The organism is Leuconostoc litchii, from assembly GCF_008107645.1.
GTDB classification, from domain to species: domain Bacteria; phylum Bacillota; class Bacilli; order Lactobacillales; family Lactobacillaceae; genus Leuconostoc; species Leuconostoc litchii.
This window is the reverse complement of the sequence record NZ_SDGY01000001.1, coordinates 173,553-263,769: the sequence shown is the minus strand read 5'-3', so window position 1 is coordinate 263,769 and position 90,217 is coordinate 173,553. Positions and strand designations below refer to the sequence as shown.

Here is a 90,217-nt window from a genome sequence, read left to right as displayed (position 1 = left end):
TTGTACTTTCATCTGTTGTCGTTGTACTATCACTGCTTATTGTAGCGCTTGTACTTTCATCTACTGCTGTCGCTGAATTTACAACGGATGCATCTTTACTTGCAGTATCTGCGCTCACTTGCGTGAAACTGCTCAAACTACCAATCATCAGTGCTGATAATCCTGCAAATAGCCATATTTTACCAGACTTATACATTTTATAGTGCTTTGGTGCAGTTGTGCTGATGATCTGAGTTTTATTATTCATTTTATTCCTCACTTATTCAGTAGTGTTTTTGCCGACAAAAAATAAATTTATTTTCGAATGAAATTATATTTCAATTATTCCAAAAAGGCATACGTTTATCATATAGTGAGTAAATTAAAATAATATTAATTCAAACTTGCATCAATATTAAAATCTAACAGTTGATAATGAATGTTTGACAATCAATTTTATATATAGTATATTTATCTCAATTAATAACTAGGAGCTTATGATGGTTTCATATCAAAATTCATTTAAATTTACTTGCTGCAGTACGACGCGTTTTCGATGTTGTACTGTTTATTGTGTGTGAATTTTTGAAGTGAGCTATAACGAAAATTCTATTTAAACGGTTAAACATTTAAAAGCGCGGAGATTCTATCGAATTTTCGCGCTTTTAGTTTGTTTCTTAATGACAAAAAATAAGGAGTTAGTATGCTAATTGAAAACATACATCAGCTAATTGGTCAAACACCGCTACTTGAATTACAATTACCCGTACCAAACCATAGTCGGATTTTTGCGAAATTAGAAATGTTCAACCCTGGAGGAAGCATCAAAGATCGTTTAGGACAGTTTTTAATCTCCGACGCATGGCATAAAAATTTAATTAATCAGCAGACAACTATTATTGAACCAACTGCCGGTAATACTGGTATCGGCTTAGCTTTAGCGGCACAACAATATCAATTATCAACTATTTTAGTAGTTCCTGAAAAATTTAGTGCTGAAAAGCAACAGTTAATGAAAGCTTTGGGAGCAACAATCATTAATACACCCTCTGAAGAAGGAATTAAAGGTGCTATCGCTAAAGCAAAATCACTCGCGGCAGAAATTGATAATAGTTATTTGCCAATGCAGTTTGCTAATCCCGCCAATCCTGAGACTTATTATACAACCCTAGGTCCAGAAATTACTGATGACTTGAAAGATAAGCAAATCGCTGCTTTCGTTGCTGGTGCTGGTAGCGGTGGTACGTTCGCAGGCCTAGCTAAGTATCTCAATGAGTCTGATCCGACTATCAAAAATATTGTTGTCGAACCTGAAGGATCTATTCTTAATGGTGGTCCAGCGCATGCACATCGCACTGAAGGTATCGGCGTTGAATTTATACCACCATTTTTCAAAAACGTCATTATCGATCAAACCCTAACTATTAGTGATGATCGTGCTTTCCAACAAGTTCGTTATGCCGCTAAGCATCTAGGTTTGTTTATAGGCAGTTCAAGTGGCGCAGCTCTTGCAGCTAGCTTGCAAATGGCAGAAACCCTACCATCACATAGTAATATCGTTACTGTATTTCCCGATAGCAGTGAACGTTATATGAGCACAAACATTTATAACAACTAAGGAGGAAACAAATGAAATTTAATACGCAATTGATTCATGGTGGCATTAGTATTGACTCTGAAACTGGCGCCGTATCAGTGCCAATCCATATGGCTTCTACTTTTAAACAAGCTAAAATTGGTGAGGCAAAATACGAATATTCAAGATCTGGTAACCCAACTCGTGAAGCCGTAGAAAATCTAATAGCTGAATTAGAACATGGCACTGCGGGATTCGCCTTTGCATCTGGTTCTGCAGCAATTAGCACAGTTTTTTCTATGTTTTCATCAGGCGATCATATTATTGTGGGCAATGATGTTTATGGTGGTACTTTTCGCTTAATTGATAATGTCCTTAAAAGAATGGGCCTTACGTTTACGATTGTTGATACTCGTGACTTGTCTGCTATTGAACAATCTATACAAGATAATACTGTTGCCATTTATCTTGAAACGCCAACAAATCCTTTACTAAGAATCAGTGATATCTCTGCCATCGCTTCTCTTGCGCACCGAGCAAACTTATTAAGTATCGTAGATAATACATTTGCTTCTCCTTACATACAAAAGCCAATCGATTTAGGTGTTGACATTGTTGTTCACAGTGCTTCAAAATATCTTGGAGGGCATAGCGATTTAATTGCTGGGTTAGTTGTCACAAAAGCTGAAGAAATCAGTGATAAAATTAAGTTTTTGCAAAATGCTATTGGCGCCATATTGGCTCCGCAAGAAAGCTGGCTGCTACAACGTGGTATGAAAACGCTAGGATTAAGAATGCGTAGTCATCAATCCAATGCTCAGATTATTTTTGAATATTTAAACAAGCAAGAAAAAGTTGGTAAAATTTACTTCCCAGGTGACCCAAATAATCCAGACTTTGCATTAGCTAAAAAGCAAATGAATGGTTTTGGCGCCATGATTTCATTTGAATTAAAGCCTGGACTGAACCCTGAAAGCTTCATCGATAAACTTAAAGTTATTACGTTGGCCGAAAGTTTGGGCGCTCTCGAAAGTTTAATTGAAATTCCCGCTATCATGACACATGGTGCTATTCCTCGTGATATTCGAATTGCTCATGGAATACAAGATGAACTAATTCGACTTTCTGTTGGTGTTGAAGATATTGAAGACTTAATTGAAGACTTAGAACAAAGTTTTAATCAATTAAATTATTAGCATTTGGTGTAGTGAAAAAATGTTTCTAACTGCGAAATCAATCTTAAAACGTGATCCTGCCGCTAAGAGTCTAATCATGGTTATACTCACCTATCCTGGACTACACGCACTTGGTTTTCACCGTATTGCCCATTGGCTTCATATTCATCACCACTATATGTTAGCGGCTATCATAGCACGATGGTCCGCTAAACACACAGATGTTTTCATTGCACCAGGTGCCCAAATTGGACACAGGCTGTTTATTGATCATGGTATTGGTGTAGTAATTGGAGAAACTGCCATTATCGATGATGACGTGACTATACTACACGGTGTCACTCTTGGTGCTAGACACCAAACAGCAGGTCGCAGACATCCACATATCGGAAAAAATACTTTCATTGGCGCTCATGCACAAATACTAGGAAATATTACTGTAGGTAGTCATAGTAAAATCGGTGCAAATGCGGTTGTTCTAAAAGATATTCCTGCTCATGCCACTGCTGTCGGAAATCCTGCCCACTTAGTTTAAAATTAGATACCCTCCTTTTTAAAGTATTTAACAAAAAAAGAACTAATAATTAAAATTAGTCCACTTTTTTGTTTAAAAACTTATAAAGTGGTATTCTTAAGGTACTAGCTCTTTAGCTAAGTAACTAACCAGGGGGTTTCATATGGCTTTCAATAAGAAAATTGCCGATATCATAAGGAAAAAAGTTGAACGTGGCGAAACAGGATTTTGTTTATCACAATTCAACCAAGTCGATGTTGCAAATACTGCGAATACACTCGCAGAAGAGTTGAATCTCGTGCATACAGACATCTATCCTGAGGTGAACGCGGTTGTAAGTGTTCGATAATGTAACTATCTTATAATTAATTTCGATATAGTGTTTTTTCTTAAATAAAAAGAGAAAGCTCGGTATGAGCTTTCTCTTTTTATATGGGATTGCACCGAAAAATAATTTCTAGCTTTCCCAATTTTCCCCAGAAACACTGTTAAACAGCGGTATATATGGGTATTAATTACTTAACGGCATCCTTCAGAGCTTTACCTGGCTTAAATGCAGGAACCTTTGAGGCAGCAATTTGAATTTCTTCACCAGTTTGTGGGTTACGACCCTTACGGGCAGCACGGTCACGAACTTCAAAGTTACCAAAACCAATCAATTGAACCTTTTCGCCCTTCTTCAATGATTCTTCGATTGATGCAAATACTGCGTCAACTGATGCAGTAGCATCTTTCTTTGTTAAACCAGTTGCCTTTGCAACTGAATCTACTAATTCTTGCTTGTTAGCCATTTTCTTTTCTCCTAAGAGTTTATATTAACGCGTAAAACGTTTTGTGAAATGTGCCGAAACATTATTTCATGTAACTAGAATAACATAAGCATCGCTAAATGTGTAGTGTTATCAAGGGTTTTCGGCACTTCGTAACAGTCATGTTACATAAAAAAAATATTTTTGAAAAAATCACTTTCGAGCACGTACAATCAACTTAATAGGCGTACCGGTAAAGTCAAAGGCTTCTCGAATTTTATTCTCTAAGAATCGTTCATATGAGAAATGCATCAATTCAACATCGTTCACAAAAATAACAAATGTTGGCGGCTGCGTGGCAACTTGTGTTGCATAATAAACTCTTAAACGCCGACCATTATCTGATGGTGTAGGATTGATTGCAATGGCATCCATGATAACATCGTTAAGCGTAGAAGAAGTTATGCGCTTACGATGATTATCATCAACATCTTTAACTAACTGAGGCAATCGATCTAGTCTCTGGCCTGTCTTAGCAGAAACAAACACAATTGGCGCATAATCTAAAAACTTAAATTCATCACGAATTAAGTTTTCGAAATCGGACATTGTATGATCATTCTTTTCAATAGCATCCCATTTATTAACAACAATAACCATCGCGCGTCCAGCCTCATGGGCGAAACCAGCTACGTGTTTGTCTTGCTCTCTAATACCCGCTTCGGCATCAATAACCATAAGAATAACATTACTATCATCTATGGCTTTCATAGCACGCATAACTGAATATTTTTCAGTATTTTCATAGATTTTTCCACGCTTACGCATACCAGCTGTATCGACCATTACAAATTCGTCACCTTCAGCCGTAACAAATCTTGTATCAATGGCATCACGCGTCGTACCTTCAATATCAGAAACAATAACACGCTTTTCGCCAAGCATTGCATTCACAATTGACGACTTACCAACATTTGGTCGCCCAATAATGCTAAAGCGAATTGCTTCATCTTCTTGTTCTGCTGCTTCGTCAGGAAAGTGCTTCACAACTTCATCTAATAAATCTCCTAAGCCTAGGCCATGAGACCCTGAGACAGGAAATGGATCACCAAGTCCCAGTGCATAAAAATCATATATGTCTTGGCGCATTTCGGGATTATCTACTTTATTAACTGCCAAAACAACTGGCTTATTAGATTTATACAACATGCGAGCAACTACTTCATCTGCTTCTGTTAAACCTTCACGCCCCGAAACAACCATAACAATAACATCTGCTTCGTCAATAGCTAATTCTACTTGACCACGTATTTCAGCTAAAAATGGCGCATCACCAATTTCAATACCACCAGTATCAATCATTCGAAATTCATAATTCAACCATTCGGCCGGTGCGTACAAACGGTCTCTGGTAACACCAGGCATATCTTCAACAATGGCTATTCTTTCACCTGCCATACGGTTAAATATTGTTGATTTTCCAACATTTGGTCGTCCAACAATAGCTACTATAGGTGCTGACATTTCTGTACCTCCTTTTTATCAATAAATTATCATAAAAAAAGAACTGGCGAACCAGTCCTTTTTAACAAATTACTTAGAACTTACCATCAAAGAGGTCGCCCAATGTTGCAGCTGAATCATCTTGTTGCTTGTAGGCAGCAATATCTGCACGTGATGCTGAACTATCCTTTGAATTTCCACGATCTTCACGTTCTGGCTTTTCTTCCAATGCTTTCATTGACAATGAAATACGTTCTTCAGCAGGCTTAACGTCCAAAACTTGAACTTGAACTTTATCACCTGACTTCAAAACATCTGAAGGATTCTCGATACGCTTGTGTGAGATTTGTGATACGTGAACCAAACCTTCGATACCTGGGAAGATTTCAACGAATGCTCCAAAGTCTTTCACACGCTTAACAGTTCCTTCAAGAACTGTACCAGCTGGCGCCTCTTCAGCAACTTTATCCCATGGTCCAGGTTGTGTTGCCTTAATTGACAATGAAATACGTCCTTTTTCAGCATCCAATGCCAAAATCTTAACGTTAACAGCTTCGCCCTTTGTCAAAACATCAGCAGGGTTCTTAACACGATCATGAGAAATTTCTGATACGTGAACCAAACCATCAACACCACCCAAATCAACAAATGCTCCGAAGTCAGTCAAACGAGCAACTTTACCTTCGACAACTTCACCAACTGTCAACTTTTCGAATGCTTCTGCTAATTGCGCTGCACGTTCCTGTGCTGCAACTGCTTTACGTGACAAAATCAAACGTGCCTTAGAAGCATCAATTTCAATAACTTGTGCCTTAATGTCTTTGTTCTTGAATTGGTTCAAATCTGACACAAAACGGTCAGCAACCATAGATGCGGGTACAAAACCACGTACACCATTAACATCAACAACCAAACCACCACGAACTGCATTAATTACCTTGGCATCAACAGTGTCACCTTCACCAAAGGACAAGTTTTCCCATGCCTTGCGGGCTTCCAAGCGCTTCTTTGACAACAAGTAAGAAACGCCTTCTTTGTCGCTTGTTACATTAGAGATAACAACAGCTTCAACACTGTCGCCAACCTTTAATTCGTCTGCCAGATTAATGTTACGATCGTCTGAGTACTCACGTGCTGGCACAACTCCTTCTTCACCGGTATGCAAACCAATAACTGCTTGGTTATCGTTATCCACGGCTAGTACTTCACCTGTAACGACATCTCCTACCTTAATTTGATCTGCACTCTCGAGAGCTGCTAAAAGCTCGTTGTTTGTCTCACTCATGACGTCAAACGTCCTCCTACAATTTACACTATGAATATAGTGTACCAAATAATTTACTTCTTGTATAGTAAAAAACACGGTTTCTACCGTGTTAATTCAAAACTATTTTTTGCTTGTGATAATATTAGCTATCTGAGAAACTACTTGATCAATATTTTGACTTGTTGTGTCAACTAAAATAGCATCTTTGGCCTGTGTTAATGGACTAATCTTGCGATGAGAATCTTTATAATCACGCGCTTCAATTTCTTGTTTCAATGTTTCAAGATCTGTAGTGATACCTTTTGCAATATTTTCCTTATAGCGTCTTTGTGCTCGTTCTTCAACACTTGCTACAAGAAATATTTTAACGTTGGCATTTGGTAAAACAGTTGTACCAATATCGCGACCATCCATAATTACACTATTGTGGTCAGCAATGTCACGTTGACGACTAACTAAATTTGAACGAACATCAGCAAAAGCAGCAACAATAGACACATTATTGGTTATTTCTGTAGAACGAATTTCGTCAGTTACATCAACATCATTTAAGAAAACACGTTGAACTGGTGCACTGGGTTCAAATCGGATATCAGTGTGTGACAATAAATTTCTTATTTTTTGCTCATCATTATAGGAAATACCAGCTTTTTTTGCTGCTAAAGTGATTGAACGATACATTGCTCCTGTGTCAACATAAACATAATTTAGTTTTGTTGCCAAAATTTTAGCAATTGTTGATTTCCCTGCTGATGCTGGGCCATCAATAGCAACTTGAAAATTAGTCATTTTTAAAAACCTCTTACTGAATATTTAGTGCCGTACCAGCATATTGTGTATAGTTAGCGACTGTTAATCCTGGGTTTAATGCAATCACTTGACTTGTAGTCATACCGTGTGTCACTGCAAAATTATATAAAGTTTGGTTTGATCCCAAAACCGCAGTAGTTGTTGTAGAACTACTTGCAGACGAACTGGATTCTACAGTATCACTTGAAGATGAACTAGCAACCTCATCACTCGAGGCATCAGAGCTACTGCTGTCTACTTCTTCTGATGAACTAGACTCAGAGGTAGTAGTTTCAGATGATTCCGATGAACTTGATTTATCTGATGAAGACGACCGCTTTGCACTTGAAGAAACAGCCGTGTGTGTTTTAGGTGCCTTTTGGTTGGACATCATACCATACACTGGTACAAACGAAATAATTGCCAGTGCTAATACTACCAGTAGAACAAGAAATCCTTTATTAGATCCATGTGCATCTGACTTTCGAGAAAATTTAGGTTCCAGTTTATTTTTTTTAGGTCGCTTAGAGCGGCTCATTGTATTAGGGTCATAATCGTTCATCAAAACGACCTCCATTTTATTGTTTCAAATAAAATTTTACCACACTAATACCTTTATTGCTCATAATGTTTTATTAAGAGCGAAACCTTCTTTGCAATGGTGCTAATGCCATTAATACGACAATACTTACAGCAAACCATACACTTCCTTCAATTAAATTAAAGGGCACAACCATACCAATAAAATAGTTTTTTAGACCAATGAATTTGGCAATATCAAAGTTAGCAAATTTAGCATACATAGGTACCGCAACAAACCAATTAACAAGAACTGCAACAACCGTGATAGCAATTGTACTACTAATTAATGGTATGATTTTTTTTGACCACCTACTCAAATAGATTACATTGGGCATTGTTATTTTCATAACTGTAATAAAGGTTAAAATAACAATTAAATTAACTGGTAAGCCCAAATAAGTATTAACACCTTCATTAGCCAAAATTAATTTTAACAAGGTGCGCAATAAAATAATCCATACTGCTGAAGTGTAGTTTAACCAATAGAGACCAATGACTACTGGAATGATTGAAAAATCTAACTTCAAAAAATCAGCACCTGGAATAATAGGGACTTGTGGAAATAGCATCAAGCCAAACGATATGGCACTGAGTATTGCAATTAGCGTTGTCCTTTGTATTCGTGTTGCAGGAGCAATTATCATGTTTTTTCCTCTTAATTGTTTGCTCTGGTTTTTAAACATACAAGCAAACAAAAAACTGCAATATTTGTCAGGGTATAACAAAAATGCAGCTTCCGCTTTCTTTTTAGACTTCTTTATACCCGACTTTACGGTCGGCTCTGGAATTTGACCAGATCAGCTGCTAAAGCAGGTCGCGGGCTTACCATGAAAAACATGTCTCACCGCCGGTTGGGATTTACACCCGACCCTGAAGTTTCATATTAAATTTAATATCATTGTAACACTGAATTATTTGTGCCGCAACATTTTATAATCCTGCGCTTTTAATCGCTTGATTTCTACACTAGTCAGCTTACGATATTCTCCAGGTTGTAGACCTGTTAAATCAAAAAATGCATATTGTTCACGTCGAAGTTTCTGTACAGGAAAACCAACTTTAGCAAGCATATTTTTAACTTGATGATTACGTCCCTCATGAATCGTCAGGCGAATCATACTCGTTTTCTTTGTCGGTTCAACTCGTTCAATAGATACCCGTGCTGGTGAAGTCTTACGACCACTCAAAACAACACCACTCTTTAATGGTAACAATGCTTTTTCGGTCGCGATACCTTCAACTTTAGCAACATACGTTTTATTGACTTTACTTTTAGGATGCATTAATTGATTAGCAATCGTGCCGTCGTTAGTTAAAAGTAATGCCCCCGTTGTGTCGTAATCCAAACGCCCCACAGGATAAACTCGCTGATCAACATCCTCTAAAATATCTAACACTGTACGACGACCCTTTTCGTCATCATTTGTTGTTACTACACCTCGTGGCTTATTTAACAAATAATATACTAATTTTTCACGACCCTCGATGGGTGCTCCATCCACTTGCACTTGATCATGTGAAGTAACCTTGGTTCCCAATTCTGTAACCGTCTCGCCATTAACTTGTACACGACCGCTACTGATCATCAGTTCTGCGCCACGTCTTGAGGATAAGCCAGCTTGGGCAATAACTTTTTGTAGCCTTTGTGATTCTTCAGACATTTTTTTCTTCACTTTCTAATTCTTGTGCATCAAAGGCACTAGTAAACAGGTCACCATCAAAATCATCACTGATATCTAACATACTAAAATCAGGTAATGGCGGTAATTCTTGGATATTTTTCAAGCCAAAATAATCTAAAAATATATCTGTTGTCCCGTACATGATGGGACGTCCCGGCTCTTCTTTTCGTCCCACTTCGTAAATCAATTGTCGTATCATTAGTTTTTGTAATGCACCCGCGGATTGAACACCACGAATCTGATCAACTTCTATACGTGTAAGTGGCTGCTTGTAAGCAACAATTACCAACGTCTCTAACTGAACCTGAGATAATGTGGTATCAACAGGTGATTCAAAATACTTTTTTACCGTACCACCCAATTTTGATTTGGTCACTAAACGATAAACATCATTATTTGCACGAATCTCTAAAGCACTGTTGTCATCGTTATCATATTTTAAAGTTAATTCTTCGATTAATCCTTGTATAGCAGATCGATCAAATCCGGTGATGCCACTTATATTTGTGATAGATATACCTTCATCACCAGATATAAATAACAACGCCTCTATTTGACTTAAATTATTCATCTTCGTCAAATGCCTCAATTTCTACATAAATTTCTTGCTGATAATGATTTTGATGTAACTTTATTTTTTTTCCTTTTGCCATTTCTAATAATGCCAAAAAAGTCATCACTAATTGTTCACGTTCAAACATATTATCAAAAAGAGATGTGAACAAAACGTGATCACCTACTCGATGATTAATCAAATGTTTATTAATATTATGAGTAGCTTCAACCAATGTGTATGTTTCAGCAGCAACATGTCTTCTTATTGGCCGTTGTTGCCTTTTCTTTTGTAGTAACTTCGTGAAAGCTGTTTGCAAGTCAACTAACACCAGACCTGGTGCCAAAGTCGTGTCATAATCTAAATCATCGGGAGTCATCATTGGCACACGTGAAAACGATTGCTGATCTGCGTTTTCTCTTTCACGTAAAACTTCACTTGCCACTTGAAATTGTTTGTATGTCAAAAGCTGTAACATTAATTCTTCGCGCGGATCAGTATATTCTTCTTCAAAGCCAAGATCATCTAATGCCTCCTCAGGTAATAAATCTGAAGATTTTATTTTGACTAGTGTGGCAGCCATAACCAAATACTCGCTTGCTACATCAAGCTGCATTGCTTGTTGTGTGTGAATAAATGCTAAATATTGTGCTGTTATCTCAGCAATTGGCAAATCAAAAATGTTCATCTCTGATTTTTTAATTAAGTGCAATAATAAATCTATCGGCCCTTCAAAGTCACTTAATTTTATTGTTAAACCATTTTTTGCGATGTTGACTTTCTCCATTTATTGATTAATTTCTGATTATCTAAAGTGCCCATCAAGAAGGACTCAGGGTGTTGCTCTTGATAATCGGAAAGCATGGCAAAATAGTTCCTAGCACTACGTGATTCTGGCGTGAGTGCGACATGACGAATAATTGTAATCTCAGCGTTATAAACTTCAACACCTAACATACCCAAAATTTGTCCTTGTGATTCTTTTTGCCATACATACAAAGACCTAGCCTCATTATCATGATACCAAGCAATTTCTGCATTTAAATGCGCGATTTCTCGTAATCCAGGTAGTAAGGATAAAATACCCATGACTGTTTTTTCATTCGATTGTCTTGAAATTGTCAACATAAAATTACGCTCTCGGGTGGTATTCATCATAAACTTCACTAAGACGCTTTTTAGAAATATGGGTATATATTTGTGTTGTCGAAATATCAGCATGACCTAACAGCTCTTGCACGATACGTAAATCAGCACCATTTTCTAAAATATGCGTAGCAAAAGAATGTCGCAACGTATGTGGTGATACATCCTTCGTAATACCAGCATCTATCACGAGTTTTTTGATAATTTTCCAAATTCCTTGTCGTGAAATTTGTGTTCCACGATCATTTAAAAAAACAAATTGAGACTCTTTTTCCTTTAGTAATGCACTTCGACTTTCTTCAAAATAGCGTTTTAACCAATCAATTGCAATTTCACCGATGGGAATAATACGCTCTTTATCCCCTTTTCCAATTGTTTGAATCAAACCTAGCTGTAAATGCAAATCAGCCATTTTTAAATTGACCAACTCGCTAACACGTAGACCAGTAGCATACATCACTTCCAATAGGGTTCTGTTTCGTAAACCTAATGGTGTTTCTTCCGTAGGAATTTGCAACAACAGATCAATTTCTTCAACACTCAAAACAGCTGGCAAATGTTCCGCTTTTTTCGGTGGACGAACATCACTCATTGGATTATGCGCGATTACATTTTCTCGCATGAGGTAACTAAAAAAATTACGTAACGTTGTTACCATTCTAATGACAGAACTATTTGATTTTCCCTGTTCTCTAAGCTGATTTAACCAAGCTAAAACGCCAATATGGTCCACCATTTTCAAGGGTAACTTTTCTTTATCCAAGTACTTACCAAATTGCATCAAATCTTGGTGATAACTAGTAATTGTGTTTTCAGATAAGCCACGCTCAATTCGGATGTAATGTAAATAATCTTCAATTGCATTATCAATTTCTTGCGTCATTTTTCATTGAGTTTGATTCCGTCTTCAGTTTGTTCAATTAGACGATCTTTGTATAAATGCCCTAAAGCTCTTTTAAACTGACTTTTACTAAAACCAAATTGTTTCTTTATCGCTTCAGGATTACTTTTATCGTTGAATGGTAAAAAGTGATCAGCACGTCTTTGTAGCTGTATCAATAAGAACTGTGCATCCTCATCCATTGTTTTGTAAGCTAAGGGTTTTAGAGATAAATTGAGGGAGCCATCATCATTTACACCAATCACACGTGCATCAACTACTTGACCTAGGCGTGGTTCATCATTACGTTGCGAAGGATGGATAAACCCTAGGTAATATTCATCAGTGACAACTAAAGTGCCAGCCATTTTATTTCGGTAGACCGTTGCTTTAACTGTCTTTGACTTTATGCTTTGAGGTGCTTGGCGTGAAACTGCATGAATAATATTTTGCTGTGCGATTTCGCCCCACAAGCGCCCTTTGGTATCTTCTTTAATAGCTATCATCAATCGATCACCTTTTTGAGGCCAAAGTGTTGATATCGTTGGCAAGTCATCTAAAGAGACCACAACATCCTTATTAGGTAGCCCTATTGAAACAAACACCCCTAAGTCATGTCGACTCGCAACAACCGTTCCCCAACCATATACTGATTTTTGGGCAGCCGGTGTTTTCTTGGTAATTTGCAACTTATGCCCTTCGTTTTCATATGCAAATCCCGTCACAAAACCACCAATTTTTAGCGGCTTTTGAAGCTCTGCTTTATCAATCTCATATGTAAAGCCATCAACTTGAGCAAAGAAATACTTATCATTTTCATCAGTGACGTTTGCTTTTATAACTGTTCCAACTCTTGGGTTCATAAATTCTTCCTTAACATGCGCAACATCACGCACTATTTATATTACTTATCATTTTAACATGAGTAGTTTACATAATCTATGGACGTGTTATTGTTTTAACAAATCTTTGACTTGATTAGCTACAAACTTACCATCTGCTCTACCTTTAACTTGTGGTGTCACAACGCCCATGACCTTCCCCATATCCTTTGGTGAAGTAGCGTTTGTTTGTTCAATTGCCTCACGAATGATACTGATAATCTCTTCTTCTGTCAATGGCTCTGGTAGGTACTTAGCCAACACTTTTAATTCATCTCGAATGCCTTCGGCCAAGTCTTCACGATTACCTTTTTCAAACTCAGACAATGAATCTTGACGTTGTTTAACTTCACGTGACAACACAGTTAATTCCTCTTCTGTTGTTAAATCATGTCCCAAAGTAATCTGTTCGTTCATCACAGTTGATTTAACCATACGAATAACAGACAAAACATCTCTCTTCTTTTCTTTCATTGCCTGCTTCATATCAGCATTTAACTCTTCTAACAAACTCATGTGCAATACTCCTTTTAAATTCATTTATTTTATTCTATCACAAAAGAAAAACGCCACCGAAGTGACGTTTCAGGTTCAGATTAACGACCCTTTTTCTTGTTACGCTTTTGTGCTGCTTCAGACTTCAATTTACGAGCAACTGAAGGCTTAACATAGAATTCGCGCTTACGGTATTCTTGGAGAGTACCGTCCTTTGAAACACCGCGCTTGAAGCGACGCAATGCATCATCCAAAGATTCGTTCTTACGTACGATGACCTTTGCCATGTGATAACCCTCCTTTCTCGCATTTTATTTCGTTAAACGACATGCAGTAAATACTTATTTATTATGACAGAATTATTCTTAATCGTCAATACATAAACAATTAATATTAAGCTATAATAGGCGTCTAACACGAATTACTTATCCAAATGAGAAGTATGCTTTGTGTCAGTCATTCGCCAATAAACTAGCAAACTAATAAAAATAACGACAGTCACGTATACAAAGAACAAATTTTCATGGTTTATTTTCTTTAAGTACAACGCAACATATTCAACTGTTCCACCAAATATCGCAACCGTTAACCCATAAGGTAACCCGACGCCCAATGCACGAATCTCCGTTGGAAACATCTCGGCTTTAACAATCGCATTAATTGAAGTATAACCGGTTACGATAATCAGTCCAGCCAACATGAGCAAAAAAGCTTCAAAACCTGTTTTTACTTGTTGGAGTAAGATAAAAATAGGCATTGTAAATATTGTACCCATAATACCAAACCAAAATAGTAATGGTTTACGACCAATTTTATCAGAAACAGCACCAGCAATCGGTTGTAATAACATAAAAATAAATAAGGCAGCAAAATTAATTAATGTAACTTTTTGCGTTGGCAACCCAACAGAGTTAATCATAAATTTTTGTAAATAAGTTGTATAAGTATAAAAGGCAATTGTACCACCTAATGTCAAACCAACAACTGTTAAAACTGACTTTGGATATTGCAATAATAGGCGTAAGCTACCACTATTTCGATTATTTTGTGTCTTAAATTGATCAGATTCCTCCATACTCAAGCGGAGAAATAACACCACGATTGCACCCAAAGCACCAACTACAAATGGTATACGCCAACCCCAACGTGATAGCATCTCATTTGACAAAAGTGATTGCAAAATAATTTGCACTCCTAAAGCAATTAATTGTCCACTAATCAATGTGACATATTGAAACGATGCATAAAAACCTCGATGACCTCGGCTTGCCATCTCAGAAAGATATGTTGCTGAAGTACCATATTCACCACCAAGCGATAGCCCTTGAAAAAGTCTAGCTAGTATTAGGATAATTGGTGCTGAAATACCTATTGTACTATAACTGGGAGTGATAGCAATCACAAGCGAACCTACTGCCATAATTAGTACAGATAATGTGAGAGCGGCACGACGCCCATACTGATCAGCATATTTACCAAGTATCAAACTTCCTAATGGTCGCATTAGGAATCCAATTGCAAACACAGCAGCAGTACTCAATAATTCTGCTGTTTTATCGTGACTTGGGAAAAAGGCAGGTGCAAAGTAGATCGCAAAGGATGCGTACACATACCAATCAAACCACTCAATTAAATTACCTAGTGAACCTTTTAAAATATTACTAATAATTTTTTTCTCTGTACGTTGCATAAGTTCACCTCTTATTTTTTCTTTACTTTAGCTAATGCATTCAGAATAATCACTGTCAAATTGCACAATTTTTTTAATTTCATTTGTACATATTAACAAAAAATGTCATAATGATAAAAATATAATTGGAGGTTTTTCGGTGAATATTAAAGAATTATTAAACAATCCTATTTTAGGAGAATATCCTATTCTGGCTGGTTCTAATGGTCTTAATCGTGAAATTACTCAAGTTGGCATGATTGATGCTCCTGATTTTGATGAGTATGTTACTTCAGGACAACTTATCCTAACAACAGGTTTTTTATTTAAAAACAATTGGACTTTGCTTCGTGAGTTAATCATAACAATGGACAAACACAATGCTGCTGGACTAGGTATTAAAATGAGTCGATATCTTTCCAATCTACCACGTGACATTATTGTGTTGGCTAACAAACACCGTGTACCAATTTTAATGACACCAAATAATGAATTATTGCCACAAACCATTCAAAACATCACAGATGTTATATTAAACACACGTACCAGTGAACTGCATGAAATTGTGAACATTAATCATAGACTATCAGAAATGCAAAATAACAATACTTATCAGCACTTATTAAATCTTAGTGCTGAAATTTTAGATGCTTCATTAACTTTACTAGATTCACATTTTCGTGCGCTATATGCCAGTACTGAATTGCTACCGCAACGTGATTTTTTCACAACTTTTTTACGTGAAAAATCTGGCATTGATTACTTAAATTTAACTCAGAAAGTCCATGTCACATTTCATAATAATGTTTTTGAAATTTCACCCATATTTTCTGCTTTAAATGAGAACAAGGCCTTTGTGGCTATTATGAGCTCCGGTAAAACCTTATCTGATTTTGAATTATTAAAAAGAGAACAAGTTATAACAGCTTTAGGCTTTTCAAACTCCCGCACTGATTTACTCAATGAAACTGAATTTCGTAATCGGTCTGGATTCTTTTTGAATATTATGCAACACGGCTTAAGCAATGCAGCTATCGATAACTATTTAAAAAATGCAGGCATCGATTCTCAAAATCCTTATCGCGTTGCAGTAATCGATTTTACAAGAAAAAAAACAGTCATTGAAACACATCAATTTGAAATTTTACAGGCCTTAACACGCTGGTTTATTAACGAGTTTAATTGGTCCGTACTGATTTTTTCCTATAAACAACAGCTTATTTTACTAATTGACAATAAAATCGATACAAGAAAATTTTTGAAGCAATTATATAATTTTTTGACTACACAAGAAAAATTAGCCTATACTTTTACGATTGGTTTTTCCCGGGTGGCGGAACCTATTCATACTTTGGCAGATCTCTATGAGCAAGCTAATCATGCATTGCAACTCACCTCCTCTACACATCCTATTATGCGCTTTCGTCCCAAAAGTGCACAAGAAATGTTGGATTTACTACCTAAACAAGAAAGTGATGCCTTCGTTGAAAGAATATTAGGACCTATTTTAGATAATCCGAGCCTGCTCAAAACATTAGAAACCTACATGTTTTTACATCAAAATGTCACAGCTGTAGCTTCTGATATGTTCGTACACCGAAATACTATTAATTATCGTCTGAAACGGATATCTGAGTTACTAGATGTCAATTTGGATATGCCAGACGTTTTGGTGGATATTCAGCTTGCCTTTTTACTATTAAATTAGTCATATTGCACAATTATTTATTTATTTTTTGTTCATTTTAAAATGAGAGAAAGATGATGATTGTGTTAGAATTGTTATCAATCTAGGAGGACAAAGCTTATGAGCCAACAAATAAAAGCAACAGTCAACGCGGACGGAACCATTCGCGGTTTAAAAAAGAAACATGTTCAGATGATTGCCATCGGTGGAACTATTGGTACAGGATTATTTCTGGGAGCTGGAAATTCTATTGCCAAAACTGGCCCATCAATTTTAATTGTGTATGCTATATTAGGTGCATTTTTTTTCATGATGATGCGTGGTATTGGAGAAATGCTTTATGCAGACCCCTCCCAACACACTTTCGTCTCTTTTATTAGTAAATATGTTGGCGCTGGCGCCGGATATTTTGCTGGTTGGTCTTATTGGATTGGTTTACTGTTTGTGGCCATGGCTGAATTAACTGCTGTTTCAACCTACGTTAAATTTTGGTTCCCTAGTTGGAAAACTTGGGTAATACAAATTGCTTTTCTGTTCGTTCTCACAATGATTAATTTAATCGCTGTTAAAGTTTTTGGTGAAACGGAATACTGGTTTGCGATGATTAAAATAATTGCAATTGTAGCAATGATTGTCACTGGATTAGTACTCATATTTACTGGATTCAAAGCGCCAGCGAGTGGCGGTCATACTGTGGCTTCCTTTAGTAATGTCTTTTCAAACTTCTCGCTCTTCCCAAATGGTGCCTCAATGTTTATCGCCGCCTTTCCCATGGTATTTTTCGCTTTTCAAGGCATGGAATTCGTTGGTATTACGACTGCTGAAACAGAAAACCCTCGTGAAGTTCTACCAAAAGCAATCAATACAATTATCATACGCATTTTAATCTTCTATTTAGGGGCAATGATTATTATCATGTCAATTATTAACTGGCACGTCATCGCTAAAACCCCTGAATCCAGCCCTTTCGTAATGGTATTCCAATTAGCAGGTTTTAAAGCAGCCGCCACCATTATTAACTTCGTTGTACTAACTTCTGCTGCCTCTGCCTTAAATTCTGCCATTTATTCAGCAGGACGCCATTTTTATCAACTGGCTGAAGAATCTGATTCTAAATTCATGACCAGTTTTAAGGAAATTTCTTCAAATGGAGTTCCTGCAAAAGCCATTATTTTGACAGCAATTCTAGTCCTGCTATCTCCGATTATTAACGCTATTCCACAAATTACTAGTGCATTTGGATTAATCACATCAATTTCTTCAAATATGTATATTATTGTTTACGCAATGACAATGTATGCACACAGAAAGTTTCGTGAATCAAGTAATTTCATGCCCGATGGTTTCTTAATGCCTGGATACAAGTGGACTAGTCCGCTAACGCTTTTATTTTTCGTCAGTATTTATGTTAGTTTGTTCTTTCAATCTGATTCTCGCATTGCTGCTGTCGGTGCTATCCTCTTTACCATTGTATTTGGCTACCTTTCCCATCGAAAATTTTCTAATAAAAACACAGTTACTGTATACTAACAAAAAAGAGTCGTTGCATAAAGCAACGACTCTTTTTATAATTCAGGTTCGTAAAATCGGCCAACAGTATGTTCAATTTTCCACGTTGATGAAAAAGCATGTTCATCGACTTCCTTAATAGCTTCACGTAATTCAAAACGTTCTTGTTGTGTAATAACCGTTAATAATACTGATCGTTCTCGTCCCGTGTAACCACCACGCGCATCGTCAATAATAGTTACCCCTCGTCGAAGCTTGTGTTGAATACTATCAACCATCTCGTCAGGTTTTGTAGTGATAATCATGACTTGCATTTGTTGTTGTCGCGTATAAAATGCATCAATCATTCGCGAGCTAATAATCACACCAACAATTGAATATAAAGCATACTTCCAGCCATAAGTTAATCCTGCACCAACCATAATCAGAGCATTAAAGGACAGATTAATTGGTCCCATCTTAAATCCATAATGCTTTTTGACAAGCAAACCAATCACATCCAAACCACCTGTACCAACACCATAACGTAATGCCGTTCCAACCGCCATACCATTCAGTGCACCACCAAACATTGCGTTTATCAATGGATCAGTGGTTAGAACACGTGTCGTATCAAATACTGGGATTAAAGCTGAGCTAAGTAATACTGCTAAGGTGGTAAAAATAGCAAACCGCCAAGATAATTTCCACCAAGCAATTACCAACATTGGTAGATTAACAAGTGCCAATGCTAACGCTACAGACACTCTGTCCCCAGTTAATGTTGAAACAAGTTGTGCAAATCCGGTAAATCCAGAAGAATAAATATGTCCTGGATGCCAGAAATAATTCATTGCAAAAGCAACAATTACACCATAAAAGACGGCACCACCAATACGACTAGCATACTGATTTTTCATAAAATTGTGAACAATTTTTTGCATAATTAAGATATGTATCAAACAAGAACATTATTGTCTATACTTTAATACACGTTCATCTCCAAGATTTATCTAAATTAATAATAACACATATAACCATTATTCAGCGTCCGGTACAAACAATCCAAGTTCATTTAATTGTTTACTTTCGACACGTGTTGGCGCCTCAGTCATAGGCTCTGTGGCTCGAGAATTTTTTGGAAAAGCAATTACTTCTCGAATATTTTCTTGCCCTGCCAATAGCATTGCCAAACGATCCAGACCTAAGGCAATTCCTCCCATTGGTGGGAACCCGTATTCCATGCCTTCAAGCAAGAAACCAAATGCTTCATGGGCTTTTTCCTTTGTAAATCCAAGTGCTTTAAGCATCTTTTCTTGTATATCCATACGATGAATACGAATTGAACCAGAACCTAATTCATAGCCGTTTAACACTAAGTCATAACTTTGAGCATGCGCTTTATGCGGGTCTTCGCCTTCATTCAAATAATGCAAATCCTCTTCATTTGGCATTGTGAATGGATGATGAGCAGCTATCCAACGGTCAAAGTCTTCAGAATACTCAAACAGTGGCCAGTCAACAATCCAAGCAAATGCCCATGGATTTGTTTGATCAATCAAATCTAATTCTTTAGCTGTTTCACGACGCAAGTAATCTAGTGTTGCTGAGACAATATCCATTCGTCCAGCACCAAACAAAAGTAAATCACCATCGTTGGCATCAGATTTTGCAATTAATTCACTTTGCATTTCAGTATTAAAAAATTTAGCTATGGGGCCTGTTAACGCACCTTCAGCTACTTTCATCCAAGCCAGGCCTTTCGCACCAAAACGCTCAATATACTTTGTCAATTTATCAATATCTTTACGAGAATAATGATTAGCCCCACCTGGAACAGCAAGTACTTTAACGACGCCACCATCTTTGACAGAATTAGCAAACACGCCAAAATCACTATTTTTCACTGTTTCAGATAAATCTTTTATTTCATAAGGAATACGCAAATCGGGCTTATCTGTACCAAAGCGATCCATAGATTCTTGCCAAGTTAGTGTTGGAATATTTTCCGTATCAAGGTTAAATCCAACCACGTCATTCATCATCGCTTTAACCCATTCATTGACCAATTCACGAATCTCATCAGCTGACATGAATGATGTTTCAACATCCATTTGAGTAAACTCTGGTTGACGATCGCCACGTAAATCTTCATCACGAAAAGCGCGCGCAATTTGAAAATATCGATCAAATCCAGCGCCCATTAATAGTTGTTTGAATAATTGTGGTGATTGTGGCAGAGCATAAAATGATCCTGGAAATACACGTGATGGTACCAAATAATCACGCGCTCCTTCTGGTGTTGACTTAGCCAATATTGGTGTTTCAATGTTAATAAAGTCATGTGTATCCATAAAGTGCATTGCACTGCTCATGATTTTTGAACGAATACGTAAGTTTCTTTGCATTTCTGGACGTCGCAAATCTAAGTAACGATATTGTAATTTCAACTCTTCATTAGCATTAACATCATTTTCAATGTAAAATGGTGGTGTTTTTGCAGTTGACAAAATTTCGGCTTCTGTGACATCAATTTCAATTGCACCAGATTTAATTTTTGTATTTAACTGACTTTCAGCACGTTTAACAACTTGCCCTGTAATTTTTAAAACATATTCACTACGTACTTTTTCTGCAACAGATAGTGCAGCAGCATTTGTTGCGTTAAATGTCAGTTGAACAATCCCTTCACGATCACGTAAATCAACGAAAATCAAATCACCAAAATCGCGTCGCTTTTGTACCCAACCAGTTAATGTCACTGTTTGTTCAAGATATGTTTCATCAATTAGTCCCGCATAATTTGTTCTTTTCATTCTTTATCCCCTTCTGCATCCAGAATAGTTGGTAAGTTTGTGTACAAAGTTGCTAAATCAACAGATGTTTGTTGACCATTTGCCATATTTTTAATATTAACAACTTGGTTTTCTAATTCTTTTTCACCAATAGTAATCACATACTGTGCATGACAACGATCAGCAGTTTTAAATTGTGCTTTGGCTGATCTTGCAAGGTAGTCACGTTCAGCAACATAACCAAAAGCACGAACAGCTTGAACAATTTTTGTTGCTGCAATATCTGTTTCATCACCAATATTTACAACATAAAAATCAATATTCTGATTATCATCAGGTGATACATTTTGAGCTGCTAGTAAGTCAAGTAATCGTTCTACACCGATTCCAAAGCCAACACCAGGTGTTTCCGGACCACCGAACTCTTCAACTAGACCGGAATAACGTCCGCCACCAGCAATCGTTGCTGCACCCTTCAAACTATCATCGGTTGTCATGATTTCAAAGATTGTATCATTGTAGTAATCTAATCCGCGCACCATTGTTGTGTCAATTTCAAAATTCAAACCTAAAGTTGTCAAAATTTCTTGTAATTTTTCCCAATGTTTAATCGATTTTTCAGACAAATAATCTAAAATTGAAGGTGCATCAGCAACAAAAACCTTATCGCGAGGATCTTTAGAATCTAGAACACGTAATGGATTTTTTTCCAAACGTTCTTGAGAATCTGCAGATAATTCATCAAAATGTGGCTTAAGATAGGCAATCAACGCTTGTCGATAAGCATCACGTGACTCCTTGTCACCCAGTGTATTAATCGCAACTTTTAAATTTTTGAGCCCTAATGTTTTGAAAAAATCAACTACCATTGCTATAATTTCTGCATCTAAGGCTGGTGAATCTGATCCAAAGGCTTCAGCACCGATTTGATGAAATTGACGGAACCGACCAGCTTGTGGTCGTTCATATCGGAACATCGGTCCCATATAAAAAGTCTTGTATGGCTTATCAAATTCAGGTCCGTATAATTTATTTTCAACATAAGCACGAACAACTCCTGCCGTGCCTTCAGGACGCAACGCAATATGACGATCACCCTTATCATGAAAATCATACATTTCCTTGGTTACAACATCAGAAGTGTCTCCCGCTGATCGTGAAAAAACTTCAAAATTTTCAAATAAAGGTGTTCTGATTTCCTTAAAATTATAATCGCCAAATAAAACACGTGCAACTGCTTCAACATGTTGCCACTGCGCTGTTTTACCAGGTAACAAATCAGCTGTGCCCTTTGGTTTTTGAAATATTGGTTTTGCCATAGTCGTTATTGTTTAATGCTTGTTTATCAAGTTTTGAACATCAGCTACATAATTAGAAAGCTTCAGGTACAAACGATGAACAAATTTAAACGTGTTTCCTCCGTTAGTATGTTTAAAATCCGAAAAAAACGCCCTAACGATTTATCGTTAAGGGCGCAATTTGCACGGTACCACCTTAGTTTAACATTGTCATGTCACTTTAATTGCTTAACGCGCAACCACGAGCTGCCTTAAACAACAGCAACCTCCAAGGTGTCCAAAATTACGTTTTTGTTTTGCTTACAGCATCCGCAAAATTTCTTTATGTCCAAACAATAATTTTTCCAATTCATCGGTTTTAATATAGTTAATAATAGCTTTAACCACAAACAATGTCAAGGATAATTTTTAATCAGTTATGCTATACGTAACCATATATTCTTTCAATTCACCTGCCGGTAATATAATGTCACCAAAACCTTCATGGTTGACAGCATCGGGTAACGTTTGCATTTCAATAGCTAACGCCGTAAAAGATGCACTTTTGGCCCATGAATCATCGTGTGCTGTAACCTCTGGATTCGTCATGAAAACTACTACACCATTTCGATCTGAATCAATAGTTAATGCACGTCCATTTTGAGATTCTTTAACAATAACAAGATTTTTATCATGCTGATTATCGAGTAACCAAGCATCATCAAATTGCTCATCTCCTATTTTCTTCATTCGAGAAAAATCAAATCTCGTGTTTTTATTATCCAATAATCGACCAGTTGGCACTGTATTACTATCTACCTCAACATGCTTTTGAGATGCAATTTGTAATTCATGTTTAGTAATATCAGCATTTTTACCAACTAAGTTAAAATAGACATGAGTCATTGGATTAAATAATGTGGTTTCAGTAGACTGTCCACTAAATTTAATTGTCACGTGATCATCATCATACAATGTATAGGTCACATCCATCTGTAACTGCCCTGGGAATTCATCATCAAATACATGCGATAACTTAACTTCAGCAGCATGTCCCATATTACGAGCGGTTCCTTGCCAGTTAACTGTGTCGAAACCATTCACACTTGAATGTAGCACATTACCTCTTTCATTTGGCGTTAAATTAAATATTTTACCTGATAAATTATAAGAAGTTTTGGATAAGCGACCACCGACACGACCAATCGTATTGCCAAGATGTAGTGGATTATTCAAGTAACTATCTAATTCATCAAATTGAACAAGTAATTCCTGCTTTTCCCCAGCACGTTCAATTGAAAATGATTGCCATGTTGCACCATAAGAAATTACAGTTATTTGTGTGTGGTTAATATTTTCTAGCGTAAATGAAGTTACTTTGTCACCATCGGGCAACGTACCAAATACATCTTCTACTACTTTCATATGCTACCTCTTTCTTCAAAATATTTATTCCTTACTGTCATTAACTACTTAATTTAATAATATGCTATGTCTATTTCGTATCACAAGGCGTTCATACTTTATCTCAACTATTTATTAATTAAAATGGTATACTAGCCTTGCATTGAAAGCGCTATCAAACAAAACAAAAAGGTACTGCAAGATGGAAAAATCACTTTTTAACATTATTACTCAACATACATTTCAATCAAGTATTTGCTTTGATTTTGCTGGTGTCAGTAAAACTTTTGCCAGTCATTCTTCTGGCCCATTGAAACGTTCAAATTATCTGATTCATATTGTTTTAGCTGGCCATGGCACATACTTTACTAGCAATCAAAAATACACATTAAGTGCCGGTGATTTTTTCCTCGTCAGACCTAATGAAACTATATTTTATCAGGCTGATTTGAACGATCCGTGGCATTATGCTTGGATATCTATTGGCGGTGACGAAACTACGCAGCTTATCGAACATTTTTCCCCATTTAAAAATAACCGCTATATATTCTCTTGTTCAAATATTAAACAGTATCTTCAACTAATCATCAAAACTTTAACATTAACTGACCAAAAACCGAAATCCGAACTGCAATTAAATCAAATATCTAGCACTTTTTTGGAGTTATTAATGGACGAAAATGGTTTGGAAGTAAATTCTTCTCGTCAAGAAATTTCACATCAACTAATGTCAGAATATACAAAGCTTGCCTTAACTTACATCAATAACAACTTTACTTACAATACTTCCATAAATGACATAGCAACTGCCATTAAAATTAATCGTTCTTATTTTTCTAGACTTTTTCAACGTGATTTAGGTATATCCCCCAAACAGTTTTTACTTCGCATGCGTATTAATGAAGCTTGTCAACTTCTTCAGACAACTCAACTATCAATCAATCAAATTGCCGAAAAAGTCGGATTCAGTAATGCATCAATTTTCGGTCACTCTTTTACACAGTTCATTCATGAGACGCCTAGTGCATACCGAAAAAGGAGAAGATTTAATAATATCAGTAAACAATACCCTTTAGAATGGCATCAAATTGATGATATCTTAGGTGGACTAAACCCTGTTCAACAATCTACCTAGTCTTCCAACTTTAATGTTCCATTGCCAATATGAGCAACATAAAATTTGGGGGCATAACCGATGATATTGAGGTAATCATCATATACTTTATTCTCAAAATTAGAAATGGCTGATTCTTTAACCAATGCTATCGCACACCCTCCAAATCCGGCACCTGTCATTCGCGCTCCTAAGACACCTGGTTGTTTTTGTGCTGAAGTAACTAATGTATCTAACTCAGTACCTGTCACTTCATAATCATTTTTTAAAGAGGCATGAGAAGCATTCATCAGTTGACCAAAAGATGCTAAATCTCCTTCTAGCAGTGCTTGTTTTGCCTTTAACGTCCGTTGATTTTCATAGACGGCATGACGAGCTCTTTTAATCAACGTTTCATCATTAATTAATTTTACATTCTGATCAAAAATTTCATTCGTTAACTCCCCAAGTGACTGTATACTCAACTTGGTTTGCAATAGCTTCAAGGCTGTTTCGCATTGGGAACGTCTTTCATTATATTTTGAGTCACTTAATTCTCGACGCTTGTTCGTATTCATAATCACAATGGCGTACTCCCCAAGCACTATTGGAACCAATTCATAAGACAAAGTATTTGTATCTAATAATATCGCTTTTTGTTCCTGACCAAAACCAATCGCAAATTGATCCATAATACCTGTATGTAAACCGAAGTATTGGTTTTCAACTTTTTGACCCACTTTAACAAGTTCTAACCTAGATATATCTAAATTAAATAAATCTTGTAAAGCAACACCGACTAACAACTCTAAGGAAGCTGAAGATGATAATCCAGCACCATTTGGTATATTGCCTTCAACTAGTAATTCAAATCCACTATCAAATTTATACCCTTGCGCTTGAAGTTGCACAATAACACCTTTCACATAATTAGCCCACCCATCATTTTCATCAAATAACATTTTTTTATAATCTAGCTGCACAACGCCTTTTTCCTCAAAATTGACAGAATAAACTAAAATACGCTGATCATCACGCTTTCTAGCCACACCATAAGTGCCATAGGTAATAGCTGCCGGAAACACATGTCCGCCGTTATAATCTGTGTGTTCACCAATAAGATTAATACGCCCTGGCGAGAAGTATTGTTGTGTTACGTGTGGCCCAAATTTTTCAGCAAATTTTGTATTTAATGATTTAATTCTTTTCATAATTAACCTTTCAAAATTAAATAGTTTTTATTTCGTGTAACGTTCTTCCAATTCAGCAACAATCTTAGCATGCTTTTTTTCTGTTAATGTTACTTTAAACATGAAAATCAATAGAGAGATAATCATTAAAGCTGCCGGAATATAAAAAGCATAAAGTTTATAGGTATGAATACCACCGGCTGTCATATCTTTAAAAGTTGCGTTTCCAGTCATACCAGCAGCAATGGCAACAAATCCGACAATAGCATTTGAAAAAGCACCAGCTAACTTATCCAGCAAAGGCCGTAATGACAGTGTAACTGCTTCATTTCGTTGCCCATTTTTCCACTGACCATACTCAACAGAATCTGTAATAGTCATTAAAACAGATAGGAAAATAAGTTGTTGTGGGAAATAAAAAAGCACAAGTCCCAGACCAACAACCCACAAATTATTCCCAGCAATGGTAAACATCACATAACTCAATACCATCATTGTAATTCCACCTGCAAAAACATAACGTCGTGTTAACTTTTTAGCTAAGAATGGGAATAATGGTACGGCAATGATACCGGTAACCATTGAAATCACACCAACCATGGCGAATTCATCAACACGACCAATTACAAATTTGAAGTAAAATAATAACACACCTGTCGTTGCAACATTAGCAATAGCATAGAAAATGTATGACAAAGCCAACCACAGTAGTTGGTCATTTTTGACAATTGCTTTAAAAACATCAATGATATTATATTTTTCACTAACCTGCGTTCTTAAAACCGTTTCATTTTCTTTAGAAAATTTTGCAGTAATAATAGCTGATCCACCTGATAAAATAGCAACAATCAACGCAAACCAAAACCACCCAGTGGCGCTTTCTTTACCAGTACCACCGCTAATCGCTGTGAAAAACGCTACAGTCGGCACAACCATTGCAGTAGTACCATTTGCACCCAAAGATGAACCAAATCGCGCAAAAGTTGCTAAAGTGCCACGTTCAGCTGTATCCGTAGAAAGTGCTGGAATCATTGACCAAAAGGCAATATCTTTAAAAGAATAAAAACTATCTAAAATGACGAAAACAATGATAAATATGACTAAATAAAAGGATGGATTACTAATTGATAAACCAAAAAAATTAGTAAAAATAACAAGCAAAGCAAAACTGGAAACAATGCCACCAATAACTAACCACGGCTTAAATTTTCCATATTTAGAATGTGTATTGTCAATTACACTACCAATAATGGGATCAAAAACAATTTCTATTAAGCGAATACCTACCACCAACGAGGTTACTATCCCGATGTATTTAGCCTCTGTAGCTTTATCACTACCAGCAAATAATGTGCTGGTAACGAAAATCATAAAATATGTTGATAACGTGACATAATACGCGTCATGACCAAATGCACCAAAAGCGTATGCAAAACGTTGTTTCATTTTATCAGACATCTTTCGACTCCTTATTATTTATTAAGTTCATGATACACGTTAACAATACTATGTAAGCGTTTCCAAAAATAGCGCAATTTGTCTCTTATTTTTGTTATTTTGTGATATTAAAAAATCACCACTCTGTGAGTGATGATATTATTTAACTTTCTAAAGATTATGTTGATTATATTTATTTAATTTCATTTTCAAATCATCATTGATCTCAAAAATAGATATCGAAGCATTATCAGGGTTTTTATGGTATGAACGTGTTGTTCGAGTAGCAAGTTTACGAATCACTGCGCCATGAGTAATGACTAAAATTTTATCTCCATTCTGTGATTCAGAAAAAATATGTCGTAATCCTTGTTCAATGCGATGCCAAAATTCTAATGAATTCTCTGCGTCATGAGATGGGTCGATCAATTTAAACCTATCCATGATTTCATCTTCTGGAAAATACATTGCTAATTCACTGTCATTTGCCACCGAAACCTTATTGATTGTTTTTAAATCAAATAACTTTGAAAATATGTTTAACTGATCGCCTTCAAATGAGCCGAAGAATTGTTCACGAAAATTTGAAACATATTCTAACGGTATTACCTGTTGATTTTTATTTTCTGATAATATAATTTCTGTTGTTGATCTAGCGCGGCCCAAATCACTAGAATAGACTTTTGCAAATGACAACCGATTAATTATTTTACCAACATGAGTCACTTTATTAACCCCTTCTTGAGTTAATAAAGAGTCCGACCAACCTTGTATTTTCTCACAAGTATTAAAGTATGTTTCACCATGACGTACAAAATATAGCTGAATCTTTTTTAGCATTTCAATTACCCAATAGTATCCCTGAGCTGAATGGCAGTCTCAAAATCATCCGTAAAAATACCAGCAATCTTACGTAAAAACAATGATTTCATCTGTTCTTCATCATTAACTGTCCAAATTCGTTGCACAATATTGCTTTCCAATAAAGATTCATAGTTCAAATGCAATGCTTGGAAATGATTATTCGCCATAAATTGTACTGGATTTTGGATTTTAAATGGACTTAGAAATGCCAAATTTTGTGTATGATCTATTTGATACAATCGTTTTAGAGTCTGGATATTAAAAGAAGAAAATATTATTGGTTGTTGCAAATCATACGCTTTGAGTGCATTAAGCACACTCTCTTCTATACCAGGATACTCAAATTGGTCCGTTTTCAACTCAATATTTAACTGGATATTTGAGTGATTAAAAATTGCTAGTACATCATCGAGGGTTGGCACATACTCATCATGAACTAAATTTTGGTCTTTTCTATTTTTGTCGTTAATCAGCTTGACGGTTTGCAAATCAGAAAAATTCAAATCTTTAATAAATCCTGAATAATCGGTCGTTCGATCTAATTTCTCATCATGCATAACAACAGGTACATTATCTTTTGTTAAATGGACATCAAATTCTACAGCTTCCCCGTGTTGCGCTAAATATTCAAACCCAGAGATAGAATTTTCAACAAATTTTACTGGTATACCACGATGTCCAAAAATTGTTGTTGCCATATATTATTCTCCTGTTTGTTCGTTTGCTTCTTTAATGTCAGTAGTTGTTTGCTTAGCAGCTTTGCTTAATTCTGAATCAACATCTTTACCATTAATGACATTTTCCATTGCGTTTTGTGTGTTAACACGTTCTTTTGACATAGCTGTAATCAACGCACCCGCACTAGCAGCATTAATTTTAGTTGCTTTTAATTGATTAACTGGTGCTGCTAAAATAGGCGTTTCTTTAAACGCATCTTTCAAGAGCTTTGTATCATAAGACTTATTATTAACAGCGAAATAACCTGTGTCAATTGACCATTGAGCTTGTTCCTTTGCAGACGTGGCAAACTTTAAGAATTCAAATGCTCCTTTTTGTACTTTAGTAGACTTTCCCTTTGATAGCCAAATACTTGCACCACCGATCACAACACCGTTTGCTTTCGTACCTTCTGGATGAGGTAAATAAGTTACACCAACATTAAATTTTGCATTCTTCTTGATATTTCCCAACGAAGCTGACGAATTCATAAACATATCAATTTGACCAGAAGTAAACGCTGATACTTCACTATCTCCCGCATTAGCTCCCGTTCCAAAATCTACTAGGGTACCAGCAGTAGCATTTGTTTTGATCCAATTTAAAATATTTTTACCAGCTTTATTATTGAATGTTGCTTCAGTAGCTGTTTTCTTACGTCCATTACCATTGTTAACAAGCGTTTGATTTTGGTTAGCAAGTAATTCTTCAAAAGTCCACCCATAAGGAAGAATTGATAGCTTAGCACTACCAGTTTTTTCTTTCAATTTTTTTGCTGCTTCAGTCACTTGTTCATATGTAGGATTTGTAGGTAGATCATCAATGCCCGCATCCTTAAACGCATCTTTATTGTAATAAAGCACTGGCGCACTAGAATTGAATGGCATCGAATATAATTTGCCATTAATCGTATAATAATTTAAAATATTTTTTCGCAAATCCTTAGTATTGTACTTATATTTTTTAATGAGCGTCTGCATGGGTTCAATCATTCCTGATGTAGACAACTGTTTAGTTGAAATTTCGTTTGACTGGAATAAATCTGGTGCTTTACTCGTGCCACCGACCGACAAAAACTTTGGCAAAGCTTCAACATACTGCCCTTGGAATTCTGGTGTAACTTTATACTTTGTTTGTGAAGCATTGAATTCGTTAACTATACGTTCGATTGCTTGCTGATTTTGGCCTGTCATTGAGTGCCAAAAAACAATATTTTGGCGCTTCGTTTCTGCAGCATGAACTTGCGTTAATGGCAACAATGCACCGATTCCTATTGTAGTCAGCACAGTGTACTTTGCAAAATTCTTAAACATTTTATATTCTCCTATTTACTATTTTAACTGCTAAATAAAATCTTCTCTGCGAAAACTCTCAATAAACTACTTAATAACACCATTTGTTAGGCCTTTTTTAAAATATTTTTGGCCTAAAAAAATAATCAACAGTGTGGGAATCACTGAAATAATTGTTACGGCCATAATCAAACCCCAATTGCTTGCTGTATCTTGCGAACGCAACTGTCTCAAACCAATTTGCACTGTCCGCACTTTATCATTTGTTGTAGCAATTAATGGCCATAGATACATGTTCCAATTTGTTAGAAAGCTGTACAATGCAAATGTAATAATACTAACTCTTGTATACGGCACAACAACTTTTGTAGCAAATTGAAAATGATTCAATCCCTCAATATCACTTAATTGTCGTAATGCCGTCGGAATTTGTTCAAAACTGGTTTTCATCATAAATGTTCCAAACGCTGAAGCCAAAAATGGTAATCCAATTGCTGCGTATGTATTTAATAAGTTCAAATCACGCATTGTTGCAAAGTTAGGGATAATTTGAGCTTCAAATGGTAGCATCATTGTACTTAAGAATAAAATAAAAACCGATTTTTTAAATCTAAAATTTAAAAATACAAATGCATAAGCAGCCATGGCCGACAAAACCACTTGTCCAATCATAACTAATCCCGAAACAATAAAACTATGCAATAAAAATTTAGCCATCGGTGTATTGGTAAACACCTTAATATAATTTCCAAATTCAAGATGTTTTGGCCAAAGATTGCCCTGAGCAATTGATTGACTAGAGGATAAACTTAGCGAAATACCTAAAATTAGAGGTAATAGCAATAATATTGTTACACTAATTAGCAAAATTAAGCGAGAGGTTTTTTGAAAGTTACTAGTTTGCATTTTTAGCTCCTTTCTTATTTTTTACATAAAATTGAAGCATCGTAAATATCATAATGATTATTGTCAAAATAACAGATTGTGCACTTGCTCGACCAACGCTATGATTTACGAAAGCATCTTGATAAATAGCATAGACCAGTAAATTAGTATGATAATCTGGGCCACCCGAGGTTAAGATATCAACTTGTCCAAATGTCTGAAATGCATTAATCAACGTTACAACAGTAACAAAAAATATTGTGGCACTGGTTGATGGAATCGTAATCTTTCTGAGTCGCATCCACCAAGATGCGCCATCCAAATCAGCTACTTGATACAAATCTTGGGGAATAGCTTGAATAGCACCTAATAAAATTAAAAATGAAAATCCGAGATTCATCCAGACAGTCGTACCAATAATTGCTATCAAAGACCAAGTTTGGTCAGATAAAAAATTAATTTGTGGTAAATGTAGTAACGTAAGTATTTTGCTAAATAAACCAATTTGTGGGTTGAACATAAACAACCATAAAATTGAAGCAACAGTTACGGAAACACCCATCGTTGATGAAAACATCGTTCGAAAGAGCGCGATTCCTTTCATTTTTTGGCTAGCAAGTACAGCCATAAGATAAGACATAATTAATGTCAACGTCGTTGAGAAAAAGACAAAAATCAATGTGACTGTAAATGATGTACCAAAACTATCTGAGTTAAATAAATTCAAAAAATTTTTGAATCCAATAAACTTAATTGGATTACCCATTAAATCAGTTAATTGCATACTGAGAATAAATGTTTTTACCATTGGATAAAAAACAAAAATTCCAAGAATAATAAACGATGGTAACAATAATGACCATGCCAATAAATTTTGACTAGCTAATTGTCCCTTTTTATCTTTTTTCATAGTTTCTTAATCCAAGTTCTTAACACAATTTTTTTAAACAACCGTTAACTCGGACTGCCCAATTTTAATTAAGTTACCTTCTAATGTGAAAAGTAACACCTTGTCAGGCAGAATGTCGAAGTTAACAGAATCTCCTATCATCAGGTGAATTTGTTCGCTGACTTTGATTCTAAACGGCTCAACAAGACCAATATCAACTTCTAAATTTGTGCCATCCCCTAGTGGTTCAATGTGGGTCACTTTTCCTTTCAGTTGACCACTATTTTTGATCACTATGTTTTCCGGACGGGCACCTAACTTAAACTTTCCTTGAACATTTTCAAAATTAAAGGGTATTTTGAAAGTATTATTTAGTTCTAAAATATCATTTTTAATACTGACATCTACCAAATTAATTGCTGGTGAGCCAAAAAAATCAGCTACAAATGTATTAGCAGGAACATTATAAAGATCTAAAGGTGACCCAATTTGCTCTATTTTACCCTCGTTCAACAACATAACTTGGTCACCCATTGTCATCGCTTCAGTTTGATCATGCGTAACATAAATCACGGTTATACCAAGTTGTTGTTGCAGTGAACGTATTTCCTTACGCATTTCAGCACGAAGCTTAGCATCCAAATTAGATAGTGGTTCATCCATTAATATAATTTGTGCATCAGATACTAGTGCTCGTGCTAAGGACACACGCTGTCTCTGCCCACCAGATAAGTTGCCTGGTTTTTTATTTTTATATTCTTCTAAATGAACTAAATTTAATACTTCACGTAATTTTTTTTGTTGAATATCTTTATCCGTATGTCTTGCTGCTAAACCAAATACAATATTTTCTGAAACAGTTAAATTAGGCATTAATGCATAATTTTGAAAGACCATAGACAAATTTCTGTCCTTTGGCGGTAACTGTGTGACATCTTTACCGTTAATAATAACAGCCCCTTCATCTATGGGGATAAATCCTGCAATAGCATTTAAAATAGTACTTTTGCCCGATCCTGATGCACCAACTAATATATAGAATTGTCCATTTTCAATCGTTGTATTAATATCTGTTAAAACCTCTTCTCCATTTTCATACGTCTTTTTCAAATGTTGCAATTCAATCGACATATCATTAGCTCTCTTTCACTTTGCATCGATGACATAATATTTGTTAACATTTCCACTATAACAATCATTTGTAAATGGCTATTTTCAAATAGGTAAAGTTTATAAAGAATACTGAATGAATCGGTATTATTTGCATAAAAAACATCGCAATACTGAATTGCGATGTTTTTTATAATTAAATATTTAAATTTCAAAAATTGTTAATCAATTACATATTCTGCTAATATACGATCAATCGCTAATAATTCATCTGGTTCAAATGATAAATTATCCAACGCTTTGACATTCTCTACAATTTGCTCGGGTGTGCTAGCACCAATCAACACACTAGCTAACTGAGGAATTCTCAAATTCCAAGCCAATGCCATTTGTGGTAAGCTTTGCCCTCTTTTACGAGCAATCTCACTCAATCGTTGAACAGTACTAATGGTGGGTTGAACTTTTTCTTTAGTTAGAAAAGGAATCGTTATTTTATTAGCGCGGGAATCAATAGGAATACCATCAAAATATTTGTCAGATAACAACCCTTGTGCTAATGAACTGAAACCAACCGCGCCTATTTTTTCTTTCTTTAAAACCGAAAATAAATTTTGCTCTGCTTGCCTATTAAACATATTATAGCGTGGTTGATGAATGATGAAAGGCGTCTTTAGAACCTTAAAAATCTCACTAATTTCTTTTGTCTGTTGACCTGAATAATTAGAAATACCTATATAAAGCGCCTTCCCCTGACGAACAAGTTGATCTAGTCCTTCTGCTGTTTCTTCAACTGGTGTGTTTGAATCTGGTCGATGACTATAAAAAATATCAAAATAATCCAAACCTGTACGCTTTAAGCTCTGGTCTGCACTTGCAATAATACTTTTTCGTGAGTTCCAATTACCATAAGGTCCAGGCCACATTTGATGGCCCGCTTTACTAGCAATTACCAATTCATCACGATAAGAAAACATGTCAGTAGCCATAATCTTGCCAAAATTATTTTCAGCACTTCCAGGTTTAGGGCCATAGTTGTTGGCTAAATCAAAATAAGTAATCCCGAGGTCAAAGGCTGTGTGAATCATATCTTTTTGATTTTCATAAGGGTCTACGCTTCCGAAATTATTCCATAGACCTAAACTAATTGCTGAAACTTTTAACCCACTATGGCCAACATGATTATATATCATTTTTTCGTAACGTTCATCATTTGCTTTATACATTGAATACTCCTTTTTAACTATTATTTATTGCACATCTGACCATGAAAAACTGTAATGATAATATTCAGAAGATAACAGATATTCAGCTGCTACACTTGGTGACCAAGAATCATCCCCACCAACACCCATATGAAAGCCGTCAATATTAAGCCACAAACCTTTTTCAGGTTTTAATAAGTGTCGATGAGTAACTTTTTCTAACTGCTTTTGACTAAAAGCACCCACATTGAATGAAAAACGTTGACCAAGAGCTTTTATTAAATTATCGCCAAATTGCAAAGATTTGACTTCTGTACGCAAACCATTTTCACTAGGAAAAATATACGGTGTATAAAGCTCGTCCAATGTGCTTTGCCATTTACCATACATAGCTGCTGACTTTCTATCAGGATAATTTTCCATAGGTCCTAACCCGTTATAAATGATTGAATCAGATTCCATTTCAATTTGTGCGTTTAACCCAATACGTGCTGGTTGCGGATCGCTGATCTGACGCCAAACACCCACATCTACTATCAAATTACCTGCGGTATCAATGATATATTTTTTATTAGATATGAACATAATATGCTTATCGATAGGTGATAAAAACTCATGTTGTGTACGAATCTGTATTTGGTTATTATTATTTGACCAATTAAACATAACCAACTTTTCATTAAGCTCATTCATGCCCACAGCTTGCCATCTTTCAAACCAAGCATTTGGATCTATATTTTTCACTTCACTTACACCTATATCGTTATCCAAGGCAGCTCTACTAAAATGATCTTTTAAGGGTGTAATTATTTTCTCTTTATTGTTTGATACCCAACTAGACAAAAAACCAGTTACCTTATTGAAACGCCATGTTGTATGATTTAACGAAACGGATAAATTATCTACCACGTCACTGACAGAAAGACTGCTAAACTTTTTCTCATTGGGTAAGCTATCTAAAGTAAATGGTTTATTTTTTAACACGAATTGATAGTGGGCCAACAAAGTTTGAGCACGTATAATGCCATCATCACTATCTTGAACAATTTTACAATTTACATACAGATCATCATGTTTACAAGCAGGAATACTTAATGGTACTTTCATTTCCTCTTGAGGCGCTAAATTTAATTTTATCCGGTCAGTTATGATGACTTGATCATTGACCAAAACTTGATAACTTAATGTTGCATCATCAACTGTCTTAAACAAATGTTTACTGGATAAGGTCATATATTCGACATGACCTACCGGTGTTTTTTTTAAGCTAAATCCAAAATACTGTTGACAAAATTTTGCTTCCAGCAATGCAGGTTTAGGTGTCCGGTCTGGGAACAATAGGCCGTCCAAACTAAATTGGCGATCATTCGGTTGATCCCCAAAATCGCCACCATATGCATAATATTCTTGCCCCTCGTTATTTTTTGTTAATAATCCTTGATCTACCCAATCCCAAATAAAACCGCCTTGTAATCTAGGATATTTTTCAAACGCCTGCCAATAAGCTTTAAATCCACCTAAACTATTACCCATACTATGCGCATATTCGCATAATATGAGTGGACGATGTTCATTGGGTAAGCTAATCCACTTTTTAATCGACCACTTTGAATTTACTGCTTCAACTTGATCCTGTTCTACACGTGCATACATTGGCACAATAATATCAGTTACAGGCGTATCAGCACCACCGCCTTCATACTGAACTGGTCGAGAATGATCAAATTGTTTCACCCATTGATACATTGCATCATGATTATGACCATATCCCGATTCATTTCCTAATGACCAAATAATAATAGAGGGATGATTAAAATCACGTTGTACCATACGTGTTACGCGTTCAATCATTAATGGTAAATATTTCGGATCATTTGTTAAAAGATTCATCGGTTTCACACCGTGTGTTTCAATATTTGCTTCGTCTACTAAATATAATCCATATTGATCACATAAATCATACCATTTCGAAGTATTAGGATAATGAGATAAACGAACAGCGTTAAAATTATGCTCTTTCATCATTCTAATGTCTTCAATCATGGTTTTTTCGTCCATATAATAACCCGTTTCAGCTTTAAATTCGTGTTTATTTACCCCTCTAATTAGTAATGGCTGGTTGTTTAAAGTGAGTAGACCGTCTTTGATTTCTATTTTTCTTATACCAACTTTTTTCTTTTCAATTTGATAAATATTTGTCTGATTATGTAATGTCAATTTAATATCGTACAAATCTGGTATTTCAGCGGACCACAGTTTTGGATTTTTAACTCTTAATTGCAAGGTCACTTCCAGGTCATTTCTTCCTCGCTCATCAATAATTAAGTTGCCAAACTTCTCTGTAACTATTGCAATACGTTGCTCTTGATAAAATAACTCAGCAGTGAGTACTGTATCTTTGCCTGGCTCTTGAGCTATTTGAGCATGAATATCAATGGTCGCGTCATCTAAATCTTCATCCAAATTGGTTTGAATCGTAAAATCATTTAATCTCATTTTAGGTACGCACAACAAATCGACATCACGAAAAATACCTGACATCCGCCACATATCTTGGTCTTCAAAATAACTTGCTTTACTCCATTTAAGTACTAATACTGCTATACGATTTTCACCAGGGTGCAACGCTTTAGTGATATCAAATTCTGCGGGTAGTCGGCTATCTTCTGAGTAACCAATCCATTCACCATTGACCCAAATGTAAAACGCAGAACTTACTCCGTTAAAGACAATGTGCGTCTCTGTACTTTGATTAAACCATTCATTCTCAATGTTTACCGTTTTAGTATAGGCACCCACTGAATTTTTTCGTGGAACAAATGGCGGATTAATTGGAAATGGATAAGTCACATTTGTATACACCGGTACATCATAATTACCTTGAAGTTGCCAATTACCTGGGACCTGAATTTTTGAAGCATTTACTAAATCACTTTTCTGCCACTGCTCGTTAATTAACGATACATCTTTAAAATAACTGAACTGCCAAGTTCCGTTGAGACTTTTTTTTAGTTGTTGAGTCTCTTTCCCATCGTATTCAAACATATATGTCATTTCCGTGTGTAACGGTAACCGATGAAAGTTGGTTACAATCGGGTTTTCCCAATCACGACGAGATAATATTTCTTTTATAGTTGTCATATTCATTCCTCGAGATTTTTGTTCCAAATTATACACACATCTTATCATCGATACTCCGTTATGTAAACGCTTTCTTTTTAAAAAACACAGGTCTACTAGTCACCAATAGTACTAAATAACTTGAATACAACCATAACTGCAACTATAATGAAGAAATCAGGAGTATTATTTAAAATATACTACTTCATTTGGAGGACACGATGGACAAAAATAGGAATGAAAATATCTTTAAATCAATGCCTCTATCTCTACACCATCATATGACTATTCCCTGGGACAGTTTGATTAAAAGCGAAGATATACCAGCAAGCAAAGCAAGTCTAACAGAACGTGCATCAATTGTTGGTCGCATTGGAATTTTGATGCTATCATGTGGTACCGGTGCTTGGCGCGTACGAGAGGCAATGGACAAAGTAGCCCTAAAACTAAATTTGACTTGTTCCGCTGATATTGGCCTCATTTCGTTAGAATATACCTGTTTTAGTAATAACCAGAGCTATACTCAAGTTCTTTCACTACCCAACACGGGCGTAAATACAGATAAACTAAATATTTTAGAACATTTTGTTAATAATATTCATAATGAATTTTCCTCACTAACGATTAGTCAGATTCATCAAAAAATTGATGCTATTCAAAACCATCCAAGGCGATATACTCCTGTAATTTTAGGGTTAGCTGCTGCTATGGCCTGCAGTGGATTCATTTTTTTACTTGGGGGTGGGATTCCAGAAATGATTTGTTCATTTATTGGCGCCGGCATTGGAAATTATGTGCGTTCAATTTTAGGTAAACATGCTATAACGACTATTGTAGGTGTTGCAATCAGTGTGGCCATCGCCTGTGTCACTTATATGTTTGCGTTTAAAATATTTGAATCATATTTTAATATACTTGCACAACATGAAGCAGGATATATTGGTGCCATGCTCTTTGTCATTCCTGGTTTTCCCTTCATCACCAGTATGTTAGATATTTCGAAGTTAGATATACGGTCTGGCTTAGAAAGATTAACTTATGCCGTGATGATTACCTTAATTGCTACTTTAGTTGGTTGGCTAGTGGCTTCTATTGTCCATTTTCGGCCAGAGAATTTCTTACCACTTAGTTTATCACCATTACTTCTCATGATTCTTAGAATTCCTGCCAGTTTCTGTGGCGTATTTGGATTCTCAATTATGTTTAATAGTTCCAAAAAGATGGCAGCTGTTTCTGGTTGCATCGGTGCAATCGCTAATACATTAAGATTGGAACTAGTTGATTTAACTACTATTCCACCTGCAGCTGCAGCTTTTCTAGCTGCCCTTGTTGCTGGCTTAGTGGCTTCTATGGTTAATCGTTATAATGGATATCCTAGGATTTCATTGACCGTTCCTTCTATTGTTATTATGGTTCCTGGTTTATATATTTATCGTGCAGTTTACAATATTGGTACTAATCAAATTGGAGCTGGTGCCTTATGGATGACCAAAGCAGCCTTAATTATTATGTTTTTGCCGCTCGGATTGTTTGTAGCACGTGCCATACTTGATAAAGATTGGCGACATTTTGACTAACAAAATTTAACTTAATGTATTAAAAAAGCACTGACATAAAAATCACTGCTTTTTTAATATCTTATACTCTCAAATATTATAACAATTAGTACCCTTTACTGAGGTTAACAACATTTTGTACAAATGTGCCATTAAACATAAATGATGGTACATTTTTTTCAAACAAACGAAACAAGCCACCCATTCTACCAGCATTCTTCTGTTCACCCCAACTCGTATGCTGTGTTAATAAAATTTGTGGTCGTTCAAACAAAGGATGATTTTTAGGCAAAGGTTCAGGTGTTGTGACGTCCAGTGCGGCATATTTAACACGAGAATCATCAATGGCTGCAAGTAAATGTTCTTGATTCAAAGTTGTTCCGCGCCCAATATTGATAAATAAAAATAGTTGATTAAATTGTTGAAAAAAATGCTCATCAAAAAAGTTTTCTGTGTCTTTTGTCCCTGGTAAACCATCAACAACCACTTGCGCCTTAGCTAATGCTTCTTGGTAGTCAAAAATTGGATATATTGCATCAAATCCTGGTACTGGACGACCGCTAGTATTTACACCATATACGATTCCCCCCAAGGCTTTCACAGCTTGGGCAATTTGTTGTCCAATATGACCAGTACCAAATACTAAAACTGGAAGCTCACTCATTAAATACTGATTTGTAAAAGGTTCCCAATGATGACGAGTGGTATAAACGTTCAAACCACGAGCAAAATAAAGTATATATCCTAGAACAGTCTGTGAAATAGGCACAGCTTTGAGGCCACTCGCATTAGTAACCGTAATATTACGTTCTTGGAGTTTTTGCAAAGGCAGGTAATCTACACCTGCAGATTGTGCCTGGATCCATTTCAATTTTGATTTTGGGTTAGCAAGGATCTTTTGCCCAAGTTCATTATCCCAAGCATAGCTGATTAAAACTTCTGGTATCTGTTCTTCAGTGATTGTATCTGGTGTAACAACATTAATATCATATTTAGAAAGAAATTCACGATTTTCTTCTGTGATTGCTTTTACTGCTAATAATAACACCATTCTAATTTATCTCCCATAATTCTTGATTAATTACTGATATCATAAATAAGTTAAGTGATACCACTCAATGTCTTAATTTATAAGACTACCTTCTATTTATAATTATACGAAATTTTAAAAAAATTAGCATTAAAAAGATTTATCGTTAGCTATTGCACAATTATCTTCTAAGCGTTATAGTAGTTTTATCATATTTTTCTAAGAAAGAAGGACGTATTATGTCAGAACAGCGAAAGGCTAAAGCTGAAGACTTTGATTGGAACAACTTAGGTTTTGCGTATCATGACCTACCATATCGTTTTCGTGCCTATTATAAAGATGGTAAATGGAGCGAAGGTGGTCTCGAAACAGACTCAAATATTTCAGTTAATGAAGCAGCAACAGGACTACATTATGGTCAAACAATTTTTGAAGGATTGAAAGTTTATCGCCGTGCAGATGGCGGTGCTAACATTTTCCGACCCGATCGTAATGCAAAACGTCTACAAAATTCAGCCGCTCGTTTGATGATGGCTCCAGTACCCGAAGAACTTTTTGTGCGTGCTCTAAAAGAAGTCACAAAAGCCAATCAAGACTTTATCCCACCATATGGCACCGGTGCAACGTTGTATCTACGTCCATTCGAATTTGGTGGCGGTCCCGTTGTTGGTGTTCATCCAGCAGATAACTATGTATTTGAAGTTTATGCAACACCCGTCGGTGCATATTACAAAGGTGGCTTGACACCAACCGCATACGTTACCAATCATTATGATCGTGCAGCACATGGTGGCACTGGTGCAGCAAAAACTGGTGGTAACTATGGTGCCTCAATGATTGCTGGTGATGAAGCACACTCTGCTGGCTATTCAGATGTTGTTTATTTGGATCCACGTCTACACGAAAATATTGAAGAATTAGGATCAGCAAACTTCTTTGGTATCACAAAAGACGGCCGTTTTTTGACACCAAAGTCACCTTCTATCTTGCCTTCTGTTACGAAATATTCGTTGCTCGCAGTAGCAAAGGAACTCGGATTACAAGCTGAAGAAACTACTATTTCAATCAACGACCTTGACCAATTCTCTGAAGCTGGTGCCATGGGAACTGCTGCAGTAATTTCTCCTGTTGGTTCTATTACACATAATGGCAATAAGCATGTTTTTTATTCAGAAACAGAAGTGGGTCCTTGGACACAAAAGCTATATGATCGTTTAACAGCTATTCAGTACGGTGATCAAGAAGGTCCTGAAGGATGGGCAGTCGACGTACCTCTTGACTAAGTAATATATTCAGAACGTCTTAATGACGTTTTTTATTTTGTCTCTAAAAACTATTGACAACATCCAAAATTCTTGGTATTCTATTATAGTTGTTTGATTCAAGAAAACAACAAATTGATCATGGCTCGTTGGTCAAGTGGTTAAGACGCCGCCCTTTCACGGCAGAATCGAGAGTTCGATTCTCTCACGAGCTATAAAGAAGTTACAATTAAGTTTGTAGCTTTTTTTATTTAAAATAAATCATATTAAAAAATAAGAGCCAGATTTGGCTCTTATTTTTGTTTAATAACAAATGTCTTTTTTCGTTTCTGTTTTACCGTAGCAGCCTTAGCTCTTGTCTCTTTTTGATGAGTGTTTGGCTTACGACGTTTGTTTTTATTTTTGCTTTTCAAGCGGTGCTCTGTGTCCCCAACAACACGTGGATTAACATTTTCTAAGACAAAATATGGTGCTCCAAAGTTAACATATTCGTATAAATAATCCTGCAAAGATTGGATTTTATCTTGGTTATTTACGGATTTGTCATTATTGTAAAAACCTTTCAAACGCAATTGGTCCGCCGAAATGTCACCCACAATGTAATCATATTGCGCTAACAAAGGTGTGTAACGAATGGCCAATTTTTCGACGTCAAATGCATCTTTAAAATTTTCAACAATCTCTAATGTTAACCTATCAATTTCAACTTCGTTACCTAGTTTTTTAACCTCATAAGTGCTTTTTCGTTCCTCTTGTTGCTTAAGAGTACGCTCTTTTAATGTTTCGTGATCCATTTTTAGTTATCCTTATATTTATTAGTATAATAATTGGCCATTAGTTCACGCAAAATTAGATTAAGCTCTATTTTCACTGGCGCTTGGGCAATATCTGGAAAAAAGGGAATCCACTTATAATGATCTAGTGTAGCTATTTTATACAACTTGTTTTCTTCTATTATCTTTCCATTATACAAAATTTGACCATCTTTTTGACGATCGATACCATCAAAACGCATATAACCAAATATTTTACCGCGAAAGCCACTACCTTTCATAGGATAATCAGACAAATACGTTATTTGGTCTTCGATACTATTTAACAAAGAAATGATTTTATGCCCACTTAAGGTAAGTAGCATAGGATTAATAGAATGTGGCATACTTTCAAGCAACTCATATCGACTTAATTTCCCTTTTGGTAAGCTTTCGCTAAACATACCTGTAGAAATCATTGCAGCAGGTACCCCGTAATATTGCTTTAACGCACGCAAACTATCATAAACTTGTTCATCCACTGTAATTTCGCGTGGTAAAGTGCCTATATACTGTCTTTCAAGTAGTGCCTTCCCCTCTGTGACCCAACTACGAATTTGTTTATAATCATCATCTTGTTCAGATAACATATAGATAGGCGTAGTTGTCGCTGATTTATCGACTATTTTGTGATCTTTGATTGTTAATTTGATATCACCGATATTTTCACCGTAGCGCCCTGCAGCTGCTAATAGTGTTTTATTAATCATCTTTCCTTGCGGCAATAAATGATGGGTATGAGCACCCATGATAACATCTACATCGTATGTTTCAGCAATCCGCTCATCGGTAGGTAAACCTAAATGGGACAGTACTAAAATGACATCTACTTGGCTACGCAAAATTGGTAAATACTTCTCTAATGTTTTGTCAACAGCAATCGGCTGCCACCCAAGTGCTGGATAAGTTAGTTGATACGGTGCAGTTAATCCAATAACACCTATTTTTGTACCATCATTTGCTACTATTATTTTATAGTTCTTAGCCCATTGTGGTTGCGTACTATTTGGTAATTCTTTCAAATTAGCTAACAAAACGTCAAAATTAGCATCATCATACAAGTGATTCATAGCACGATGTGAAAACACAAGGCCTTCATTGTTGCCGATTGTCACACCATCATAATGTACACGGTTCATAAGCATCACATTACTTGTTCCTAGCGTTGCTTCCGTCAATGGATGCAGTCTATCTATCGCATCCCCAATATCAAAAGTTAATGACTCGTCATATTCAGCCTGTTTTTCTAATAAATAACGCGAAATACGTGGCCAATTTTCAAAATGTGAGTGGATATCGTTTGTATGTAATAAGTGAATTATCCCCATTTGTTGCCTCTCTAGCATTTCAAATAATTTATATTCTAATTCTACACCTAACCATTTAAAAAGACGCCAAAAGACGTCTTTTTTATTTACCAAATCGATATAGGAAATCACTAAAATCATTTAAATTAGCTGGAAAAGCATTTAATCCCCAGATTAACTTTTCTTGATTATTCGGTTCTTTCCATCGAACACCCCACTCGTCATTTTTACTAGGGTCGTCATGAGCCGGACCTCGATATTCATCTAACCAAGTTTTGATATAAGCTATTGATTCTTCTGAAAAATGATCCCAAACCTTTGTCATATCAACCCAATCTTCACGGTAACGCCAGTTAAAAGGTTCTCCTTTATCATTTAAATGTGGATTATAAAACATAAAATCCTTATCTAAAATATCTTTGGCTTCTTGTGCCTTATACTCACTTTTCCAAAAAGCACGACCATCTTGACGTTTAACATAAACGTAATCAAAACCTTCCACTAGGTTACCGCGGTAAAACACCAAAAAATCTAGTCGCTCTTGTCCCATATTAATCCCCAATAATAATTAATTCCTTAGTTAATGTTGCGGTTAAATTTTCATAACCATCGGCTGTCACAATGACATCATCTTCAATACGAACCCCACCTTGGTTAGGAATATATATTCCGGGCTCAATAGTTAGTAAATGACCAGCCTGCATTTCATCACTCGAACGGGGACTGATTGATGGTCCTTCATGAATATCTAAACCAACCCCGTGTCCACCACCGTGATTGTATTGTTCACCGTAACCATGGTCAATGATATAATCTCGTGCAACTTTGTCAATTTCACTACCTGAGATTCCCGGCTTAACAACAGCAACTGCATTCTCATTAGCTTGCTTAACAACAGCATATATATTTTTCAACTCATCATTAATATCACCAACAGCAATTGTACGTGTAACATCAGAAGTATAATCATCCACATAGTAGCCAAAGTCAATTGTCACTAATTCACCACTTTGAATGACTTTTTCAGTTGCTTCTCCATGGGGCAAAGCTGATCGATAACCAGAAGCCACTATTGTGTCAAATGATGCTTTTTGGGCACCATATAATTTTTGGAGTCTATCTAATTCATTAGCTACTTCTTGTTCTGTTTTACCTGGCTTAATAAAAGGTAACAAATCTTGAAACGCTTTTATTGAGGCTTCAGCAGCTTTTCGTAAAGCTTTTAATTCTTTTTCATCTTTTACTTCACGTAATGTTTCGATGGCTTTTGGTAACGCATCAAAATCAATATCAGCTGGTAACATTTCATCAAAATAATCATAAATATCATAAGGCATATCAGCTTCAAAGGCTAATTTTTTTATGCCAAATTCCTCTGCCGTTTTCACTGCAACACCATAGTAATCACGTGTGATTTCGATTCCAACACCTTCAGGTAATCTATTTTTATAATCTTCTTCATATCGAGCATCAGTAATTAAACGAACTTGTTCACGGCCCACAACAACAACACCATCACCAGTTCCACCATCAAAACCAGTTAAATATTTTGTATTAAAGCCCTGATAGACAATCATACCGTCCAAATTAAGCTTTTTCAACAATTTTTGCAGCTTACTTATACGCGCCTCATAATATTTAGACATATAATTCCTCTTTCTTGTAACTAATTTAATTATAACATCTGTTACAATAATATTTTGTAAGTAAAAAGACTAGCATATTATGAACATAATACGCTAGTCTTTTAATAACCACTACTTACTTCGCAGCAGCAATAATTTCATTGTATTGTTCACGTGTGTAAACAGATACTTGGCGCTTTTCGCGACCTTTACGTTCAAATTTAACAACACCGTCAGTCAAAGCAAACAATGTGTCATCTCCACCCTTTTTAACGTTTACGCCTGGATAGATGTGTGTACCACGTTGGCGGTAAATGATTGAACCAGCAGTAAGGTCTTGTCCGTCAGCAACTTTAGTTCCTAAACGACGACCAGCTGAATCACGACCGTTGGCTGAAGATCCGCCACCTTTGTGGTGCGCGAACATTTGTAAGTTTTCTTGATTCATCAACATAAGTCTATTTCTCCTTTACAAGTAATGATTACGCGATTGAATCAATCTTCACGCGTGTATATGGTTGGCGGTGGCCTTGCTTAGTATGTGAATGCTTCTTAGCACGGTACTTGAAAGTAATAACTTTCTTTTGCTTACCTTGCTTTTCCACAGTACCTTCGACCTTTGCACCTTCAACGAATGGTGTACCAATCTTTGAATCCGTCAATACAACTTGATCAAAAGTAACCTTTTCACCTGCTTCTGCATCTAACTTTTCAACGAAGATTGTGTCACCTTCAGCGACTTTATATTGTTTGCCGCCAGTTACAATAATTGCGTATGCCATTATTGGTTTCTCCTTATACTTAGACTCACCATCCCAGGCGGTCGGGCCCTTGTCCCGAACATGCTTTGACCTGTTCTGAGTGGTTGTAGCTATGCTAACAACCGTTTAATTATACCAATACTACCTATTAAAGTCAATGTTTCTACAATACGCCTAGCATTTAAATTTCATCAGTACTGAAGTCAAATAAATTCAACCCATTATTAGCCACTGTATTAGTATTTAATCGCCACAACTCAGTGAATTCTTCAAATAAAGCTACTTGAGAAATATTCATGTTATCAGCTAGCCATTTTGCCATAATTGCCCAGAAACCAGCATTAATTACTTCCCATTGGTATTGCTGTGCCCTTCTCTCTTCATCGCTTAAATCGTTTGTATGTGTTGCCATTTGCGTACGTAATCGACTATACAGCGTATCGCTAAATGATTTATCGATATCATGATTCAAAACCGCATTATAAAAAGCAGCTTGTTTACTAACCGTATTAATCATATCTGTGATTTTAAAAGTCTCTTGTGTATGTTCTAGCAGATCATTAATTAAAGCATCATTAATTTCTGAAATCAGATGCTCTTTGTTACGATAATATTTGTAAAAAGTGCCTCGTGTTATGTTAGCACGTGATAATAACATTGTGATAGAAAAATCCGGCTGAGTCGATAGCAATAAAATTGTTTCAGTTTGAATAATATATTTTGTACGTATAACACGTGCATCCGTTTTATTTGACATAGTTCTACTCCTGATTAAATATAATATGAGAAGCCATACTTTATGTGGCAAATATAAAAATTAAGTGCTGATATATTAACCTATCAGATACTATATTAGTTCATTACTGTAGTAATAATAACATAAAGATATTAAATTAAATAAAAATTTTAGTACACTGAAGTATCAATATTAGTCCCGCTCAACAAAAAAACACCTAAACGGTGTTTTTACCATCATCGTGTACCAAAAATATTGATACACGATATGCCCAATATGTATGGTGATCCCCCAATAATGAAATAAAATAAGATCTTATGAAATAAAAAATGAAGTAATGAAAAGATCACCGTAAAATTATCATAACACTATTTTCTCTGAATATCACAACAATGTAATTCAATTATTTTGAAAGCACACCCTAGACTAATAAAAAATAAACACAAATATTAAAATCATGGCTAGTTTTTACCTAATTATTTTAAAATTCTTAATAACAAGGTTAAAATTGTAGTATACTTGCTAAGTATGTGCAATTTTTAATGAAAGTCGAAGTTATAAAATGAAAAAAATAAATTCTAATTACGTTATATTCATAATCATGGTATTAATGAGTGTTATTTATTGTTTGCCTATGTTCCGAATGAATGGATTAAGAGCTTTCAATAATCAAGACATGATGTTTCATCTATCACGAGCGATTGGACTAAGTAATGTACTATCTTCTCCTGTTAATTTTAATAATTTCGCTCATCATGGCACAATGATTAATCCATTTTATCCATGGCTTTTTTTAGCCCCTATGTACATTGTTTTTAAAATTACCCATAGCATAATCGTAGGCTATAAAATTTACTTTTTGTTTGTAACTCTAATGACTATGCTCATTAGTTATTTTTCAGTTTATAAAATCAATAAACATAAAATAAGCGCTCTATGCTTTGCCATTACTTACTCCTTTTCATTATATCGAACGGATGACGTTTATTATAGATCCTCAGTTGGTGAAGCAGTAGCAATGGCATTCTTACCCTTGATGCTGCTTGGTATATACTATGTCATATTTGACGACTATAAGAAATGGTATTGGCTATCTTTTGGTATGTCTGCTTTATTGTATACACATCTTCTTTCAACAGTTATCGCAACGCTGTTGCTAACAGTAACACTGGTATGCAGTATAGCTAAAAGCAATAATATTTTGAAACGTTTAGTTGCTTTGATATTCGCTGGACTATCTTCATTTTTACTTAGCTTAGCATTTATTGTCCCGTTTATTACATATTCACTGGAAAATAATTTAAGCACACCACCTGTTTTTAAATTACAGGGATTTGATTTTGGTTCAATGTTAGTAGATTCGTTAAACAATCATATACAACATACTAATTTGGGGGCTCTGGTTATATTAACTCTGTGCTTAACAGGCATAATGTTTATAAATGGTAACTTCAAAGCAACAAAATTCGAAAAATATACTTTGTATTATGGCACTGTTTTATTATTATGCAGTTCTTCATTGTTTCCTTGGCATTTATTTAATAATACTCCCTTCGCACAAATACAATTTATATGGCGTTTAAATGCATTTTCGACTGCATTGATACTAATGGCGTTCAGTCTATTCACCCTACCAAAATTGCGTATTAAAAATAGTTATTATGTTGTAGCATTATTGGCCATTACATGTTTACATCTTTCTGCTGTGCATGACATGTATAATGATCCTCAAAAAACTTATAATCAACTTGAAGGAGATCGTTACACAAATAAATTAGCAGCTAATTATTTTCATACAGATTACACACCTATATCTGCTGCTGAACACGCAGACCTTCTATCCCAAAGTATTAATAGTTTAAATAAAAATGTTGTTGCTCAAGTAAAAATTGGAGAAAATAATTATACGATCAAAATCAACAATAAAAACGAGAAAGACTATGACTTATCAGTACCTGTTTATTATTATCCAAACCAACGAGTAGTAGTCAATCATAACCTCTCTAAAAGTAGTGCAAATAATACCGGCACAACGTTGATCACTATACCAAAAGGAATATCACAAATATCAATAAGTTATCAGTATTCACTTTCGGATAAAATAGCATTATTTATTTCCTTAATATCTCTGATTTTACTGATAATTTATATATTATATAGAAATAAATTTAACAACACTTCCGATTTTTATAAAAAGTTTCTTTCATAAACGATTCAGTGATAAAGAATTTAATAAATAAAAAAAACACCCTAAAATTGCTTCAGGGCGTTTTTTATTCAACATATGATTGGTTTTTTGTCCAACGTGATTCCGGTGTTGTTGGTAATAGCATTAACACAAAAAACCAAATCGTTCCAATAATTGGTACAAATTGTATCAAAATCCATCCTGCACTACGATTGGTATCATGCAATCTACGTACCTTTAGCGTAATTGTTGCAATCCAGATTAAAAATGCGATTAATTTAGCGACTGTATTAGTCGACAAATCACTAAAATTATAAATTTCCTCAATTGAGTGACCTTGTAGTTTTTCAACCAAATTCATTAATATGCCACCCAAAATCCAATTCAAAATCACAGGTACCCAGTACTGTGTACGCGTAGCGGTAGCATTCCAAACAAACATCTTTGACCAAAATTCATGATAAGATTTCATATTATTTCCCCCTTGTAACGTATTTACATATTAATATAACATAGTTGTTATATTATTTCCTTGCTAATGCTATATTAAATGTTTAAGTGTACTAGAATAAACTCACGTGCCTAATATCCACGTTAAAAGATTTAGTGAATAAATTTAATGAAAAAAATATACTACCCCGTTGTTCTTATTCTTTCAATTACATCTATTACCTTGGCTTTATTAGATATATCAAATGTGATTAATATCAATTTATATCCATATAATTATATGGATAAGTTGATATTACTATTCTTCTGGATTGATTATTTATCTAGACTATATATATCAAAAGACAAGAAAAATTTTTTCAAACACAATATTTTCGATTTACTTGCAATTATTCCGTTTGATTCAATATTTTATTTATTCCGAGTATTAAAAGTGTTGCGGGTTATTAAATTACTACGCCTAATTAGAATTATTGGTTTTACTGCTAAAATACAAAAAAATATCAAACGTTTCTTTAATACAAATGGATTTATGTATTTAATAATTACCGCAGTTGTCCTAATATTAGTTGGGGCTGAAATGTATTCCGTTGCTGAAAATGTCAGCTATATGAATTCATTATGGTGGGCCATAGCCACCACAACTACTGTTGGATATGGCGATATATCACCACATACAGAAATTGGCAGATTTATAGCTGTTGTCTTGATGATATTAGGTATTGGTCTAATAGGTAGTGTCACAAGCACTGTAACTGCGTTCTTTGTTGATGAGAAATCTGAAAAAGAAAATGATTTGTTAAAAACTGAATTACAAGATATCAAACAAGAATTAAAAGAAATAACAAAAGAACTATCAAAAAGAAAATAAAATGAATCTTAATAAGTGTAGTTGTACTAATGAGGTTATTCTTAATTGCTCTAATAGAATTATTGAAATTTACATTTTGTTTTGTATAATGATTTTCGATAAACATACGTCAGAAGCTAATCACATTCACAATTTGTTTTGCGAAAAAATATGACATATCAAAGATTAAATCGCTGTAATGATTAAACTATCCAATATTTTTTATGTAATGACATTGTAACTTATGAAAATTTTTTATTTATGCTATATTAAAAATCAGAAAAAGGAGTAAAGTTGTGCCAAAAAATTTAAAAGAAGAACTCATATTTACACTAGTCTTAGCAGGATTAATGGTTTTCGGAATGACATCCTATAACGTCGTATTATCCCAAGGCTTTTCCTTAAACTCAATTAACGAAATATTTACAGGATATCCTTTAGGTTTGTTCGTAGCTCTTTTGTGCGATTTCGTTATTGTTGGTCCAATCGCTAAAAAAATAGCTTTTAGGATGTTGATTCCGAAGTACATGAAAAAGACCGCTACAAAAATCGCGCTAACTATTTCCTTATTGATGGTTGCAGGTATGGTTAGTTGCATGTCCTTGTTTGGTGTCTTAATCAATAATCAAAATTTATTATCTTATCCTACTACTTGGATATTAAATATTATTGTGGCCTTGCCCCTACAACTTTTAATTGTTGGTCCTATATCGAGATTTGTGTTGTCATCTATTCAATCATAAGTAATAAATAAAAGCCCTTCGATAAAAAATCGTCTGGCTTTTATTTTTCAGCTAACATTGACTAATTAGCTAACACATTAAATCTTTACATAATAAGCAGATAGAAATAAAGATTCTAGCATGTCAACTAATTACAATTACTATAATTATATGGGTATTTTAACCAATAAGTGCACCACAAATGCTAACAGAAAACGATACTATTCGCAAGGATCAGAGCCACACTTACACCTGTTGCTTTCTTAGTGTATTTTATTAATTTAGCATTTATTTTTTTTAGAGTATCTTTAATACACAATATAACGTGTTATTCTTTTTTTTAAGCGTTTTGCCGTCATGTTTATAAATTCACTTCCATGTCATTAGACAAACACTCATTTCCTAAAAAACAATCCCCTCTTCCCTTTACAATATATTTTTTATATAGTACACTTGTGAATATAATCATTTAATTTTCATGAAAATAATGATACTTTTTCATGAAAAATAGTAATTAATATTGCTTTTAAAAACGCCGTAATTATGATTGCGAGACTTGTTTTTTCACTACTAGTAGCAACCAACCTTACTAGTGTTTATAGTGATGCAACTGAACAACAGTTTCCAAACTTACAAAATAACAAGTAAGAACTACCACCTTATCTATCACAGATCAGGAAAAGTTTGTCGATCATGTCATCATGATAGTTGATAATTAGTTCGAATTAATAGAAACTGTTGTTAGTGCTGATACATAGTATTTCGATGATGTTGCATAAAATTTGAATTATTGCAGATCTACCCATATGCAAAATAGAATCTGTTTGAATATATCATATTGATTGAATTATATTTTCAGCACGCTTTAATAATATTTTTTGGGAGATAACTAAAATGGCTAATAATACTAATTTACTGTTACTACTTATTTGTACTATGGCTTTTACCAGTACAGAAAAGTATAAAAATTCTAAATTTTATGGTTATATTTTACCATATCGTGGGATTGTATTGATCACAGTAGGTATCTGTATTGCGATATATGCTGTCTTAAATATGCCTATATTTCCTGCTTTGGTAATCCCAATAGTATTTATACTACTTGGTGTAATTGACTTTATTAAAACACAATAAACAAAAAGACGTTATCAATTAAGATGAGGTCTTTTTGTTTATTGTCTTTTATTAATTTTCCAAGTAACGTACTCGCCAATGTTTCAACTACCATACCATGTTTTTCATCAAATCAAAAACGTCCAGTCTGCGTATTTGTTTTAGATTCTCAGATATTTAGTTATTTTTCAAGTATATTTGTTACACCGCTGGCTTTTAAATTAATACTGGCATCAACAGCAAAACGAACTGCACTATACAAAATATTTGAAAAACTTTTTGAACAATTTTTCTTTCAAGTGATTGTTTGAAAAATACACCTTTTCTCACTACGCTAACATAAGCCAAAATTTCAAGTGAAAACAAAATTATTATTGTAAAAAACCATTTGTAAATATTTCTTTGACAAACTCGATTCATTACTTTTCTTGGATTAATTTTGCTTTTCCTAAGCTTAACTACTAACAAAGAAAATGTTTTTGCACTGTATAATAATATACCTTCAATAAACAATGCCACTAAAGTATTTGTTAACATTTATTTCTCATTTCATAAAATAATTATTTGGATAACTAGCGCCGTTACTTCTTTCTAACTAATATTTTATTATCCTAGTTAGTAATTTGTAGCAAATTGTAGTAAAAAAATACGATTTTAAACAATCTTCAACGATTTAGAAAGAATAACAAGACACCTCACAAACGCGTACGTATCAATATATAATCAAACAAAAACCGTTTTATCAACATTTGTGATAAAACGGTATAAATGCGCTGAGGGGGAGTCGAACCCTCGACCTGCCGGGTAGAAACCGGCTGCTCTATCCAGCTGAGCTACCAGCGCGTACTATAATATAATAACATTTTATTACATTTGATGAAAGTGTTTTTTTAAAATTTAATTTGATTTATACTAATAGTAATACAATATTGGGAGAAGACCACATGAGAAAAGCATTTATTGCCCTAGGTGTTATTATTGCAGCGTTACTCATTACTTTTGTAACCTTTAATCAGCAGCCAAAATACGCTGATGTTTCAATGCCAAAAGCTGATTATACTCATTTACAAGAGTCACGAACGAATATTAAAAGCTTAATCGACGACCTAAGTAAGTTTAACTACAAAAATAGCAATACTATGTCTGCTATTGAAAAAGACGCCAAGACAATCGCTAAAGAAAACAGCAAAGATTTGAGTAGTTCAGATGCGCAGGCACTACGTGATGCATTATATGGGCAAAATGGTATTATTACAATTGTCAAAGCTGCACAAACTGGTAAATATAATATCGATGCGAGTGTGGCTTCACGGTTCCATACAGGATTTGATACGATTATTACAATGTCAGTTAACGCAATTAATAAAAGTTCAGCACAACGTGCAAATATTGTTACACAAATGAAGAAAGATTTAAATATTGAAGAAGCAATATATCAAATTGGTGCCAAGCACGAAGAATAAAAAGATCTCAATGAGATCTTTTTATTTTCTTTTTTTCTATGTGAGATGGTATGATAGTAGTTATATTTCAGTTTAGGGATGGTATCTCATTATGGAAAATAGACGTTTAGGCATTACCTCAGGGTTCGCAGCATATGTCATGTGGGGATTACTGGGCGTGTTCTGGGAGTTGCTTAGTGTTGTTCCAGCAATGGATACATTAGCCTATCGAATTGTATGGTCACTTGTAACAATCAGTGTTGTACTGACTATTCAAAAAAATTGGATCGAGGTTTGGCACACCGTTGTTACCTTAATTAACAATCATAAAATAGGCTGGATTATCTTAAGTGCTTTTCTGATTTCAATCAACTGGTATTTATATATTAATATGGTAACCCATCAGCAAGCAACCGAAGCAAGCCTTTCTTACTACATAATGCCACTCATGAATGTTGCTGTAGCAGTAATTTTTTTGCATGAAAAGCTTTCACGCTCTAAAATAATCGCCCTAATTCTTGTGATCATTGGTGTAATCATTTTAACTGTTCAAACTGGATCATTACCATTCAACACTTTATTAATGGCTGCTTCATTTTGTTTTTATGGATTAATCAAAAAGCAAGTACCTTTACCAGCAACGATTTCATTAACGTTGGAAACAGTGACTGTTACACCTATTGCGTTGATATATTTGCTTTTATCACCACATGTTATGAATCAAGACGGGATAAAAATTACCTTGCTATTAATTATGAGCGGTATCCTAACAGTTATCCCTTTGTTACTATTTGCTGTGGCTAATAAAAATACCGATTTCATTACACTTAGTTTTATTCAGTATCTCAACCCCACGATTCAACTACTTATGGCGGTGTTTGTATTACATGAAGCATTTAATTGGCATAAAGTCATTGTTTTTGCATTCATATGGTCTGGTATACTTGTATTTATTTTTGGTAGTCTCAGTAACTATCAAAAATTAAAAAAAACAACCACATTATAAAAACATCAAAGTATCAACGATGATTGATACTTTGATGTTTTTTATTTCTTAGCTAAACTAGCTACTCCTATTCACCCGCTGTAATCTTTATACCAATAATTGCGATAATTAGCAAGACCACAAAGAACCATGTAGCATTTGAAAATTTATCATGAAAAAGAGCAACACCAACGATAACTGACCCGACAGCACCAATTCCAGTCCATATCGGATAAGCTAAGCTAAATGATAAATGCTTTACAGCTTGCAAAAGACAAAGCATACTTGTGATTAAACCTACCACGGTGATAATTGCCCATCCAATTTTTGAAAATCCATTGCTAAGCTTCATAGCTGTAGACCATACGATTTCAGAAATTCCAGCAAATAATAAATAAACCCAAGACATCCTTATCCTCCAAAATAAAAAATGCACTTCATACCTTGTTCAATCCACAGGTATCTCGACACACAATTGTTAATAATTATCAGTGTAACACATAACGTATTTTATTTTGTTACATATCTTCAAGATAAAAGCAACTTGCTTTCAAGTAACTAGACATAAAATCGTTACATCTTGTCATGATTATGCTCAATCGTTAGCTATATGTGCATTTTTGACTGGCTACTATCTTCTAATTAAGACAATAAACAAAACTGATTTCAATTGAAAAAATCCATTCCATTATCATGATATTTTTTTGAGCCCTATCTTAATCTACACCGTAACATATTATCACACTCACTGAAAAGAGCAAGCGTTTACAATAAAATTTTATCTTTTTAGGTATCAGAAATTAGTTACAAAACCAATAAAATATTTTAAATTTATACTCGAATATAACAACGTTGTGATTTATTTCACTTTGGTGTATTATTGAACTGCATAATAGAAAGGGAGAAACATCATGCAAGAAACAAAATTTATAACATATTTGAGCTGGATTGCAACCGTTATGGCTGTTTTAATGTATGTATCGTATATTCCTCAAATAGCTGATAACTTAGCCGGTTCTAAGGCTAATCCACTGCAACCATTAGTGGCAGCCATCAACTGTACATTATGGGTTGTTTATGCCTTAAAAAAGAAGCATCGTGATATTCCCGTTGCATTAGCTAATTTCCCAGGTATTATATTCGGTTTAATAGCCTTTATAACTGCACTATAGATTTAAATTCACTTTAATTGTGATCTCATTAACATTATTCACAACTTATTTCAATTAAAACACAAATATAATGATTTTCACATTCAACAATAAAAGACACTCAACTAGATTATCTGGTTGGGTGTCTAACACTTTGATTATAAAATTGTTTTTTTAAACTTCTTCATAATGTAGGCCATATCAAATATCATTAATAATAGTGTAGTATCAGTTATGTAAGCTTTTGCGCTTAATTTGGTAGGACACTCTTTTTTCTTGATTCACTGCCTTTTTAGAAATTAATTGAGATAAATTTGAATCATTACTGTTAGGATAATATCTGACTTCAAAGGAATTTTTGTCTAATAAAGACAGAAATCACCCTATCAGGAGTTCGCTGATTACCAGCACCATCTTGATATTTAATTGTAATCTATAGCATTTTTGCATGCGTAATTTAATCCCTAGTTCATGCACTAATTTGAGTGTCATAGACTCAGAAATTTTAGGCCGTTAATCATTTTGCTATACGCAACAATACGGCACTTAAATGATTACCAAATGCTGAGAACATAAGGTTTTAGTACTTATCGACGTAAAGATTGTCAACTTATCTGCCAATGGTGCCAACCATAATAGACATTAGATTTGATTTTAAGCGCACTTAAAATACGCCCTTATGCTAAAATTTGATTAATTAGCGGTAATCCCACGTCACAGATTATTTTTTGGCTAGTAAGATGTCCTCTCGCTTTAAAATTTCATTTTTTTCCAAAATAGTAATAGAATCTTTCAGTATCCAAATTACTCAGCTAATGATTTAAGTGAACACCTTTTTGGTGAAGTTTAACCAGTAAATCTTTAAAACCCTATGAAATAACGAATTGACATAAAAATACTCCTATACTTTAATTTTACGGACTGAATAAGGATAGTCTATTTTTTTAGTATAAAAGCAAAAGCATTTGAAGACAAAAACCTAGAAAAATACTTGTATCACAACATACTTACAATTTAAGATCAGAAAACAACAAACAATTCCAAGATGGCCCTACTGTGCAGTTTTTTAACGTTGCATTAATAAGTTGTGAAAATAAAAAAAACGTTGATATAACAACGTTTTTGTACATATAAGAACATGAGATAACGCATAAGAAAGGAGCTAGCGGGATTTGAACCCGCACACCGCGAAATGCGGCTCGACGGATTTCGAGTCCGTTGCAGTACCAGATTGTGCCATAGCTCCATGACTAAGAATCTGAGTAGATTCTTAATAATTTAAAATTAATTTGTTGATGCCTTACGACGCTTGGCAGCCTTTTCACGTTCAGCTGTGTTCAAAATAGCCTTACGAATACGAACGTTTTCAGGAGTTACTTCAACATATTCGTCATCATTCAAGAATTCTAATGAAGCTTCCAAATTCATGACACGTGGTGTCTTAATTGATGCAGTTTGATCCTTATTTGAAGAACGAACGTTTGATTGTGGCTTCAACTTAGTAACATTGACAGAAATATCATTGTCACGAGCATTCATTCCAACAATCATACCTTCATAAACTTCAAACCCAGCACCAACAAACATTTGCCCACGATCTTCAACGCCCATGATAGCATAGTTTGAAGTTGTTCCTTGGTTAATAGAAACCAAAGCACCATTACGACGTCCTGGTTCCCAGTTGCGAACAACTGGACGGTATTCAGCATACGTATGATTAAAGATACCATATCCACGTGTAGCTGACATAAATTCAGTTGAGTAACCAATTAAGCCACGTGAAGGTGCCATATAAGTCAAACGTGTTTGTCCGTTACCAACAGACTCCATGTTGACCATTTCACCCTTACGTTGATTCAATGAATCAATAACTGTTGATGAATATTCATCAGGCGTATCGATTTGAACAGATTCGTATGGCTCTGATTGAACACCATCAATTTCACGGTAAATAACTTGTGGACGTGAAGCTTGCAATTCAAAGCCTTCACGACGCATAGTTTCAATCAAAATTGACAAATGCAATTCACCACGACCAGACACTGACCAAGCACCAGCTTGTCCAATATCTTCAACACGCAATGACACATCAGTATGCAATTCACGACGCAAACGATCTTCAATTTGACGCGCAGTAACAAACTTACCTTCTTTACCTGCAAATGGACTATCATTTTGACGGAATGTCATTTGCAAAGTAGGTTCGTCGATACGTAGAATTGGTAATGCATCTGGATGTGCTGGATCTGCCACTGTTTCACCAACTGAAATATCTTCCATTCCAGAAACTGCAATCAAATCACCAGCTTTAGCTTCTTGAATATCTACTTGATCTAAGCCAATGAAACCTGCAAGTTTCGTGACACGGAAACTTTGCGTTGAACCATCTAGCTTCAACACTTCAACATTATCACCAATCTTAATAGTACCACGCTTAACACGACCAATACCAATACGACCAACGAAATCATTATAATCCAACATTGCAACTTGGAATTGTAATGGTTCATCTGAATTATCCACTGGTGAAGGAATTGTATCAAAGACAGCATCAAAAATTGGCTTCATTGTATGCTCTTGATCGTCAACATTTGATGACAATGAAGACGTTCCGTTCATTGCTGAAGCAAAAATAACTGGGAAGTCCAAATCTTCTTCATCAGCACCCAATTCAATAAACAAATCCAACACTTCATCAACAACTTCATCAGGACGTGCACCAGGACGGTCCACTTTGTTAACAATAACGATAGGTGTCAAATGTTGTTCGAAAGCTTTCTTCAACACAAAACGAGTTTGTGGCATTGTACCTTCAAAGGCATCAACAACCAATAAAACACCATCAACCATACCCATGATACGTTCAACTTCACCACCGAAGTCCGCGTGTCCTGGTGTATCCAAGATGTTAATTTGCTTGTCTCCAACCTTAACGGCTGTGTTTTTTGACAAGATAGTGATACCACGTTCTTTTTCAATATCGTTCGTATCCATTGCACGATCACCCAATTCTTTGCGTGAATCCAATGTGTCCGATTGCTTCAAAAGTTCGTTAACCAGCGTCGTCTTACCGTGATCGACGTGGGCAATGATAGCGATGTTACGAATATCTTCGCGATTTGCCAATTTTCTAGTACTCCTTTAATTTAAATGTTGCTCACATACAAAAGCTAGGGAATCATTGTTCCCTAGCTTCTATGCAACGCCAAAATATCGCGATGCGCTCGATTCGTAGCAACTAATACTATGTTAGATGATAACATATCTAACGGCTTTCCGTCAATATCTGAAACGATTAATCCTAATGTTTTTGCCAAAACTAACCCAGCGGCAAAATCCCACGACATCATTTTAGAAGAATAACCAACCGCTTGTCCACGTAGTACACGGATAAACGATGGCCCTGCTGCACCAATCACGCGATATCCCAAAGCATTTTTAGCAATTTTATCATAACCAAACATGCCATAAAGTAAACGTGCCCCACTTAGCAAAACAATGCCTTCATTTAAGGCATCGTCAAGCGGTGGACGTAAACGTAATTGATTAGCAAACACCCCCATTTGTGGACCACCATGATAAACAATGTTATTTACCACGTCCATAATCCAACCGAGAACTGGTTGATTATCGATATAAAGCGCAATCATAATTGCAAAATCATCATGTTCTTTATAAAAATTCATGGTACCATCAATTGGATCCACAAACCAAACATGTCCAGTCATGGCAATCGGTTTGTCACCATACCCCTCTTCACTAATAATATGTGCCTTGGGGTCAAATTTACGAATGTTGGCATTAATCATTTGTTCATTCGTTTTGTCAACATTTGTAACTAAGTCACGAGCATCATGCTTTGTACTAACATCTAGCCGACTGTTCATAGCAGCCATTGTTGACTTTTGTAACTCATCAAGCCATCCTAAAACAGTTTGATCAATTTCTTGAATTTCAAAAGGACTTAACGTACTCATAGGCGAACTCTATCTTTCGTTGAAGTCGTTACTAGTTTCATAGTTCTATAAATACTGTACCCTGTCTGGCGCTCAAAATCTTTGTCAAATCTCTTCTGTTCACTTTTAGCAGGTATAATTTTTTGATAGGCATTGTAATTACATAATATCTCTTCGCGGACAACGCCCTCTTCATATACTTGTAAAATAGTGTTAATAAAAGTTGATACAGTAATAATTTCTTTTGTAGTCCAATCACCGTCAATCGGTAATGTATAATTTTCATTCATAATTCTATTTTAACATGTTATAACGTTTGATATACTAGTTAACGAGGTAAAAAAAATGACAATCAGATTTACTATGGATAAAATTGTACGAGATGGGGATCCTGTTTTACGTAAAATAGCTACTCCTGTCCACTTCCCTTTGAATGATGAACATGCTCAACTTGCCAAAGATATGATGACATATTTAGTCATATCACAAGATGACCAACAAAATGAAAAATATGGATTACGTCCAGGAGTAGGATTAGCTGCTCCACAAGTTGGATATTCTTTGAATATGTCGTCTATTTTAATACCATCTCTTGATCCAGAAACATCAGATGAGCCTTATTTCCAAGGGACTATTTTCAATCCTATCATTATATCAGAATCTGTTAGGCGTGGTGCTTTAAACGTTGGTGAAGGATGCCTATCAGTTGATGAAGACGTACCTGGGTTTGTACCCCGAGCTTATAAAATAACGGTGCGCTATCAAAACGAGAACGGTGATACCAAAACCATCAAATTGCATGACTACCCAGCTATAGTTTTTCAACATGAAATAGATCACTTACATGGGCACTTGTACTATGATCACATTAACGTTAAATCACCATGGGAAGTAGATGAAGATACAAAATATATCGATTGATTTTCTGAAATAAAAAGGCTTACAGAAATTATCTGCAAGCCTTTTTATTATAGCTTATCGAAGAAACTCTTCTTCTTTGTTGCTGTACCATCAGTTGCTTCTTTGAAAGCCTCTAATGCCTTTTTCTGATCCTTATTTAAGCGCGTTGGTACTTCAACTGTAACAATAACAAATTGATCCCCGTGGCCATTTCCTCGTAAACGTGGTGCCCCTTTGCCACTCAAGCGGAAGCGTTTACCAGTTTGAGTACCAGCCGGAATTCTTAGTTTAATTTCGCCATGTACTGTCTTAACCTTAATTTCATCGCCCAAAGCAGCTGTCACAAAACTAATTTTTTGTTCCAAGTAAACATCAGCTCCATCACGTTCAAAACCATCTCTTGATGGTGAAACTTGGAATACCACAAACAAATCTCCACGTGGGCCACCATTAACACCACTTTCACCTTGGCCACTTAAGCGCATTTGTTGTCCTGTTTCAACACCAGCAGGAACGGTAACTTTTATTTCGTGTGGGCCATCTCCACGATTAAACTTAATAGTCGTTTCTTTTCCAAAAATAGCTTCTTCGAAAGTCAAATTTATGCGATATTGCAAGTCTTGTCCTTTACGTGGACGATTAGGGTCAAAACCACCACCAAACATTTGACTAAAAATATCACCCAAATCTGAAAAGTCATTAAATCCGCCCTGACCACCAAAACCACCTTGACCGCCGAAGCCACCTTGCGCACCGTTTGGACCAAACTGATCATACTGAGCTCGTTTTTGTTCGTCACCAAGTGTTTCAAAAGCCTCTTGAACTTCTTTATACTTCTCTTCAGCACCAGATTCATGGTTCAAATCTGGATGGTATTTTTTTGATAGCTTACGATAAGCCTTTTTTATTTCATCTTGACTAGCGTCTTTACCAACGCCGAGACGGTCATAATATTCAGTGTTATTCACGCGCCCGCTCCTTCTAATTTATGTACACAAACCGCACTCAATGAATGCGGTTTGTTTTAAGATATATTACTTCTTGTCATCCTTATTTGGATCAACTTCTTCAAAATCACCGTCAACTGTGTTATCATCGGCAGATTTTGCATCTCCTTCAGCTCCATCTTTTGGTGCTGCTTGTTGATACAACTTCATTGCTAATTCACCAGCTACCTTAGTTAATTCTTCTGACTTAGCCTTCAAATCTGTCAAATCAGCATCATCAGCTGCGGCATCTTCCTTAGCTTTTTTCAAAGCTTCCAAAGCGTCTTGTGTTGGCTTCTTTTCATCGTCACCCAACTTGTCGCCAACCTCTTCCAAAGTCTTTTCAGTTTGGAAAATCAATTGATCAGCTTCGTTGCGTGTATCAACAGCCTCTTTCTTCTTAGCATCAGCCTCTTCGTTTGCCTTGGCATCGTTCATCATCTTTTCAATTTCTTCGTCTGACAAACCACCAGCAGCTTGGATTGTAATCTTTTGTTCCTTCTGTGTTCCTAAGTCCTTAGCAGAAACATTAACAATACCGTTACGGTCAATGTCAAATGTCACTTCAATTTGAGGAACACCACGTGGTGCGGCTGGAATATCTGCTAATTGGAAACGACCCAATGTCTTGTTGTCGGCAGCCATTGAACGTTCACCTTGCAAAACATGGATATCAACAGCTGGTTGATTATCAGCTGCTGTTGAGAATACTTGTGACTTTGAAGTTGGGATTGTTGTATTGCGTTCAATCAACTTAGTGAACACACCACCCATTGTCTCAATACCCAATGACAATGGTGTAACATCAAGCAAAACAACATCCTTAACATCACCGGTAATGACACCACCTTGAACTGCAGCGCCCAAAGCAACAGCTTCATCAGGGTTAATTGAGTGGTTAGGTTCCTTCCCTGTCATCTTCTTAACAGATTCTTGTACGGCTGGAATACGAGTTGAACCACCGTTCAAGATAACCTCATCGATGTCAGAGAATGACAATCCAGCATCCTTCAAAGCGTTCAAAACAGGTTGTTCAGCTTTCTTAACCAAATCAGCTGTTAATTCGTTAAACTTCGCACGTGTCAATGATGTCTGCAAGTGCAATGGGCCGTTATCACCTGAAGCAATAAATGGCAAATCAATTTGAGCTTCGTTTGCAGATGACAAAGTCTTCTTAGCAGATTCTGCGGCATCCTTCAAACGTTGCAAAGCCAATTTGTCATCCTTTAAGTCAACACCATTTTCTGACTTAAATTGCCCTGCCAAATAGTCAATAACTTTGTTATCAAAGTCATCACCACCAAGATGAGTATCACCGTTGGTTGACAAAACTTCAAACACACCATCTCCTAATTCAAGAATTGACACATCGAATGTTCCACCACCCAAGTCATAGACAAGAATTTTTTCATCCTTATCCAACTTGTCCAAACCATAGGCCAACGCAGCTGCTGTTGGTTCGTTAATGATACGTTCTACTTCCAAACCAGCAATCTTACCAGCATCCTTAGTAGCTTGACGCTGTGCATCATTAAAGTATGCAGGAACTGTGATAACAGCCTTTTCAACCTTTTCACCTAAGTAATCTTCAGCATAACCCTTAATATATTGTAAAATCATTGCTGAAATTTCTTGTGGTGTGTAATCTTTACCATTGGCATTAACTTTATAACCAGCTTCACCCATGTGAGACTTGATTGAAATAATCGTGTCCGGATTTGTAATTGCTTGACGCTTGGCCACGTCGCCGACTTGGCTTTCCCCATTCTTAAATGAAACAACTGAAGGTGTTGTACGACCACCATCTGGGTTTGTAATAATCTTTGGTTCGCCACCTTCAAGGACGGCAACAGCTGAATTTGTTGTTCCTAAATCAATACCAATAATTTTTGACATAAGTATATTCTTCCTTTACTTTTAAAATCATTTTCAACTTTTTAAGGTGTAGTATCTAATCGATTGAATCACCATATAGTGCAACATTTACTTAGCAACTGCAACCATTGCAGGCCTAATAACACGATCTTGCAAAACATAACCCTTCTGTAAGACTTGCGCAATTTGATCAGAATCAACGTCAGTCGAATCAACACTTTGAATTGCTTGATGCTTTGTCGGATCAAAGGCCTCACCAACTTCACCAGTTGAAGTAATGCCATTATCAATTAAAGCTTGCGTCAATGTCTTGAGTGTCATTTCGACACCAGTCTTTATCTGTTTTGCAACTTCATCATTAGCTTCAACTTGCAGTGCTCTTTCCAAATTATCTACAGCAGGTAATACAGCACTGGCCAACTTTTGACCATCATACTTTCGAATATTTTGCATCTCTCGTGCATTACGTTGCTGAATATTCTGTATTTCCGCTTGTGAACGTAACAACTTTTCCTCGAGGTTGTTAACCTGTTCAACTAACGCATTATTTTTTTCTTGCTCTAAATCACTATCTGCTTGTAAATTATCTGCTTCAGATTCGATTTCTTCCGTCAACTTCTCGTCAACTTCCTCAGAAATGTCTTTATCTTCTACAATTTCTTCATTTTTCTCTGTCACAGGTGTGACCTCCTAGTTATGTATATTCAATCATTTTGCGACTTAAGGCTTCAGCAAATGCATCTGTTAACAAAACATTAGTGCTATAAGCCATTGGAATTGGCCCAAGTAATGCTATAATTCCATTGCCTTGGTTAGGCATTACAAACCCACGAGAGACTAAACTGAAATCAGACAATAACGGTTCACCAATTTCACGTCCCAATCTAATACGCACATTTTCGGTTGGTGAAACAATATGTCTTACATCTTCGGCACTCGTTAAAAACTCCAACAGTGGTTTAACATTAGCGATATCCGTTTGTTTACTAAAATCCAAGACATTTAATCTACCACCAATATGAACCGTATCACCGCTTGAACGAGCTAACACATCGCCAAACAATTGTAAGAAAGCAGCTGGTGTTTTAATCATGCGACTCATTTGCGTTGGCAATTCATCAGACTGCATCATTCGAAGCACATCATTTACCGGACGTCCAACCATCTGACTATTGATATACGTCACCATACTTTCCAATGACTCAGCAGCCATTTCGTTTGGCAACTTGAAGGTTTGACTTGTTACCTTACCATCATTCGTAACTAATACGGCAATTAGCTGATGACCTTCAAGTGGCACAAGTCGAAAACCAGAGACTCGAATATCATTTCGTTTTGGTTTTAATATCAAAACTGTGTAGCCAGTCAAATTTGATAACGTTCTAGCTGTTTCATCAAATAGATCATCAATTTCATGGAAATTACCACGGAATGACTGAATAACAGCTTGCACATCGCGCTGTGTTGCATGACGAGTAACCATCAAATGATTTAAGTAGTAACGATAACCTTCGTATGAAGGTACTCGACCAGCAGATGTATGTAATTTTTTAATCAAATCATCTGCTTCTAATGCAGCCATTTCATTTCGAATAGTAGCGGAACTAATTTTAATATCTAAGTGTTCCTGTAATCTCTTCGATCCAACTGCATGCTCACGTTGTGTATACTCGTAAATAATGGCGGTTAAGATTAACTTTTGTCGTTCTGTCAGCGCCATATTGATCACTCCTTTTAGCACTCGTTATATATAACTGCTAACAAGTATTATAATACACTATTTAGAAAATAATGCAAGTGTTTTAGCACTCTTTTTATTCGAGTGCCAAAAAATTATTATTTGTCATTAAAATAGCGATGCGTATCTTCAGCATCTAGTTTCAACTGATTGATTAGTGATTGCACGCCGTTAAACTTCACTTCACCACGTAGATAGTGGTACCATTCTACTTGCACAGCCTCACCATATATTTCTTCTTTAAAATCTAAAATATTAATTTCAACAGTTATTGGACGTGCTTCACCAAAAGTAACATTGCGACCAATGCTTGCCATTCCCAGATACCATTGATTGTTAATTTGTATTTTTACCGCATAGATACCTATTCCTGGGAGCCATTCATTTTCTGGAGTCTGAATATTGGCTGTTGGGTAACCTAATTCTCGTCCACGTGCTTCACCATGAACCACTGTACCAGTTGTTGCATGTGGGTGCCCAAGCTGTTTGGTAACCATATCAACGTTACCATTATCTAAGTATTTACGAATAGTTGATGATGAAATTTTTTGATTCAAATCATCAAGTTCAGGTACTGTAATAACACCGAAACGTTCCTTAGCATAAACCAACAAGTGTGACATGTCACTATTCGTACCATTTGCACCATATAAATGATCAAAGCCCGCTACTACCGTCAACGGATTTAAATGCATTAATACTTCATCCACAAATGATTGTCCCTTTAGTTTTGAAAGTTTTGAGGTAAAACGCATCACATAAACTTTATCAACACCCAAGCGAGACATAATAGATACTTTTTGTTCCAATGGTGTTAAATAGCGTAAAGGTTGATTTAGTTTTTGAAATGCCACAATAGGATGTGGGTCATAAGTTAAAACAGCCAAAGGTACACCACGCTTTTCAGCCTCCTGCTTAGCACGAGCTAAAACAGCTTGATGACCAAGATGTACACCGTCAAAAAAGCCCATTGCAACAACTTGTTGAACCGGCTTTTTAAAATTTACTATGGGATAATGTAAACGAATTAATTCTGTCATAATTATTGGTTATCAAACACATAACGTGAACGCCAAACACGCCCATCTTCGTCATATTGATAAACTGCTTTCAATTTATTTTGATAATAAAGCTGTAGGTACTGATTACTTGGTGACCAATTAGAAATTTTTTGACCGTTTTTTACAGCAAACCATTCGTCTTCATTCAATTCTTTAATTGGCCAATCTAATACTTCTTTTATTGGAATCACTTTAGCCACAACATCATTATGTTCAAGCCGCATTAACTCATCTAGATGTAAAGATTCTTCAATTTTAAACCCACTACCCATAACTCGCGTTAATTTCGTCATAGTCGCTGGAATACCAATAGCTTGCCCAGTATCTACAGCTAGCGTACGAATATAGGTTCCTTTAGAAACTTTTGCTTCAAAGTCAAATTTTTGTAAACCATTTGCAAAAAGAATATTCGAAGTTCGTCTAAAACTATGAATCATTGCCTCGCGAATTGGCCGCTCGACTATTTCACCATTTCGAGCATATTCATATAAACGTTTTCCGTTAACCTTAACTGCTGAATACATGGGTGGTTTCTGTTTAATTGGGCCATTCAACTGCTGTATTGCATTATCTATTTTTTCACTAGAAAATGGAATATCTATACTAAGTTCTTCAATAACTTGACCGTCTAAATCTTCCGTCTCTGTTGCAAATCCAAGTGTGATTTCACCAATATAACTTTTAGGACGCGTCTGTAGTTCATCAATTAATTTTGTTGCTTTACCTAGAGCAACTACCAATACACCATCAACATTAGGATCAAGCGTTCCAGCATGACCCACCTTTTTTTGACCAACTAAACGACGCACTTTGGCCACAATATCAAAAGAAGTCATTCCCTTTGGTTTGTTAATAACTAATAGACCATCAATCATTTGATTCATCACCATTGTGCAGTTCCTTAACTTGCCAAATATTTTGTCCTGCGTAGACTGACCCATAACGGATAATTGGTAATGTTTTATTTTCCCAAACAACATAAACACTTAACGCTTCATGATCAGCAAATAAAATTTTTTGATTCATAGTACCAACTACGTCACCAGCGTGCAACTGTTGACCAATACCATAACGAGCTAATCTTACAACAGTCGATGCACCCACAACTGTCATAATTACCGTCTGTTCTGATATATCTGTTAACTTGAGATAGTCACTAGTTGATTCCGTAACAATACCTGAAACTGGCACCATCAAATTCCCACCGTGCGGTACAAACATAACACCACTTTTTGATTTAAAAGAATCATCGTGGCTGCTTTTTATTTCTTTTAATTCTCCAGTCACTGGTGCCACTAAAACAGGCGCATTATCACTATTTGCTATTTTGATTGCGTTAAGTTGACCCGTACTTTTCAATTGTGATAATTTTTTTTTCGAACCAAAAAGTAGTTTCCAGAAATTCATCTTTAGCTACGTACCTTTTCAATATATTTTTTCATTCGCTTCATACCCTCTTCTAAGTCTTCATCTGCAGCTGCGTATGAAATACGAATATATGCTTGTGCCGCGTCGCTAAAAGCAGAACCAGGAATAACAGCCACCTTACCCTCTTTTGCTAATTGCAAGGCAAAGTCATCACCATCCGTACCTAAGTCAGCAGGTAGCTTGGCAAATAAATAGAATGCACCCTCTGGTTCAACCACTTCAAATCCAAGTGCTTTTAATTGTAGTAATACTTTATCACGGCGTTTACGATAAGCGTTGCGCATATTAATTGGTGTATCATAAACATCACGCAATGCAACAATTGCTGCATCTTGAACAAATGTTTGTACTGCAAAAACTAACGTTCCGTGTGTTTTTTGCATTTGTTCAATGACATCAGCCTGTCCTAAGATGAAACCTATACGATAACCAGTCATCGCATGCGATTTTGATAATCCATTAATGTATACTGTACGCTCTGGTATGTACTCTGCAAAAGATACGTGTTCTTGCTCATATGTTAGGACAGAATATATTTCATCAGAAATCACCCATAAATTATGGTTTGCGAAAGTTTCAGATAACGCAATTATCTCTTCACGTGAGTAAGTTACACCAGTTGGGTTAGTTGGATAATTCATCAAAATAGCCTTAACTGGTACTGTTGCGTCTGCAATAGCCTGTTCAACCATTTCAGGTGTCAATTTGAAATGGTTTGGTGTTGTGTCAATCGACAAGCGTACACCATGTGCTAAATCAAGAGATGAGAAATACGGACCATAGGCAGGCTCAGGAACAAGCAAGCCATCGTTTTCATTGAGCAAGGTCTGAAAAACAACATTAATAGCTTCACTAACACCTTGTGTCACAATAACATTTTCTGGGCCAGCATAGTTTAAATGATAGTTTTCATTAAAATACTTTACAGCGGTAGCTCTTAATGCTGTTTCTCCTTGACTTTCAGCATAATGTGAACGATTATTAGAAACTGCATCAATAGCGGCTTTCTTAATACGCTCGTCCACTGCAAAACCAGGTTCGCCAAATGTTAGTCTTAAAATATCTGGAATATCACGAACTTTTAATTGAAAATTCAACAATTTATCAGGCGCCATATTCAACACTATGTCATTGAATGATTGGGTTGGATTAGTCATATAAAATCTCATTTTCTTAATTTTAATTGTATAAAACTATTTTAACACAAAAAGCGCTCATCCTAATGGCGAGCGCCTAATATTTCATATTTTATTAATTTTCAGTGTGCAGTTTACGAATCAAATCTTCAATATGATTTCCATATTGAACAGACTGATCACGAACAAACTTTAATTCTGGTGTCTTGTAGACTGTTAAGCGTGAACCTAATTCTTTACGAATCAGTCCACTAGCAGCTTCCAATCCAGTTTGAGTCTTTTTAGCTTCACTTGCTAAATCAGATAAAATAGAATAATAAATTGTTGCTATCTGCAAGTCACCAGATAATTCAACACTTGTTACTGTAACATCTTTTACACGCGGATCATTAATACGCTTAAGTAGTAAATCAGTAACATCACGTTGCACTTCTTGAGCGAGACGACCTGCACGTTGTGGATTAACCATAACTACTATGCCTTCGCTTTCTTTATTTACTAAAAGATCACAACTACCACAAAAATTTTACAGCAATTGCACTTTATTTGGGTTTAACTTCTTCCATTACATAAGCTTCAACAATATCACCAGCCTGCACATCGTTGAACTTAGCCACTGTAAATCCAAATTCAAACCCCATCTTCACTTCGCTAACTGCATCTTTACCACGTTGCAATGAACCAACTTCACCGTCGAAAACCACAACGTTATTACGCATAACACGAACTTTAGAATCTTTGGTAATCTTACCTTCTTCAACCATAGCACCAGCAATTGTGCCAACCTTAGAGAACTTGAATAATTCTTTAACTTCAACTTTTCCAATAACTTTTTCTTCGTACACTGGTTCAAGTTGACCCTTCATAGCTGCTTCAACATCATCAATTGCATTATAAATGACATTATAGAAACGAATGTCAACTTTATCAGAATCTGATTGTGATTTAGCCAAAGGTGTAGGACGAACATTAAATCCAATAATGATTGCTCCTGAAGCCTCAGCTAATGTGACATCAGATTCATTAATTGCACCAACCGCAGTATGAATGATATCTACACGAACACCATCAACTTCGATTTTCTTTAGTGAGCCTGAAAGTGCCTCAACTGAGCCTTGAACATCAGCTTTAACAATAACCGGTACTGTTTTCATAGCTTTTTCAGCCATTGTATTAAACAACGTATCCAAGGTAACAACTGATCCTGAGTTACGTACTGCTTCTTGAGCACGCTTTGCTCGCTCTTCACCAGCAGCACGAGCCGTCTTTTCATCAGCCATAACGATGAAGCGATCACCTGCCTGCGGTACGCCATTCAAACCAGTAATTTGAACCGGTGTTGCAGGCAAAGCCTCTGCTAATTCAACTCCACGTTCGTTAGTCATCGTACGCACACGACCATAGGTATTCCCAACAACAATTGGATCACCAACATGCATCGTACCTTGTTGAACAAGTACAGTAGAAACTGGTCCACGCCCTTTGTCCAAACGTGCTTCAATAACTGAGCCACGAGCTGGCATATCAGGATTTGCTTTTAATTCTAGCACTTCAGCTTGCAACAAAATCATTTCAAGTAATTCATCAACATTTTGTCCAAACTTAGCTGAAATTTTAACAAAGATAGTGTCGCCACCATATTCTTCCGGAACTAAATCGTATGCCATCAACTGATTCATGACATCATCAGGGTTGGCACCAGGCTTATCAATCTTATTGACTGCAACAATGATTGGTGTCCCTGCGGCTTTAGCATGGTTAATAGCTTCAATTGTTTGTGGCATAACACCGTCATCTGCTGCTACAACCAGAATTGTCAAATCAGTTACGTTGGCTCCACGTGCACGCATTTCTGTAAAGGCCGCATGCCCTGGTGTATCCAAAAATGTGATTAATTTATCATTGATACGTGTTTGGTAAGCGCCAATGTGTTGTGTGATACCACCAGCTTCACCATCAGTAACGTGAGAATTACGTAAGTAATCCAACAACGTTGTTTTACCATGATCAACGTGTCCCATAATCGTTACAACTGGTGGACGAGAAACTAACTTACTTTCATCAATATTTTCATCATCGAAGAACTTATCAATATCAGCAACATCTTCTTCTTCTTTGGCTTGGGCTTCAATACCATAATCTGCAGCAAGAATCTCAATCGTATCTTCATCCAAACTTTGATTTTGATTGGTTACGATTCCGAGCAAAAACAGTTTCTTAATAATTTCTGCAGTATCACGATGCAACAACTTTGATAGGTCTTGCACGTTCATACCGATACGATATTCTAATACTGCTGGTAATGGCTGTTCCTTACGTACTGTCGCTGGTGTCGATGGTTGATGCTTTGCAGCAATACGACGTGATTTTTTAGAGCCACGTGGTCTATCGTTACGACGTGGTGTTTGTTGCCCTGTACCATTTGTATTACGTTTACGTGAATTATTACGAGCAGAATTATTTCCTGAAGCTAAGGCGCCACCAAATTTACCAGCCCCTGCAGTTGCAGCTGTAGCTGGTTTAGTGGTTGCAGTTTCTTTCTTGGCTGCTGGCTTAACTGCCGCAGGCTTTTTAGGTTTCTTGGCTTCTGCAGACGCCTGACGCTTTTTTTCGTTTTCATTCACATACTGCTTCAAACTGTTATCAGGTTTCGCAGAATAATCAACTTGCCCTTCACGTGGCTTTGTTGACCAATTTTTCTTTTCACGAATCATTGGCCGTCCTTCAGCAGGTGCAACGCGTGAACCGGGACGATTGTTGCGATTTGCACTATTATTTGAACGATTTTGACTACCACCAGATGTATTTGTACGGTTCTGATTATTACGATTTTGCCCTTGTCCACTGTTATTTGAGCGATTTTGATTATTGTTGTTAGGACGTGATGGACGACTTGGACGTGAACCTCCTTGAGTCGGTGTTGTGCCATCTGCTAACTTTGCCGCATGACGACGTTGTGATGCAGGCAATTCCTTACGTTCTGGGACTGCCTGTTTTCGTGCAGGACGGTTTGAACCTGAGAATTTCTTTTCTTCTGTCATTTAGTTCCGCTCCTTTTCTGAAATTAATTGTTTAATTTTTCGACTAAAACCTTGGTCAGCAATTCCAAATACACTGCGATTAACACCAATAGCATCTGTTAATTGTTTCTTAGTATAGTCTTGTATCAATTTAACGTTATAGAAATTTGATTTATCGGAAAACTTTTTAGCTTGGCTTTGACCGCCATCTTTTGGAAAAAAAACTAGGGAAACTTTTTGCCCACGAATAGCGGATAAACTCGGATCAGTTCCAAGCACTAATTTTCCAGCTCGCATTGCCAAACCTAATAAATTTAATATTTGGTCATCTTTATTTATCACCAAACAACTCCCGACGCGCTTGTTGATGGTCCACGTAAGCAATAAGTTCATCATAAAACTCATCACTAACTTTTACATCAAACGCTTTATCAAAGATACGCTTATTCTTTGCCAATTCTGCATTTTTTACATCAAGGCTTATATACGCACCACGACCATTCGCTTTTCCTGACGGATCAAGCATTACATCGCCTTCTTTACTACGAACGACTCGAACGAGTTCTTTTTTAGGAAACATTTCACCCGTTACAATGTCTTTTCTCATTGGTATTTTACGAGGTTTCATATGTATTTAGTATAATTATAAACCAACTGAATTTATAATTATATTTCCTTTCAAATTATTCTTCGGTCTCGTCAGCCACCTTAGATGCTGATTTTTTGTCCAATATATCCGCTGCTTCACTTTCAGATTTAATGTCAATCTTAAATCCTGTTAAACGAGCTGCCAATCTAGCATTTTGACCTTTTTTACCAATGGCTAGGGATAATTGGTTATCCGGAACAATCACCGTTACAGCACGATCATTATCTGTATCAAAAATTACATCAGTCACTTCTGAGGGGTTCAAAGCATTAGCAATATATTGTGCTTCGTCTTCAACCCACTCTACGATATCCATATTTTCACCAGCAAGTTCGTTTACAACGCTCTGCACTCGACCACCACGTTGGCCAACCATGGCACCAACTGGATCCAAATCTGAATCATGGGTATAAACAGCAATTTTTGAACGATCACCAGCTTCACGCGCAATTGACATAATTTCAACTGTACCATCATAGACTTCAGGTACTTCTTGTTCAAATAAACGTTTTACTAAGTCTGCTGCTGTTCGCGATACGAATACTTGTGGTCCCTTAGCATTGTTTTCCACCTTGTTAACCAAGACCTTGATACGATCTCCCATATGATAACGTTCATTAGGCATTTGATCGTTAGGAGCCATGACAGCTTCTTGATTACCAGGCAAATTTACGTATAAGAAACGGGCATCTTGGCGGTCTACTTCCCCAGTTATAATTTCATCTTCATAATCAGAAAACTTATTATAAATAGCTTGTCGACCTGCTTCACGCATTTTTTGAACAATAACCTGTTTTGCTGCTTGTGCGGCCATACGCCCAAAATCTTTTGGTGTTACATCAAAACGGATTTCATCACCCGCTTCGTAAGCACGATTTAATGTCAATGCATCAGATAACGAAATTTCTGTTTCTTCATCTTCAAAATCATCATCTAAAACAACATTTTTTACTTGTTTAATACTAATATTACCTTTTTTATCGTCAAATTTTGCTTCAACGTTATCGGCTGTATTGTATTGCTTTTTATAAGCAGCTTTTAAGGCATCTTCAAGTGCTTCGACAACAACTAGACGATCAATTCCTCGTTCTGCCTCAAGAGCATTAAGTGCTTCCACTAATTCTTTACTCATTCGATTTTCTCCATTTTTAACGATTTAAAACTGGACATCCAGTATTGCTTTAGCTATTTCGTCAAAAGTTAATGGCAAACGCCCATTAGTTGTTGTTAATATCAAACCATCTTCACTTAACTCAGAAATTTTTCCTTGCCATTTTTTTTGACCTTCTTTGGCAACAAACAAAGATACTAAAATATTTTCATTAGCCTCTTTAGCCCATTCAAAATGCCACAATTCCTTTAGTGGGCGATCGGCACCAGGTGATGAGATATCTAAGACATAAGCTTCAGGAATCGGATCTGGATCAATTGTGTCTAATAATTCATTAACTTCTTGCGTAAATGATGTTAAATCATCCATTGTAATGAATTGGTGATCAGGTTTATCCAATAAAATGCGTAAAATCTTTTGTCCACCTTCTTTGGTGAACGTCAAATCCCACAACAGAGCATTATGCACTTTAATGATTGGCGAAATCAAATCAATAACTGTTTGTTCGGTTTTGTTTGCCATTTGTTTTCCCCTTTCGATGAATAGTTTTGCCATTCGTGTTCACAAATATTGTGCTAACACTACCTTTATATTGACAATAAGCGTGCTAATCCCATAAAAAATGAGCCGGCCACTCTTTTTAAAGTGACCCGCCCATTTACAATTGCTATGTAAATTAACTACATTAATTATACCTCATTTACAGAAAGAGTGCAAATTACAATGTAACATTTCTGTGCATAACATAAAAAAGCCCGCAAGCTGGGGCTTTTTTATTGTAAGATATTACTAACTAAATTATGCTTAGTAAGCAATTATTAATTTTACCAAGAAGCTTTACGGACACCAGGAATTTGACCCTTGTGTGCTAATTGGCGGAAGTTCAAACGTGACATTCCAAATTCACGCATGTAAGCATGAGGACGTCCGTCAATCCAGTCACGGTTGTGAACACGAACTGGAGATGAATCCTTTGGCAAAGCTGCCAATCCAATATAATCACCAGCTGCCTTCAATGCAGCACGCTTGTCAGCATACTTTGCAACTAAAGCTTCACGCTTTTGTGCTTTAGCAATCTTTGACTTCTTTGCCATTACTTAATCTCCTTAAATGTTACTACTTTGCGAAGTTTTGGTGAGTACTTCTTTAACTCAAGGCGGTCAGGCGTATTACGACGGTTTTTAGACGTCAAGTAAATACGCTCACCAGTTTCATCATTTCCTAAAACGACGTGGATACGCATAATCGTTTCTCCTTAGTGATTTTCTTAAAAATTTTTATTTGCTTGTCAATACAAATAACTATTATACATGAACCTATCGGCGCTGTAAAGGGTGTTTTCAACAAATTTATCCATATGTTATCCACACCAAGTTATGCTGCCTATGAATTTCAAAATAACGTGCTGTTTTTAAAACTGACTTTCCAATGGTGGCACAACTTGCTTTTTACGAGAAACTACACCAGGTAAATCAATTACATTATTATTAATCGTTTGATTAAATGCTGCTTCAATAGCTTGTGCTGCATCACCGATATAAACCCCTTTAGAAGTTGAATTTAAAATATCAGTGATAACAAACAAGAAGTCTTCATACCCTTCTTCTGCTATCGCTGCTTCAATACCAGATTGACGAGATAATACTTCATCAATATCAACTGTATTCACTTGACCAATACGGAACTGATGTCCACCCATATCAAATGACTTTGCATCACCATCGATTAATTCCTTATCGGTACGTGATGATAAATCAGTTCCAGCCTTTAGCAAAGACAAACCATAACTAGCATAATCCTCTAAGCCAGCAATTTCCGCCAATGCCTCTAGTGCTGGTTGGTCATATTCCGTTGTCGTTGGACTCTTAAGTAATAAAGTATCCGAGATAATTGCAGAAGCTAATAAACCAGCAATTTCAGTAGGAATATCAACGTTTGCTTGCTTGAATTCGTAATACAAAATCGTTGCAACGGAACCCCATGGCTTAGCTGTAATATACAGTGGTGTTGAGTTTGTAAAGGCAAACTTATGGTGATCATAAATGTTTTCTACAGTAACATCAGCTAAATTATCAACTGATTGCGCAGCCTCATTATGATCCACTAAAACAACAGTATCTGTATCAGCTGATGTAATAACACGAAGTGGTGCAATCTTAAAATAGTCCAACGCGAATTGCGTTTCAGCATTTGGCTTTCCCTGAGCAACTGCTTCTGTATCCTGACCTTGTCGGTTCAAAAAATAACTTGCAGCAATTGCTGATGCGATTGTATCTGTATCTGGGTTCTTGTGCCCAAAAACTAAAGTTTTAGCCATTAGTTTTATCTCCTAGCATTTTATATTCTTATTTTAGCAAAAATTAATCACTTTGTGGCAGAAAAAGTTAATGGTTCGATAATCCAAGGGGATCCATTCTTTTCAATATCAACAACATATTGACCATTGCCTACGCGCTGTGAGCCGTGATAATCGCTCACTTGCAGTTCTTGTATCTGATATCTTGTTGTCAAAATTGACAACGCTTTCACATCATCACCAAATATTGTTGCTGTGGCAACTTTATAAGCTACTGTTTTTTTCTGAGTAAAAATCAAAACACCCTTATTGCCACGTTTTGAGCGAGTAACCAACGACACTGGCATATGCTTAAAGGCCCCGTTTTCAGCAGCAATCGCTACATTTTGGTTGTTATCCGTAATAAACAAAGCGGCTTTAATTGTATCATTATCACGAAGATCCATCGCTTTTACGCCGGAAGTACGAGCACCGATCTCTGGTATTTCTGTCACAGCATAACGTAGTCCAATACCATTATGCGATAATAGTAGAACATCTTGTTTGACGACTTTTTGGAAGTAAGCGACGTTAACTACATAGCTCATTTCTTTCTTAAGCTTAATTGCTATTGACGATTTTTTCTTATAGGCTTTAGGAACAATATCAGATAACGTGGTTTGTTTAATAAAGCCATCATTAGTAACAATGGTAAAGGCTCCGCCTTGTTCCAAATTTTCAATTGCAATAGCCTTAATAACAACCTCATCCTTGTCCCAATTTGAAAGTTGCTGTGAAAAATGTTCGCCAGTATCTTTCCATTTTGTATCTGGCAATTCATGAACTGGTCGATAAATTACGTTTCCCTTGTTAGTAAACATAAATAGATGATTCGTTGTATTTAATGTTCCTTGAAAAATAACCAAGTCATCTTCTGCCAAACCATTTTCCTTGTCAGATGCTTTGAATGAACGCAAGGAGGAACGCTTATAATAACCATTCCGTGAAACCAAGACTTGGACGTCTTCTTCAGCAATCATTACCGCTGTATCAATCACTAGGTTTTCAACTTCAGATTCAATCACACTTCGACGTGGTGATACATAAGTTTTAGTAATTGCTGTAATTTCTTCACGAATAACGTCTTTTAATGCTGATTCTTCATTGATAATCAAGTTTAATCGATTAATTTTATTATTCAATTGGGCAAATTCTTCTTCTAACTGTGTTACATCTGTATTAGTTAAACGATACAATTGCAAAGTGACAATTGCTTCAGCTTGTGCTTGTGTGAATTCGAAACGATCAATCAGATTTTGTGTGGCATCTTTACGATTCTTAGATGCCCGAATTGTAGCAACTACTTCATCCAATATTGAAAGCATTCGAATTAAACCTTCAACAATATGTTGTCGCGCTTGTGCTTTAGACAGTTCATACGCTGAGCGTTTTAGCACGACTTCTTTTCTAAATGAAAGAAAGGCTTCTAGTCCAGCTTTTAGTCCAACATGAACTGGACGTTGGTCATGAATGGCAACCATATTGAAGTTATATGATATTTGCAAATCAGTTTTCTTGAATAAGTATGTTAAAATGCCGTCAGCATTAGCCTCTTTTGCTAGTTCAATGACAATTGACATACCTTCACGATCAGATTCATCTCTAACTTCTGAAATACCTGGAACTTCTTTGTTTAGCCTAATACCATCAATCTTTGATACCAGATTTGACTTGACAACTTCGTAAGGCAACTCAGTAATTTCAATTTTTTTCTTGCCAGCACGAAGATCAGAAATAGTTGTTTTAGCACGAACAGCTATCTTACCTCGTCCTGTTTTATAAGCTTTTTTAATACCATCTAACCCTTGAATAATACCTCCTGTAGGAAAATCAGGGCCTTTAACATAGCGCATCAATTGAGATAATGTAGCCGTCGGATGATCTAGCAAATAAATTAGAGCTGAATTAATTTCTTTCAAATTATGAGGAGGAATTTCGGTTGCGTAACCAGCTGATATACCAGTTGCACCGTTAATAAATAAACTGGGAATACGAGAAGGTAAAACAGTTGGTTCATACGTTGTATCATCGAAATTTAAAACCATATCGACAGTTTCTTGACCCAAATCTGCCATCATTTCGCTAGCAATTCTAGATAGTCTAGCTTCTGTATAACGCATTGCTGCAGCTGGATCATTATCTATTGAGCCATTATTTCCATTCATGTCAATCAATGGTTCGCGAACTTTCCAATCTTGCGACAAACGCACCATAGCTTCATAAATTGATGAATCTCCGTGCGGATGAAAATTACCCATCACGTTACCAACAGACTTGGCTGATTTACGATATGGATGATCATAAGTATTGCCATCTTGGTCCATCGCAAACAAAATACGTCGTTGCACCGGTTTCAATCCATCACGAATATCCGGCAAAGCACGCTCTTGAATTATATATTTTGAATAGCGCCCAAAGCGCTCCCCCATCACTGCTTCAAGTGAGAGTTCGGTTATACGATCTGCCATCTAGTTGCGGTTCTCCTTGGTTAAAAACATCTATTAATTATATATCTGAAATATTAAAACAGGCTTGCATTAAAAATTAATTATCACCATTTTGCCATGTTTTAATGAGTGGTTTATTTGTCTGCACAGTACTTCGATTATTAGTTTCGTGATTACGAACTTTTTCAAACACATCACTAGCTTTAGTATCATCGCCATCAACTGTATCTAAAATAGATCCCGCTTCATCCAATGTAAAGTGCACATTAGCTTCAATCCATTCGCGACGTGGATCAACTTTGTCCCCCATTAATGTCGTTACACGTTTTTCAGCCAAAATCGCATCATCAATTTTCACACGAATTAATGTTCTTGATTCAGGATCCATGGTTGTCTCCCATAGTAGTGGTGCATTCATTTCACCTAATCCTTTGAAACGTGTTAGTTCATACCTAGCATCGTTTTGACTAGTGATTGTTTCCAATTCATCATTTGTCCAAGCAAATCGATCATTAATTTTTTTGGAAGTATACTTTACTCTGTACAAAGGTGGCAAAGCAATGTACACACGACCTGCTTCAATAAGTGGACGCATGTACTTATAGAAAAATGTCAATAGCAGTGTTTGAATATGTGCACCGTCATCATCGGCATCAGTCATAATAATGACTTTATTAAATGCAGCATCTTCTACTTTAAAATCACTACCAACACCACCGCCAATAGCATAAATCAGCGTTGATATTTCTTCATTTTTTAAAATGTCAACAAGTTTAGCTTTTTCAGTGTTTAATACTTTTCCACGTAATGGTAAAATAGCCTGAAATTTACGATCACGGCCTTGTTTGGCAGATCCACCAGCTGAATCACCCTCGACAAGAAATAATTCGTTTTTCTCGGCATTTTTAGATTGTGCTGGTGCTAATTTCCCTGATAACAATCGATCTTTAGCACCCTTAGCTTTTCCTGTGCGACTTTCATCTCTTGCACGCCGGGCTGCTTCACGCGCTTCACGCGCTCGTAATGCTTTTCGAATCAGATTCTGCCCAAAGTCTCCGTTTTCCATTAGAAAACGTCCAAGCGTTTCATTAACTACTGAATCAACTATGCCGCGTGCTTCTGGGGTACCTAATTTATCTTTTGTTTGTCCTTCAAACTGTAGGAATTGTTCTGGAACACGCAAAGAAATAACAGCTGATAATCCTTCACGGACATCAGTACCTTCTAAGTTTTTATCTTTATCTTTCAGTAAGTTGACTTTACGTGCATACTCGTTAAATGCTTTTGTCCATGCCGTTCTGAAACCTACTTCATGGGTACCACCATCCTGTGTTCGAACATTGTTAACAAATGATAAGAGTGTTTCTGAGTAGCCATCATTATATTGCGCAGCTACATCAACAACAATCCCTTCCTGCTGACCTTCAAAAGTCATAACGGGTCCTATAGTCTCTTTATCTTCATTCAAAAAGCCCACAAAAGCTTCAAGGCCTTTTTCATAATGATATTCTTCAACACGAATTGGATCAACGCGCTCATCCGTCAATGTAAACTTAACACCGCTCATCAAAAATGACGATTCACGTAGACGTTCAGCTAGAATATCAAACTTATAAACTGTGGCACTAAAAATTGTGGCATCAGGTTTGAAAGTAACAGTCGTTCCTGTTGGCTCCTTAGTTTTACCTAAATCACGTAAAGTGCCAACTGGATGACCACCATTTGTAAAGTCTTCTTGCCATTTGTGCCCATCACGCACAATGGTGACCGTTAAACTCTCAGACAAGGCGTTAACGACCGAAGATCCCACACCGTGTAGCCCACCAGAAGTAGCATATCCACCTTGACCAAACTTACCACCGGCATGCAAAACGGTTAAGATAACTTCTGGTGTAGGTTTACCAGACTCATGCATGCCAATTGGCATACCTCGTCCAAAATCCTGTACTGTAATAGCATTATTATCGTGTATTGTTACGCGAATTTCATCGCCATAACCACCAAGTGCTTCGTCAACAGCATTGTCGACAATTTCGTAAACTAAATGATGCAATCCGCGGCCATCAGTGGAACCAATATACATTCCTGGTCGTTTCCGAACAGCCTCAAGTCCTTCTAAAATTTTTATTGAATCTGAATCATAATGATTTTTTTCTGGCATACTAATCTATCCTTCGATACACGAACCAGTGTTCGTGCGCTAATGTCAATCTATTTTATCATAGATTAAAATATCGTTTCTGACAAGTGTCAATATTTTATTTTTGATAAGTTATGGCCTATACTACTTAAATATATGTTAAACTGGTACTTGCTTTTATATTAAAGGGGACATTTTATGTTTACTACTATACTGATGTTTATGCTTTCTTACCTGATTGGATCACTAGTACCTGGATTTTGGGTAGGAAAAATTTTTTACAACAAGGATATTCGTGATGAAGGATCTGGTAATATTGGCACAACTAATTCATTCCGTGTATTGGGCGTAAAGGCCGGTGTCACCGTATTAGTGCTTGATTTGCTTAAAGGGACTGCCGCTGGGTTATTACCACTATTATTTCATAGTAACATTAATCCAATGTTAGTTGGTATTGGTGCCATTTTTGGACATACTTTCTCTGTTTGGATTGGTTTTAAAGGTGGCAAAGCCGTGGCAACATCAGCTGGTGTTTTACTAGCCTACAACCCTGTATTTTTCTTAATTATTGTTATGATTTTCATCGCTATGCTTGCAATTAGTTCAATGGTTTCATTAAGTTCAATGGTTTCATTCTCATGCGCAATCATCATTTCACTATATTATCACGACTTAATTTTGACAATAGTAGCTATTAGTTTAACCATTTTCGTCTTTTATCGACATCGATCAAATATTTCTCGAATTAAAAATGGTACCGAAAGTACTATTCCATTTGGTTGGTATTACAACCACAAGAAAAGCGCTCACTGAGCGCTTTTTGTGTCAAATAAAATCGTTACGGGACCATCATTAACCAAACTAACTTGCATATCAGCACCAAATTCACCTGTCTCAACTATCAAATCACTTTGCCGTAATGATTCATTGAAACAATCATACATTTGACTTGCATAACCGGGTGCTCCAGCACTTGTGAAACTTGGTCGATTTCCTTTTTTAGTATTAGCAAATAATGTAAACTGCGAAATAGATAAAATTGAGCCCTTAACATCTTGAATGCTACGATTCATGCGTCCGGTTTCATCTTCAAATATTCGTAAGTGACTAATTTTTTTAACTAAATAATCTATATCTGATTGATCATCGTCATCAGAAATACCGACGAACAGTAGAAATCCTTTTTTAATTACACCACTCACATGATTTTCAATAGCAACACTAGCTTCACTTACTCGTTGTAGTACAACCTTCATAAATTCTCCTGCTTTTAAGTTATTATTAGCATTTTATATCAAAAACTCTACATTTTTCGTAAAAAATATCTATGATTTAAACTATATTAGTACATGATTTGACGGTTTCTTAATGAAAAGCTCGTTCAACGTCATATACCGCAGGCAAATTATTTAGAGAATCCATAATAGCTGATAATTGTTCTGTATTTTTCACACCAATTGACAAAGAAACTTGCGCCATACCATTTTTAGTAACATGACCGTTCACCGAATTAACATAGCGTGTGCGACCATTTACGCTTCGCAATACATCGTTTAACAATCCACCACGATTTTCACCATGAACCGTTAAATCGGCATCATAATTAGGCTTTAGGCCAGCTTCATCTTCCCATTGCACATCAACGAGACGTTGTCCTTGTACCTGAGCAGCCCGAATATTAGGACATCCTAGTCGATGAACAGAAATACCACGACCTTTAGTAATGTAACCCTTAACCTCATCACCTGGAACCGGTGTGCAACAACGACCAAGTCGTACAAGTAAATTATCAACACCAGCAATAACAATATCATCTGCCGTAGATTTTTGACGTTTTGTGAAGGCCGTTTCATCACGAGTAATCTCATGACCTTCTTCTAACATTTCTCGCTGTAATTCTGCTGTGGCAGCTTCTTGTTTTGCCTCACGTATTTTTTCAGTCAATTTATTAGCAACACCGGGTACTGCAATATCGCCAAAACCAATTGCCGCTAACATGTCATCCGGTGTATGATAATGCATTTTATCAGCTGTTTCTTGAATATTTTCGGGTGTCAAAATATCAGCAGGATTGAAATTATTCTCTTTCAAATTTTGAGATAACAACTCTCGTGCAGCTGTAATGTTATCTTCTCTATCTAATTGTTTGAAATATTGTTTAATTTTATTGCGTGCACGACGCGTTGAAACAATTTCTAACCAGTCACGACTAGGCTTAGCATTAGTTGAGGTAATGATTTCAATAATGTCCCCCGTTTTGATTTTATAATCTAACGGTACAATTCTACCATTTACCTTGGCTCCAGTAGTTTTTATACCAATTTTGGTATGAATTGAAAAAGCCATATCTAACGGACCAGCACCTTTAGCGAGTTCAAATACATCCCCACGTGGCGTAAAGGCATAAACACGATCTGAAAACAACTCACCAGTGACACCATCCATAAAATCTTCAGCGCTTTTAGCATTTTCTTGTAATTCCAATATCCCCTGAATTACATTCAACGCTTGTTGATTATTGTCCGCAACACTGGCTTCTTTATTAGAACCCTTATTTTTTTTATAGGCCCAATGGGCAGCCACACCAAACTCTGCTACTTCGTGCATGTGATGTGTACGAATTTGTACTTCCAATGGTCGACCATCTGGTCCCATAACAGTTGTATGTAAACTCTGATAGCCATTTGCTTTTGGTAAAGCAATATAGTCTTTAAACCGGCCTGGAATTGGTGTCCATTTCGAATGAATAGCGCCTAAAACAGCATACGTATCTGGAATTGAGGCAGTTAAAACACGTACAGCTAATAAGTCATAAATCTCTTCAAAAGCTTTGTGTTTATCCACCATTTTACGATAAATAGAGTAAATATGCTTAGGACGACCGTACACGTCAACATTGTTTAGCTGTAAATCTTTTATCGCACCTTCAATTTGATCAACAGCTTCCTGAACGTAACTAATTCTTTCTTCTCGTTTCATATTCATTAACGAAGCAATATGATAGTATTGTTCTGGATCAATATAACTTAATGATAAATCTTCGAGTTCCCACTTAATTGTACTGATACCTAGACGATCAGCTAAAGGTGCATAAATTTCTAATGTTTCTTTAGCAATACGTTTTTGTTTGTCCTCGCGTAATGCGCCGAGCGTACGCATATTATGTAATCGATCGGCTAATTTTACAATGATTACGCGAATATCTTTTGACATCGCTAAAAGCAACTTACGATGATTTTCCGCAAGTTGTTCTTGTGAACTTTGATACTGTATTTTACTAATTTTTGTGACGCCATCAATGATTTGGGCAATTGTTTCTCCAAATCGATCTTGTACGTCTTGTAATGTAGCAATTGTGTCTTCCACGACATCATGAAGGTATCCAGAAATAACAGTCGCTGTATCCATCTTTAATTCTGCTAAAATACCGGCAACTTGAATGGGGTGAATAATATATGGTTCCCCTGATTTACGTTTCTGCTCTTTGTGTAATTCTGACGCCCACTCATAGGCTTTTTTTACATTCTCTGCGTCAGAATCGGACATATATTGTCCAACCATTTCTAGAACTTCGGGTCCTGTATAATGCTTTGTTTTTGCCATGTTTAGCGTATAATATGTGAACTGCTTTATGCTTTCAATGAACTGAGCGATATTGACCTAAATTCATTATATTCACTGAACTTTAAAGTTCTTCACACAATTCCCTTCGTGGATTCCAAAAAATACAGAACAATTAAAAATCGGTTTCTGTACTTTTTTAACGCTCTAAGGTGCGTACTTTTATTATAAGCAAAATTTAATTTTTTCACAAGGCACGTTTAAATTTGTACATCTAAAAAAATAAGCGCTAAAATATAATAATAAACTTAACCCAATTATTTTTAAAATTAAGGAGATAATGTGTCGATGTCATCGAGTAAGAAATTTCAGACACATTTAAAATTTTATGTCAAACAGTTCAGAAAAAGCACTTTGGAAACGTAACGTAACAGTCCTTTGGTTCGGTGTTTTTATGACTGGCATAGCCTTAAGCGAGGTCATGCCTTTCCTTTCTTTATACATCGATACTTTGGGCAATTTCAGTAAACAGCAGCTGACATTTTACTCCGGCATTGTTTTTGCTGCTTCATTTTTAGTAATGGCCATTGTTTCCCCACTTTGGGGGAAATTAGCTGATAAAAAAGGCCGTAAACTAATGATGCTACGAGCTGCATTAGGTATGTCCATTATCCTATTTTTGATGGGTTTTGTCACAAATGTTTGGCAACTATTTGTACTACGAGCATTGCAAGGTGCTATGGGTGGATACATTTCTAATTCCAATGCCTTAGTAGCCACACAAACACCTAAAGAACATGCAGGCCATGCCTTGGGAATATTAGTTACCGGCATGACCGCCGGTAACCTTCTCGGACCACTGTTTGGTGGTACTTTAGCTTCAATAGTTTCATATCGTATGTCTTTTCATATTACGGGTGTTATTTTATTCTTGGTATTTTTATTAACGTTATTTTTCGTTAAAGAAGAACCTAGACCAGTTACTAATCACTCAACTGAAGTATCGACAAGTAAATTATGGCAGTCTGTTCCTAATAAACAACTAATTTTTGGTTTATTTATTACGACAATGTTAGTACAAGCTGTTAATACATCAATTAATCCTATTATCAGTTTGTTTGTTCGAGAACTAACCAATAATAGTGCAAATACGATATTCATTGCAGGTATCGTTGCAGCAATGCCTGGTATTGCTACTGTTATTGCTGCACCACAATTTGGTAAAATTGGTGACCGAGTTGGTACCCATAGAATGATCAAAATTGGATTTGCTATTGCAACTGCTGCTTTGATTCCTACTGCATTTGTAACCAGTGTGTTTATGTTAATGTTTTTCAGATTCATCATTGGTATTAGTGATGCTACTATGCTACCGGCTGTACAAACGCTATTATCTAAAAACTCACCAGCCAATATGACTAGTAGAATTTTTAGCTACAACCAAAGTTTTCAATCTATAGGCAGTGTCATGGGCCCTATGTTTGGTGCATTGGTAGCTAGTGTGTTCGATTACCGTGGTATTTTTATTTTTAGTGCTATTCTGATTATATTAAACGCAATGTTATTTATGTTTAATACCAAAATGTTAAATAAATAATGTATATAAAAAAGATGGGTCTCACAACTCATCTTTTTTATATACATTCAATTCTTTAATTGCTGCTACCGCATCAGTCCAGCGCTGCAACGGTGCATAATTGTGCCGCTCATTAAAAGCCAAATTTTCTTTTGAAATCACAGCTACACTTTGATTATTTTCTGTCAAAAAAACTTGACCAAAGTGTTTGTAATGTCCTTTAGTATGCTTTCCTGTTCGCCAAGAATGAACGGTAGACCCTTTTTTGGGCACATACTCTCCTGAGGCATTTTGCTCAACAACTACTCCATTAAATAGATTCGTTTCATATTTATTTTTGGTCATAATATTGAATGTTAACTCCTAATTCAAAACGTGTACCATCAATGGGCTCTATTGGCTGTAGATGTAAGTCATAATTAACATCAGCAGCTACTAAACTCACATCTGTTTGCAATGTTAATTTATTAACATTTTCTAACAACTTTTGATCTTGTTCTGTTAAACGCCCCAATAATGCACGGACAGTTATTCTCACCCATTGAACTTGCATAACTTTACTAATAAAAGCTACTTGACCAAATGGCATAGGTCTTAACCAGGTATCATAGCTAATATCAGATATTTCAACATGATCAACCCAGTCATGTCCATTTTCATACCAAATGACCTGGTACACCCCAGGATTTTCTAAATGAGTTTGTGCAAGTTGCTTTGGCAGTTCAATAATTTGAGAAATAATTCGCAACTCTCCAGCAACGTGCTGTGTCATATTAACAGGATAAATTTGCTGCCCATCTGAGAAAATATTTAAAGCAAATTCAGTTCGATCATCTACTGGTCCGCTAGGCATATGCTTCTCTTTTGGCAAAATGAGCACATTTTGATCAAGCTCTCGCAAAGCTGTAATTAGCTTACGTCGATTACCAGGAACAATAATAGCAACTGGATTTTCCAACTCAACTACTTTCATAACGTCAGAAATTTCAAGTGGCTCTAGATACTGTTTGTCAGCTAAATTTTGCATTAATGTAGCGTCATTAGCATTATTATTCATAATAATCGTATGATACTGAAGCCGTCTCAATTCAGACAACACAATGGTTGTTGCATAGCCCCCGGATGCAGCGTCTCCTAATCTAAATGCGCCACTGCCAATTACCATTACTGTATTATCACTCACTTGGACAGATTCATTTTCTTCTTCAAATGTTGAATAATATTGACGTGCATTTTCAGGGAATTCCCCAGCAGAAGGTTCCAAAGCTTTATAAGTTGCTTCAATCTGATGTTCTTTTGATAAAGATCTAATATTTGTGAAATTTGTATTCCAGAATAACGCAATCAAACCATCAGACAGACCAAATTGCTTACCTAATCTTAATGATTCAATGCTATCAGCATCATTTTCTACTTTTAATTCTAACTGTAACAGATGTCCTAACTGGTAAAAATAAAATTCATCAATATTAGTTAATTCAGCTAGTTCATCAATTTCATATCCACGTTTAATGGCTTCAATCAATAGTAAAACACGATTGTCTTCTGGATGAATCAGCTGTTGTATTAATGCATCATCACTGATATGTGCCATATTTGTTGGTGAAAAAGTGGCATTATTGAAATGTGCTGAGCGTATTGCTTTTTCAAGAGCTTCAATAAATGTTCGTCCAAAGCCAATTGTTGATCCAACTGATTTTTGGATACTATTCAGCTGACGATTAACCGATACATCAGATTCTTCTAATTCTCCAAACGGAAAAATAGGTAGTTTAACTGCTACATGATCCATCATTGGTTCCATCATCGCAGTTTTTTCGCCAAAATCATGTGGCAAAACGATATCTTCCAAAGCAATACCCATTGCCAAATTAATAGCAACTAACATAACTGGATATCCTGTGACCAACGCCATCCGACTTGCCATTTGGTCAACATATGGTGAAACCTTAATAATATAAATAGCACCCGTAGAATCATCAAAAGCAAACTGCACATGCATTATACCTTGTAAACCTAATAAATCAGCAACTTGAAAGGCATATGTTCTCATTTTTTCCAGCACTTGATCTTGAATAGTTAGTGTGGGTGCAACACTTAAAGAATCCGCTGTATGGATGCCAATTGGATCCATATCTTCACTGGCGCCAATTTTCATTTTGTTACCACGAAAATCACGTAATATTTCCATACTAACTTCTTTTAAACCGTTGATTGCCTTGGAAATGATAATTTCTTGAGTCATAGACTGTTTCTTAGCATAATCAATAGCTTCTTCAAATTCATCAAGACGTTCCACCATTTGACGTGTGTTCGTCGTTTTCGGATGTAAAGAGCGAATCATCAACGGTATTTGTAGCTCTCTTAAGAGTTCATTAGCATCATCTTGTGCTTTAACCACATGACTCGTAAGAACTGGCAATCCTGCATCAGCCATATATCTTGTCAAATTAGGAAGATTATTAACACGTAAAAGCATATCAATACTTAAACCCAAGGTTCTAGGTACTGGTCCATCCCCATGCTCCCATTGCTGAACAGTAGTAGCCCATAATCTTACAGCACGTGTACCGCCGAATAAAGGTAGCACTGTATCAATATGATTATTCTTGATTACATGTTTAATATTTTCAACAGTTAGGGGTTGCCAGATGGCTTCAGCAGCTAAACTCTCAAGAGATAGCGCATAAGGGTTTTCATCAATTAGAAATACATTAATCCCATGGCCTTTTAATTCCGGCATAACCTGATAAATAGCTGCATCATGCTCTGCCTCTAAACCAAAATCATTTGATCCCGCACCAATAAATAATATATTTTTAACTGTGATGTTCGACATAATCTTCTACCGTTTCAAAAAAATCAGCAAATACTGCTGTTGCTTCATAGGGGCCTGGTGCAGCATCTGGAAAGAATTGAACACTGAAGGCCGGATAATCTCGATGCCGCAACCCTTGAACAGCACCATCTACTAAGTCTCGATAGGTCACAAATAATTTCTTACGATCTAGTAAAGTTTCATCAACCGCGTACCCCTGCCCTTGCATCGCATAAAAAATTTGCTTAGAAATAATCTCTTGGATCGGATGATTCATACCATGATGTTCTGATGGAAGTGGCACAAGTGTTGCATCATTTGCTAACGCAAAAAGCTCATGTCCCAGACCAATACCAAGTAAAGGTGTTTTTGTTTGAAGTACCCTAATTAGCGTGAGGACACTTTCTGGTAAAGAACGGGGATCTCCAGGACCAGTTGATAAGATAACACCATCTGGGTCAAGTGTTAATACCTCATCAACGCTGGTTGTATATGGTAAAACTGAAACATTTGCGTCATAGTCGCCTAACATACGAAGAATACCATGTTTTAATCCAAAATCAATCACAACAATATGCCGCCCACGTCCAGGATTTGCATATGGTTTAGAGGTTGCTGTATTTTGAACTTGTTTATTTGTTAAAACCGTGGCCACTAACTGATCAACAGCATGATCGTCGGCATAATCAACAATAGTTGCTTTTTGAGGCCCTGTTTCACGTAAATGTCTAATCAATTTTCTCGTATCAACTTGATATAATCCAGGAATATTATGTTGCTTCAAAAAGCGATCTAAATTCATACGTCTCTGTCTATTCACAGAAACTTCAGCTAAATCATGCACAATCATTCCACGTATCATGGGTTTAACAGATTCATAAGCTTCAGCATGAATACCTGCGGCACCGACAACTGGCATTGAAAAGACAATCATCTGACCGTCATAGATTGGATCTGTAATGATTTCTTGATAGCCCGTCATGGCTGTATGAAAAATAATTTCCCCAAATGTGGTTGCTGGTGCTCCGAAGCCAAGACCTTCAAAAGTTGTACCATCTTCTAGGATTAAATGTCTAATCATAAACTATAATTCTCCAAACATACAATACCACTTGATCATATTCGAAACTATCTGTTTCTTATTGCCAAAAATCAGTGCAAAATCTCAACTGAATCTTTTCCATCAATTTCTTGCACAAACACTTTAATTTTTTCATTTTGTGCGGTTGGGATGTTTTTACCTACAAAATCGGCACGAATAGGTAATTCTCGGTGCCCACGATCAACTAAAACAGCTAGCGATATTGTTTTTGGTCGTCCAATGTGAATTAAAGCATCTAATGCAGCTCTAATAGTGCGACCTGTAAATAAAACGTCATCAATCAATACAATGTTCTGTTCAGAAATATTTAATTTCTCAGCTTCGTTCAAACCCAAATTTTCGTGATGGTCTGGTTGATCATCACGAAAATTAGTAATGTCTATCGCCATCACAGGTATTTGCACGCCTTCTAATTGTTCCAACCGGTCCGCAATACGATGAGCAAGATACTCTCCACGAGTTTTAATACCAACTAAAACTAAATTACGACCACCCTTA

88 protein-coding genes, 3 tRNA genes, 1 riboswitch and 1 other annotated feature (1 of these 93 running past the window's edge) are annotated in these 90,217 nt (G+C 36.0%); of the genes, 20 read left to right on the top strand and 71 right to left on the bottom strand.

Annotated elements, in window-relative coordinates:
* The coding region (locus ESZ47_RS09450; RefSeq protein WP_244307533.1) for a KxYKxGKxW signal peptide domain-containing protein at positions 1-247 on the bottom strand (247 nt) is incomplete at its 3' end.
* Positions 248-682: 435 nt separating this feature from the next.
* On the opposite strand from ESZ47_RS09450, the gene ESZ47_RS01265 reads away from it, so the two are divergent.
* From ESZ47_RS01265 to ESZ47_RS01250, 4 genes are all read left to right on the top strand, one after another.
* Positions 683-1,597, top strand: a complete 915-nt coding sequence (locus ESZ47_RS01265) for a PLP-dependent cysteine synthase family protein (protein ID WP_148604048.1) — start codon at positions 683-685, stop codon at positions 1,595-1,597.
* An 11-nt stretch (positions 1,598-1,608) separates the two neighbouring features.
* Positions 1,609-2,751: a trans-sulfuration enzyme family protein gene (locus tag ESZ47_RS01260; RefSeq protein WP_148604046.1), complete on the top strand. Its 1,143-nt coding sequence runs from the start codon at positions 1,609-1,611 to the stop codon at positions 2,749-2,751.
* Between the two features lie 19 nt (positions 2,752-2,770).
* Positions 2,771-3,265 (top strand): serine O-acetyltransferase EpsC, encoded by a 495-nt coding sequence (gene epsC / locus ESZ47_RS01255; protein ID WP_148604045.1) that lies wholly within the window; start codon positions 2,771-2,773, stop codon positions 3,263-3,265.
* Between the two features lie 142 nt (positions 3,266-3,407).
* The gene (locus ESZ47_RS01250) at positions 3,408-3,593 is read left to right on the top strand and encodes a hypothetical protein (RefSeq protein ID WP_148604043.1); all 186 of its coding nucleotides are present in this window, start codon (positions 3,408-3,410) and stop codon (positions 3,591-3,593) included.
* Between the two features lie 166 nt (positions 3,594-3,759).
* Here ESZ47_RS01250 and ESZ47_RS01245 read toward each other — a convergent pair whose 3' ends face one another.
* The 15 genes from ESZ47_RS01245 to ESZ47_RS01175 form a co-directional block, all read right to left on the bottom strand.
* Positions 3,760-4,035, bottom strand: a complete 276-nt coding sequence (locus tag ESZ47_RS01245; protein WP_148604041.1) for an HU family DNA-binding protein — start codon at positions 4,033-4,035, stop codon at positions 3,760-3,762.
* A gap of 171 nt (positions 4,036-4,206) precedes the next feature.
* On the bottom strand, positions 4,207-5,517 hold the full coding sequence (der, locus tag ESZ47_RS01240) for a ribosome biogenesis GTPase Der (protein ID WP_148604039.1): 1,311 nt from the start codon (positions 5,515-5,517) through the stop codon (positions 4,207-4,209).
* A 73-nt stretch (positions 5,518-5,590) separates the two neighbouring features.
* Positions 5,591-6,781: a 30S ribosomal protein S1 gene (gene rpsA, locus ESZ47_RS01235; RefSeq protein WP_148604037.1), complete on the bottom strand. Its 1,191-nt coding sequence runs from the start codon at positions 6,779-6,781 to the stop codon at positions 5,591-5,593.
* A gap of 102 nt (positions 6,782-6,883) precedes the next feature.
* Positions 6,884-7,552: a (d)CMP kinase gene (gene cmk, locus ESZ47_RS01230; RefSeq protein ID WP_148604035.1), complete on the bottom strand. Its 669-nt coding sequence runs from the start codon at positions 7,550-7,552 to the stop codon at positions 6,884-6,886.
* 13 nt (positions 7,553-7,565) lie between these two features.
* Complete coding sequence (locus ESZ47_RS01225; RefSeq protein WP_148604033.1) at positions 7,566-8,114, bottom strand: peptidoglycan-binding protein LysM; 549 nt, start codon at positions 8,112-8,114, stop codon at positions 7,566-7,568.
* 73 nt (positions 8,115-8,187) lie between these two features.
* Positions 8,188-8,778 carry an ECF transporter S component gene (locus ESZ47_RS01220; RefSeq protein WP_148604032.1) on the bottom strand — a complete coding sequence of 197 codons (591 nt, stop codon included), beginning with the start codon at positions 8,776-8,778 and terminating at the stop codon, positions 8,188-8,190.
* 102 nt (positions 8,779-8,880) lie between these two features.
* Positions 8,881-9,016, bottom strand: a riboswitch (FMN riboswitch).
* A gap of 29 nt (positions 9,017-9,045) precedes the next feature.
* Positions 9,046-9,795, bottom strand: a complete 750-nt coding sequence (locus ESZ47_RS01215; RefSeq protein WP_148604030.1) for a pseudouridine synthase — start codon at positions 9,793-9,795, stop codon at positions 9,046-9,048.
* Positions 9,788-10,387: an SMC-Scp complex subunit ScpB gene (scpB, locus tag ESZ47_RS01210; RefSeq protein WP_148604028.1), complete on the bottom strand. Its 600-nt coding sequence runs from the start codon at positions 10,385-10,387 to the stop codon at positions 9,788-9,790. The genes ESZ47_RS01215 and scpB overlap by 8 nt, the downstream gene beginning before the upstream one ends.
* Positions 10,380-11,156 (bottom strand): segregation and condensation protein A, encoded by a 777-nt coding sequence (locus ESZ47_RS01205; RefSeq protein ID WP_148604026.1) that lies wholly within the window; start codon positions 11,154-11,156, stop codon positions 10,380-10,382. Before ESZ47_RS01205 ends, scpB begins: the two co-directional genes overlap by 8 nt.
* Positions 11,123-11,497 carry a riboflavin biosynthesis protein RibT gene (locus ESZ47_RS01200; protein ID WP_148604024.1) on the bottom strand — a complete coding sequence of 125 codons (375 nt, stop codon included), beginning with the start codon at positions 11,495-11,497 and terminating at the stop codon, positions 11,123-11,125. The genes ESZ47_RS01205 and ESZ47_RS01200 overlap by 34 nt, the downstream gene beginning before the upstream one ends.
* A gap of 4 nt (positions 11,498-11,501) precedes the next feature.
* Positions 11,502-12,398, bottom strand: a complete 897-nt coding sequence (xerD, locus tag ESZ47_RS01195) for a site-specific tyrosine recombinase XerD (protein WP_148604023.1) — start codon at positions 12,396-12,398, stop codon at positions 11,502-11,504.
* Positions 12,395-13,258, bottom strand: a complete 864-nt coding sequence (locus tag ESZ47_RS01190) for a CvfB family protein (protein WP_148604021.1) — start codon at positions 13,256-13,258, stop codon at positions 12,395-12,397. The genes xerD and ESZ47_RS01190 overlap by 4 nt, the downstream gene beginning before the upstream one ends.
* A gap of 87 nt (positions 13,259-13,345) precedes the next feature.
* Entirely contained in the window at positions 13,346-13,792 is a 447-nt protein-coding gene (locus ESZ47_RS01185; protein WP_148604019.1) for a GatB/YqeY domain-containing protein, read from the bottom strand.
* A gap of 80 nt (positions 13,793-13,872) precedes the next feature.
* Positions 13,873-14,058, bottom strand: coding sequence for a 30S ribosomal protein S21 (rpsU, locus tag ESZ47_RS01180; protein WP_004899901.1), 186 nt, complete (start codon positions 14,056-14,058; stop codon positions 13,873-13,875).
* A 134-nt stretch (positions 14,059-14,192) separates the two neighbouring features.
* The gene (locus ESZ47_RS01175; RefSeq protein ID WP_148604017.1) at positions 14,193-15,461 is read right to left on the bottom strand and encodes an MFS transporter; all 1,269 of its coding nucleotides are present in this window, start codon (positions 15,459-15,461) and stop codon (positions 14,193-14,195) included.
* A gap of 139 nt (positions 15,462-15,600) precedes the next feature.
* Here ESZ47_RS01175 and ESZ47_RS01170 point away from each other — a divergent pair, with 139 nt between their 5' ends.
* Positions 15,601-17,148 carry a PucR family transcriptional regulator gene (locus ESZ47_RS01170; protein WP_148604015.1) on the top strand — a complete coding sequence of 516 codons (1,548 nt, stop codon included), beginning with the start codon at positions 15,601-15,603 and terminating at the stop codon, positions 17,146-17,148.
* Positions 17,149-17,247: 99 nt separating this feature from the next.
* The gene (locus ESZ47_RS01165; RefSeq protein ID WP_148604014.1) at positions 17,248-18,657 is read left to right on the top strand and encodes an amino acid permease; all 1,410 of its coding nucleotides are present in this window, start codon (positions 17,248-17,250) and stop codon (positions 18,655-18,657) included.
* Positions 18,658-18,692: 35 nt separating this feature from the next.
* Here ESZ47_RS01165 and ESZ47_RS01160 read toward each other — a convergent pair whose 3' ends face one another.
* The 4 genes from ESZ47_RS01160 to ESZ47_RS01145 form a co-directional block, all read right to left on the bottom strand.
* Positions 18,693-19,559 (bottom strand): YitT family protein, encoded by an 867-nt coding sequence (locus ESZ47_RS01160; protein WP_148604012.1) that lies wholly within the window; start codon positions 19,557-19,559, stop codon positions 18,693-18,695.
* Between the two features lie 96 nt (positions 19,560-19,655).
* On the bottom strand, positions 19,656-21,431 hold the full coding sequence (gene aspS / locus ESZ47_RS01155; RefSeq protein ID WP_148604010.1) for an aspartate--tRNA ligase: 1,776 nt from the start codon (positions 21,429-21,431) through the stop codon (positions 19,656-19,658).
* The gene (gene hisS / locus ESZ47_RS01150; RefSeq protein ID WP_148604008.1) at positions 21,428-22,729 is read right to left on the bottom strand and encodes a histidine--tRNA ligase; all 1,302 of its coding nucleotides are present in this window, start codon (positions 22,727-22,729) and stop codon (positions 21,428-21,430) included. The genes aspS and hisS overlap by 4 nt, the downstream gene beginning before the upstream one ends.
* A gap of 387 nt (positions 22,730-23,116) precedes the next feature.
* Positions 23,117-24,112: an aldose epimerase family protein gene (locus ESZ47_RS01145; protein ID WP_148604006.1), complete on the bottom strand. Its 996-nt coding sequence runs from the start codon at positions 24,110-24,112 to the stop codon at positions 23,117-23,119.
* A gap of 181 nt (positions 24,113-24,293) precedes the next feature.
* Here ESZ47_RS01145 and ESZ47_RS01140 point away from each other — a divergent pair, with 181 nt between their 5' ends.
* Complete coding sequence (locus ESZ47_RS01140; protein ID WP_148604004.1) at positions 24,294-25,226, top strand: AraC family transcriptional regulator; 933 nt, start codon at positions 24,294-24,296, stop codon at positions 25,224-25,226.
* On the opposite strand, the gene ESZ47_RS01135 is transcribed toward ESZ47_RS01140, so the two are convergent.
* The 10 genes from ESZ47_RS01135 to ESZ47_RS01090 all read right to left on the bottom strand — a co-directional run bounded on the left by ESZ47_RS01135 (position 25,223) and on the right by ESZ47_RS01090 (position 37,911).
* Entirely contained in the window at positions 25,223-26,395 is a 1,173-nt protein-coding gene (locus ESZ47_RS01135; protein WP_148604002.1) for a galactokinase, read from the bottom strand. The two genes, ESZ47_RS01140 and ESZ47_RS01135, sit on opposite strands and share 4 nt — an antisense overlap.
* A gap of 27 nt (positions 26,396-26,422) precedes the next feature.
* Positions 26,423-27,832 (bottom strand): glycoside-pentoside-hexuronide (GPH):cation symporter, encoded by a 1,410-nt coding sequence (locus tag ESZ47_RS01130; protein WP_148604000.1) that lies wholly within the window; start codon positions 27,830-27,832, stop codon positions 26,423-26,425.
* A gap of 150 nt (positions 27,833-27,982) precedes the next feature.
* The gene (locus tag ESZ47_RS01125) at positions 27,983-28,651 is read right to left on the bottom strand and encodes a histidine phosphatase family protein (RefSeq protein ID WP_148603999.1); all 669 of its coding nucleotides are present in this window, start codon (positions 28,649-28,651) and stop codon (positions 27,983-27,985) included.
* 5 nt (positions 28,652-28,656) lie between these two features.
* Positions 28,657-29,373 (bottom strand): glycerophosphodiester phosphodiesterase family protein, encoded by a 717-nt coding sequence (locus tag ESZ47_RS01120; protein ID WP_148603997.1) that lies wholly within the window; start codon positions 29,371-29,373, stop codon positions 28,657-28,659.
* Between the two features lie 3 nt (positions 29,374-29,376).
* On the bottom strand, positions 29,377-30,705 hold the full coding sequence (locus ESZ47_RS01115; RefSeq protein ID WP_148603995.1) for an ABC transporter substrate-binding protein: 1,329 nt from the start codon (positions 30,703-30,705) through the stop codon (positions 29,377-29,379).
* A gap of 66 nt (positions 30,706-30,771) precedes the next feature.
* Entirely contained in the window at positions 30,772-31,590 is an 819-nt protein-coding gene (locus tag ESZ47_RS01110; RefSeq protein WP_148603994.1) for a carbohydrate ABC transporter permease, read from the bottom strand.
* Positions 31,580-32,479 (bottom strand): carbohydrate ABC transporter permease, encoded by a 900-nt coding sequence (locus ESZ47_RS01105; protein WP_148603992.1) that lies wholly within the window; start codon positions 32,477-32,479, stop codon positions 31,580-31,582. The genes ESZ47_RS01110 and ESZ47_RS01105 overlap by 11 nt, the downstream gene beginning before the upstream one ends.
* A 33-nt stretch (positions 32,480-32,512) precedes the next feature.
* Complete coding sequence (locus ESZ47_RS01100) at positions 32,513-33,589, bottom strand: ABC transporter ATP-binding protein (protein WP_148603990.1); 1,077 nt, start codon at positions 33,587-33,589, stop codon at positions 32,513-32,515.
* 200 nt (positions 33,590-33,789) lie between these two features.
* On the bottom strand, positions 33,790-34,791 hold the full coding sequence (locus ESZ47_RS01095) for an aldo/keto reductase (protein ID WP_148603988.1): 1,002 nt from the start codon (positions 34,789-34,791) through the stop codon (positions 33,790-33,792).
* Positions 34,792-34,815: 24 nt separating this feature from the next.
* Positions 34,816-37,911: a beta-galactosidase gene (locus tag ESZ47_RS01090; RefSeq protein ID WP_148603986.1), complete on the bottom strand. Its 3,096-nt coding sequence runs from the start codon at positions 37,909-37,911 to the stop codon at positions 34,816-34,818.
* 200 nt (positions 37,912-38,111) lie between these two features.
* Here ESZ47_RS01090 and ESZ47_RS01085 point away from each other — a divergent pair, with 200 nt between their 5' ends.
* Complete coding sequence (locus ESZ47_RS01085; RefSeq protein ID WP_148603984.1) at positions 38,112-39,467, top strand: threonine/serine exporter family protein; 1,356 nt, start codon at positions 38,112-38,114, stop codon at positions 39,465-39,467.
* An 85-nt stretch (positions 39,468-39,552) separates the two neighbouring features.
* Here the strand turns inward: ESZ47_RS01085 and ESZ47_RS01080 are convergent, their stop codons facing one another.
* Complete coding sequence (locus ESZ47_RS01080) at positions 39,553-40,497, bottom strand: NAD(P)-dependent oxidoreductase (RefSeq protein ID WP_148603982.1); 945 nt, start codon at positions 40,495-40,497, stop codon at positions 39,553-39,555.
* A gap of 218 nt (positions 40,498-40,715) precedes the next feature.
* On the opposite strand from ESZ47_RS01080, the gene ESZ47_RS01075 reads away from it, so the two are divergent.
* Both ESZ47_RS01075 and ESZ47_RS01070 read left to right on the top strand, forming a co-directional pair.
* Positions 40,716-41,759, top strand: a complete 1,044-nt coding sequence (locus tag ESZ47_RS01075; RefSeq protein ID WP_148603980.1) for a branched-chain amino acid aminotransferase — start codon at positions 40,716-40,718, stop codon at positions 41,757-41,759.
* Between the two features lie 122 nt (positions 41,760-41,881).
* Positions 41,882-41,953, top strand: a tRNA-Glu gene (locus ESZ47_RS01070).
* 78 nt (positions 41,954-42,031) lie between these two features.
* Here the strand turns inward: ESZ47_RS01070 and ESZ47_RS01065 are convergent.
* From ESZ47_RS01065 to ESZ47_RS01035, 7 genes are all read right to left on the bottom strand, one after another.
* On the bottom strand, positions 42,032-42,532 hold the full coding sequence (locus ESZ47_RS01065) for a YutD family protein (RefSeq protein WP_148603978.1): 501 nt from the start codon (positions 42,530-42,532) through the stop codon (positions 42,032-42,034).
* A 2-nt stretch (positions 42,533-42,534) separates the two neighbouring features.
* Positions 42,535-43,878 (bottom strand): bifunctional metallophosphatase/5'-nucleotidase, encoded by a 1,344-nt coding sequence (locus tag ESZ47_RS01060; protein WP_148605693.1) that lies wholly within the window; start codon positions 43,876-43,878, stop codon positions 42,535-42,537.
* A gap of 82 nt (positions 43,879-43,960) precedes the next feature.
* The gene (locus tag ESZ47_RS01055) at positions 43,961-44,407 is read right to left on the bottom strand and encodes a hypothetical protein (protein ID WP_148603976.1); all 447 of its coding nucleotides are present in this window, start codon (positions 44,405-44,407) and stop codon (positions 43,961-43,963) included.
* A gap of 1 nt (position 44,408) precedes the next feature.
* Complete coding sequence (locus ESZ47_RS01050; protein WP_148603975.1) at positions 44,409-45,503, bottom strand: M24 family metallopeptidase; 1,095 nt, start codon at positions 45,501-45,503, stop codon at positions 44,409-44,411.
* Between the two features lie 115 nt (positions 45,504-45,618).
* Positions 45,619-45,936: a 50S ribosomal protein L27 gene (gene rpmA / locus ESZ47_RS01045; RefSeq protein ID WP_148603973.1), complete on the bottom strand. Its 318-nt coding sequence runs from the start codon at positions 45,934-45,936 to the stop codon at positions 45,619-45,621.
* Between the two features lie 28 nt (positions 45,937-45,964).
* Entirely contained in the window at positions 45,965-46,264 is a 300-nt protein-coding gene (gene rplU, locus ESZ47_RS01040; RefSeq protein ID WP_002814842.1) for a 50S ribosomal protein L21, read from the bottom strand.
* Between the two features lie 11 nt (positions 46,265-46,275).
* Positions 46,276-46,359, bottom strand: a sequence feature (ribosomal protein L21 leader region).
* 65 nt (positions 46,360-46,424) lie between these two features.
* Entirely contained in the window at positions 46,425-47,000 is a 576-nt protein-coding gene (locus ESZ47_RS01035; RefSeq protein WP_148603971.1) for a TetR/AcrR family transcriptional regulator, read from the bottom strand.
* Between the two features lie 541 nt (positions 47,001-47,541).
* Here ESZ47_RS01035 and ESZ47_RS01030 point away from each other — a divergent pair.
* On the top strand, positions 47,542-49,188 hold the full coding sequence (locus ESZ47_RS01030; protein ID WP_161595273.1) for a glycosyltransferase family protein: 1,647 nt from the start codon (positions 47,542-47,544) through the stop codon (positions 49,186-49,188).
* Between the two features lie 64 nt (positions 49,189-49,252).
* Here ESZ47_RS01030 and ESZ47_RS01025 read toward each other — a convergent pair whose 3' ends face one another.
* The gene (locus ESZ47_RS01025; RefSeq protein ID WP_148603966.1) at positions 49,253-49,639 is read right to left on the bottom strand and encodes a DUF805 domain-containing protein; all 387 of its coding nucleotides are present in this window, start codon (positions 49,637-49,639) and stop codon (positions 49,253-49,255) included.
* A gap of 147 nt (positions 49,640-49,786) precedes the next feature.
* On the opposite strand from ESZ47_RS01025, the gene ESZ47_RS01020 reads away from it, so the two are divergent.
* The 3 genes from ESZ47_RS01020 to ESZ47_RS01010 all read left to right on the top strand — a co-directional run bounded on the left by ESZ47_RS01020 (position 49,787) and on the right by ESZ47_RS01010 (position 52,323).
* A complete protein-coding gene (locus ESZ47_RS01020) occupies positions 49,787-50,488 on the top strand; it encodes a potassium channel family protein (RefSeq protein WP_148603964.1) in 702 nt (233 codons plus the stop codon).
* Between the two features lie 275 nt (positions 50,489-50,763).
* Positions 50,764-51,210, top strand: a complete 447-nt coding sequence (locus ESZ47_RS01015; protein ID WP_148603962.1) for a DUF2798 domain-containing protein — start codon at positions 50,764-50,766, stop codon at positions 51,208-51,210.
* Between the two features lie 873 nt (positions 51,211-52,083).
* Complete coding sequence (locus ESZ47_RS01010; protein ID WP_148603961.1) at positions 52,084-52,323, top strand: hypothetical protein; 240 nt, start codon at positions 52,084-52,086, stop codon at positions 52,321-52,323.
* A gap of 195 nt (positions 52,324-52,518) precedes the next feature.
* Here the strand turns inward: ESZ47_RS01010 and ESZ47_RS01005 are convergent, their stop codons facing one another.
* Together ESZ47_RS01005 and ESZ47_RS01000 are read right to left on the bottom strand one after the other, a co-directional pair.
* On the bottom strand, positions 52,519-52,839 hold the full coding sequence (locus ESZ47_RS01005) for a hypothetical protein (protein ID WP_148603959.1): 321 nt from the start codon (positions 52,837-52,839) through the stop codon (positions 52,519-52,521).
* Positions 52,840-53,071: 232 nt separating this feature from the next.
* Positions 53,072-53,145 (bottom strand) — tRNA-Arg (locus tag ESZ47_RS01000).
* Between the two features lie 101 nt (positions 53,146-53,246).
* On the opposite strand from ESZ47_RS01000, the gene ESZ47_RS00995 reads away from it, so the two are divergent.
* Together ESZ47_RS00995 and rarD are read left to right on the top strand one after the other, a co-directional pair.
* A complete protein-coding gene (locus ESZ47_RS00995) occupies positions 53,247-53,765 on the top strand; it encodes a molecular chaperone (RefSeq protein WP_148603957.1) in 519 nt (172 codons plus the stop codon).
* Between the two features lie 91 nt (positions 53,766-53,856).
* A complete protein-coding gene (rarD, locus tag ESZ47_RS00990) occupies positions 53,857-54,750 on the top strand; it encodes an EamA family transporter RarD (protein ID WP_148603955.1) in 894 nt (297 codons plus the stop codon).
* A gap of 67 nt (positions 54,751-54,817) precedes the next feature.
* On the opposite strand, the gene ESZ47_RS00985 is transcribed toward rarD, so the two are convergent.
* Positions 54,818-55,138, bottom strand: coding sequence for a DMT family transporter (locus ESZ47_RS00985; RefSeq protein WP_148603953.1), 321 nt, complete (start codon positions 55,136-55,138; stop codon positions 54,818-54,820).
* A 502-nt stretch (positions 55,139-55,640) separates the two neighbouring features.
* Between ESZ47_RS00985 and ESZ47_RS00980 the strand changes: the two genes are divergently transcribed.
* On the top strand, positions 55,641-55,901 hold the full coding sequence (locus ESZ47_RS00980; protein WP_148603951.1) for a SemiSWEET family transporter: 261 nt from the start codon (positions 55,641-55,643) through the stop codon (positions 55,899-55,901).
* A 1,136-nt stretch (positions 55,902-57,037) separates the two neighbouring features.
* Here ESZ47_RS00980 and ESZ47_RS00975 read toward each other — a convergent pair.
* From ESZ47_RS00975 to ESZ47_RS00960, 4 genes are all read right to left on the bottom strand, one after another.
* Positions 57,038-57,126: transfer RNA gene (locus ESZ47_RS00975), tRNA-Ser, on the bottom strand.
* 38 nt (positions 57,127-57,164) lie between these two features.
* Positions 57,165-59,006, bottom strand: coding sequence for a translational GTPase TypA (typA, locus tag ESZ47_RS00970; RefSeq protein WP_148603949.1), 1,842 nt, complete (start codon positions 59,004-59,006; stop codon positions 57,165-57,167).
* Positions 59,007-59,068: 62 nt separating this feature from the next.
* Positions 59,069-59,857: an inositol monophosphatase family protein gene (locus ESZ47_RS00965; RefSeq protein ID WP_148603947.1), complete on the bottom strand. Its 789-nt coding sequence runs from the start codon at positions 59,855-59,857 to the stop codon at positions 59,069-59,071.
* The gene (locus ESZ47_RS00960) at positions 59,854-60,126 is read right to left on the bottom strand and encodes a UPF0223 family protein (protein WP_148603945.1); all 273 of its coding nucleotides are present in this window, start codon (positions 60,124-60,126) and stop codon (positions 59,854-59,856) included. The genes ESZ47_RS00965 and ESZ47_RS00960 overlap by 4 nt, the downstream gene beginning before the upstream one ends.
* A 55-nt stretch (positions 60,127-60,181) precedes the next feature.
* Between ESZ47_RS00960 and def the strand changes: the two genes are divergently transcribed.
* Positions 60,182-60,757: a peptide deformylase gene (def, locus tag ESZ47_RS00955; protein WP_148603943.1), complete on the top strand. Its 576-nt coding sequence runs from the start codon at positions 60,182-60,184 to the stop codon at positions 60,755-60,757.
* Between the two features lie 47 nt (positions 60,758-60,804).
* Here def and ESZ47_RS00950 read toward each other — a convergent pair whose 3' ends face one another.
* The 19 genes from ESZ47_RS00950 to parE form a co-directional block, all read right to left on the bottom strand.
* Entirely contained in the window at positions 60,805-61,704 is a 900-nt protein-coding gene (locus tag ESZ47_RS00950) for a DnaJ C-terminal domain-containing protein (RefSeq protein ID WP_148603941.1), read from the bottom strand.
* A 66-nt stretch (positions 61,705-61,770) separates the two neighbouring features.
* The gene (gene dnaK / locus ESZ47_RS00945) at positions 61,771-63,618 is read right to left on the bottom strand and encodes a molecular chaperone DnaK (protein ID WP_148603939.1); all 1,848 of its coding nucleotides are present in this window, start codon (positions 63,616-63,618) and stop codon (positions 61,771-61,773) included.
* Between the two features lie 87 nt (positions 63,619-63,705).
* Complete coding sequence (gene grpE, locus ESZ47_RS00940; RefSeq protein WP_148603937.1) at positions 63,706-64,275, bottom strand: nucleotide exchange factor GrpE; 570 nt, start codon at positions 64,273-64,275, stop codon at positions 63,706-63,708.
* A gap of 16 nt (positions 64,276-64,291) precedes the next feature.
* Positions 64,292-65,317, bottom strand: coding sequence for a heat-inducible transcriptional repressor HrcA (hrcA, locus tag ESZ47_RS00935; protein WP_148603935.1), 1,026 nt, complete (start codon positions 65,315-65,317; stop codon positions 64,292-64,294).
* 116 nt (positions 65,318-65,433) lie between these two features.
* Positions 65,434-66,375 carry a riboflavin biosynthesis protein RibF gene (ribF, locus tag ESZ47_RS00930; protein WP_148603934.1) on the bottom strand — a complete coding sequence of 314 codons (942 nt, stop codon included), beginning with the start codon at positions 66,373-66,375 and terminating at the stop codon, positions 65,434-65,436.
* Between the two features lie 2 nt (positions 66,376-66,377).
* A complete protein-coding gene (gene truB, locus ESZ47_RS00925) occupies positions 66,378-67,286 on the bottom strand; it encodes a tRNA pseudouridine(55) synthase TruB (protein WP_148603932.1) in 909 nt (302 codons plus the stop codon).
* Complete coding sequence (locus ESZ47_RS00920) at positions 67,264-67,803, bottom strand: PTS sugar transporter subunit IIA (protein WP_148603930.1); 540 nt, start codon at positions 67,801-67,803, stop codon at positions 67,264-67,266. The genes truB and ESZ47_RS00920 overlap by 23 nt, the downstream gene beginning before the upstream one ends.
* Positions 67,804-67,805: 2 nt before the next feature.
* Complete coding sequence (locus ESZ47_RS00915) at positions 67,806-68,981, bottom strand: aminotransferase class I/II-fold pyridoxal phosphate-dependent enzyme (RefSeq protein ID WP_148603928.1); 1,176 nt, start codon at positions 68,979-68,981, stop codon at positions 67,806-67,808.
* A 94-nt stretch (positions 68,982-69,075) separates the two neighbouring features.
* Complete coding sequence (gene rbfA / locus ESZ47_RS00910) at positions 69,076-69,429, bottom strand: 30S ribosome-binding factor RbfA (protein WP_148603926.1); 354 nt, start codon at positions 69,427-69,429, stop codon at positions 69,076-69,078.
* Positions 69,430-69,502: 73 nt separating this feature from the next.
* Entirely contained in the window at positions 69,503-72,001 is a 2,499-nt protein-coding gene (gene infB, locus ESZ47_RS00905) for a translation initiation factor IF-2 (protein WP_148603924.1), read from the bottom strand.
* Entirely contained in the window at positions 72,002-72,322 is a 321-nt protein-coding gene (locus tag ESZ47_RS00900) for a L7Ae/L30e/S12e/Gadd45 family ribosomal protein (RefSeq protein ID WP_148603922.1), read from the bottom strand.
* Positions 72,312-72,608 (bottom strand): RNase P modulator RnpM, encoded by a 297-nt coding sequence (rnpM, locus tag ESZ47_RS00895; RefSeq protein WP_148603921.1) that lies wholly within the window; start codon positions 72,606-72,608, stop codon positions 72,312-72,314. Before rnpM ends, ESZ47_RS00900 begins: the two co-directional genes overlap by 11 nt.
* A gap of 55 nt (positions 72,609-72,663) precedes the next feature.
* Positions 72,664-73,761, bottom strand: coding sequence for a transcription termination factor NusA (gene nusA, locus ESZ47_RS00890; RefSeq protein WP_148603919.1), 1,098 nt, complete (start codon positions 73,759-73,761; stop codon positions 72,664-72,666).
* A gap of 24 nt (positions 73,762-73,785) precedes the next feature.
* Entirely contained in the window at positions 73,786-74,262 is a 477-nt protein-coding gene (rimP, locus tag ESZ47_RS00885) for a ribosome maturation factor RimP (protein ID WP_148603917.1), read from the bottom strand.
* A gap of 302 nt (positions 74,263-74,564) precedes the next feature.
* Positions 74,565-74,834 carry a 30S ribosomal protein S14 gene (gene rpsN / locus ESZ47_RS00880; protein WP_002815025.1) on the bottom strand — a complete coding sequence of 90 codons (270 nt, stop codon included), beginning with the start codon at positions 74,832-74,834 and terminating at the stop codon, positions 74,565-74,567.
* The gene (gene rpmG / locus ESZ47_RS00875; RefSeq protein WP_002815032.1) at positions 74,834-74,983 is read right to left on the bottom strand and encodes a 50S ribosomal protein L33; all 150 of its coding nucleotides are present in this window, start codon (positions 74,981-74,983) and stop codon (positions 74,834-74,836) included. The genes rpsN and rpmG overlap by 1 nt, the downstream gene beginning before the upstream one ends.
* A gap of 168 nt (positions 74,984-75,151) precedes the next feature.
* Complete coding sequence (locus tag ESZ47_RS00870; RefSeq protein ID WP_148603915.1) at positions 75,152-76,057, bottom strand: manganese-dependent inorganic pyrophosphatase; 906 nt, start codon at positions 76,055-76,057, stop codon at positions 75,152-75,154.
* 47 nt (positions 76,058-76,104) lie between these two features.
* Positions 76,105-78,543 carry a DNA topoisomerase IV subunit A gene (gene parC, locus ESZ47_RS00865; protein WP_148603913.1) on the bottom strand — a complete coding sequence of 813 codons (2,439 nt, stop codon included), beginning with the start codon at positions 78,541-78,543 and terminating at the stop codon, positions 76,105-76,107.
* Between the two features lie 76 nt (positions 78,544-78,619).
* Positions 78,620-80,683: a DNA topoisomerase IV subunit B gene (parE, locus tag ESZ47_RS00860; protein WP_148603911.1), complete on the bottom strand. Its 2,064-nt coding sequence runs from the start codon at positions 80,681-80,683 to the stop codon at positions 78,620-78,622.
* Positions 80,684-80,860: 177 nt separating this feature from the next.
* On the opposite strand from parE, the gene plsY reads away from it, so the two are divergent.
* On the top strand, positions 80,861-81,475 hold the full coding sequence (plsY, locus tag ESZ47_RS00855; RefSeq protein ID WP_148603909.1) for a glycerol-3-phosphate 1-O-acyltransferase PlsY: 615 nt from the start codon (positions 80,861-80,863) through the stop codon (positions 81,473-81,475).
* On the opposite strand, the gene dtd is transcribed toward plsY, so the two are convergent.
* Together dtd and ESZ47_RS00845 are read right to left on the bottom strand one after the other, a co-directional pair.
* On the bottom strand, positions 81,469-81,918 hold the full coding sequence (gene dtd, locus ESZ47_RS00850) for a D-aminoacyl-tRNA deacylase (RefSeq protein WP_148603907.1): 450 nt from the start codon (positions 81,916-81,918) through the stop codon (positions 81,469-81,471). The genes plsY and dtd overlap by 7 nt on opposite strands.
* 109 nt (positions 81,919-82,027) lie before the next feature.
* Positions 82,028-84,265 (bottom strand): RelA/SpoT family protein, encoded by a 2,238-nt coding sequence (locus tag ESZ47_RS00845; RefSeq protein WP_148603906.1) that lies wholly within the window; start codon positions 84,263-84,265, stop codon positions 82,028-82,030.
* 346 nt (positions 84,266-84,611) lie between these two features.
* On the opposite strand from ESZ47_RS00845, the gene ESZ47_RS00840 reads away from it, so the two are divergent.
* Positions 84,612-85,820 carry an MFS transporter gene (locus ESZ47_RS00840; RefSeq protein ID WP_148603904.1) on the top strand — a complete coding sequence of 403 codons (1,209 nt, stop codon included), beginning with the start codon at positions 84,612-84,614 and terminating at the stop codon, positions 85,818-85,820.
* Between the two features lie 21 nt (positions 85,821-85,841).
* On the opposite strand, the gene ESZ47_RS00835 is transcribed toward ESZ47_RS00840, so the two are convergent.
* The 4 genes from ESZ47_RS00835 to pyrR form a co-directional block, all read right to left on the bottom strand.
* Entirely contained in the window at positions 85,842-86,144 is a 303-nt protein-coding gene (locus ESZ47_RS00835) for a DUF7671 family protein (RefSeq protein WP_148603903.1), read from the bottom strand.
* Positions 86,131-88,638 carry a carbamoyl phosphate synthase preATP-grasp domain-containing protein gene (locus tag ESZ47_RS00830; RefSeq protein WP_148603901.1) on the bottom strand — a complete coding sequence of 836 codons (2,508 nt, stop codon included), beginning with the start codon at positions 88,636-88,638 and terminating at the stop codon, positions 86,131-86,133. Before ESZ47_RS00830 ends, ESZ47_RS00835 begins: the two co-directional genes overlap by 14 nt.
* A complete protein-coding gene (locus ESZ47_RS00825; protein ID WP_148603899.1) occupies positions 88,619-89,698 on the bottom strand; it encodes a carbamoyl phosphate synthase small subunit in 1,080 nt (359 codons plus the stop codon). The genes ESZ47_RS00830 and ESZ47_RS00825 overlap by 20 nt, the downstream gene beginning before the upstream one ends.
* 71 nt (positions 89,699-89,769) lie before the next feature.
* Positions 89,770-90,217, bottom strand: partial view of a bifunctional pyr operon transcriptional regulator/uracil phosphoribosyltransferase PyrR gene (gene pyrR / locus ESZ47_RS00820; RefSeq protein ID WP_148603897.1) — the 3' portion only. It continues 80 nt past the right edge of the window; the window shows 448 of its 528 coding nt (coding positions 81-528); the start codon falls outside the window, past its right edge; its stop codon occupies positions 89,770-89,772.

Bases quoted from the DNA above. Each gene is read 5' to 3' on its own strand.
- ESZ47_RS01055 (WP_148603976.1), bottom strand. From the start codon at position 44,407: ATGGGACAAGAGCGACTAGATTTTTTGGTGTTTTACCGCGGTAACCTA.
- rpsN (WP_002815025.1), bottom strand. From the start codon at position 74,834: ATGGCAAAGAAGTCAAAGATTGCTAAAGCACAAAAGCGTGAAGCTTTA.
- ESZ47_RS00835 (WP_148603903.1), bottom strand. From the start codon at position 86,144: ATGACCAAAAATAAATATGAAACGAATCTATTTAATGGAGTAGTTGTT.
- rpmA (WP_148603973.1), bottom strand. From the start codon at position 45,936: ATGTTGATGAATCAAGAAAACTTACAAATGTTCGCGCACCACAAAGGT.
- ESZ47_RS01185 (WP_148604019.1), bottom strand. From the start codon at position 13,792: ATGAGTTTGTTAGAAGAGTTAAATGCTGATATGAAGCAGGCAATGAAA.
- rpsU (WP_004899901.1), bottom strand. From the start codon at position 14,058: ATGGCAAAGGTCATCGTACGTAAGAACGAATCTTTGGATGATGCATTG.
- rnpM (WP_148603921.1), bottom strand. From the start codon at position 72,608: ATGAAACCTCGTAAAATACCAATGAGAAAAGACATTGTAACGGGTGAA.
- ESZ47_RS01205 (WP_148604026.1), bottom strand. From the start codon at position 11,156: ATGGAGAAAGTCAACATCGCAAAAAATGGTTTAACAATAAAATTAAGT.
- def (WP_148603943.1), top strand. From the start codon at position 60,182: ATGACAATCAGATTTACTATGGATAAAATTGTACGAGATGGGGATCCT.
- ESZ47_RS01145 (WP_148604006.1), bottom strand. From the start codon at position 24,112: ATGAAAGTAGTAGAAGATGTATTTGGTACGTTGCCCGATGGTGACAAA.
- rarD (WP_148603955.1), top strand. From the start codon at position 53,857: ATGGAAAATAGACGTTTAGGCATTACCTCAGGGTTCGCAGCATATGTC.
- ESZ47_RS00985 (WP_148603953.1), bottom strand. From the start codon at position 55,138: ATGTCTTGGGTTTATTTATTATTTGCTGGAATTTCTGAAATCGTATGG.
- ESZ47_RS01245 (WP_148604041.1), bottom strand. From the start codon at position 4,035: ATGGCTAACAAGCAAGAATTAGTAGATTCAGTTGCAAAGGCAACTGGT.
- ESZ47_RS01130 (WP_148604000.1), bottom strand. From the start codon at position 27,832: ATGTCTGATAAAATGAAACAACGTTTTGCATACGCTTTTGGTGCATTT.
- ESZ47_RS01225 (WP_148604033.1), bottom strand. From the start codon at position 8,114: ATGAACGATTATGACCCTAATACAATGAGCCGCTCTAAGCGACCTAAA.
- ESZ47_RS01035 (WP_148603971.1), bottom strand. From the start codon at position 47,000: ATGTCAAATAAAACGGATGCACGTGTTATACGTACAAAATATATTATT.
- ESZ47_RS01250 (WP_148604043.1), top strand. From the start codon at position 3,408: ATGGCTTTCAATAAGAAAATTGCCGATATCATAAGGAAAAAAGTTGAA.
- ESZ47_RS01175 (WP_148604017.1), bottom strand. From the start codon at position 15,461: ATGCAACGTACAGAGAAAAAAATTATTAGTAATATTTTAAAAGGTTCA.
- ESZ47_RS01190 (WP_148604021.1), bottom strand. From the start codon at position 13,258: ATGAACCCAAGAGTTGGAACAGTTATAAAAGCAAACGTCACTGATGAA.
- ESZ47_RS00830 (WP_148603901.1), bottom strand. From the start codon at position 88,638: ATGTCGAACATCACAGTTAAAAATATATTATTTATTGGTGCGGGATCA.
- rpmG (WP_002815032.1), bottom strand. From the start codon at position 74,983: ATGCGTATCCACGTCGTTTTAGGAAATGATGAAACTGGTGAGCGTATT.
- ESZ47_RS01075 (WP_148603980.1), top strand. From the start codon at position 40,716: ATGTCAGAACAGCGAAAGGCTAAAGCTGAAGACTTTGATTGGAACAAC.
- hisS (WP_148604008.1), bottom strand. From the start codon at position 22,729: ATGGCAAAACCAATATTTCAAAAACCAAAGGGCACAGCTGATTTGTTA.
- parE (WP_148603911.1), bottom strand. From the start codon at position 80,683: ATGCCAGAAAAAAATCATTATGATTCAGATTCAATAAAAATTTTAGAA.
- ESZ47_RS01095 (WP_148603988.1), bottom strand. From the start codon at position 34,791: ATGTATAAAGCAAATGATGAACGTTACGAAAAAATGATATATAATCAT.
- ESZ47_RS01215 (WP_148604030.1), bottom strand. From the start codon at position 9,795: ATGTCTGAAGAATCACAAAGGCTACAAAAAGTTATTGCCCAAGCTGGC.
- ESZ47_RS01080 (WP_148603982.1), bottom strand. From the start codon at position 40,497: ATGGTGTTATTATTAGCAGTAAAAGCAATCACAGAAGAAAATCGTGAA.
- ESZ47_RS01090 (WP_148603986.1), bottom strand. From the start codon at position 37,911: ATGACAACTATAAAAGAAATATTATCTCGTCGTGATTGGGAAAACCCG.
- ESZ47_RS01030 (WP_161595273.1), top strand. From the start codon at position 47,542: ATGAAAAAAATAAATTCTAATTACGTTATATTCATAATCATGGTATTA.
- ESZ47_RS01005 (WP_148603959.1), bottom strand. From the start codon at position 52,839: ATGTTAACAAATACTTTAGTGGCATTGTTTATTGAAGGTATATTATTA.
- ribF (WP_148603934.1), bottom strand. From the start codon at position 66,375: ATGACAGAATTAATTCGTTTACATTATCCCATAGTAAATTTTAAAAAG.
- ESZ47_RS01265 (WP_148604048.1), top strand. From the start codon at position 683: ATGCTAATTGAAAACATACATCAGCTAATTGGTCAAACACCGCTACTT.
- scpB (WP_148604028.1), bottom strand. From the start codon at position 10,387: ATGAATAATTTAAGTCAAATAGAGGCGTTGTTATTTATATCTGGTGAT.
- ESZ47_RS01020 (WP_148603964.1), top strand. From the start codon at position 49,787: ATGAAAAAAATATACTACCCCGTTGTTCTTATTCTTTCAATTACATCT.
- ESZ47_RS00825 (WP_148603899.1), bottom strand. From the start codon at position 89,698: ATGATTAGACATTTAATCCTAGAAGATGGTACAACTTTTGAAGGTCTT.
- ESZ47_RS01050 (WP_148603975.1), bottom strand. From the start codon at position 45,503: ATGTCTAAATATTATGAGGCGCGTATAAGTAAGCTGCAAAAATTGTTG.
- plsY (WP_148603909.1), top strand. From the start codon at position 80,861: ATGTTTACTACTATACTGATGTTTATGCTTTCTTACCTGATTGGATCA.
- ESZ47_RS01105 (WP_148603992.1), bottom strand. From the start codon at position 32,479: ATGAAAAAAGATAAAAAGGGACAATTAGCTAGTCAAAATTTATTGGCA.
- ESZ47_RS01025 (WP_148603966.1), bottom strand. From the start codon at position 49,639: ATGAAATCTTATCATGAATTTTGGTCAAAGATGTTTGTTTGGAATGCT.
- ESZ47_RS01260 (WP_148604046.1), top strand. From the start codon at position 1,609: ATGAAATTTAATACGCAATTGATTCATGGTGGCATTAGTATTGACTCT.
- infB (WP_148603924.1), bottom strand. From the start codon at position 72,001: ATGACAGAAGAAAAGAAATTCTCAGGTTCAAACCGTCCTGCACGAAAA.
- rbfA (WP_148603926.1), bottom strand. From the start codon at position 69,429: ATGGTTAATCCACAACGTGCAGGTCGTCTCGCTCAAGAAGTGCAACGT.
- hrcA (WP_148603935.1), bottom strand. From the start codon at position 65,317: ATGGCGCTGACAGAACGACAAAAGTTAATCTTAACCGCCATTATTTAC.
- ESZ47_RS00980 (WP_148603951.1), top strand. From the start codon at position 55,641: ATGCAAGAAACAAAATTTATAACATATTTGAGCTGGATTGCAACCGTT.
- ESZ47_RS01160 (WP_148604012.1), bottom strand. From the start codon at position 19,559: ATGCAAAAAATTGTTCACAATTTTATGAAAAATCAGTATGCTAGTCGT.
- parC (WP_148603913.1), bottom strand. From the start codon at position 78,543: ATGGCAGATCGTATAACCGAACTCTCACTTGAAGCAGTGATGGGGGAG.
- aspS (WP_148604010.1), bottom strand. From the start codon at position 21,431: ATGAAAAGAACAAATTATGCGGGACTAATTGATGAAACATATCTTGAA.
- xerD (WP_148604023.1), bottom strand. From the start codon at position 12,398: ATGACGCAAGAAATTGATAATGCAATTGAAGATTATTTACATTACATC.
- ESZ47_RS00840 (WP_148603904.1), top strand. From the start codon at position 84,612: ATGTCAAACAGTTCAGAAAAAGCACTTTGGAAACGTAACGTAACAGTC.
- ESZ47_RS01125 (WP_148603999.1), bottom strand. From the start codon at position 28,651: ATGCTAAAAAAGATTCAGCTATATTTTGTACGTCATGGTGAAACATAC.
- rpsA (WP_148604037.1), bottom strand. From the start codon at position 6,781: ATGAGTGAGACAAACAACGAGCTTTTAGCAGCTCTCGAGAGTGCAGAT.
- ESZ47_RS01165 (WP_148604014.1), top strand. From the start codon at position 17,248: ATGAGCCAACAAATAAAAGCAACAGTCAACGCGGACGGAACCATTCGC.
- ESZ47_RS01120 (WP_148603997.1), bottom strand. From the start codon at position 29,373: ATGGCAACAACAATTTTTGGACATCGTGGTATACCAGTAAAATTTGTT.
- truB (WP_148603932.1), bottom strand. From the start codon at position 67,286: ATGGTGATGAATCAAATGATTGATGGTCTATTAGTTATTAACAAACCA.
- ESZ47_RS00845 (WP_148603906.1), bottom strand. From the start codon at position 84,265: ATGGCAAAAACAAAGCATTATACAGGACCCGAAGTTCTAGAAATGGTT.
- dtd (WP_148603907.1), bottom strand. From the start codon at position 81,918: ATGAAGGTTGTACTACAACGAGTAAGTGAAGCTAGTGTTGCTATTGAA.
- ESZ47_RS00995 (WP_148603957.1), top strand. From the start codon at position 53,247: ATGAGAAAAGCATTTATTGCCCTAGGTGTTATTATTGCAGCGTTACTC.
- ESZ47_RS01085 (WP_148603984.1), top strand. From the start codon at position 38,112: ATGGACAAAAATAGGAATGAAAATATCTTTAAATCAATGCCTCTATCT.
- ESZ47_RS01110 (WP_148603994.1), bottom strand. From the start codon at position 31,590: ATGCAAACTAGTAACTTTCAAAAAACCTCTCGCTTAATTTTGCTAATT.
- ESZ47_RS01100 (WP_148603990.1), bottom strand. From the start codon at position 33,589: ATGTCGATTGAATTGCAACATTTGAAAAAGACGTATGAAAATGGAGAA.
- ESZ47_RS01115 (WP_148603995.1), bottom strand. From the start codon at position 30,705: ATGTTTAAGAATTTTGCAAAGTACACTGTGCTGACTACAATAGGAATC.
- rplU (WP_002814842.1), bottom strand. From the start codon at position 46,264: ATGGCATACGCAATTATTGTAACTGGCGGCAAACAATATAAAGTCGCT.
- ESZ47_RS01065 (WP_148603978.1), bottom strand. From the start codon at position 42,532: ATGGATCACGAAACATTAAAAGAGCGTACTCTTAAGCAACAAGAGGAA.
- dnaK (WP_148603939.1), bottom strand. From the start codon at position 63,618: ATGTCAAAAATTATTGGTATTGATTTAGGAACAACAAATTCAGCTGTT.
- ESZ47_RS01220 (WP_148604032.1), bottom strand. From the start codon at position 8,778: ATGATAATTGCTCCTGCAACACGAATACAAAGGACAACGCTAATTGCA.
- nusA (WP_148603919.1), bottom strand. From the start codon at position 73,761: ATGAGTAAAGAATTAGTGGAAGCACTTAATGCTCTTGAGGCAGAACGA.
- der (WP_148604039.1), bottom strand. From the start codon at position 5,517: ATGTCAGCACCTATAGTAGCTATTGTTGGACGACCAAATGTTGGAAAA.
- cmk (WP_148604035.1), bottom strand. From the start codon at position 7,552: ATGACTAATTTTCAAGTTGCTATTGATGGCCCAGCATCAGCAGGGAAA.
- rimP (WP_148603917.1), bottom strand. From the start codon at position 74,262: ATGGCAAACAAAACCGAACAAACAGTTATTGATTTGATTTCGCCAATC.
- epsC (WP_148604045.1), top strand. From the start codon at position 2,771: ATGTTTCTAACTGCGAAATCAATCTTAAAACGTGATCCTGCCGCTAAG.
- ESZ47_RS00915 (WP_148603928.1), bottom strand. From the start codon at position 68,981: ATGACTAATCCAACCCAATCATTCAATGACATAGTGTTGAATATGGCG.
- ESZ47_RS01010 (WP_148603961.1), top strand. From the start codon at position 52,084: ATGGCTAATAATACTAATTTACTGTTACTACTTATTTGTACTATGGCT.
- ESZ47_RS00965 (WP_148603947.1), bottom strand. From the start codon at position 59,857: ATGAGTACGTTAAGTCCTTTTGAAATTCAAGAAATTGATCAAACTGTT.
- ESZ47_RS01060 (WP_148605693.1), bottom strand. From the start codon at position 43,878: ATGGGGATAATTCACTTATTACATACAAACGATATCCACTCACATTTT.
- ESZ47_RS00920 (WP_148603930.1), bottom strand. From the start codon at position 67,803: ATGAATTTCTGGAAACTACTTTTTGGTTCGAAAAAAAAATTATCACAA.
- ESZ47_RS01200 (WP_148604024.1), bottom strand. From the start codon at position 11,497: ATGTTGACAATTTCAAGACAATCGAATGAAAAAACAGTCATGGGTATT.
- ESZ47_RS01140 (WP_148604004.1), top strand. From the start codon at position 24,294: ATGGAAAAATCACTTTTTAACATTATTACTCAACATACATTTCAATCA.
- ESZ47_RS00960 (WP_148603945.1), bottom strand. From the start codon at position 60,126: ATGAATGAAAATTATACATTACCGATTGACGGTGATTGGACTACAAAA.
- ESZ47_RS01135 (WP_148604002.1), bottom strand. From the start codon at position 26,395: ATGAAAAGAATTAAATCATTAAATACAAAATTTGCTGAAAAATTTGGG.
- ESZ47_RS00870 (WP_148603915.1), bottom strand. From the start codon at position 76,057: ATGGCTAAAACTTTAGTTTTTGGGCACAAGAACCCAGATACAGATACA.